Source organism: Pseudomonas sp. Q11 (assembly GCF_024494355.1).
In the GTDB taxonomy this organism is placed as follows: domain Bacteria; phylum Pseudomonadota; class Gammaproteobacteria; order Pseudomonadales; family Pseudomonadaceae; genus Aquipseudomonas; species Aquipseudomonas hefeiensis.
Genome location: NZ_JAKNQY010000015.1, coordinates 55,647 through 157,109 on the forward strand (window position 1 = coordinate 55,647; position 101,463 = coordinate 157,109).

At 59.3% G+C, this 101,463-nt stretch carries 98 protein-coding genes and 2 pseudogenes (1 of these 100 cut by a window edge); 55 read left to right on the top strand and 45 right to left on the bottom strand.

Translation table 11 applies throughout. The features are described from left to right. The 4 genes from MA884_RS16770 to fabB form a co-directional block, all read left to right on the top strand. Positions 1-416, top strand: the final stretch of a protein-coding gene (locus MA884_RS16770) for an ABC transporter substrate-binding protein (protein WP_256231553.1). Its footprint begins 517 nt before the window's first position; the window shows 416 of its 933 coding nt (coding positions 518-933); the start codon falls outside the window, past its left edge; it ends in the stop codon at positions 414-416. Then, entirely contained in the window at positions 413-2,320 is a 1,908-nt protein-coding gene (locus MA884_RS16775; RefSeq protein WP_256231554.1) for an ATP-binding protein, read from the top strand. Before MA884_RS16770 ends, MA884_RS16775 begins: the two co-directional genes overlap by 4 nt. Before the next feature lie 248 nt (positions 2,321-2,568). Then, positions 2,569-3,084: a 3-hydroxyacyl-[acyl-carrier-protein] dehydratase FabA gene (gene fabA, locus MA884_RS16780; protein ID WP_003204400.1), complete on the top strand. Its 516-nt coding sequence runs from the start codon at positions 2,569-2,571 to the stop codon at positions 3,082-3,084. Between the two features lie 11 nt (positions 3,085-3,095). Next, entirely contained in the window at positions 3,096-4,316 is a 1,221-nt protein-coding gene (gene fabB / locus MA884_RS16785) for a beta-ketoacyl-ACP synthase I (RefSeq protein ID WP_256231556.1), read from the top strand. Between the two features lie 190 nt (positions 4,317-4,506). Here the strand turns inward: fabB and MA884_RS16790 are convergent, their stop codons facing one another. After that, a complete protein-coding gene (locus tag MA884_RS16790; RefSeq protein WP_256231557.1) occupies positions 4,507-4,971 on the bottom strand; it encodes a DUF3859 domain-containing protein in 465 nt (154 codons plus the stop codon). A gap of 128 nt (positions 4,972-5,099) precedes the next feature. Continuing rightward, complete coding sequence (locus MA884_RS16795; protein ID WP_305519125.1) at positions 5,100-6,059, bottom strand: amidohydrolase family protein; 960 nt, start codon at positions 6,057-6,059, stop codon at positions 5,100-5,102. Between the two features lie 184 nt (positions 6,060-6,243). Between MA884_RS16795 and MA884_RS16800 the strand changes: the two genes are divergently transcribed. Continuing rightward, positions 6,244-7,104, top strand: a complete 861-nt coding sequence (locus tag MA884_RS16800) for a pirin family protein (protein WP_256231560.1) — start codon at positions 6,244-6,246, stop codon at positions 7,102-7,104. Between the two features lie 130 nt (positions 7,105-7,234). Here MA884_RS16800 and MA884_RS16805 read toward each other — a convergent pair whose 3' ends face one another. From MA884_RS16805 to MA884_RS16820, 4 genes are all read right to left on the bottom strand, one after another. Then, the gene (locus MA884_RS16805) at positions 7,235-7,963 is read right to left on the bottom strand and encodes a dienelactone hydrolase family protein (protein ID WP_256231561.1); all 729 of its coding nucleotides are present in this window, start codon (positions 7,961-7,963) and stop codon (positions 7,235-7,237) included. Positions 7,964-8,032: 69 nt separating this feature from the next. Continuing rightward, positions 8,033-9,937, bottom strand: coding sequence for a molecular chaperone HtpG (gene htpG, locus MA884_RS16810; protein ID WP_256231562.1), 1,905 nt, complete (start codon positions 9,935-9,937; stop codon positions 8,033-8,035). 87 nt (positions 9,938-10,024) lie between these two features. Beyond that, a complete protein-coding gene (locus tag MA884_RS16815; RefSeq protein WP_256231563.1) occupies positions 10,025-10,486 on the bottom strand; it encodes a PaaI family thioesterase in 462 nt (153 codons plus the stop codon). Next, on the bottom strand, positions 10,483-10,959 hold the full coding sequence (locus tag MA884_RS16820; RefSeq protein WP_256231564.1) for a PaaI family thioesterase: 477 nt from the start codon (positions 10,957-10,959) through the stop codon (positions 10,483-10,485). Before MA884_RS16820 ends, MA884_RS16815 begins: the two co-directional genes overlap by 4 nt. Positions 10,960-11,116: 157 nt before the next feature. Between MA884_RS16820 and MA884_RS16825 the strand changes: the two genes are divergently transcribed. Further along, positions 11,117-11,380, top strand: coding sequence for a hypothetical protein (locus MA884_RS16825; protein ID WP_256231565.1), 264 nt, complete (start codon positions 11,117-11,119; stop codon positions 11,378-11,380). A gap of 74 nt (positions 11,381-11,454) precedes the next feature. On the opposite strand, the gene MA884_RS16830 is transcribed toward MA884_RS16825, so the two are convergent. The 11 genes from MA884_RS16830 to sdhC form a co-directional block, all read right to left on the bottom strand. After that, entirely contained in the window at positions 11,455-12,192 is a 738-nt protein-coding gene (locus tag MA884_RS16830) for a DUF599 domain-containing protein (RefSeq protein ID WP_256231566.1), read from the bottom strand. Between the two features lie 282 nt (positions 12,193-12,474). Continuing rightward, positions 12,475-13,788: a branched-chain amino acid transport system II carrier protein gene (gene brnQ, locus MA884_RS16835; RefSeq protein WP_256231567.1), complete on the bottom strand. Its 1,314-nt coding sequence runs from the start codon at positions 13,786-13,788 to the stop codon at positions 12,475-12,477. Between the two features lie 400 nt (positions 13,789-14,188). Next, on the bottom strand, positions 14,189-15,073 hold the full coding sequence (gene sucD / locus MA884_RS16840; RefSeq protein WP_014339581.1) for a succinate--CoA ligase subunit alpha: 885 nt from the start codon (positions 15,071-15,073) through the stop codon (positions 14,189-14,191). Beyond that, on the bottom strand, positions 15,073-16,239 hold the full coding sequence (sucC, locus tag MA884_RS16845; RefSeq protein ID WP_003179235.1) for an ADP-forming succinate--CoA ligase subunit beta: 1,167 nt from the start codon (positions 16,237-16,239) through the stop codon (positions 15,073-15,075). The genes sucD and sucC overlap by 1 nt, the downstream gene beginning before the upstream one ends. A 196-nt stretch (positions 16,240-16,435) precedes the next feature. After that, complete coding sequence (gene lpdA / locus MA884_RS16850) at positions 16,436-17,881, bottom strand: dihydrolipoyl dehydrogenase (RefSeq protein ID WP_256231568.1); 1,446 nt, start codon at positions 17,879-17,881, stop codon at positions 16,436-16,438. A gap of 105 nt (positions 17,882-17,986) precedes the next feature. Continuing rightward, a complete protein-coding gene (gene odhB / locus MA884_RS16855; RefSeq protein WP_256231569.1) occupies positions 17,987-19,210 on the bottom strand; it encodes a 2-oxoglutarate dehydrogenase complex dihydrolipoyllysine-residue succinyltransferase in 1,224 nt (407 codons plus the stop codon). A 42-nt stretch (positions 19,211-19,252) separates the two neighbouring features. Next, positions 19,253-22,084, bottom strand: coding sequence for a 2-oxoglutarate dehydrogenase E1 component (locus MA884_RS16860; RefSeq protein ID WP_256231570.1), 2,832 nt, complete (start codon positions 22,082-22,084; stop codon positions 19,253-19,255). A gap of 262 nt (positions 22,085-22,346) precedes the next feature. Beyond that, complete coding sequence (locus MA884_RS16865) at positions 22,347-23,051, bottom strand: succinate dehydrogenase iron-sulfur subunit (protein WP_256231571.1); 705 nt, start codon at positions 23,049-23,051, stop codon at positions 22,347-22,349. Between the two features lie 11 nt (positions 23,052-23,062). Next, on the bottom strand, positions 23,063-24,835 hold the full coding sequence (gene sdhA, locus MA884_RS16870; RefSeq protein WP_256231572.1) for a succinate dehydrogenase flavoprotein subunit: 1,773 nt from the start codon (positions 24,833-24,835) through the stop codon (positions 23,063-23,065). 3 nt (positions 24,836-24,838) lie between these two features. Continuing rightward, positions 24,839-25,207 carry a succinate dehydrogenase, hydrophobic membrane anchor protein gene (gene sdhD / locus MA884_RS16875; RefSeq protein ID WP_256231573.1) on the bottom strand — a complete coding sequence of 123 codons (369 nt, stop codon included), beginning with the start codon at positions 25,205-25,207 and terminating at the stop codon, positions 24,839-24,841. Then, complete coding sequence (sdhC, locus tag MA884_RS16880; protein WP_256231574.1) at positions 25,201-25,575, bottom strand: succinate dehydrogenase, cytochrome b556 subunit; 375 nt, start codon at positions 25,573-25,575, stop codon at positions 25,201-25,203. The genes sdhD and sdhC overlap by 7 nt, the downstream gene beginning before the upstream one ends. A 364-nt stretch (positions 25,576-25,939) precedes the next feature. Between sdhC and gltA the strand changes: the two genes are divergently transcribed. Beyond that, a complete protein-coding gene (gene gltA, locus MA884_RS16885; RefSeq protein WP_003204440.1) occupies positions 25,940-27,229 on the top strand; it encodes a citrate synthase in 1,290 nt (429 codons plus the stop codon). 299 nt (positions 27,230-27,528) lie between these two features. Here the strand turns inward: gltA and MA884_RS16890 are convergent, their stop codons facing one another. The 3 genes from MA884_RS16890 to MA884_RS16900 form a co-directional block, all read right to left on the bottom strand. After that, positions 27,529-29,187, bottom strand: coding sequence for a cation acetate symporter (locus MA884_RS16890; protein WP_256231575.1), 1,659 nt, complete (start codon positions 29,185-29,187; stop codon positions 27,529-27,531). Continuing rightward, the gene (locus MA884_RS16895; protein WP_256231576.1) at positions 29,184-29,495 is read right to left on the bottom strand and encodes a DUF485 domain-containing protein; all 312 of its coding nucleotides are present in this window, start codon (positions 29,493-29,495) and stop codon (positions 29,184-29,186) included. The genes MA884_RS16890 and MA884_RS16895 overlap by 4 nt, the downstream gene beginning before the upstream one ends. A 309-nt stretch (positions 29,496-29,804) precedes the next feature. Continuing rightward, positions 29,805-30,659 carry a glycine betaine ABC transporter substrate-binding protein gene (locus tag MA884_RS16900; RefSeq protein ID WP_256231577.1) on the bottom strand — a complete coding sequence of 285 codons (855 nt, stop codon included), beginning with the start codon at positions 30,657-30,659 and terminating at the stop codon, positions 29,805-29,807. A 429-nt stretch (positions 30,660-31,088) separates the two neighbouring features. Between MA884_RS16900 and MA884_RS16905 the strand changes: the two genes are divergently transcribed. Further along, positions 31,089-32,387, top strand: coding sequence for a serine/threonine protein kinase (locus MA884_RS16905; RefSeq protein ID WP_256231578.1), 1,299 nt, complete (start codon positions 31,089-31,091; stop codon positions 32,385-32,387). After that, the gene (locus MA884_RS16910) at positions 32,380-33,168 is read left to right on the top strand and encodes a VacJ family lipoprotein (RefSeq protein ID WP_256231579.1); all 789 of its coding nucleotides are present in this window, start codon (positions 32,380-32,382) and stop codon (positions 33,166-33,168) included. The genes MA884_RS16905 and MA884_RS16910 overlap by 8 nt, the downstream gene beginning before the upstream one ends. A gap of 133 nt (positions 33,169-33,301) precedes the next feature. On the opposite strand, the gene MA884_RS16915 is transcribed toward MA884_RS16910, so the two are convergent. Next, positions 33,302-34,216 (bottom strand): DUF808 domain-containing protein, encoded by a 915-nt coding sequence (locus tag MA884_RS16915; protein WP_256231580.1) that lies wholly within the window; start codon positions 34,214-34,216, stop codon positions 33,302-33,304. 131 nt (positions 34,217-34,347) lie between these two features. Between MA884_RS16915 and MA884_RS16920 the strand changes: the two genes are divergently transcribed. Further along, positions 34,348-34,956 (top strand): TetR/AcrR family transcriptional regulator, encoded by a 609-nt coding sequence (locus MA884_RS16920; RefSeq protein WP_047229604.1) that lies wholly within the window; start codon positions 34,348-34,350, stop codon positions 34,954-34,956. Positions 34,957-35,089: 133 nt separating this feature from the next. Here MA884_RS16920 and MA884_RS16925 read toward each other — a convergent pair whose 3' ends face one another. Together MA884_RS16925 and MA884_RS16930 are read right to left on the bottom strand one after the other, a co-directional pair. Then, on the bottom strand, positions 35,090-35,548 hold the full coding sequence (locus MA884_RS16925) for a transposase (protein WP_256231581.1): 459 nt from the start codon (positions 35,546-35,548) through the stop codon (positions 35,090-35,092). Positions 35,549-35,762: 214 nt separating this feature from the next. Further along, positions 35,763-36,200, bottom strand: a complete 438-nt coding sequence (locus MA884_RS16930; protein ID WP_256231582.1) for a heme-binding protein — start codon at positions 36,198-36,200, stop codon at positions 35,763-35,765. Between the two features lie 266 nt (positions 36,201-36,466). On the opposite strand from MA884_RS16930, the gene gcl reads away from it, so the two are divergent. From gcl to MA884_RS16970, 8 genes are all read left to right on the top strand, one after another. Beyond that, positions 36,467-38,242, top strand: coding sequence for a glyoxylate carboligase (gene gcl / locus MA884_RS16935; RefSeq protein WP_256231583.1), 1,776 nt, complete (start codon positions 36,467-36,469; stop codon positions 38,240-38,242). A gap of 153 nt (positions 38,243-38,395) precedes the next feature. Then, on the top strand, positions 38,396-39,178 hold the full coding sequence (gene hyi, locus MA884_RS16940; protein WP_256231584.1) for a hydroxypyruvate isomerase: 783 nt from the start codon (positions 38,396-38,398) through the stop codon (positions 39,176-39,178). A gap of 163 nt (positions 39,179-39,341) precedes the next feature. Then, positions 39,342-40,232, top strand: coding sequence for a 2-hydroxy-3-oxopropionate reductase (locus MA884_RS16945; RefSeq protein WP_256231585.1), 891 nt, complete (start codon positions 39,342-39,344; stop codon positions 40,230-40,232). A gap of 150 nt (positions 40,233-40,382) precedes the next feature. After that, positions 40,383-41,663: a glycerate kinase gene (locus MA884_RS16950; RefSeq protein ID WP_256231586.1), complete on the top strand. Its 1,281-nt coding sequence runs from the start codon at positions 40,383-40,385 to the stop codon at positions 41,661-41,663. Further along, positions 41,653-43,068: a pyruvate kinase gene (gene pyk, locus MA884_RS16955; protein WP_256231587.1), complete on the top strand. Its 1,416-nt coding sequence runs from the start codon at positions 41,653-41,655 to the stop codon at positions 43,066-43,068. Before MA884_RS16950 ends, pyk begins: the two co-directional genes overlap by 11 nt. Positions 43,069-43,191: 123 nt before the next feature. Then, on the top strand, positions 43,192-44,094 hold the full coding sequence (locus MA884_RS16960; protein WP_256231588.1) for an urea transporter: 903 nt from the start codon (positions 43,192-43,194) through the stop codon (positions 44,092-44,094). Positions 44,095-44,115: 21 nt separating this feature from the next. After that, positions 44,116-44,940, top strand: a complete 825-nt coding sequence (locus tag MA884_RS16965; protein WP_256231589.1) for an ion transporter — start codon at positions 44,116-44,118, stop codon at positions 44,938-44,940. A gap of 145 nt (positions 44,941-45,085) precedes the next feature. After that, the gene (locus MA884_RS16970; protein WP_256231590.1) at positions 45,086-46,291 is read left to right on the top strand and encodes an MFS transporter; all 1,206 of its coding nucleotides are present in this window, start codon (positions 45,086-45,088) and stop codon (positions 46,289-46,291) included. A 63-nt stretch (positions 46,292-46,354) separates the two neighbouring features. Here MA884_RS16970 and MA884_RS16975 read toward each other — a convergent pair whose 3' ends face one another. The 4 genes from MA884_RS16975 to MA884_RS16990 form a co-directional block, all read right to left on the bottom strand. After that, positions 46,355-46,546, bottom strand: coding sequence for a PLDc N-terminal domain-containing protein (locus tag MA884_RS16975; protein WP_047229615.1), 192 nt, complete (start codon positions 46,544-46,546; stop codon positions 46,355-46,357). A 71-nt stretch (positions 46,547-46,617) separates the two neighbouring features. Beyond that, on the bottom strand, positions 46,618-47,148 hold the full coding sequence (locus tag MA884_RS16980) for a hypothetical protein (RefSeq protein ID WP_256231591.1): 531 nt from the start codon (positions 47,146-47,148) through the stop codon (positions 46,618-46,620). A 250-nt stretch (positions 47,149-47,398) separates the two neighbouring features. Beyond that, entirely contained in the window at positions 47,399-47,917 is a 519-nt protein-coding gene (locus MA884_RS16985) for an ankyrin repeat domain-containing protein (RefSeq protein WP_256231592.1), read from the bottom strand. A gap of 94 nt (positions 47,918-48,011) precedes the next feature. Continuing rightward, positions 48,012-49,838, bottom strand: a complete 1,827-nt coding sequence (locus MA884_RS16990; RefSeq protein ID WP_256231593.1) for a long-chain-acyl-CoA synthetase — start codon at positions 49,836-49,838, stop codon at positions 48,012-48,014. Between the two features lie 354 nt (positions 49,839-50,192). Between MA884_RS16990 and MA884_RS16995 the strand changes: the two genes are divergently transcribed. Further along, positions 50,193-50,471: a DUF3509 domain-containing protein gene (locus MA884_RS16995; protein ID WP_042732342.1), complete on the top strand. Its 279-nt coding sequence runs from the start codon at positions 50,193-50,195 to the stop codon at positions 50,469-50,471. Between the two features lie 44 nt (positions 50,472-50,515). Here MA884_RS16995 and mtnC read toward each other — a convergent pair whose 3' ends face one another. Genes mtnC through aroC form a run of 5 tightly spaced genes read right to left on the bottom strand, consistent with a single transcriptional unit; the run spans position 50,516 to position 54,656 of the window. Beyond that, entirely contained in the window at positions 50,516-51,199 is a 684-nt protein-coding gene (mtnC, locus tag MA884_RS17000; protein ID WP_256231594.1) for an acireductone synthase, read from the bottom strand. A 4-nt stretch (positions 51,200-51,203) separates the two neighbouring features. Then, positions 51,204-51,749, bottom strand: coding sequence for an acireductone dioxygenase (locus tag MA884_RS17005; protein ID WP_256231595.1), 546 nt, complete (start codon positions 51,747-51,749; stop codon positions 51,204-51,206). An 18-nt stretch (positions 51,750-51,767) separates the two neighbouring features. Continuing rightward, on the bottom strand, positions 51,768-52,388 hold the full coding sequence (locus tag MA884_RS17010) for a methylthioribulose 1-phosphate dehydratase (RefSeq protein ID WP_256231596.1): 621 nt from the start codon (positions 52,386-52,388) through the stop codon (positions 51,768-51,770). Further along, positions 52,385-53,530, bottom strand: a complete 1,146-nt coding sequence (locus MA884_RS17015; RefSeq protein ID WP_256231597.1) for an MFS transporter — start codon at positions 53,528-53,530, stop codon at positions 52,385-52,387. The genes MA884_RS17010 and MA884_RS17015 overlap by 4 nt, the downstream gene beginning before the upstream one ends. A gap of 34 nt (positions 53,531-53,564) precedes the next feature. Then, positions 53,565-54,656: a chorismate synthase gene (gene aroC / locus MA884_RS17020; RefSeq protein WP_256231598.1), complete on the bottom strand. Its 1,092-nt coding sequence runs from the start codon at positions 54,654-54,656 to the stop codon at positions 53,565-53,567. 143 nt (positions 54,657-54,799) lie between these two features. On the opposite strand from aroC, the gene MA884_RS17025 reads away from it, so the two are divergent. Continuing rightward, positions 54,800-55,765 carry an alpha/beta hydrolase gene (locus MA884_RS17025; RefSeq protein ID WP_256231640.1) on the top strand — a complete coding sequence of 322 codons (966 nt, stop codon included), beginning with the start codon at positions 54,800-54,802 and terminating at the stop codon, positions 55,763-55,765. 99 nt (positions 55,766-55,864) lie between these two features. After that, positions 55,865-56,653 carry a hypothetical protein gene (locus MA884_RS17030; RefSeq protein WP_256231599.1) on the top strand — a complete coding sequence of 263 codons (789 nt, stop codon included), beginning with the start codon at positions 55,865-55,867 and terminating at the stop codon, positions 56,651-56,653. 194 nt (positions 56,654-56,847) lie between these two features. Here the strand turns inward: MA884_RS17030 and prmB are convergent, their stop codons facing one another. After that, positions 56,848-57,756, bottom strand: a complete 909-nt coding sequence (gene prmB, locus MA884_RS17035) for a 50S ribosomal protein L3 N(5)-glutamine methyltransferase (protein WP_047229625.1) — start codon at positions 57,754-57,756, stop codon at positions 56,848-56,850. Positions 57,757-58,022: 266 nt separating this feature from the next. On the opposite strand from prmB, the gene MA884_RS17040 reads away from it, so the two are divergent. The 6 genes from MA884_RS17040 (at position 58,023) to MA884_RS17065 (ending at position 61,519) form a co-directional block, all read left to right on the top strand. Beyond that, positions 58,023-58,613 (top strand): cysteine hydrolase family protein, encoded by a 591-nt coding sequence (locus MA884_RS17040; RefSeq protein WP_256231600.1) that lies wholly within the window; start codon positions 58,023-58,025, stop codon positions 58,611-58,613. A 130-nt stretch (positions 58,614-58,743) separates the two neighbouring features. Next, entirely contained in the window at positions 58,744-59,064 is a 321-nt protein-coding gene (locus tag MA884_RS17045; protein ID WP_256231601.1) for a hypothetical protein, read from the top strand. A gap of 74 nt (positions 59,065-59,138) precedes the next feature. Next, entirely contained in the window at positions 59,139-59,696 is a 558-nt protein-coding gene (locus tag MA884_RS17050) for a Smr/MutS family protein (protein ID WP_256231602.1), read from the top strand. A 378-nt stretch (positions 59,697-60,074) separates the two neighbouring features. After that, positions 60,075-60,341, top strand: coding sequence for a hypothetical protein (locus tag MA884_RS17055; RefSeq protein ID WP_256231603.1), 267 nt, complete (start codon positions 60,075-60,077; stop codon positions 60,339-60,341). A gap of 56 nt (positions 60,342-60,397) precedes the next feature. Continuing rightward, positions 60,398-60,787 (top strand): hypothetical protein, encoded by a 390-nt coding sequence (locus MA884_RS17060; protein ID WP_256231604.1) that lies wholly within the window; start codon positions 60,398-60,400, stop codon positions 60,785-60,787. Positions 60,788-61,000: 213 nt separating this feature from the next. Next, a complete protein-coding gene (locus MA884_RS17065) occupies positions 61,001-61,519 on the top strand; it encodes a DUF2846 domain-containing protein (RefSeq protein WP_256231605.1) in 519 nt (172 codons plus the stop codon). Positions 61,520-61,731: 212 nt separating this feature from the next. Here the strand turns inward: MA884_RS17065 and MA884_RS17070 are convergent, their stop codons facing one another. Further along, positions 61,732-62,697, bottom strand: coding sequence for a hypothetical protein (locus tag MA884_RS17070; protein WP_256231606.1), 966 nt, complete (start codon positions 62,695-62,697; stop codon positions 61,732-61,734). A 496-nt stretch (positions 62,698-63,193) separates the two neighbouring features. Between MA884_RS17070 and MA884_RS17075 the strand changes: the two genes are divergently transcribed. Continuing rightward, entirely contained in the window at positions 63,194-63,784 is a 591-nt protein-coding gene (locus MA884_RS17075) for a hypothetical protein (protein WP_256231607.1), read from the top strand. Beyond that, entirely contained in the window at positions 63,781-65,817 is a 2,037-nt protein-coding gene (locus MA884_RS17080) for an acyltransferase family protein (RefSeq protein WP_256231608.1), read from the top strand. Before MA884_RS17075 ends, MA884_RS17080 begins: the two co-directional genes overlap by 4 nt. Positions 65,818-65,848: 31 nt before the next feature. Here MA884_RS17080 and MA884_RS17085 read toward each other — a convergent pair. The 4 genes and pseudogenes from MA884_RS17085 to MA884_RS17100 form a co-directional block, all read right to left on the bottom strand. Then, a pseudogene (locus MA884_RS17085) lies at positions 65,849-65,974 on the bottom strand (transposase); the annotation flags it as partial. 14 nt (positions 65,975-65,988) lie between these two features. Further along, positions 65,989-66,102 (bottom strand): annotated as a pseudogene (locus tag MA884_RS17090) (DNA adenine methylase); the annotation flags it as partial. Positions 66,103-66,252: 150 nt separating this feature from the next. Then, positions 66,253-66,795, bottom strand: coding sequence for a lysis system i-spanin subunit Rz (locus MA884_RS17095; protein WP_256231609.1), 543 nt, complete (start codon positions 66,793-66,795; stop codon positions 66,253-66,255). Continuing rightward, a complete protein-coding gene (locus MA884_RS17100) occupies positions 66,777-67,340 on the bottom strand; it encodes a glycoside hydrolase family 19 protein (RefSeq protein WP_256231610.1) in 564 nt (187 codons plus the stop codon). Before MA884_RS17100 ends, MA884_RS17095 begins: the two co-directional genes overlap by 19 nt. 76 nt (positions 67,341-67,416) lie before the next feature. On the opposite strand from MA884_RS17100, the gene MA884_RS17105 reads away from it, so the two are divergent. The 3 genes from MA884_RS17105 (at position 67,417) to MA884_RS17115 (ending at position 69,203) form a co-directional block, all read left to right on the top strand. Next, entirely contained in the window at positions 67,417-68,160 is a 744-nt protein-coding gene (locus MA884_RS17105; protein WP_256231611.1) for a site-specific integrase, read from the top strand. 22 nt (positions 68,161-68,182) lie between these two features. After that, on the top strand, positions 68,183-68,728 hold the full coding sequence (folE, locus tag MA884_RS17110; protein ID WP_010456659.1) for a GTP cyclohydrolase I FolE: 546 nt from the start codon (positions 68,183-68,185) through the stop codon (positions 68,726-68,728). A 103-nt stretch (positions 68,729-68,831) separates the two neighbouring features. Continuing rightward, positions 68,832-69,203, top strand: a complete 372-nt coding sequence (locus MA884_RS17115; RefSeq protein WP_256231612.1) for a glutathione S-transferase N-terminal domain-containing protein — start codon at positions 68,832-68,834, stop codon at positions 69,201-69,203. A gap of 143 nt (positions 69,204-69,346) precedes the next feature. Here MA884_RS17115 and MA884_RS17120 read toward each other — a convergent pair whose 3' ends face one another. Then, positions 69,347-70,513, bottom strand: a complete 1,167-nt coding sequence (locus tag MA884_RS17120) for a PLP-dependent aminotransferase family protein (RefSeq protein WP_256231613.1) — start codon at positions 70,511-70,513, stop codon at positions 69,347-69,349. Between the two features lie 83 nt (positions 70,514-70,596). Between MA884_RS17120 and MA884_RS17125 the strand changes: the two genes are divergently transcribed. From MA884_RS17125 to MA884_RS17145, 5 genes are all read left to right on the top strand, one after another. Then, on the top strand, positions 70,597-71,037 hold the full coding sequence (locus tag MA884_RS17125) for a MarR family winged helix-turn-helix transcriptional regulator (RefSeq protein WP_256231614.1): 441 nt from the start codon (positions 70,597-70,599) through the stop codon (positions 71,035-71,037). 343 nt (positions 71,038-71,380) lie between these two features. Next, positions 71,381-72,730 (top strand): NCS2 family permease, encoded by a 1,350-nt coding sequence (locus MA884_RS17130; RefSeq protein ID WP_076383799.1) that lies wholly within the window; start codon positions 71,381-71,383, stop codon positions 72,728-72,730. Between the two features lie 62 nt (positions 72,731-72,792). Continuing rightward, positions 72,793-73,422: a LysE family translocator gene (locus tag MA884_RS17135; RefSeq protein WP_256231615.1), complete on the top strand. Its 630-nt coding sequence runs from the start codon at positions 72,793-72,795 to the stop codon at positions 73,420-73,422. A 122-nt stretch (positions 73,423-73,544) separates the two neighbouring features. Further along, on the top strand, positions 73,545-77,270 hold the full coding sequence (locus tag MA884_RS17140; protein WP_256231616.1) for a calcium-binding protein: 3,726 nt from the start codon (positions 73,545-73,547) through the stop codon (positions 77,268-77,270). Positions 77,271-77,764: 494 nt separating this feature from the next. Next, entirely contained in the window at positions 77,765-79,027 is a 1,263-nt protein-coding gene (locus MA884_RS17145) for a hypothetical protein (protein ID WP_256231617.1), read from the top strand. Positions 79,028-79,120: 93 nt separating this feature from the next. Here MA884_RS17145 and uraH read toward each other — a convergent pair whose 3' ends face one another. Further along, positions 79,121-79,474, bottom strand: coding sequence for a hydroxyisourate hydrolase (gene uraH / locus MA884_RS17150; RefSeq protein ID WP_256231618.1), 354 nt, complete (start codon positions 79,472-79,474; stop codon positions 79,121-79,123). Positions 79,475-79,887: 413 nt separating this feature from the next. Here uraH and puuE point away from each other — a divergent pair, with 413 nt between their 5' ends. The 6 genes from puuE to MA884_RS17180 all read left to right on the top strand — a co-directional run bounded on the left by puuE (position 79,888) and on the right by MA884_RS17180 (position 85,696). Next, complete coding sequence (puuE, locus tag MA884_RS17155) at positions 79,888-80,829, top strand: allantoinase PuuE (protein ID WP_256231620.1); 942 nt, start codon at positions 79,888-79,890, stop codon at positions 80,827-80,829. Further along, positions 80,826-81,341 carry a 2-oxo-4-hydroxy-4-carboxy-5-ureidoimidazoline decarboxylase gene (gene uraD, locus MA884_RS17160; protein ID WP_047229635.1) on the top strand — a complete coding sequence of 172 codons (516 nt, stop codon included), beginning with the start codon at positions 80,826-80,828 and terminating at the stop codon, positions 81,339-81,341. The genes puuE and uraD overlap by 4 nt, the downstream gene beginning before the upstream one ends. A gap of 67 nt (positions 81,342-81,408) precedes the next feature. After that, on the top strand, positions 81,409-82,404 hold the full coding sequence (gene alc / locus MA884_RS17165) for an allantoicase (RefSeq protein ID WP_256231622.1): 996 nt from the start codon (positions 81,409-81,411) through the stop codon (positions 82,402-82,404). 143 nt (positions 82,405-82,547) lie between these two features. Beyond that, positions 82,548-83,051 (top strand): ureidoglycolate lyase, encoded by a 504-nt coding sequence (locus MA884_RS17170; RefSeq protein WP_256231623.1) that lies wholly within the window; start codon positions 82,548-82,550, stop codon positions 83,049-83,051. A gap of 52 nt (positions 83,052-83,103) precedes the next feature. After that, the gene (locus MA884_RS17175; protein ID WP_256231624.1) at positions 83,104-84,405 is read left to right on the top strand and encodes a urate hydroxylase PuuD; all 1,302 of its coding nucleotides are present in this window, start codon (positions 83,104-83,106) and stop codon (positions 84,403-84,405) included. A gap of 505 nt (positions 84,406-84,910) precedes the next feature. Further along, positions 84,911-85,696: an outer membrane protein OmpK gene (locus MA884_RS17180; RefSeq protein ID WP_256231625.1), complete on the top strand. Its 786-nt coding sequence runs from the start codon at positions 84,911-84,913 to the stop codon at positions 85,694-85,696. A gap of 177 nt (positions 85,697-85,873) precedes the next feature. Here MA884_RS17180 and MA884_RS17185 read toward each other — a convergent pair whose 3' ends face one another. Both MA884_RS17185 and MA884_RS17190 read right to left on the bottom strand, forming a co-directional pair. Then, positions 85,874-87,034: a patatin-like phospholipase family protein gene (locus tag MA884_RS17185; RefSeq protein WP_256231626.1), complete on the bottom strand. Its 1,161-nt coding sequence runs from the start codon at positions 87,032-87,034 to the stop codon at positions 85,874-85,876. A 35-nt stretch (positions 87,035-87,069) separates the two neighbouring features. Further along, on the bottom strand, positions 87,070-88,002 hold the full coding sequence (locus tag MA884_RS17190; RefSeq protein WP_256231627.1) for a lipid A biosynthesis lauroyl acyltransferase: 933 nt from the start codon (positions 88,000-88,002) through the stop codon (positions 87,070-87,072). Between the two features lie 118 nt (positions 88,003-88,120). Between MA884_RS17190 and minC the strand changes: the two genes are divergently transcribed. The 6 genes from minC (at position 88,121) to MA884_RS17220 (ending at position 92,942) form a co-directional block, all read left to right on the top strand. Then, positions 88,121-88,858 (top strand): septum site-determining protein MinC, encoded by a 738-nt coding sequence (gene minC / locus MA884_RS17195; RefSeq protein WP_256231628.1) that lies wholly within the window; start codon positions 88,121-88,123, stop codon positions 88,856-88,858. A gap of 200 nt (positions 88,859-89,058) precedes the next feature. Next, a complete protein-coding gene (gene minD / locus MA884_RS17200) occupies positions 89,059-89,871 on the top strand; it encodes a septum site-determining protein MinD (protein ID WP_256231629.1) in 813 nt (270 codons plus the stop codon). Further along, positions 89,871-90,125 (top strand): cell division topological specificity factor MinE, encoded by a 255-nt coding sequence (minE, locus tag MA884_RS17205; protein WP_003179111.1) that lies wholly within the window; start codon positions 89,871-89,873, stop codon positions 90,123-90,125. Before minD ends, minE begins: the two co-directional genes overlap by 1 nt. Positions 90,126-90,317: 192 nt before the next feature. Next, positions 90,318-90,953 carry an RluA family pseudouridine synthase gene (locus MA884_RS17210; protein ID WP_092400258.1) on the top strand — a complete coding sequence of 212 codons (636 nt, stop codon included), beginning with the start codon at positions 90,318-90,320 and terminating at the stop codon, positions 90,951-90,953. 284 nt (positions 90,954-91,237) lie between these two features. Beyond that, complete coding sequence (locus tag MA884_RS17215) at positions 91,238-92,527, top strand: M18 family aminopeptidase (RefSeq protein WP_256231630.1); 1,290 nt, start codon at positions 91,238-91,240, stop codon at positions 92,525-92,527. Between the two features lie 232 nt (positions 92,528-92,759). Beyond that, positions 92,760-92,942: a hypothetical protein gene (locus MA884_RS17220; RefSeq protein WP_047229644.1), complete on the top strand. Its 183-nt coding sequence runs from the start codon at positions 92,760-92,762 to the stop codon at positions 92,940-92,942. 7 nt (positions 92,943-92,949) lie between these two features. Here MA884_RS17220 and MA884_RS17225 read toward each other — a convergent pair whose 3' ends face one another. Beyond that, complete coding sequence (locus MA884_RS17225) at positions 92,950-93,681, bottom strand: UTRA domain-containing protein (protein ID WP_256231631.1); 732 nt, start codon at positions 93,679-93,681, stop codon at positions 92,950-92,952. 349 nt (positions 93,682-94,030) lie between these two features. Between MA884_RS17225 and MA884_RS17230 the strand changes: the two genes are divergently transcribed. The 6 genes from MA884_RS17230 to MA884_RS17255 all read left to right on the top strand — a co-directional run bounded on the left by MA884_RS17230 (position 94,031) and on the right by MA884_RS17255 (position 99,433). Beyond that, positions 94,031-95,098: an ABC transporter substrate-binding protein gene (locus tag MA884_RS17230; protein WP_256231632.1), complete on the top strand. Its 1,068-nt coding sequence runs from the start codon at positions 94,031-94,033 to the stop codon at positions 95,096-95,098. Positions 95,099-95,311: 213 nt separating this feature from the next. Then, positions 95,312-96,118, top strand: a complete 807-nt coding sequence (locus MA884_RS17235) for an alkaline phosphatase family protein (RefSeq protein ID WP_256231633.1) — start codon at positions 95,312-95,314, stop codon at positions 96,116-96,118. Positions 96,119-96,123: 5 nt separating this feature from the next. Further along, positions 96,124-96,960, top strand: coding sequence for an ABC transporter permease subunit (locus MA884_RS17240; protein WP_256231641.1), 837 nt, complete (start codon positions 96,124-96,126; stop codon positions 96,958-96,960). Continuing rightward, the gene (locus tag MA884_RS17245; protein WP_092458581.1) at positions 96,947-97,747 is read left to right on the top strand and encodes an ABC transporter permease; all 801 of its coding nucleotides are present in this window, start codon (positions 96,947-96,949) and stop codon (positions 97,745-97,747) included. The genes MA884_RS17240 and MA884_RS17245 overlap by 14 nt, the downstream gene beginning before the upstream one ends. Continuing rightward, on the top strand, positions 97,744-98,733 hold the full coding sequence (locus MA884_RS17250) for an ABC transporter ATP-binding protein (RefSeq protein ID WP_256231634.1): 990 nt from the start codon (positions 97,744-97,746) through the stop codon (positions 98,731-98,733). The genes MA884_RS17245 and MA884_RS17250 overlap by 4 nt, the downstream gene beginning before the upstream one ends. Positions 98,734-98,779: 46 nt before the next feature. Next, positions 98,780-99,433 (top strand): HAD family phosphatase, encoded by a 654-nt coding sequence (locus MA884_RS17255; RefSeq protein WP_256231635.1) that lies wholly within the window; start codon positions 98,780-98,782, stop codon positions 99,431-99,433. A 219-nt stretch (positions 99,434-99,652) separates the two neighbouring features. Here the strand turns inward: MA884_RS17255 and MA884_RS17260 are convergent, their stop codons facing one another. Together MA884_RS17260 and MA884_RS17265 are read right to left on the bottom strand one after the other, a co-directional pair. Beyond that, positions 99,653-100,441, bottom strand: a complete 789-nt coding sequence (locus tag MA884_RS17260; RefSeq protein WP_256231636.1) for a DUF2182 domain-containing protein — start codon at positions 100,439-100,441, stop codon at positions 99,653-99,655. 2 nt (positions 100,442-100,443) lie between these two features. Then, a complete protein-coding gene (locus tag MA884_RS17265) occupies positions 100,444-101,079 on the bottom strand; it encodes a DUF1326 domain-containing protein (protein ID WP_256231637.1) in 636 nt (211 codons plus the stop codon). Between the last annotated feature and the right edge of the window lie 384 nt (positions 101,080-101,463).

Genomic DNA, 101,463 nt, shown 5'->3' on the forward strand with positions numbered 1-101,463 from the left:
CGCTGGGCCTGGAGATCGTGAGTGAACGCTGGGACGACACCAGTGACAGCCGCCCCCTGCAAAAATTACTGGGCCGCAGTGATGTGCTGCTGGGGCTCGACGACCCCGATCTGTACAACCCCAAGACGGTAAAGAATCTGTTGCTCAGCAGCTATGCCCGGCAACGTGCGCTGATCGGGCCCAACGCCGCTTTCGTCAAGGCTGGCAGCTTGGCCAGTACCTACAGCGACCAGGAAGACTGGCTGGCAATTCTCGACGACTTGCTTGACCGCCCCGCCACCACCTGGCCCCGCAGCCTGTATCCGTCCCGCTTCAAAGTCCTGAGCAACCAGCAGGTCGCCCGTTCACTGGGAATCGAACCGATTGACGCCGAATCCGTCGCTGCACAGTTGGCCGAAGGAGAACAACGCCCATGACCTTGCGTCGCCGCTGGGACATCAATACCCGCACCCAGCTTATCGCCCTCGGCCCGGCGTTGCTGCTGACGGTGCTGTTGATCAGCTTCTTTACCTTCGTACGAATCCAGGACCTGCGCCAGGAACTCAACCACACCGGGCAGTTGATCGCCAACCAACTGGCCCCCGCCACGGAATATGGAGTGATCTCGGGCAATAACGAGGTGCTGGAAAGCCTGCTCACCGCCACGCTGGCCACGCCTCATGTGCGTTTTCTCGAGGTGCAAGACAGCACGGATCGGGTTGTGGTGTATGTCGAGCAACCCGCGCAAAGCCGCAATCATTCCCAACAGATCGAGGTTTTCCAGGCGCCGGTTCGCCTGCAGCGCATTGCCTTGAACAATGATTTTCTGCAAGGCAACAGCACGACCATCGAGGCGCCCGGTGAGGATTACCTGGGCCGGGTGATCGTCGGCATGTCCAGTGACGCTTTCAGCCAGCGACAGCAGGAAATCCTGCTCAAAGCCGCGATCCTGGCGCTGTTCGCCCTGCTGTTCACCTTCCTGGTGGCACGTCGCCTGGCGTCCAACCTGTCCCGACCAATACGCGACATCGGCAACGCAGTCATGGCAATCCAGCAAGGCGACTACAGCACGCCGCTGCCCATCGTCGACGATGCCGAACTGGGGGCCTTGTCGCGGCATATCAACAATCTGGCCGACGGTCTCGAGCAAGCCAGCCGTGAACAGCACCAGGCCATGGCGCAATTGATCAAAACCCGGGAAGAAGCGGAAAAGGCCAACAGCGCCAAGTCCGAATTCCTGGCGATGATGAGCCATGAACTGCGCACCCCCATGAACGGTGTACTGGGCATGCTGCAACTGCTGGAAACCACCGAGATGACGGAGGAGCAGTTCGAATACACAGCGCTGGCCAGCGAATCCACCGAGCACCTGTTGAAGGTCATCAACGACATCCTCGACTTCTCGCGCATCGAACGCTCGGCCCTGGAACTGGAGCACATCCCGTTCAGTCTGGCGGAGCTGGTTGCCAGTTGCGCCCAGGCGTTCCAGCACAGCGCCGCGCAACGCAAGCTGGGCCTGGACCTGCTGATCCCTGACGACATGCGGGCTTTACAGGTGCAAGGCGATCCAACGCGGATCCGGCAGATCCTGGTCAACCTGATCGGCAATGCCCTGAAATTTACCGAACAGGGCCGCGTCACCGTGCAATGCCAATGGCAGGCGCTGGATCACGAACTCCTGTGGTTTACCTGCACGGTGCGCGACAGTGGCATCGGGATTGCGACCGAAAGCCTGGAACGCATGTTCGATGCCTTCCAGCAAGCCGACAGTTCGATTTCCCGGCGCTACGGTGGCACCGGCCTGGGGCTGCCGATTGCCCGTACCCTGGCTGAGCGCATGGGGGGGACATTGCGCGCCCAGAGCGAAGAAGGCCGGGGCTCGGTGTTTACCCTGGAGATCCCTCTGGCCCTGTCGCAAAAGACACCGATGGCCCTGGCGCCAAGGCTCCCCGACGGCAACGGCAGCGGTCATGGCGAGGGCCGTAATGTGCTGCTGGTGGAAGACAATCCGGTGAACCAGACCGTGATCGAAGCCATGTTGCGCAGTCTGGGGTTCACCGTCAGCATTGCCGCCGACGGCGCCCAGGCCATCCGTAGCGCCGAAAGCCTGATGTTCGAGGCCATCCTGATGGATTGCCGGCTGCCCATCATCGATGGCTACGAAGCCACGCGACAGATCCGCCAGTTACCCGGCTGCGGCGAGGTGCCAATCATCGCCCTGACCGCCAATGCGCTGCAGGGCGACCGCGAAGCCTGCCTCGCGGCGGGCATGAACGATTACCTGGCCAAACCGTTCAAAAGAGTTGACCTGCAGCAGATTCTGCAGCGCTGGGTGCGTTAGTGCAGGCGTTTAGACCATCTGCGACTGGCGTGAAAGGCGAAAGTGCGGCAGTCTTAACCACCCGAACAAGTCCCGATTGGGGCTTGAATAAAAATTTCAGTGCACAGGTGTACATTCATTTCCCGTGTGCTGTGACTTTCACTACAACGCAATAGTCTATGAGTAGGCTGTCGATTCGAGGCATGAACGCTTCGATCGGCCGGGAAGATTTGCCCCACCCTGCCGCATGGGACTATTGAGGAGCTCGCATGACCAAACAAAACGCCTTTACTCGGGAAGACCTGCTGCGCTGCAGTCGCGGTGAGCTGTTCGGCCCAGGTAACGCGCAACTGCCCGCCCCGAACATGCTGATGGTGGATCGCATCACCCATATCAGCGAAGAGGGTGGCAAGTACGGCAAAGGTGAATTGGTCGCCGAGCTGGATATCACTCCTGACCTGTGGTTCTTCGCCTGCCACTTCGAAGGTGATCCGGTGATGCCGGGCTGCCTGGGCCTGGATGCCATGTGGCAATTGGTCGGTTTCTTCCTCGGCTGGCAAGGCCTGCCGGGCCGCGGTCGCGCCCTGGGTTCGGGCGAAGTGAAGTTCTTCGGTCAGGTTCTGCCGACCGCCAAGAAGATTACCTATAACATTCATATCAAACGCGTCCTCAAGGGCAAGCTGAACATGGCCATTGCCGATGGTTCAGTGGCTGTGGACGGTCGCGAGATCTACACCGCCGAAGGCCTTCGGGTCGGCGTTTTCACCTCCACTGACAACTTCTAAGGGTTATCCGCATGCGCCGCGTCGTTATCACTGGTCTGGGCATCGTTTCGTGCCTGGGCAATGACAAAGAGACCGTCTCCGCTAACCTGCGTGCAAGTCGCCCTGGCATCCGGTTCAATCCGGAATATGCCGAAATGGGTCTGCGTAGCCAGGTTTCCGGCTCCATTGACCTTCCCCTCGAAGAGCTGATTGATCGCAAGATCTACCGTTTCGTCGGCCATGCGGCGGCTTACGCCTACCTGGCCATGAAGGACGCCATCGCTGACTCCGGCTTGACCGAAGAGCAGGTGTCCAACCCGCGCACTGGCCTGATCGCCGGTTCTGGTGGTGCCTCCACCTTGAACCAGATGGAAGCGCTGGACATCCTGCGCGAAAAAGGCGTCAAGCGCGTCGGCCCGTACCGCGTCACGCGGACCATGAGCAGCACCGTTTCCGCCTGCCTGGCCACGCCATTCAAGATCAAGGGCCTGAACTACTCCATCGCCTCTGCCTGCGCCACCAGTGCTCACTGCATCGGTACCGCCATGGAACAGATCCAGATGGGCAAGCAGGACATCGTGTTCGCCGGCGGCGGAGAAGAAGAACACTGGAGCCAGTCGTTCCTGTTCGACGCCATGGGCGCCCTGTCCAGCAAGCGCAACGACACCCCGGAAAAAGCTTCCCGCGCCTACGATGCCGACCGTGACGGCTTCGTCATTGCTGGCGGCGGCGGCATGGTGGTGGTCGAGGAGCTGGAACACGCTCTGGCCCGTGGCGCGAAAATCTACGCGGAAATCGTTGGCTACGGCGCCACTTCCGATGGCTATGACATGGTCGCTCCTAGCGGCGAAGGCGCCATCCGCTGCATGCAGATGGCCATGTCCACCGTTGACACGCCCATTGACTACCTGAACACCCACGGCACTTCGACCCCGGTCGGTGACGTCGCGGAAATGAAAGGCGTGCGTGAAGTGTTCGGTGCCAACGCCCCGGCCATCAGTTCCACCAAGAGCCTGTCGGGTCACTCCCTGGGCGCCGCCGGCGTTCACGAAGCGATCTACTGCATGTTGATGATGGAAGGCAACTTCATCGCCGGTTCGGCCAACATCGAGGAACTGGACCCGGAAGTGGCCGACCTGCCAATTCTGACCAAGACTCGCGAAGACGCCAAAATCGACACCGTAATGAGCAACAGCTTTGGCTTCGGCGGCACCAACGCCACCCTGGTACTGAAGCGCTGGCAGGGCAAGTAAGCCCCGCCGCAACGCCACACAAAAAAACGCCCCGACCGGTTCGGGGCTTTTTTTTGCCTGGCAAATATGCCTGTTCAATGTGGGAGCGGGCTTGCTCGCGAATGCGGTGTGTCAGCTGACAAATATGCCGCCTGACACACCGTATTCGCGAGCAAGCCCGCTCCCACATGAGGCCTATAGTGGATGGAGTTCAGCGCACGACAAACCGTTGCTGCGCCAGCAATCGATCGCCCTGGAACACCATGAACCGCCACTCCCCCGGCACCACTTCGTGGCTTTCGGTGAATTCGTAGGCCATCACATCCTGAGGCGCGCCGGGCACCAGTTTCTGGGTGACTTCGAATTTATCGTGGCGCACGCCATCGGGGGTGCGAATGCCTGGGGTGAAATACAACAAGGTCAATGGCTGGTCGTCAGCCACCTTGTCCGCCAAGCGGTAGCGCAGACCGAACTTGGTGCCCAGCTTGGCCGGTACACTTTCAGTCTGCCGGATCTGCTCGTTGCTGCGACGCAGAACCCGCTCCCCCGATTGCAGTTCGGCTTGAGACCCTTCGAAGATGCCGTACTCCACCGGGCCTTCCACACGGACTTCTGCCTGGGCCAGGCCGCAGACCGACAACAACGCGACCAGTGCGCTTGAACGGGTGAGATGCATAGTGCGCTCCTTGATTGAGATGAGCGCGAGGGTATGACGCGGGGGTGACAGGCTGATGACAAGGCGATGGTCACCTTGTGCACTGAGAGCTTCTGTGGGAGCAAAGCTTGCTCGCGATTGCAATACCTTCATCGCGGGCAAACCTTGCTCCCACATAACACCGCCAGGAAATTATCCCGAGCCACTTTCCTCGCCACGCTTTCCGGTAGCGCATCCAGGAACGGATCGAAGCTGCGTAACTCCTTACCGACCTTGTCGAAACGTCCCACTACATCCGACCCCAACATGAAGCGCTCCGGAAAGCGCTCCACCAGCTTGGTCCACGCCTCGCGGGGCTTGCCCGCCTCGTCCAGCAAGTACGGCGTGAGCACGCTCCAGGACAGGTCTATGTACAGGTTCGGATAGGTCTCCAGCATCCGGGTCAGCGTCGGCAATAGAAAATCCAGCCGCGTCTGATGACGATGGATCTCCATGCTGGTGCCGGCATGGGCCCAAATGAACCGCGTGTGAGGATGGTTGCGCAGCGGCTCTTCAATTTCCGGCAAGTACAGCGCATTTTTCTCCCGCTTGGAGGTGATGTTGGAATGCAGCAGCACCGGCAGATCGTTCTCTGCCGCCAGATGATAGATCCGCGTCATGGCCTCGTTGTTGGCCCGCGGGGTATCGCCCGAAGTCAGCGCCGTCAGGTCGTCATGGCGGGTGAACACCTCACCGATGCCTTGCCACAACCCCGGATAGAGATCGAGCATGCGCTGGATATGCATGGCGGAGTTCTTGTCGTTGGGGTTGAAGCCGGACAAAAAAGGATGAAAGTGCTGGCGTTGTTCAGCGGTCAACTTGCTCACCGCCGCCGCGACAATCACATCGGTGGCGCTGTACCAATAGGCATCCGCATCGTCACCGGCGTAGTAACGCGGGCGTTTTGGCTCGTCCTCATGCCATTTTTTTGCCACCGGTATGCCGGAAATCATCACATGCTCGATGCGATTGTCGGCCATGGCCTTCAGTAGCTTGGGCATGCCGGCGGTTTCCTGAAAAAAATCAACGTAATGCAGGTGCGCATCACTGTAGGCATATTCACGGGCCATGACGCCGCTGCTCGAAACGGCCAGCAGCCAGGCGAAGATCAGACGGGTCAAGGGCACGGGGGGACTCCAGAAGGCTATGAACAGGATAGACCCCGACCGTCCCGTCCGGGTTCACGGCCCATGTGCCGCAAGATGTCACAGCGGGTTATGCTTTGCCCATCCGTTATTCAACCTGGAAGACATCATGATCACGCCCCTGACCATTCGCCCACGCGCAGAAGATGTGGAAGGCCAGCCGATTCTTCGCCCGCTGCCATCCGCTAAGTGTCGCAGCGTCGGACCGTTCGTATTTTTCGACCACATGCTGAAAACTTCCTACAAGGCCGGTCAAGGCATGAACATTCGCCAGCACCCCCATATCGGTCTGTCCACACTCACCTACCTGTTCGAAGGGAAACTCCAGCACAAGGACAGCCTTGGCTCCGATCAAGTGGTAGACGCAGGGGACGTCAGCTGGATGACCGCGGGCAGCGCCATTGCCCATGTCGAGCGCACGCCCGAGACACTGCTGGGCAGCGATTTCGTCATGCACGGTTTGCAAGTCTGGCTGGCCTCGCCCCAATCCCACGAACAGGGACCTGGACACTACAGCCATCATCCGGCACACACCCTGCCGGTCAGCGATAACCTGGGGGTAAAAATCCGGATGATCGCCGGGTCGGGTTTTTGCCTGGAATCGCCAGTCCCGACACTGTCCCCTACCCTGTACGCCGAGCTGCACCTGCAGACCGCGACGACATTGCTGGTTCCCACCGAGCATGAAGAGCGGGCACTGTATGTACTGAGCGGTGAGGCGCTATTGGATGGCGAGCCGGTAGAAGCCCATTCCCTGGTGATATTGCCAACAGGGGAAGAGATGACACTGTTCGCCGACAGCGACTGCCATGCGGTGCTGTTCGGCGGCGCGCCGCTGGATGGGCCACGTCGGATCAACTGGAATTTCGTCTCCAGCGATCCTGCGCGAATAGACGAAGCCCGCCGGCGTTGGGCGGCCGGGGACTGGCCGACCGTGCCGGGGGAAAGTGAGCGGATCGAATTGCCCTAGATTGGATGCCATTGAACCTGTGGGAGCCGAGCTTGCTCGCGATGCGGTGTGTCAGTCGGTATTAATGCTAATTGATACACCGCTATCGCGAGCAAGCTCGGCTCCCACAGGGTTCTGCTTCAACCCAACCTCAGCCCCTGAGCACTTCATCCAGCAAATTATGCATCGACCTGAACGCCCGTGCGGCAACCTTGGCGTCGTACATCATCTTGCCCGGGACATTAGCCTGTGGATCGGTGAACGAATGCACCGCGCCACCGTAGCTCAGCAGTTGCCAATCCACCCCGGCGGCGTTCATTTCGTCTTCGAAGGCCGGCAGTTGCTCCTTGGGCACCAATGGGTCCGAGGCACCATGCATGACCAGCACCGCCCCCTTGATGTTCTGCGCATCCGCCGGATCGGGTGTGTCCAGGGTGCCATGGAACGAGATGGCGGCCTTCAACTGTGCGCCTGTGCGCGCCAGCTCCAGGGAGCAGCAACCACCGAAGCAGAAGCCGAACGTGGCAAGTCTGGACGCATCGACCTGCGCCTCACCCTGACTTTGCAGCTGCTCGAATGCCGCCTGCATGCGCTTGCGCAACAAGGCACGGTCATTCTTGAGCGGCATCATCGCGGCCCCGGCTTCATCGGCATTGGTCGGGCGCACGTCCTGGCCGTAAAGATCGGCGATCAACACAACATAGCCGTTGGCCGCCACCGACTTGGCGATTTCCTCGGCCCCCGCCCCTACGCCCATCCAATTGGGCGCCATCAACAAACCCGGGCGCGAGCCCTGCTGGCTTACGTCGAAGGCCAGGCGGCCTTCATAAGTTTGACCATCGATCTGATACACCAACGAACGAACCATAACCTGACTCATGACGGACTCCTCTTGAAACGGAACACCAGAAATGAAAAAACCCGCCGAAGCGGGTTTTCCTGCACTTGATTAAGCTGACAGTTCAACCAACAGCTTGTTCAGGCGGCGTACGTAGGCCGCCGGGTCCTTCAGGCTGTCACCCGCCGCCAGGGCGGCCTGATCGAACAGGATGTGCGACAGATCGCCGAAACGCTCTTCGCTCTGCTCGTTGTCGAGCTTATCCACCAGCGGGTGGGCCGGGTTGAATTCAAAGATCGGCTTGGAGTCCGGGACTTTCTGGCCGCTGGCTTCAAGGATCTGCCGCATCTGCAGGCCAAGGTCCTGTTCACCGATGGCCAGGATCGCCGGGGAGTCCGTCAGGCGGTGAGAAACCCGCACTTCGCTGACGGCATCGCCCAGGGCCGTCTTGATCCGCTCAACCAGGCCTTCCTTGCTCTTGGCGACTTCTTCGGCAGCTTTCTTGTCTTCTTCCGAATCCAGGTTACCCAGGTCCAGATCACCACGGGCCACGTCGACAAAGCTCTTGCCGTCGAACTCGCTGAGATAGCTCATCAGCCATTCGTCGATGCGGTCGGTCAGCAGCAGCACTTCGATGCCTTTCTTGCGGAAGACTTCCAGGTGCGGGCTGTTCTTGACCTGTGCATAAGTTTCACCGGTCAGGTAGTAGATCTTGTCCTGGCCTTCCTTGGCGCGGGCCAGGTAGTCAGCCAGGCCAACGATCTGCTCGCCATCGTCACCCTGGGTGGAAGCAAAGCGCAGCAGGCCAGCGATTTTTTCTTTGTTGGCGAAGTCCTCGGCAGGGCCTTCCTTCATCACCTGGCCGAAGTTCTTCCAGAAGCCCTTGTACTGCTCGGGCTCGTTTTTCGCCAGTTTTTCCAGCATGTCCAGGACACGCTTGGTCAGTGCCGACTTCATGGAGTCGATGATCGGGTCTTTCTGCAGGATTTCCCGCGAAACGTTCAGGGACAGGTCATTGGAATCGACCACGCCCTTGATGAAGCGCAGGTAGAGCGGCAGGAACGATTCGGCCTGGTCCATCACGAACACACGCTGCACGTACAGCTTCAGGCCGCGTGGGGCTTCGCGCTGGTACAAGTCAAATGGCGCACGGGCCGGCACGTACAACAGCGAGTTGTACTCCAGCTTGCCTTCGACCTTGTTGTGGCTCCAGCTCAGCGGGTTCTCGTAATCGTGAGCGATGTGCTTGTAGAACTCCTGGTATTCCTCATCTTTCACCTCAGTGCGTGGACGGGTCCACAGGGCACTGGCGCGGTTGACGGTTTCCCACTCCACTTCAGGCTTTTCTTCGCCTTCGGCCGCGGTCACTTCCTTCGGCAGCTCGATCGGCAACGCGATATGGTCGGAGTACTTCTTGATGATGTTGCGCAGGCGCCAGCCATCGGCGAATTCGTCTTCGCCAGACTTGAGGTGCAACACGATGCGGGTGCCGCGATCAGCCTTATCGACGGTGGCGACTTCAAACTCGCCTTCGCCCTTGGACGACCAATGCACGCCTTCGCTTGCAGCGAGGCCGGCACGGCGGCTGAACACTTCGACCTGGTCAGCGACGATGAACGCGGAATAGAAACCGACACCGAACTGGCCAATGAGGTGAGAGTCTTTTTTCTGGTCGCCGGAGAGGTTCTTCATGAAATCGGCGGTGCCGGACTTGGCGATGGTGCCCAGGTGAGTGATCACCTCTTCGCGGCTCATGCCAATGCCGTTGTCTTCGAGGGTGACGGTTTGGGCGTCCTTGTCGAAGCTCACGCGGATTTTCAGTTCGGCGCCGCCTTCCAGCAACTCTGGCTTGGACAGGGCTTCGAAACGCAATTTGTCGACAGCGTCAGAGGCGTTCGAAATCAGCTCGCGAAGGAAAATTTCCTTATTCGAATACAGCGAGTGAATCATCAGGTGCAGCAGTTGCTTCACCTCGGTCTGGAAGCCCAGGGTTTCCTTTTGAGTTTCCACGCTCATGGTCATCAAACTCCAAGTGGATGGTGGTGTCCGCCTCGCTGAGATTGGCGGCGGGATGTCCTCAAGGTGGGGGCAACGGTGATGATTTCAAGGGCAATGCGTTTTTGAAGACTCCTGAACCTTGAAATGCGCCCGGGCGGTGGCAATGGGCTGGGCCTCGACTTCCTGCCAGGCAGTGATCGCGACATTGGCTACCCGTCGCCCCTGGCGCCAGACCTGGCATCTGGCATAAGTGTCACGAAACTGCCCGGCGCGCAGGTAATCCAGGGAAAAATCGATGATTTTCGGCACGCCCGTCGCACGGGTGGCAATCAGCAGATACACCGCGGCCGACAACTCCATGAAACCGGCGATGACGCCGCCGTGGATGGCCGGCAATAAAGGGTTACCAATGTTGTCCTTGTTGGCCGGCAGGCGAAACAGCAGCTCCTCGCCCTGACGCGAGCATTCGATGCCGATCAGCCGTGCATAGGGAATCGAGGCCAGCAGTAGCGCGTAGTCGCCCCGCTCGCAGGCGTGGCGCAGTTGTTCTTGAGTGATATCGCTCATGGCTTGTCTACGGCAGCCAACGGGCCACCCCTGTTGATTCCCCGAGCGTGCTGGCCCAGGCGCATGAAGGTGCCCACCACATGGGCGATGGGTTGTTCAGGATCATCCTGGTAGGCAAAACCACGGCTGAAGATCACGTCCTGAGTGACCCGATAGCATTGGGCAAAGCCATAGACATCCTTGTTGGGCTCAGCGGCGTGCATGTAGTCGATGCGCAGGTCCAGGGTCGGACATACCTCGAACTGCGGCAACACGCACAACGTCGACATGCCACACGCTGTGTCCATCAATGAGGTCAACGCGCCACCATGGATGATGCCCGTGAGGGGGTTGCCGACGATCTGGGCGCTGTAAGGCAGGATCACGGTCAGCCCCTCGCGACTGGCGCTGTGCAACTTCAAGCCCAGCACCTGACAATGTCGCAGCGCGGACAAAAAGCGTGTCGCACGCTCAAAAACGGGGTCTTGCGCCATTGGATTAACGCCTTTATTAGTGAGCAGACGTGGTAACGGGCACGCCCTGGAAAGTTCCGTTCCCATGCAAAGTTATATATCTGTAGCAAAAGAGGAACTTAATCCAAGGGGGGGCGTTCAAAAGGCCAGTAGTTATTTCCATAAGGAGAAACACCCCATGCGTAAGACTTTAGCTATTGCCTTGATGTTGGCCGCCTCCCTCGGTCTCGCTGCCTGCGATAAAAAATCCGAGGACAAAGCTCAAGATGCCACCGAACACGCTGAGCAAGCTCAGGAAAAAATGAACGAAGCACAGGATAAAGTGAACGACGCGGCGAAAGAAAACGCCGAAGCCGCCAAAGATCAGGCCGAATCGAACGAAGCTGCTACACAGGAACAAGCACCTGCAACAGCGCCCGCCACCGCGCCGGCAACCAACTAATACTGTTTGAGCTTAAAAGAAACCCGCCTGGTGCGGGTTTTCTTTTATCTGCAATTTGATAGTTGACTGTTCTGTCAGGCCGGGTCCTTGCCTGCATCAGGCAATGGTGCCTCGGTGGGGGTGTAAACCATGACCTGCAGTACGTCGGAGTGAAACTCCCGGCGGTACAGCACCAACACTACGCCAGCGCTCATCAACATGAATAACCAGGGGCTGACGAACCACGCCAACATGGTCATGCCGAAATAATAAGCGCGCAGGCCAAAATTGAACTGGTTGGCCGCCATGGAGATCACCCGCGCAGCCCGAAGCGCGAAGGCCTTGCGCTCCTGCGCCGATACATGTCGCTCGCCGATCATCGGCGCCGACCCCACCAGAACCGCCGCGAAGTTGTATTGGCGCATGCACCAACTGAAGGTGAAGAAGGCATACACGAACACCAGCGCCAGGCACAGCAACTTGGCCTCCGACATGCCCTGGGACGCCTGCTGCACCAGCGGCAGGTCGGCCAGCAACGACACCGCACGGTCGGACGCCCCGAGCACCGTCAGGATGCCCGCCAGGATGATCAGCGTGCTGGAGGCGAAGAATGACGCGTTGCGCTCCAGATTGCCGATCACGCTGGCATCGGCGATACGGTTTTCACGCAGCAGCATGCGGCGCATCCAGTCTTCGCGATACAAGTGCATGACGCTGGCCAGACAGGCCGTATCGCGGGCTTTCAACAACGCATAACGGGTGTAGCCGCCCCAGCAGACGACGAACCAGACCGCGGCAAGAAGATGGATCAGATTGGCTTGGATGAATGACATGTAATTCCTTATCTGACGAAGAACATGGAGCGACTTGCGATTGACCCTGTGGGAGCGAACCTGCTCGCGATAGCGTCAGGTCAGTCTCGAGGTGGCAGATATCTACAGCTATCGCGAGCTGGCTTACTCCCACAGGTTCGGCGTAAGCCTTTCAAGACAATGCTTCGACGTTAGTCCAAGGAAAAAGACACTGCATCCGCGCCATAAAAAAATGCCCCGTATCGATTGATACGGGGCATTTCTTTTTAACCGGCGGGCCCGCTCGTGGCAGGCCGCGGCAACTCAGGCCAGCGCTTCGCTGCGCTTGCCCAGCAGACGATCACATACCAGCGCCACCGCCAGGGTCATCACCGACGGCACGAGCCACGCCAGGCCCTGCTCACTCAATGGCAGGTGAGCCATTTGCGTCGGCATCCACTCCGCCAGTCCGGCGCCTTTAAGCGCATCGATCAGGCCAAACAGGAATGACACCAGCATGACCGGGCCGACAATGCGCCCCTGTTCATGCCAGAAATCCTTGCAGAAGCTCAAGGCCACCAGAGCAATGCACGGTGGGTAAATCGCGGTCAGGACCGGGATCGAGAAAGCGATCAGCTTAGTCAGTCCGAGGTTCGACACCAGCAGCGAAAACGCCGCCAGGATGACCACCAACGTCTTGTACGACAGCGGCAAGACACGACTGAAGTACTCGGCACAGGCGCACGTCAGGCCCACTGCGGTGACCAGGCACGCCAGGGAAATCAGCACCGCCAGGAAACCGCTGCCCAGGCTGCCGAACGTGTGTTGCACATAGGCATGCAGCACCGCCGCGCCGTTGCTCGCGCCCGCGGCCACTTCATGGCTGCCTGACCCCAGACGGAACAGACTGACATAGACCAACGCCAGGCCGACCCCGGCGATCAGCCCGGCAATGATGGCGTAGCGGGTGATCAAGGCCGGAGACTCGACACCACGAGAACGGATCGCGTTGACGATGACGATGCCAAACACCAATGCGCCCAGGGTATCCATGGTCAGGTAACCATTGATGAAGCCTTGGGAAAACGGCGCGGCCTCGTATTGAGGGGTCGCCACGCCGATATCGCCGGCGGGCAAGGCAAACGCGGCAATGCCAAGCACAGCCAGGGCAATGATCTTCAGCGGGGCAAGGAATCGCCCGACAGTGTCCAGCAAGCGGCCTGGATAGAGCGAGATGAAGAACACCAGCAGGAAATACACCGCACTGTAGAGAAACAGCGCCAGCGGGCTTTCACCGGTCAACGGCGCCAGCCCGACTTCGAACGAGACAGTGGCGGTGCGCGGGGTGGCGAACAGCGGCCCGACGGCCAGGTAGCACACAGCCGCCAGCAGGCCACCGGCAACCTTGCCGATAGGACTGCTCAAGGCATCCATCGCCCCACCGACCTTGGCCAGCGCAACGACCGTGATGACCGGTAGCCCGACCGCCGTGACCAGAAAGCCCAGCGCCGCCATCCAGACGTGAGGCCCGGACTGCAAACCGACGATAGGCGGGAAGATGATGTTGCCAGCCCCAACGAACAGGGCAAATGTCATGAAACCAAGCGCCAGGATGTCCTGGCCTTTCAACACTTTCATTTAAGGAAACCACACTGCTGAATCGGAATTTAGAGAGGGACTTCCCTTGAGGGTGGAGGGAAATGCTGCCGATCCGTATAAGACCAACCCGTTTAGCGCACCGCGTCCTTGTGAGCCACGGTCGCAAAAATGGCGGCTAGCCTAACGAATTAGTGCGAATAACGCACTATTACGGGGCAAACTATCCGATACACGACATTTCCGTGTCGCGTTTATGCATCTAAATGGTTGGCGACTGTAATTCCATCATCGCGAGCAGGCTCGCTCCATCATTGAAATATTCAACTGTGGGAGCGAGCCCGCTCGCGATGAGGCCCTGACTGACGCCACATAATTCCGAAAACGACAAAGGCCACCCGAAGGTGGCCTTTGTTGCTGGAACAAAAAAGTCAGCCGAAGCTTACTTCTTCATTTCCCAGCCAGTCAGCTCGGCCAGGGCCTTGCCGATGTCTGCCAGCGAACGCACGGTTTTCACGCCTGCGTCTTGCAGAGCGGCGAATTTCTCGTCCGCAGTGCCTTTGCCGCCAGAGATGATTGCGCCAGCATGGCCCATGCGCTTGCCCGGAGGAGCAGTCACACCCGCGATGTAGGAAACAACCGGCTTGGTCACGTTAGCCTTGATGTAGGCAGCCGCTTCTTCTTCAGCCGAACCGCCGATTTCACCGATCATGACGATCGCTTCGGTCTTCGGGTCTTCCTGGAACAGCTTCAGGATGTCGATGAAGTTGGAGCCCGGGATCGGGTCACCGCCGATGCCGACGCAAGTCGACTGACCGAAACCGGCGTCAGTGGTCTGCTTCACAGCTTCGTAGGTCAGGGTGCCGGAACGGGAAACGATACCGACCTTGCCTGGCAAGTGAATGTGACCTGGCATGATGCCGATCTTGCATTCGCCTGGAGTGATCACGCCTGGGCAGTTAGGGCCGATCAGGGTGATACCCAGCTCGTCGCACTTGACCTTGGCTTCCAGCATGTCGATGGTCGGGATGCCTTCGGTGATGCAGACGATCAGCTTGATGCCGCCGAACGCTGCTTCAAGGATGGAATCCTTGCAGAAAGGAGCCGGAACGTAGATCACGCTGGCGGTAGCGCCAGTGGCAGCAACAGCGTCTTTGACGGTGTTGAAGACAGGCAGGCCCAGGTGCTCGGTGCCGCCCTTGCCCGGAGTTACGCCGCCAACCATCTTGGTGCCGTATTCCAGAGCTTGCTGGGTGTGGAAACTACCTTGCGAACCGGTAATACCCTGGCAGATAACCTTGGTGTCTTTATTGATCAGGACGCTCATTATTTGCCCTCCGCAGCTTTAACGACTTGTTGAGCAGCGTCGGTCAGGCTGGTAGCAGCGATGATGTTCAAACCGCTTTCTGCCAGTACTTTAGCGCCCAGCTCAGCGTTGTTGCCTTCGAGGCGAACAACAACCGGGATTTTCACGCCGACTTCTTTCACGGCGCCGATGATGCCTTCGGCAATCATGTCGCAACGAACGATGCCGCCGAAGATGTTGACCAGTACTGCAGCGACGTTGGTGTCGGACAGGATGATCTTGAACGCTTCGGTTACGCGTTCCTTGGTAGCACCACCGCCCACGTCGAGGAAGTTGGCTGGCTTGCCGCCATGCAGGTTGACGATGTCCATGGTGCCCATGGCCAGGCCAGCACCGTTGACCATGCAGCCGATGTTGCCTTCCAGGGCCACGTAGTTCAGTTCGAACTTGGCAGCGTGCGCTTCGCGCGGATCGTCTTGCGACGGATCGTGGAAAGTCTTCAACTTAGGCTGACGGTACATGGCGTTGGCGTCGATGTTGATCTTGGCATCGAGGCAGTGCAGATCGCCGTCGGCCTTGATCACCAGCGGGTTCACTTCCAGCAGCGCCAGGTCGTGGTCCTGGAACAGCTTGGCCAGGCCTACGAAGATCTTGGCGAACTGAGTGACCTGCTTGCCTTCCAGGCCCAGCTGGAATGCCAGCTCGCGACCCTGGAATGGCTGGGCGCCAACCAGTGGATCGATGGTGGCCTTGAGGATTTTCTCAGGGGTATCGTGAGCGATTTTCTCGATATCCACGCCACCTTCGGTGGAAGCCATGAACACGATACGGCGGCTCGAACGGTCAACGACAGCGCCCAGGTACAGCTCTTTAGCGATATCAGTGCACGATTCAACCAGGATCTTGGTGACTGGCTGACCGTTGGCGTCAGTCTGGTAGGTCACCAGACGCTTGCCCAGCCACTGCTGTGCGAAGGCTTTGGCGTCTTCTTTGCTGCGAACCAGCTTGACGCCGCCCGCTTTACCGCGACCACCGGCGTGAACCTGGGCTTTGACAACCCATTCGCTGCCGCCGATTTTGTCGCAAGCTTCTGCTGCCGCTTCCGGGGTGTCTACCGCATAGCCGGTGGATACTGGCAGGCCGTACTCAGCGAACAGCTGCTTACCCTGATACTCGTGAAGATTCATGCTTATTACCGTCTTCGTTAGGTACTGCGCATTCGGTGCTGCACCGTTATGGTGCCGCACCACCTGTGACTGCTGCTTGCGTAGCGTTCCAGTTGACCGGTGCCGCTACGCAAGGCTGCGTCCAGCGGATATTCCGCGGTGAGTCTTGCTCGCAAGGCTCACGACGGGCCATACCGCCGTGGTTTCTTATTGTCTATTAACGCTTTTTGCGGTTGGCCACGTGGATGGCGCCGCCATTTACGGCCAGGGCCGCTTCGTGCAAGGCTTCGGACAGGGTTGGATGGGAGAAGACCATCATGCCCAGGTCTTCAGCGCTGGTGCCGAATTCCATACCGATCGCGCCTTGCTGTACCAGCTCGGCCGCGCTTGGGCCAATGACGTGAACGCCCAATACGCGATCCGTCTTGGCGTCAGCGATGACTTTCACGAAACCACCGGTATCGTTGGCTGCCATGGCACGGCCACTGGCGGCAAACGGGAAGGTGCCGACGTTAACTTCAACGCCCTCGGCTTTCAAGGCCTGCTCGGTTTTACCGACCCATGCGATTTCCGGGTGGGTGTAGATAACCGACGGGATCAGGTCGTAGTTGATCTGGGCTTTGTGGCCCTTGATGCGCTCGACCACCATGATGCCTTCTTCGGACGCCTTGTGCGCCAGCATCATGCCACGTACGACGTCACCGATGGCGAAGACGCCCGGTACGGTGGTGGCGCATTGATCGTCAACCTGAACGAAGCCGCGCTCGTCGATTTCCACGCCGCTATCGGCAGCCAGCAGGTCAGTGGTCACTGGACGACGGCCGACTGCAACGATCAGCTTGTCGAAAGTGATGGTCTGTTCGCCGTTGGCGTCGGTGTAGGTCACCACGACTTCTTCGCCGTTGACCTTGGAACCGGTCACGCGAGCGCCCAGTTTGATGTCCAGGCCTTGCTTGGTCAGGGTTTTCAGTGCTTCCTTGGAAACCGCAGCGTCGGCGGCCATCAGGAAGGTGTCCAGCGCTTCAAGGACAGTCACTTGCGCGCCCAGGCGCGACCAGACCGAACCCAGTTCCAGACCGATCACACCCGCGCCGATCACGCCCAGGCGTTTTGGTACGGATTGGAACTCCAGAGCGCCGGTCGAATCGACGATCACGTTCTGGTCCACCGGAGCCGGAGGAATGTCGATCGGACGCGAGCCCGGTGCCAGGATGACGTTCTCGGCTTCGATCACTTCAACCGAACCGTCTGGCTTGGTCACTTCGACTTTCTTGCCCATCAGCAGCTTGCCGTGACCCTGGATCGAGGTCACACCGTTGGCCTTGAACAAGGTAGCAACGCCGGAGGTCAGGCCTTTGACGATGTTGGCTTTGCGGCCAACCATGGCAGGTACGTCAATGGTGACGCTTTCGCGGTTGACACCGCCAATGCCGTGGATGGCCAAGCCATCCTGCGCTTCATGGAACTTCCAGGAGCTGTCCAGCAGCGCCTTGGACGGAATGCAACCGACGTTCAGGCAAGTACCGCCGAGGGCCAGCTTGCCCTCCTTGTCGGTGTATTTCTCGATGCAGGCAGTGGTGAGGCCCAGTTGCGCAGCCTTGATGGCCGCTACGTAGCCGCCAGGGCCCGCACCAATCACTACCACGTCGAATTTCTGAGTCATAAAAGGTTCCTTTTAGCTGCAAGCTACAAGCCGCAAGCTGCAAGTTGAAAGCCCGCACAGCTCGCCTGAGCTTGTGGCTTGTCACTTGCAGTTTGCAGCTGCTTTTTAAATATCCAGGAGCAGACGAGCCGGATCTTCAAGCAGGTTCTTGATGGTGACCAGGAAAGTCACGGCTTCTTTACCGTCGATCAGGCGGTGATCGTAGGACAGCGCCAGATACATCATCGGACGAATCACGACCTGACCATTGATCGCCATCGGGCGTTGCAGAATGTTGTGCATGCCCAGGATCGCCGCTTGTGGCGGGTTGACGATCGGGGTCGACATCATCGAACCGAATGTACCACCGTTGGTGATGGTGAACGTACCGCCGGTCATCTCTTCGATGGACAGCTTGCCGTCACGGGCCTTCTTGCCGAAGGTGGCGATGCCGCCTTCGATTTCAGCCAGGCTCATCAGTTCGGCGTTACGCAGGACCGGAACCACCAGGCCACGGTCGCTGGAGACCGCGACACCGATGTCGGCGTAGCCGTGGTAGACAATGTCAGAACCGTCGATCGACGCGTTGACGGCCGGGTAGCGTTTCAGCGCTTCGGTGGCAGCCTTGACGAAGAACGACATGAAGCCCAGGCGTACGCCGTTGTGGCTCTTCTCGAACAGGTCCTTGTACTTCGAACGCAGGGCCATGACTTCGGTCATGTCGACTTCGTTGAACGTGGTCAGCATCGCCATGTTCGACTGGGCTTCAACCAGACGCTCGGCAACCTTGGCGCGCAGGCGGGTCATCGGAACGCGTTTTTCAACGCGATCACCGGCAGCGAACACCGGAGCGGCAGCGGCAGGCGCGGCAGCCTTGGCTGGCGCAGCGGCCGGAGCGGCTTTCTTGGCGGCAACCGCTGCAACCACGTCTTCCTTGGTCACACGACCACCCTTGCCGGTGCCGGCAACGGAAGCGATGTTGATACCGTTCTCTTCAGCAAGCTTGCGGGCAGCGGGAGCGGCGACTGGATCGTCTTCGCCGCCAGCGGCAGGAGCAGCAGCCTGAGCGGCGGCCGGTGCGGCAGCGGTCGCCGGAGCAGCGGCAGCAGCGCCGCCCGCTTCGATGGAGCCCAGCACTTCGGCCGACAGTACGGTTTCGCCTTCGTTCTTGATGATGGCGCCCAGGACGCCATCAGCTTCGGCCAGTACTTCCAGGACAACTTTGTCGGTTTCGATGTCGACGATCAGTTCGTCGCGCTTGACCGCGTCGCCCGGTTTTTTGTGCCAGGTGGCAATCGTGCCATCGGCAACCGATTCCGGGAAAGTGGGGGCTTTGATCTCGATAGCCATTATCTGTGGTTCCTTAAATTCGGTTTCAGGTGCGCGAAGGCATTAAACGGTAAAGGCATCTTGCAGCAGTTTTTCCTGCTGCTCGGCGTGCATCGATGCATAACCACAAGCAGGTGCAGCAGAAGCGTCACGGCCGGCGTACTCAAGTACGAGCGACTTGTTGTGACCGCTGATGATGCGGCGCATGTGATGTTGGCTGCAGTACCACGCACCCTGGTTCATCGGCTCTTCCTGACACCAGACGATGTGCTTCAGGTTTTTGTACGGAGCCAGAACTTCGATCAGGTCGTCCTCGGGGAACGGGTACAGCTGCTCGAGACGCACGATGGCGATATCGTCACGGCCTTCGGCACGGCGTTTTTCCAGCAAGTCGTAATAGACCTTGCCGCTGCACAGAACCACGCGACCGACGTTGGCCGGATCCTGAGCGTCGATTTCCGGGATAACGGTCTGGAACGAGCCTTCGGCCAGGTCTTCCAGAGTCGAGATCGCCAGCTTGTGACGCAGCAATGACTTCGGTGTCAGCACTACGAGCGGCTTGCGCAGCGGGCGAATCACCTGACGGCGCAGCAAGTGGTAGATCTGAGCCGGGGTCGTCGGTACGCACACCTGAATGTTGTGCTCGGCGCACAGCTGCAGGTAACGCTCCAGACGCGCCGAAGAGTGCTCCGGCCCCTGCCCTTCATAACCGTGTGGCAACAGCATGGTCAGACCGCAGAGACGGCCCCACTTGTGCTCGCCGCTGGTGATGAACTGGTCGACAACCACCTGGGCACCGTTGGCGAAGTCGCCGAACTGGGCTTCCCAGATCACCAGCGCATTCGGCTCGGTGGTGGAGTAGCCATATTCGAACGCCAGGACGGCTTCTTCGGACAGCAGCGAATCGTACAGGTCGAAACGTGGCTGGCCTTTGTACAGGTGTTGCAGCGGGATGTAGGTGCTGGCGTCTTTCTGGTTGTGCAACGCCGCGTGGCGGTGCGAGAAAGTGCCGCGGCCTACGTCCTGGCCGGTGATACGCACAGGGTGACCTTCGAACGCCAGGGTCGCGTATGCCATGGTTTCGGCATAACCCCAGTTGATCGGCAGGCCGCCGGCTTGCATCTTCTGCCGGTCTTCGTAGATTTTCGCGACCTGACGCTGAACCACGAAGCCTTCCGGAATTTCCAGCAGCTTGGCGGACAGTTCCTGCAAGGTCTTGAGATCAAAACGGGTGTCGTGACGAGCAGTCCAGGCGTGACCCAGGTACGGGCGCCAGTCCACGAACAGCTCTTTGTTCGGCTCTTTGACCAGGCTTTTTACAACATGCAGGCCGTTGTCCAGGGCATTGCGATATTCATCGACTTTTTCCTGAACACGCTCAGCGTCCAGCACACCGTTCTGGGTCAGGCGCTCGGCATACAGCTCACGGGTGGTGCGCTGCTTGGCGATCTGCTGGTACATCAGAGGCTGGGTGCCGCTAGGCTCGTCGGCCTCGTTGTGGCCGCGACGACGGTAGCAGACCAGGTCGATCACCACGTCACGCTTGTACTGCATGCGGTAGTCGATGGCCAACTGGGTCACGAACAGCACGGCTTCCGGGTCATCGCCATTCACATGGAGAATCGGTGCCTGGATCATCTTCGCAACGTCGGTGCAGTACTCGGTGGAACGCGAGTCTTCCGGGTTGCTGATGGTGAAGCCGACCTGGTTGTTGATCACCAGGTGAACGGTACCGCCGGTCTTGAAGCCGCGGGTCTGCGACATCTGGAAGGTTTCCATGACCACGCCCTGACCTGCGAATGCAGCGTCACCGTGGATGGAAATCGGCAGGACTTTTTCGCCAGTCGGATCGTTGCGACGATCCTGGCGGGCACGGACCGAACCCTCGACCACCGGGGAAACGATTTCCAGGTGGGACGGGTTGAAGGCCATCGCCAGGTGAACTTCGCCACCGGTGGTCATCACGTTGGAGGAGAAACCCTGGTGATACTTGACGTCACCGGAGCCCAGCTCGACCTTCTTCTTGCCTTCGAACTCGTCGAACAGCTCGCGCGGGTTCTTGCCGAAGGTGTTGACCAGCACGTTCAGACGGCCGCGGTGGGCCATGCCGATGACGACTTCCTTGGTGCCGTAGGAACCGGAACGCTGGATCAGTTCGTCCAGCAGCGGGATCAGGCTTTCGCCACCTTCCAGGCCGAAACGCTTGGTGCCCGGGTATTTGGTACCCAGGTACTTTTCCAGGCCTTCGGCGGCAGTGACGCGCTCGAGCAAGTGGCTCTTGACGTCAGCGGAGAAGGTCGGACGGCCACGAACGCTTTCCAGACGCTGCTGGAACCACTGGCGCTGCTCGGAATCGACGATATGCGTAAATTCGGCACCGATGGTGCGGCAATATGTCTGCTGCAACGCTTCGTGAATTTCGCGTAGGCTCGCTTCCTCTTTGCCGATGAACAGGTCGCCGGCACGGAAGGTCGTATCAAGATCGGCATTGGTCAAGCCGTAATGAGTGATCGACAGGTCTGCAGGTGCAGGACGCTGCCACAGCCCCAGCGGGTCCAGCTGGGCTGCCTGGTGGCCGCGCATCCGGTAGGCCTGGATCAGTCGCAGCACTTCAACTTGCTTCTTCTCGTGCTCACTGCTCACGCTGCCGGCAGATACCGGTTGGGCGCGGCGCTGGTTCTTTGCCAGCAGCACGAAATGATCGCGAATTGTCGAGTGCGAAACATCAGTGGCAGAGTTACCGTCAGCCGGCAACTTCTGAAAGTAGGTGCGCCACTCTTCTGGCACAGCGTTAGGGTCGTGCAGGTAGAGCTCGTAGAGCTCTTCCACATAGGCAGCGTTACCACCGGAGAGGTGGGCACTGTTCCACATGCGCTGCATCACGCTTTCTTGCATGCTTGGTCACCCTCGATTTGGGGAACACCATCGGCGAAAACACCGAGCAAACTTGCAGAAGTCCGAATGCAGCGACCAAAACAAGCCACTTAGGATCACGCTGATAGTCCGGGTACCAGCCCGGATGCCCCTGCTTGTCTCATTTCTTCAAAATAAGAACTGCCGCTTTGTGAGCGGCGGTTCTGGTTATAGCCAGGACGCGGGTTGAAGCCCACGCCCCGGCCTTTACGGGTACAGCGGTTCTACGGGTACAGCAGCTGAATCACACGCCGCTTTGCAGCAGCATGATACGTATGTGACCGATGGCCTTAGTCGGGTTCAGGCCTTTCGGGCAGACGTTGACGCAGTTCATGATCCCGCGGCAGCGGAATACGCTGAACGGGTCATCCAGTGCAGCCAGACGCTCGGACGTCTTGGTGTCACGGCTGTCTGCCAGGAAGCGATACGCTTGCAGCAGAGCGGCCGGGCCCAGGAATTTGTCCGGGTTCCACCAGAAGGATGGGCACGACGTCGAGCAGCAGGCGCACAGGATGCACTCGTACAGACCGTCGAGCTTTTCACGCTCTTCCGGGGACTGCAGACGTTCGATGGCCGGGGCCGGCGAATCGTTCTGCAGGAATGGCTTCACCTTCTCGTATTGCTTGTAGAAGATGCTCATATCGACGACCAGGTCACGAATGACCGGCAAACCTGGCAGCGGACGGACAACCAGCTTGTTGCCCTTGACCACGGCGGACAGCGGCGTGATACACGCCAGGCCGTTCTTGCCGTTGATGTTCATGCCGTCGGAGCCGCAAACGCCCTCGCGGCAAGAACGACGGTAGGAAAAACCTTCGTCCTGCTCTTTGATCAGGGCCAGCACGTCCAGCACCATCAGGTCTTTACCACCGGTATCAACCTGGAAATCCTGCATGAACGGCGCGGCGTCCTGATCAGGGTTGTAGCGATAAACACTGACTTGCAACATGGCGGCCACCCTTAGTAAGTCCGGATCTTGGGTTCAAACGTCGGAACGGTCTTCGGCGAGAAGTTCACCGCACGCTTGGCGACACGTTTTTCACCCGGGAAGAACAAGGTGTGGCACAACCAGTTTTCGTCATCACGGTCTTCAAAGTCTTCGCGGGCATGGGCACCACGGGACTCTTTGCGCACTTCTGCCGCGATGGCGGTGGCTTCGGCCACTTCCAGCAAGTTCTGCAATTCCAGCGCTTCGATACGTGCAGTGTTAAACGCCTGCGACTTATCGTTGATCTTCACGTTGGCGATTCGTTCACGCAATTGCGCCAGCTGAGCGATACCCTTCTGCATGTACTCGCCGGTACGGAACACACCGAAGTAGTTCTGCATGCAGTTTTGCAGCTCGCGACGCAGGGTCGCCACGTCTTCGCCTTCGGCACGCTCATTCAGAGCGGACAGACGCGCCAGGGCGGCCTCGATATTGGCGTCGGTGGCATCGTCATACTCGATACCGTCGGTCAGCGCTTTTTCCAGGTGCAGGCCGGCAGCACGGCCGAATACCACCAGGTCGAGCAGCGAGTTGCCGCCCAGACGGTTGGCACCGTGAACCGATACGCAAGCCACTTCACCCACTGCGAACAGGCCAGGGATGATTTCGTCCACACCTTCGGCGTTCTGGGTCATCGCCTGGCCGTGAATGTTGGTGGCAACGCCGCCCATCATATAGTGGCAAGTTGGAACCACTGGAACCGGTGCAACCACAGGGTCGACGTGAGCAAACGTCTTCGACAGCTCGCAAATGCCTGGCAGACGGCTGTGCAGCACTTCCTCGCCCAGGTGGTCGAGCTTGAGCATCACGTGATCGCCATTCGGACCGCAACCGTTGCCGGCGATGATCTCTTTCACCATCGACCGGGCAACCACGTCACGACCGGCAAGGTCCTTGGCGTTCGGAGCATAACGCTCCATGAAACGCTCGCCGTGCTTGTTGATCAGGTAACCGCCTTCACCGCGGCAACCTTCAGTAACCAGTACGCCGGCGCCGGCGATGCCGGTTGGGTGGAACTGCCACATTTCGATGTCTTGTACCGGCACACCAGCACGCAGGGCCATGCCGACACCGTCACCGGTGTTGATCAGGGCATTGGTGGTGGACGCGTAGATACGGCCTGCACCGCCGGTCGCCAGTACGGTGGCCTTGGCGCGAATGTAGGTGGTTTCGCCGGTTTCGATGCAGATCGCGATCACGCCGACGAAGGCGCCGTCTTCGTTCTTCACCAGGTCAACGGCGTAGTACTCGTTCAGGAACGTGGTACCGGCTTTCAGGTTGCCCTGGTACAGGGTATGCAGCAGTGCGTGACCGGTACGGTCGGACGCCGCGCAAGTACGCGCAGCCTGGCCACCCTTACCGTAATCCTTGGACTGACCGCCAAACGGACGCTGGTAGATACGACCTTGCTCGGTACGCGAGAATGGCATGCCCATGTGGTCCAGTTCGAAAACTGCGGCCGGACCTTCCTGACACATGTATTCGATAGCGTCCTGGTCACCGATGTAGTCGGAACCCTTGACGGTATCGTACATGTGCCAGCGCCAGTCATCGTTCGGGTCGGCCGAAGCGATGGCGCAGGTGATGCCGCCCTGGGCGGAAACAGTGTGCGAACGGGTCGGGAAAACCTTGGTGATCACGGCAGTCTTGTGACCGCCCTGTGCCAGTTGCAGCGCTGCGCGCATGCCGGCACCGCCGCCACCAATAATGATGGCGTCAAAAGAAATCGTAGGAATGTTAGCCATGAATCAGATACCCCAAAGAATCTGCACACCCCAGACGAAGTACGCAAACATCGCGACGCCGCATACTGCCTGGAAGAGGAAACGTACGGCAGTCGCCGACTTGCCGAACGCCATCGGCGTCAGGTAGTCGGTCGCGATGGTCCACATACCGACCCAGGCGTGAGCGCCCAGTGCGACAAGCGCCAGCAGACTGAAGATACGCATCCAGTTGTTTGCGAACAGTTCATACCATTGGGCATAGCCAAGGCCAGGGTTTGCTACGACATATCCGATCAGGAAAATGAAGTAAGCCGCGAGAACGACCGCAGACACACGCTGCGCCATCCAGTCATAGAGGCCCGAACGCGAAAGGTTCGTGACGTTGGTTACCATATCCAGACTCCTGCCAGAACGATTACCACCACGGAAACGGCGATAACGATTTTCGAGCCCAGCTTGCCGCCTTCCAGCGTATCACCGATGCCCATGTCCATGATCAAGTGGCGCACACCGGCAACCAAGTGATACAGCAAGGCGGACAGGATGCCCCAAATCACTAGCTTGGCTAGCGGACTGGTCAGACACGCCTTCACCTGACCGAAGCCTTCTTCCGAGTCGAGCGACTTGTCCAATGCATAAAGCATGATGGCCAGGCTGACGAAGAGAATGACACCGGAGATACGGTGAAGAATGGACGTGTAAGCAGTGACTGGGAGTTTGATGGTCCTTAGGTCTAGGTTTACAGGTCGTTGGCTTTTCACGGCTTTTTTTCACACTGAAGAGCCCCTAACAATCAGGGCAAAGTTGTTGGGGCGCGCACTGGTCAGGTACTCACCACCCAGGGAGTGACGACCCCCAAGAAAGCAGGCCCAAAAGCCCCTGGCGGTCGGTGGCCGAGTATAGACAGTTAGGCTACTAATGACAACGCGTTCACCTTCCCCTAATAGCGCATTGCACATATGAAGCAAAAGGCGTAAACGGCAGGCAATTTCGCGGAAAAAGTCCGGTTAAAGCCTTCTGGAGCAAGACTTTAGGCAAATTGACATTCGAATTTATCTCACTATAGTGGTGCGGGCCCTGCGTGGGGGGTCTGTCTGATGATTCCAAGCATTAATAGGAGGCCACATGGCTGACAAAAAAGCGCAGTTGATCATCGAGGGCGCAGCCCCCGTCGAGCTGCCCATTTTAACCGGCACCGTTGGTCCCGATGTAATCGACGTACGGGGCCTGACGGCCACGGGCCGTTTCACCTTTGACCCGGGTTTCATGTCGACCGCTTCGTGCGAGTCGAAGATCACCTATATCGACGGCGACAACGGCATCCTGCTGCACCGCGGCTACCCGATCGAGCAACTGGCCGAAAAATCGGACTACCTGGAAACCTGCTACCTGCTGCTCAACGGCGAGCTGCCAACCGCAGAGCAAAAGGCCCAGTTCGTCAGCACCGTGAAGAACCACACCATGGTTCACGAACAGTTGAAGACCTTCTTCAACGGCTTCCGTCGCGATGCCCACCCGATGGCCGTCATGTGCGGCGTTGTCGGCGCCCTCTCGGCCTTCTACCACGACTCCCTGGACATCAATAACCCCCAGCATCGCGAAATCTCCGCGATCCGCCTGGTGGCGAAGATGCCGACCCTGGCAGCCATGGTCTACAAGTACTCCATGGGCCAGCCCATGATGTACCCGCGCAATGACCTGACTTATGCAGAAAACTTCCTGCATATGATGTTCAACACTCCGTGCGAGATCAAACCGATCAGCCCGGTGCTCGCCAAGGCCATGGACCGGATCTTCATCCTCCACGCCGACCACGAGCAGAACGCCTCCACGTCCACCGTGCGCCTGGCAGGCTCCTCGGGTGCCAACCCGTTCGCTTGTATCGCCGCCGGTATCGCCGCACTCTGGGGCCCGGCCCACGGCGGTGCCAACGAAGCGGTACTGACCATGCTCGATGAAATCGGCGATGTCTCGAACATCGACAAATTCATCGCCAAGGCCAAGGACAAGAACGATCCGTTCAAGCTGATGGGCTTCGGTCACCGGGTCTACAAGAACCGCGACCCGCGCGCCACCGTCATGAAGCAGACCTGCGACGAAGTGCTCAAGGAACTGGGGATCAAGAACGATCCGCAACTCGAACTGGCCATGCGCCTGGAAGAGATCGCCCTGACCGACCCGTACTTCATCGAGCGCTCGCTGTACCCGAACGTCGACTTCTACTCGGGGATCATCCTCAAGGCGATCGGCATTCCAACCAGCATGTTCACCGTGATCTTCGCCCTGGCGCGGACCGTGGGCTGGATCTCCCACTGGAAAGAAATGCTCTCCAGCCCGTACAAGATCGGCCGCCCGCGCCAGTTGTACACCGGCTACGAGTCGCGTGACATCACCCAACTGGAAGACCGCAAGTAAGACCTGCCTTGCGATAGGTACCAAGCTTCACCAAAACGGCCCCCGCTTCTTATATAAGAGCGGGGGCCGTTTTGTTTGTGCCTCTCCCCATCTTCTTCGCCCGGTCCGACGCCATCGCGAGCAGGCTCGCTCCCACAGGGGAATGCATTTCAATGTGGGAGCGAGCCTGCTCGCGATTGGGCGGCAGGCCTGCCACCCCTTAAACCCAACACAAAAAAATACCCCAGCCTCTCGACCGGGGTACTTCTTCAAACACAACGCTTTAACTTGAAGCTTTTAACTTACAGCTTGCCGCTGCTTTAGTGGCTAACCGCCCCACTCGCCCCCAGGCCAGTCTGCGAACGCACGAACTGCGGGAAGAACAGCGCCCGCTCGTTCACGCCTTCAGCCGACTTGTCGGTGACGGAGAAGAACCAGATGCCGACGAAGGCAATGGCCATCGAGAACAGCGCAGGGTATTCATACGGGAAGATCGCCTTCTCGTGACCCAGGATCTGCACCCAGATGGTCGGACCGAGCACCATCAGGCCCACTGCGCTGACCAGGCCCAACCAACCGCCGATCATGGCGCCACGGGTGGTCAGCTTCTTCCAGTACATCGAGAGCAGCAGTACCGGGAAGTTGCAGCTTGCCGCGATGGAGAACGCCAGGCCCACCATGAACGCGATGTTCTGCTTCTCGAACAGGATGCCCAGGCCGATCGCCAGCACCGCCAGGGCGACGGTGGTGATCTTCGACACGCGAATCTCATCCTTCTCGTTGGCTTTGCCTTTCTTGACGACACTGGCATACAGGTCATGGGACACCGCCGAGGCACCGGCCAGGGTCAGACCCGCCACTACCGCCAGGATGGTGGCAAAGGCTACCGCCGAGATGAAGCCCAGGAAGATGCTGCCACCCACCGCGTCAGCCAAGTGCACCGCCGCCATGTTGTTGCCACCCAGCAACGCACCTGCTGCGTCCTTGAAGGCCGGGTTGGTGCTGACCAACAGGATCGCGCCGAAGCCGATGATGAAGGTCAGGATGTAGAAGTAACCGATGAAGCCAGTGGCATACAGCACGCTCTTGCGAGCTTCCTTGGCGTCACTCACGGTGAAGAAGCGCATCAGGATGTGTGGCAGGCCAGCAGTACCGAACATCAGCGCCAGGCCCAGGGAGAACGCCGAGACCGGATCCTTGACCAGACCACCAGGGCTCATGATCGCCTCACCCTTGGCGTGAACCTTGACCGCCTCGGAGAACAGCATATTGAAGTCGAAGTTGACGTGCTTCATGACCATCAGCGCCATGAAGGACGCACCCGACAGCAACAGCACCGCCTTGATGATCTGCACCCAGGTAGTGGCCAGCATGCCGCCAAACAGCACATAGAGGCACATCAGGATACCGACCAGAATCACCGCAACGTGATAGTCCAGGCCAAACAGCAGCTGGATCAGCTTGCCGGCACCGACCATCTGCGCGATCAGGTAGAACGCGACCACTACCAGCGAGCCGCTGGCAGACAAGGTGCGGATCTGGGTTTGCCCCAGGCGGTAGGACGCCACGTCGGCAAAGGTATATTTACCCAGGTTGCGCAGGCGCTCGGCGATCAGGAACAGAATGATCGGCCAGCCCACCAGAAAACCGATGGAGTAGATCAGGCCGTCGTAACCGGAGGAAAACACCAGCGCGGAAATCCCCAGGAAGGACGCCGCCGACATGTAGTCGCCCGCGATTGCCAAGCCGTTCTGGAAGCCGGTGATCTTGCCGCCGGCCGCATAGTAGTCGGCCGCCGAGTTGTTTTTCTTGGACGCCCAGTAAGTGATATATAAAGTCGCGCCGACGAAGGCCACGAACATCAGGATAGCCGGGACGTTAAGCGGTTGTTTCTGCACGGCACCGGTCAGGGCTTCAGCCGCCCAGGCCCCCGGTGCGAACGCTGCGATGCTCAACAGAGCCATTAGACGCCGGATCATTGCTGAGCCTCCTTGAGAATCGCATTGTTCAGATCGTCGAACTCACCGTTGGCGCGTCGCACGTAGATACCGGTCAGGATGAAGGCCGAGACAATCAGGCCGACACCTATGGGGATACCCCAGGTAATGGTGGACTCGGGCGAAATCTTGGCCCCGAGAATATGCGGCCCGTAGGCAATCAGAAGAATGAAGCCTGAATACAACCCAAGCATGATCGCCGAGAGAATCCAGGCGAACTTTTCTCTCTTTCTCACCAGCTCCTTGAAACGCGGGCTGTTTTGAATCGAGAGGTAAATGCTGTCGTTCATTGTTTTTATCCTCGCAGCACAGATTTAATTGCAACAGCGCTACTCTATGCGGCTGAAGGCCAGGTTCCAGACGACCTTAGTATTAGAACGACATGACGTTTATCGATTGATGACCGGCACCGCTCCCCCTTGTGGGAGCGAGCCTGCTCGCGATAGCGGTGGGTCTGTAGGTGCACCTGTCGAATGTACCGTCGTCATCGCGAGCAGGCTCGCTCCCACAAGGACGTGGGCGAGACTGAAAAAACGCAGGCACAAAAAAACCGCATGACGCCAAGTCATGCGGTTTTCGAGAGCGTTAAACCAGGCGAATTACTCGCCGGTCCACTCCTTCACACGATCCGGGTGCTTGGCAACCCAATCCTTGGCGGCGGCGTCCGGCTTGGCGCCTTCCTGAATCGCCAGCATGACCTCGCCGATTTCGTCTTTCGAATTCCACTGGAACTTCTTCAGGAACGCGACCACTTTCGGTGCCTTGGCGGCCAACTCCTTGCTGCCGATGCTGTTTACGGTTTCAGCTGCGCCGTAGACGCCTTTCGGGTCTTCCAGGAAGCGCAGTTTCCACTTGGCGAACATCCAGTGCGGCACCCAACCGGTAACAGCGATGGATTCTTTTTTCTTCTCGGCACGGGTCAGCTCGGCAATCATGCCGGCGCCGGAACTGGCCTTGAGTTGATACCCGGTCAGGTCGTAATCCTTGATGGCCTGTTCAGTCTTGATCATGACACCTGAACCGGCGTCGATACCGACAATGCGGTTCTTGAAGCTGTCATCGGTCTTGAGGTCGGCCACGGACTGGGCCTTGACGTATTCCGGCACGATCAGGCCGATTTTCGCATCCTTGAAGTTCGGGCCGTAATCGACCACCTGATCCTTGTTCTTGGTCCAGTAATCGCCATGGGTCACCGGCAACCAGGCCGAGAGCATCGCGTCAAGCTTGCCGGTCGCCACACCCTGCCACATGATCCCGGTCGCGACCGCTTGCAGCTTCACGTCATAGCCCAGTTTCTGCTTGATGACTTCGGCCGCCACATGGGTGGTCGCGACGCTGTCGGACCAACCGTCGACATAACCGATGCTCAGGGTTTCGGTTTCGGCGCTGGCCAATGTGGAACTGATCGCCAGTACCAGTGCGGCACCTGCGCCCAAGAGTCGTCGCATTCTCATCGTTACTTCCCCGAAAGTGCTGCGCCCGACGGATGCCGAGCGGCGTCAACGTATTGTTATGGTGCACAGCGCCCCCATCACGCTCGCCTGCAAAACCGGTCCGAACGTCAGTGGAGTACTGACTCGTTGATCATCAACCTGCGCCAATCTGGAACCTGCTCTGCCTGCGACGTTGAAGCAACGAGAAACGACATCAGAACGCCAGCTACCTGCCTACGTCATTCGGGCCAACAAAAATGCCGTCCTGCCGGTCATGCCTGAATCCGGCAAACCGCCAGATAAATAGCCTCTACCACGCGTGAACGTGTATCTTCGCGCTACTATCGCGCCCCGTTTGTGCCTCTTTTGCGTCCATCATGGCACTTGGCTTCACTTCGGCGGTCATAGCCTGCGAACTTCATTCGGCATCTTCCTCTAAGGGATCCAGTCATGCTCCATTCCTTGCGCTTCGCTGCCCTCGCCGGCGGCCTTATTCTGAGTGCGTCCGCGCTGGCGGTGGATATCGATGCCGCCAGCTATGGCTACCCCTTGACCAACCCGTTCGAGGCGACCATCGCCACCACGCCACCGGACCTGCGCCCGGAGCTGCCCCCGATCGAAGATATCGACCAGGCGGACCACAGCCTGACCCTGCGCCCGGAACGCGAGTTCATCCTGCCGGACAACTTCTGGCCGGTGAAAAGTCTCACCTACCGCATGGCGACCCAAGACAAGCCCGCACCGCTGATCTTTCTGATCGCCGGCACCGGCGCGCGCTACGACAGTACCCTCAACGAATACCTCAAGCGTCTCTATTACAAAGCGGGTTACCACGTGGTGCAGTTGTCGTCGCCCACCAGCTTTGACTTCATGAGTGCCGCTTCGCGCTTCGCTACACCTGGCATCACCAAGGAAGACGCCGAAGACATGTACCGGGTGATGCAGGCCGTACGCGCGCAAAACCCCAAATTGCCCGTGACCGAGTATTACCTCACCGGCTACAGCCTCGGTGCCCTGGACGCGGCCTTCGTCGCCCACCTGGACGAAACCCGACGCAGCTTCAACTTCAAGAAAGTACTGTTGCTCAACCCGCCGGTGAACCTCTACACCTCGATCACCAACCTGGACAAGCTGGTCCAGACTGAGGTCAAGGGCATCAACAACACCACCACTTTTTATGAACTGGTGCTCAACAAGCTGACCCGCTACTTCCAGCAAAAAGGCTACATCGACCTCAACGATGCGCTGCTCTATGACTTCCAGCAGTCCAAACAACACCTGACCAACGAGCAGATGGCGATGCTGATCGGCACCTCGTTCCGCTTCTCGGCAGCCGACATTGCATTCACCTCGGACCTGATCAACCGTCGCGGACTGATCATCCCGCCCAAATTCCCGATTACCGAAAGCACCAGCCTGACGCCGTTCCTCAAGCGTGCGCTGCAATGCGATTTCGACTGTTATCTCACCGAGCAGGTGATTCCGATGTGGCGCGCGCGCACCGACGGCGGCAGCCTGTTGCAACTGATCGATCAGGTCAGCCTTTATGCGCTCAAGGATTACCTGCACGACAGCCCGAAGATTGCCGTCATGCACAACGCCGACGACGTTATTCTCGGCCCGGGCGATCTGGGCTTCTTGCGCGAGACCTTTGGCGACCGGCTGACGGTTTACCCACTGGGCGGCCACTGCGGCAACCTTAACTACCGCGTCAACAGCGACGCCATGCTGGAGTTCTTCCGTGGCTAAATATCTCCTGCTTATCGCCGCGTTAATGAGTGCCGGCATGGTCCACGCCGATAACAGCAAGGCCAATGCGCCTGTTGTGGTGGATTCCGACGGATTCAAGGAGCCGTTGAGCAAGCTCAAGTTCAACCCCGGGCTGGACCAGCGCGAGTTCGAGCGCTCGACCCTCAATGCCCTGAACGTCTATGACCCGCTGGAGTCCTGGAACCGCCGCGTCTACCACTTCAACTACCGATTCGACCAGTGGGTGTTCCTGCCTGTCGTTGACGGTTACCGCTACATCACCCCGAGTTTCCTGCGCACCGGGGTGAGCAACTTCTTCAATAACCTGGGGGACGTGCCGAACCTGATGAACAGCCTGCTGCAATTCAAGGGCAAGCGTTCGATGGAAACCACGGCGCGCCTGCTGCTCAACACCACCGTCGGCATCGCCGGCCTGTGGGATCCGGCCACGGCCATGGGCCTGCCGCGCCAGAGCGAAGACTTCGGCCAGACCCTGGGATTCTATGGCGTGCCCGGCGGCGCGTACTTCGTACTGCCGATCTTCGGCCCTTCGAACCTGCGCGACACCTCGGGATTGCTGGTGGACTACACAGCTGAATCGGCGATCAACTTCCTGAATGTGTCCGAAGTCAGCTCCAACCACCCGGAACTGTTGCTGCTGCGTGGCGTGGACAGGCGTTACCAGACCAGCTTCCGCTATGGTCAACTGAACTCGCCGTTCGAATATGAGAAAGTGCGTTACGTGTATACCGAGTCGCGCAAGTTGCAGATTGCCGAGTAACTCCCGGCCACCCCAAAACCCACTGTGGGAGCGAGCCTGCTCGCGATGAGGGCCTGCCATTCAACATTTATGTTGGCTGGTAGACCGCTATCGCGAGCAGGCTCGCTCCCACAGTTGTCATGTGTTGTCAGATTCAGCTTTTCAGCGCTTTCCAGACCTTGCCCACCACCATCACCCCCGCCAACACCAGCGCCCCCGCCACGATCCCGGCCACCGCATTAAGCAGCAACGGCACGATAAACCCGGCACCGCCAGCACTGGCCGTTACACCTTCGATCCAGTGATGCACCACCGGCACGCCATGGGTCAGGATGCCTCCGCCCACCAGGAACATCGCCGCCGTGCCGATCACCGACAGGCCTTTCATCATGTAGGGCGCGGCGCGCAGGATGGCGCCACCGATGCTCTTGGCCCATTGCCCCGGCTTCTGCGTCAGCCATAACCCGAGGTCATCGAGCTTGACGATCCCGGCCACCAGGCCATAGACCCCAACCGTCATGACGATGGCGATGCCCGACAGCACGATCACCTGCTGGGTCAGCGGTGCGTTAGCGACAGTGCCGAGGGTGATGGCGATGATTTCCGCCGAGAGGATGAAGTCGGTGCGTATCGCACCTTTGATCTTGTCCTTTTCGAAGGCCACCAGATCGACCGCCGGATTGGCCACGGCCTCGACCAGTTGCGCATGCTCGGCCTGGTCTTGCGCCCTGCTGTGAAGGAACTTGTGGGCCAGTTTCTCGAACCCTTCGAAACACAGGTAGGCGCCCCCCACCATCAGCAGTGGCGTCACCAGCCAGGGTACGAAAGCGCTGATGGCCAACGCCGACGGCACCAGAATCAGCTTGTTGATGAACGACCCCTTGGCCACCGCCCAGACCACCGGTATTTCCCGCTCGGCACGCACGCCTGACACCTGCTGGGCATTGAGCGCCAGGTCATCGCCGAGCACGCCGGCGGTTTTCTTGGCGGCCATCTTGGTCATCAATGCAACATCGTCGAGCACCGCGGCGATGTCGTCGATCAGCAACAGCAAACTGCTTCCGGCCATGGAGGAACTCCTTGAATAATAATGCTGCGCAGCATAGCGCGCCCGACGTCGCCTCGGGGCATTCTTGAGCGCCTCTGGAGGCCGGTGCTACCATGCGCAACCGCCAGAACAGGCAAGGAACCCCTGGGTTTATGAGCACTATCCGCGAGCGCAACAAAGAACTGATCCTGCGTGCCGCCAGCGAAGAATTTGCCGACAAGGGCTTCGCAGCGACCAAAACCAGTGACATCGCGGCCAAGGCGGGCCTGCCCAAACCCAACGTCTACTACTATTTCAAATCCAAGGAAAACCTCTATCGCGAGGTGCTGGAAAGTATCATCGAGCCGATCCTCCAGGCCTCGACCCCGTTCAACGCCGATGGCGTGCCCGGCGAAGTGCTGAGCCACTACATCCGCTCCAAGATCCGCATTTCCCGCGACCTGCCCTTCGCCTCAAAAGTCTTCGCCAGCGAAATCATGCACGGCGCCCCCCACCTGAGCGCCGACCTGGTCGAACAACTCAACGCCCAGGCCCGGCACAACATCGACTGCATCCAGACCTGGATCGACCGCGGCCAGATCGCCCCCATCGACCCCAACCACCTGATGTTCAGCATCTGGGCAGCCACCCAGACTTACGCCGACTTCGACTGGCAGATATCCGCAGTGACCGGCAAGGCAAAACTGGACGAAGCGGATTATGAAGCCGCGGCACAGACGATTATTCGGTTGGTGTTGAAGGGGTGTGAGGTGGATCGCTAGGTCCAGAACCGTGTCGCCGCCATCGCGAGCAGGCTCGCTCCCACAAGGGATCTCAGTTGTTCACAAAATTTGAGTTCACAACAGAATCCTGTGGGAGCGAGCCTGCTCGCGATGGCGGCGACACGACTTCAAGTCAAACCCAAATCGCATCCCACAGCGGATAGTCACCCAGTCGCTCCACCAGACCCGCCCGCAACGGATTCGCGACCACATGACGAGCGAGCTTTACCAAGTCTTCCTCTCGGCGCAGTGCCCGGTCATGAAAGCCTGGCTGCCAAAGGTTAATCTTACGATCAAGGCACGAATTCGCTGCTTTGGTGCTCAATGATTTTGTCTTTTGCATCAACCCACTCAATGACCCCCTCCGCAACTCTACCAACCAATGAAAGTGATCAGGCATAACGACCCATGCCAATGATTTTGCAAAGCCTTGATCCTGAGCCTTTCTAAACTGATGAACGACCATTCTGCCCAAGATAAAGTCTCTAACAATCGGCTCGCGGCCGAATGTGTTGGCGGTCAATAAGTAGATTCGGTTGGATTCGGCATAGCGGCCGACACGCAGTCGATGTGAAGCCGGTGAACCAGACATTCCGTGTCCTTTGATAAGTTGAGTTCTGGCCAATACTAGGTCTGGAAATGTCTGGAGGCGGACCTGACTTTTAGCTGGATGTGTCTGGTTGACAGCCATCGCGAGCAGGCTCGCTCCCACAGGGGATTGGGGGTGCTCACACATTTTGTGTCTGCCCAAGTCCACCTGTGGGAGCGAGCCTGCTCGCGATTGCAATAGGTCAGTCAATACAAAATCAAGCGCCCCCCGCATCCGCCTTCAACCCCACCCCCTCCACGGCCCTGACCGCAACCTGCTCATCAATGTCAGAGGTATCGCCACTGATGCCGATGGCGCCCAACACCCGTCCATCCTGACCCCTGATCAACACCCCTCCCGGTGCCGGCACGACGCTGCCCTGCCCCAGGTTGTTCAACGCGGCGAAGAAGGCCGGGCGCTGCTGGGCGTCCTGGGCGAGCAGGCGCGAGCCCTTACCCAGGGCGATGGCGCCCCAGGCCTTACCGATGGCGATCTGAGGGCGAAGCAAGCTGGCGCCGTCTTCACGTTGCAGGGCTATCAGGTGGCCGCCGCTGTCCAGAACCGCAATGGTCAGTGGCGCAGCGCCGATTTCGCGGCCCGCGGCAAGGGCTTGCCCCGTCAGGTTGACGGCGACTTTCAAGGTTAAAGCGCTCATGAGTGCTGTCCTTATTTTGTTGTGGGAAGCGTTCCTGGCATTGCTGTCGGCAAAACCAGACGCAAACAATAGAACACAATGATCTTATTTTTTGTATACAATAATTCCAACAACACATCCTGTGCGACGAAAAGCCACAGCGTTTACGGCCTTCCGACGAATGAAACAGGTGCTTGAGGAAATGGATTGACCTGCGCCGTCCGCCATGAATACACTCTACGCAAAGCCACTTGTATACAATTACAAAACGTAAGAGGCACAAAATTATGAGCAAAATGAGAGCAATCGAAGCCGCCGTTCTGGTGATGCGCCGTGAAGGCGTGGACACCGCCTTCGGCATCCCGGGTGCCGCGATCAACCCGCTGTACTCTGCCCTGCAAAAGGTGGGTGGCATCGATCATGTCCTCGCTCGCCACGTTGAAGGCGCCTCCCACATGGCCGAGGGCTACACCCGCACCAAGGCCGGCAACATTGGCGTGTGCATCGGCACCTCGGGTCCGGCGGGGACCGACATGGTGACGGGGCTCTACAGCGCTTCGGCCGACTCGATCCCGATCCTGTGCATCACCGGCCAGGCACCCCGCGCCCGCCTGCACAAGGAAGATTTTCAGGCTGTGGACATCACCAGCATTGTCAAGCCGGTGACCAAGTGGGCAACCACGGTCCTGGAACCTGGCCAGGTGCCGTACGCTTTTCAGAAGGCCTTCTTTGAGATGCGCTCCGGCCGGCCGGGCCCGGTGTTGATCGACCTGCCGTTCGACGTGCAGATGGCCGAGATCGAGTTCGACATCGACGCCTACCAACCGCTGCCCCTGGCCAAACCCGCTGCCAACCGCGTGCAGATCGAGAAGGCCCTGGCCATGCTCGATCAGGCTGAGCGCCCACTGCTGGTGGCCGGCGGCGGGATCATCAACGCCGATGCGAGCGAGCTGCTGGTGGAATTCGCTGAGCTGACCGGTATCCCGGTGATTCCCACACTGATGGGCTGGGGCACGATTCCAGACGATCACCCATTGATGGTCGGCATGGTCGGCCTGCAAACCTCCCACCGCTATGGCAATGCGACGCTGCTCAAATCGGACGTGGTGCTGGGTATCGGCAACCGCTGGGCCAACCGCCACACCGGTTCGGTGGATGTCTACACCGAAGGCCGCACCTTCATTCATGTGGACATCGAGCCGACCCAGATAGGCCGTGTGTTCACCCCGGACCTGGGCATCGTGTCCGACGCCGCTTCGGCACTGACTGCGTTCATCGAAGTCGCCCGCGAATGGCAAGCCGCTGGCAAACTGAAAAACCGCAGCGCCTGGCTGCAGGACTGCCAGCAGCGCAAGGCCAGCCTGCAGCGCAAGACTCACTTCGACAACGTACCGGTCAAGCCCCAACGTGTGTACGAAGAAATGAACCAGGTGTTCGGCAAGGACACCTGCTACGTCAGCACCATCGGGCTGTCGCAGATCGCCGGGGCGCAGTTCCTGCACGTCTACAAACCGCGCCACTGGATCAACTGCGGCCAGGCCGGCCCGTTGGGCTGGACCATCCCGGCGGCACTCGGGGTGGTCAAGGCCGACCCGAATCGCAAGGTCGTGGCGTTGTCGGGCGACTATGACTTCCAGTTCATGATCGAAGAGCTGGCGGTAGGCGCGCAGTTCAAGCTGCCGTACATCCACGTGGTGGTGAACAACTCCTACCTGGGGTTGATCCGCCAGGCCCAGCGCGGATTCGACATGGACTACTGCGTGCAACTGTCCTTCGACAACCTCAACGCGCCGGAACTCAACGGTTATGGCGTAGACCACGTCGCCGTGGCCGAGGGCCTGGGTTGCAAGGCGCTACGGGTGTTCGAACCGTCCGGCATCCAGCCAGCATTGCGCAAGGCCCAAGAGCTGATCGAGGAATTCAAGGTGCCGGTGATCGTCGAGATCATCCTGGAACGGGTGACCAACATTTCCATGGGCACCGAGATCAACGCCGTCAACGAATTCGAAGACCTGGCGCTGGTGGGCAACGATGCGCCGACAGCGATTTCGTTGCTCGATTGAGCTAACCGTTGCTTGACCTGTAGGAGCTGCCGAAGGCTGCGATCTTTTGATCTTTCGCTTAACTCTCAAGTGTCGATAGAAAGATCGCAGCCTCGCTTCACTCGACAGCTCCTACGGGTCAGGACGCCATTAAATTTGTAGCAGGAGACCACCATGCCGCGTTTCGCCGCCAACCTGTCCATGCTGTTCACCGAGCAGGATTTCCTCGCCCGCTTCGAAGCGGCCGCCAAGGCCGGTTTCACGGGTGTCGAATACCTGTTCCCTTATGACTACAGCTCCGCCGAGCTCAAGGCCTTGCTCGATGCCAACGGCCTGACCCAAGTGCTGTTCAACCTGCCGGCCGGCGACTGGGCCAAGGGCGAGCGCGGCATTGCCTGCCTGCCGGACCGGGTTGAAGAGTTCCGCTCGGGCGTCGACCTGGCGATCGCTTATGCCCAGGTGCTGGGCAACACTCAGGTCAACTGCCTGGCCGGGATTTGTCCGCAGAACTGCGACAACGCCCTGGTGGAGAAAACCTTCGTCGCCAACCTGAAATACGCCGCCGAGAAGCTGCAAGCCAAAGGCATCAAGCTGGTGATGGAAGCCATCAACACCCGTGACATTCCCGGTTTCTACCTGAACAACACCGCCCAGGCCCTGTCGATCCGCGAGCAGGTGGGCAGCGCCAACCTGTTCCTGCAATACGACATCTACCACATGCAAATCATGGAAGGCGACCTGGCCCGGACCCTGTCGGCGCACCTGGGTCAGATCAACCATGTGCAACTGGCGGACAACCCGGGACGCAACGAGCCGGGCACTGGCGAGATCAACTATCGCTTCCTGTTCGAACACCTGGACCGCATCGGTTACCAGGGCTGGGTCGGTTGCGAATACAAGCCGCTGACCAGCACGGAAGCGGGCCTGGGCTGGCTGAAAAGCCATAACGCAATCTGACCCGATACGGCCTTTGTGGCGAGGGAGCTTGCTCCCGCTCGGCTGCGAAGCAGACGCATGATTTTTCACCCAACATGGATTTCTGGGGCCGCTTCGCGACCCAGCGGGAGCAAGCTCCCTCGCCACAGAGACCCGGGACATCTAAATAAGAGAGGATTTTCTCATGGCTAAAATCGGATTCATCGGCACCGGCATCATGGGCCATCCCATGGCAATGAACCTGCAAAAGGCCGGACACAGCCTGTTCCTGAGTCAGCACCACGACCCGGCCCCCGCCGATCTGCTGGCCGGCGGCGCGGTGGCGCTGGCCAACCCGAAGGAAGTCGCCCAGGAAGCCGAGTTCATCATCGTCATGGTCCCGGACACCCCGCAGGTCGATGACGTGCTGTTTCGCGCCGATGGCGTGGCGGCCGGCGTGGGCGCGGGCAAGGTGGTCATCGACATGAGTTCGATCTCCCCCACCGCCACCAAGGCGTTCGCGGCCAAGATCAATGAAAAAGGCGCGCAATACCTCGATGCCCCCGTGTCCGGTGGTGAAGTCGGCGCCAAGGCCGCCACGCTGAGCATCATGGTCGGTGGCGACAGCGCCGCTTTCGAGCGCGCCCTGCCGCTGTTCCAGGCCATGGGCAAGAACATCACCCTGGTGGGCGGCAACGGCGACGGCCAGACCGCGAAAGTGGCGAACCAGATTATCGTCGCGCTGAACATCCAGGCCGTGGCAGAAGCCATGCTGTTCGCCGCGAAAAACGGCGCCGATCCGGCCAAGGTTCGCGAAGCGCTGATGGGTGGTTTTGCCTCCTCGAAGATCCTGGAAGTACACGGCGAGCGCATGATCAAGGGCACCTTCGATCCGGGCTTCCGCATCAGCCTGCACCAGAAGGACCTGAACCTGGCCCTGCAAGGCGCCAAGGAGCTGAACATCAACCTGCCCAACACCGCCAACGCCCAGCAAGTGTTCAGCACCTGCGCGGCCATCGGCGGCAGCAACTGGGATCACTCGGCGCTGATCAAGGGCCTGGAGCACATGGCGAACTTCTCGATTCGCGATAACTGACACGCCACAAAAACCTGTGGGAGCGAGCCTGCTCGCGATAGCGGACACACAGTCGACATTGCGGCTGGAGGTCAGGCCCTCATCGCGAGCAGGCTCGCTCCCACAGGGAATCGAGTTGCTTCATCCAATAATAAAAATCGGGAGTCCGCCATGTCGGTCGATCCGCAACAACTGCTGCGCGAGCTGTTTGCCACAGCCATCGACGCGGCCCATCCGCAGCATGTCCTTGAACAGTATCTGCCCAGCGACCGCCGCGGCCGGGTGATCGTCATCGGCGCCGGTAAGGCGGCCGCGGCGATGGCGCAGGTGGTCGAGCGCTGCTGGCAGGGCGACGTCACTGGTTTGGTAGTGACCCGCTACGGCCATGGCGCGCCCTGCCAGAAGATCGAAGTAGTGGAAGCTGCTCACCCGGTACCTGATGCGGCGGGCCTGGCGGTGGCCCAACGGGTGCTGGAGCTGGTCAGCAACCTTGACGAAGACGACCGGGTGATTTTCCTGCTGTCCGGCGGAGGCTCGGCGCTGCTGGCGCTGCCGGCAGCTGGCATCACCCTGGCCGACAAGCAATCGATCAACAAGGCGTTGCTCAAGTCCGGCGCCACCATCGGCGAGATGAATTGCGTGCGCAAACATCTCTCGGCAATCAAGGGCGGGCGCCTGGGCAAGGCCTGCTGGCCGGCGACGGTCTACACCTACGCGATTTCCGATGTGCCCGGTGACCTCGCCACGGTCATCGCCTCCGGCCCCACCGTGGCCGACCCCAGTACATCAGCCGAAGCGCTGGCAATCCTCAAGCGCTACAACATTGAAATACCGGCCGCGGTGCGCAACTGGTTGCTAAGCCCGGAATCGGAAACCGTCAAACCCGGCGACCCGAGCCTGGCCCGCAGTCACTTCCAATTGATCGCCCGCCCCCAGCAATCACTGGAAGCGGCGGCGGTGAAAGCCCGCCAGGCCGGTTTCAGCCCGTTGATCCTCGGCGACCTGGAAGGCGAATCCCGGGAAGTGGCCAAAGTCCACGCCGGTATCGCTCGGCAAATCGCTCTGCACGGCCAGCCTCTGGCGGCGCCATGCGTGATCCTCTCCGGCGGCGAAACCACGGTCACCGTGCGCGGCAATGGCCGGGGCGGACGCAACGCAGAATTCCTGCTCAGTCTGACTGACAGCCTCAAGGGTCATCCCGGCATCTACGCACTGGCCGGCGACACGGACGGCATCGACGGTTCCGAAGACAACGCCGGCGCCATCATGACCCCGGACAGTTATCGCCGTGCCGCCGAACTGGGCCTGAGCGCCAGCGACGAGCTGGACAACAACAACGGCTACGGCTATTTCGCCGCGCTGGATGCGTTGATCGTCACCGAGCCGACGCGCACCAACGTCAACGACTTTCGCGCCATCCTGATTCTTGAGAACCCCAAACATGACGCCTGATAAAAAGGTCAAGATCCTCGCGACCCTCGGCCCCGCTACCCGTGGGATCGATGACATCCGTGAACTGGTGCAGGCCGGTGTGAATATTTTCCGCCTGAACTTCAGCCACGGCGAACATGCCGACCACGCCCAGCGTTACCAGTGGATTCGTGAAGTCGAGCAGCAGCTCAACTACCCACTGGGCATTCTGATGGACTTGCAGGGTCCGAAACTGCGCGTGGGCACATTCGCCGACGGCAAAGTGCTGCTGCAACGCGGCCAGGCCCTGCGCCTGGATCTGGACGCCACGCCCGGCGATGAACAACGGGTCAACCTGCCCCACCCACAGATCATCGAGGCCCTGGAGCCCGGCATGGACCTGCTGCTGGACGACGGCAAGCTGCGCCTGCGTGTGACCGCCAAGCATGCCGATGCCATCGACACCCAAGTGCTCAACGGCGGCGAACTGTCGGACCGCAAAGGCGTGAATGTGCCCCAGGCCGTGCTCGACATGAGCCCGCTGACCGCCAAGGATCGTCGCGACTTGAGCTTTGGCCTGGAGTTGGGCGTGGACTGGGTGGCGCTGTCGTTCGTGCAGCGCCCCGAGGACATCCGCGAGGCACGTGCGTTGATTGGCGACAAGGCATTCCTGATGGCCAAGATCGAGAAACCGTCGGCGGTGACCCAGCTTCGGGAGATCGCCGAACTGAGCGACGCGATCATGGTTGCCCGGGGTGACTTGGGTGTCGAAGTGCCGGCCGAAAGCGTGCCGCAGATCCAGAAGAACATCATCGGCACCTGCCGCGCGCTCGGCAAACCGGTGGTGGTGGCGACCCAGATGCTCGAATCCATGCGTTTTTCTCCCGCACCCACCCGAGCCGAAGTCACCGACGTGGCCAACGCCGTGGCTGAAGGGGCCGATGCGGTGATGCTGTCGGCGGAAACTGCCTCCGGCGATTACCCCCTCGAAGCGGTGCAGATGATGAGCAAGATCATCCGCCAGGTGGAGAACGGCCCGGATTACCAGGCGCAGTTGGATGTCAGCCGGCCGAAAGCCGAAGCCACGGCGTCGGACGCCATCAGTTGCGCGATCCGTCGTATCAGCAACGTACTGCCGGTGGCGGTGCTGGTGAACTACAGCGAATCAGGCAGCTCCAGCCTGCGGGCGGCGCGGGAGCGACCGACGGTGCCGATCCTCAACCTCACACCCAACCTGCAGGCGGCCCGCCGCTTGACCGTGGCCTGGGGCGTGCATTCGGTGGTCAACGATCGGCTGCGGCAGGTGGATGAGGTGTGCTCCACCGCCCTGGAAATCGCCCAGGCCCAGGGCATGGCCCAGCGCGGCGATACCCTGCTGATCACGGCCGGCGTGCCGTTCGGGCAGCCGGGGTCGACCAATTCGTTGCGCATTGAGACCCTAATCTAGCGCCTGTATCGGCCTCATCGCGAGCAGGCTCGCTCCCACAGGGGTTTTGTGAACACCACAGATCCAGTGTGGGAGCGAGCCTGCTCGCGATGAAACCTACCCGGTCCATCAGACATACCAACCATGCCCAACACCCACTGCCCCGACTGGGCCACCGCCCTGCTCAACGGTTTCAGCCAGATTTTCCTCCAGCGTCATCCGCTGTGCGGTCTGTTGTGCCTGCTGGCGATTCTCTTCACCGCACCCGCCTTGTTTGGCGGTGCGTTGCTTGGCGGCGTGGCCGGGTTGCTCACCGCCCAGCGGCGCGGTTACGCCAAGGTTGATCGACAGGCCGGACTGTTCAGTTACAACGGCATCCTGCTGGGCCTGCTATTGAGTCTCGCGTTACCTTGGTCAGCCGTGTTGCCGCCATTGATTATTGCCAGCGGCGGTCTCAGCGCGATGTTGACTCAGCAGTGGCTCAAGCGCAGCCGTGGCCCGCAGTGCCTGCCCGTCTACACCACGCCGTTCGTGGCATTGGGTTGGTTGCTGCTGAGCGTCGCCCCGGCACAGTCGTCGCCCGTTTCGGTTGAAATGACGATGCCCCATTTGCTGGCCGCTTATTGGAGCGGACTGGGTCAGGTCATGTTTCTCGACCAGCCATTAGCCGGTGCGCTGATCGCTGTGGGATTGTTGATTGCCAACCCACGTGCCGCCGGTTGGGCGATGCTGGGGTCAGCCGCAGGCCTGGCATTCTCCCTGCTGCATCACGACACCGCCCAAGCCCTGTCGGGACTCGGCGGCTATAACCCAGCCCTGGCGGCACTGGCCCTCAGCCAACAACGCCACCTGCGATGGTTGCCGCTGGCGGGTATCGTGCTCACAGTCATGCTCACACCGGGTTTTCTCGCCTTCGGCCTGGCGCCGCTGACCGCGCCCTTCATCCTGGCCTGCTGGCTGGTTCACGCCACGAAACGGGTGTGGCAGCAGGCCAGTCTCGACACTGCGCCTTGCGCTTTGCGGGGCAATCACCCTAGGCTTCGCTGACTATTGGTTCAGGCGAACGTTATGGATAGCAACAACTGGCGTGAACGCCTCTACGTGATCATTTTCCAGACCGACACCGTGGCCGGCCGACGCTTCGACAGCACACTGCTGTTGATCATCCTCGCCAGCCTGGTGATCGTGATGCTCGACAGCATCGACAGCATTCACCAGAACTACGCCCCCCTGCTGGCCGCCATGGAATGGGGGTTTACCTTCATCTTCATCGTCGAATACGGCCTGCGCCTGTATTGCTCGCCCAAGCCCCTGCGCTATGCATTCAGCTTCTACGGCCTGGTGGACTTACTGGCGATCGTGCCCGGGGTTCTGGCGCTGTATTACAGCGACGCCCAGTATCTGCTGATCGTTCGCATCATTCGCATGCTGCGGATTTTCCGCGTGCTCAAGCTCAGCCCTTATCTCAAGCAAGCCAACTACCTGATGGCGGCGCTGCGGGGGAGCAAGCAGAAAATCATCGTGTTCCTGGTCAGCGTATCGACCCTGGTGACCGTATTCGGCACCTTGATGTACGTCATCGAAGGCCCCGCGAATGGCTTCACCAGCATTCCCAAAGGCATCTATTGGGCCATCGTGACGTTGACCACCGTGGGCTTTGGCGACATCGTGCCCAAGACGCCATTGGGCCAGGTGGTTTCGTCCCTGGTGATGATCACCGGTTACTCGATCATCGCCGTGCCGACAGGCATTTTCACCGCTGAACTGGCCACGGCCATGCGCGGCGCCGACCAACTCAAGCATGATTGTCCAGTCTGCAGTAAAAACAACCACGATCATGGCGCTGCTTTCTGCTCCCGTTGCGGCAATGCATTGTTCAAGAAACTGGAATAGGCAAGGCACTTTCAATATTCACTGACCCTTGAGGCTGCCTCCATCATCAATGACAAGCATGTCGGATATCAGCCACAAAGCCTGTTCCAGAGCCCGCTAACTCTTTAGCCTCACGCCACTCTTTCCATTCACTGACGAGATCGCCATGAGTGCCCACTCACCCACCTCGCCCGCCAGCACCAGCCTGACTCGCGGCATGGTCCTGCTGTTTGCCTTTTGCTGCGGCGCCATCGTTGCCAACATCTACTACGCCCAGCCCATCATCGAACTGATCGCGCCCGACGTCGGCCTGAGCAGCACCATGGCCAGCCTGATCGTCTCGCTGACCCAAATCGGCTATGCCCTGGGCCTGTTTTTCCTGGTGCCATTGGGGGACCTGCTGGAAAATCGCCGCCTGATGATCCTCACCACCGTTGTGGCGATTGCCAGTCTGTTGGCGGCAGCGTTCACTGAACAGCCGAACGTGTTCCTGCTGGTTTCGCTCCTGGTAGGGTTCAGTTCGGTATCGGTGCAAGTCCTGATCCCGCTGGCCGCGCACTTGGCGCCGGAAGAGTCCAGAGGGCGGGTCGTGGGCGGGATCATGGGCGGCCTGCTGCTGGGGATCCTGCTGGCGCGACCGATCTCAAGCGTGGTGGCCGATCACTTCGGCTGGCGGGCAATGTTCATGATCGCCGCCGCCTTGATGGCGGCGATCAGCATCGTCCTGGCATTGACCGTGCCCAAGCGCCAACCCGACCATAGCGCCTCTTATGGCCAACTGCTGGGCTCGCTCGGCACCTTGTTGCGCCAGCAGCCGCTGTTGCGCCAACGAGCCTTTTACCAGGCCTGCATGTTCGCCACCTTCAGCCTGTTCTGGACCGCCGTGCCGCTGGAGCTGTCGCGCAATCACGGTCTGTCGCAAACTGAAATCGCCCTGTTCGCCCTGGTCGGTGCCATTGGCGCCATCGCCGCGCCCATTGCCGGTCGCCTGGCGGATGCCGGACATACCCGCATCGCTTCGCTGCTGGCAATGCTGTTGGCCAGCCTGAGTTTTCTGCCAGCGTTCATCCATCCGCTCTACAGCGTCATTGGCCTGGCCGTTACGGGTGTGGTGCTGGATTTCTGCGTGCAGATGAACATGGTCCTGGGCCAGCGCACCATCTACGCCCTCGATGCCAAAAGCCGCAGTCGTCTCAATGCGCTGTACATGACCAGCATCTTCATCGGCGGCGCGTTTGGTTCATCGATTGCCAGCGCGGTGTACGAACATGGCGGCTGGTTGTGGGTGGTGATCATCGGCAGTGCTTTCCCGCTGATGGCCTTGCTGAGTTTCCTCAGCGCCTCGAAAAAACACTCATTGGCGACGGCCTGATACCGTCGCGGCAGGCTTTGAATGCCCGGCGGCCGAGGCCTGCCGGGCACCTTCAAAAAGCGGTCAGATCCGCACGTTACCTCGCGGCCCGGCAATCGCCCAGATGATCAGGCCCAGCACTGGCAACAGAAGAATCAACAGCACCCACAGGACTTTCGCCCCCGTTCCCGCGCCACTCTTGAGCACATTGATGATCGCCCAGATATCGAGCGCCAGAATGATCAGGCCAATCAGGCCGTTGAAGGTGGAACCCATGGTGTCGCTCCCAGATGGTGATATGCACACTTAGGATAGCGGGGGCGCGGCGAGGGTTCCGTTTTATTGCTTCAGACGTGGATCGCCACCTTGAGCGCTTCCAGGGCCGGCGCGGCGGCGATGCCGACTTCGGCGCACAGCTCCAGCACGCGCGGCAGGTCGTTGCCATACACCAGAACCATTTGCAGTTCATCGTCGAGCAACTGGCTGAAATTCACCAGCACATAACCGCCGTTTTCCTTGTTCAGGCTGCTCATCTGGATCTGGATGCGGTTGAGCGCCGTCAGGGCTTCGGTTTTCGCCAGTTGCTTGGGCTTGAGGTTGAAGGCCACGCCGGGGCCGAACGAGGCAACGATCTGTTCGAACAGCTCTACATAAGTGTCGGCCTGGAACAACACGGTGTCTGGCAGGCTCCCCACCACTACCCACTCGCCCAATGGAATCGGGAAGCTGTCGTCGTAGTTGATGTCCGGGTTGGCCGCCAGAAAAGCCGCTGGGTCGGCGTAGGCCTGGGCCGCTTCGTCGGCAATTTTCGCAATGTCCGCATCGCCCAGGCAGCCGGAACTGATTTTGCTGATGAGTTCGACGAGTGCGGCTTTCATGGAGAACATCCTGTGGCGATTGGGTTTTGAGGGCGCGCAGGATAGCGCATCACATTGATTGAGTCAGAAAGCTGTGGCCAGGGAGCTTTTGTGGCGAGGGGATTTATCCCCGCTGGGCTGCAAAGCAGCCCCAAAAATAACCTGACACACCGGGTTGTCAGGTTGTAGGGCCGCTTCGCGCCCCAGCGGGGATAAATCCCCTCGCCACAAAAGCAGCGTCAGGCTTCAAGTACTTCCCAACAGATAGAGATCAACCCAACAACTTCTCCAACTGCGCCGTGGTATCCACCGCGCCCATGGTCCTGGCGGCATCCAGGGCCGAGATGCCGTTGGCATCCTTGGCCTTGGGGTCGGCGCCTTTGCTGATCAGGTAATCGACGATCTCCACACGATTGAACATCGCCGCCATCATCAACGCGGTGCGACCATCGAAGGAAGAGCCTTCCACCTGCGCCCCGCCATCCACCAGCGCGGTGACCACGGCCAGATCGCCCTTGAACGCCGCACCGGCAATCGGGCTCTGGCCGTTGTCGTTGCGGATTTCCGGATCGGCCTTGTTTTCCAGCAGCACTTTCACCGCTTCCACATGCCCGTGGTAAGCGGCCAGCATCAGCAAGGTGTCGCCCTTGTGATTACGCAGGTTGGGCGGCAGGCCTTTGCTCAGCAAAGCGGCCATCATGGCGGCGTCGCCTTGGCGTGCGACATTGAACACCTGTTCGGCAAACTCCGCTGCCTCTTCCGGGGTCATCTGGCGGCTGGTATCGGACATGGGAAACTCCACTTAAGTCTTCGCAAAGCGGCTAGTTTCCCGAGGGACTCCAGACCTGTCATCCCTTTTTTCTCTGCACCGTGCATAGCCAGAATCAATAACGGTACTGTCCTTGCTGAATCTGCGCCGCCAGTTGCCGGTCGACCCGCACATAGGTCGCGGTGCCGGGCAGCCAGGCATAGACCGGCTCATCGTCCGTGGCGCACGGGTCGAAGGCTTCGCTCTTGAGACGGTTTTTCTGGTATTTGAAGGTGCCGGTGGTGTCCATTTTTACCTTGATGCGCAAGAACAACGGCACTGCATAGGCCGGCAATTTGCACTGCAAAAACTGCAACAGCTCAGCAAAATCCAGGGTAGCCAGGGATTCGGACGGGGTAATCGCCGCCATCCCGGCGCGGCCATTGGTGCCATTGATCTCGACGCCATAAGCCACCGCCTCGGCCACCTGCGGGTGCTGCAACAATACGTTTTCAACTTCCGTGGTGGAGACGTTCTCGCCTTTCCAGCGATAGGTATCACCGAGGCGATCAACGAACTGCCCATGGCCGAAGCCGATGTTGCGCAGCAGGTCACCGGTATTGAAGTAACGGTCGCCCGGAACGAAGACATCTTTGAAGATGGTTTTTTCGGTCTTGGCCGGATCGGTGTAGCCGTCCAGCGGCGCCTTGTCGTCGATGCGCGCCATCAGCAAGCCCGGTTCGCCCTTGGGCACTTTCTGCATCCGGCCTCGCAGGTTGCGCAATGGCGCCCCGCTGTCATGGTCGTACTGCACCAGTTCCCAGCCCATCAGGGAAAATCCGACGGTGTTGTCGAAATTCAGCACGTTGGTGAAGCCGATATTGCCGTCGCTGGCCGCGTACAGCTCGCAGATATGGTCGACACCAAAACGTGTCTTGAAGGCCGACCAGGCCCCGGGGCGCAAACCGTTGCCGATCATCTTCCTGACTTCATGCCTGCGGTCTTCAGTGCTGGCGGGTTGATCGACCAGGTAACGACACAACTCACCGACATAGCCCAGGGTGGTGGCCCGGTAACGGCGAACGTCACTCCAGAACTGACTGGCGCTGAACTTGCGCCGGATCGCAAACCCCGAGGCGCCGCAGATCGCCGCCCCCCAGCACACGCACAGGCCCGTGGCGTGGTACAGCGGCAGGGTGCAATACAAAACATCCGCGGGCTGCATGTCCAGGGCGATCAGGCCGAAACTGGTGGAAGTGCGCATCCAGCGCCCGTGGCGAAAAACTCCGGCCTTGGGCAGCCCAGTGGTGCCCGAGGTGTAGAGATAAAAACACGGGTCGTTGAAAAAAACCTGCTGGCTGCTGGCCGGGTTTTCGCCTGGGTGACTGGCGCTGCTGCTTATCAAGTCGACGAAACCGCAAGGGGCGGCGGCGCTGTCCTGATCGGCTAACCACCAGGTTCGGTTGCCTGACAGTGAAGTGCGGGCTCGCACGTCGTTGAAGGCCGCGACCCGTTCATCCCCGACCACCACGGCGACAGGAGCGACCAACGCCAGGCTGTGCACCAGCGCATCCCCGGTCTGCGAGGTGTTGACCATGGCGCTGACCGCACCGACCTTCGCCACCGCCAGCACCGTCACCAGCAACTGTGGCCGGTTCTCGATGAAAATCGCCACGCAGTCGCCCTTGCCGATCCCCTGCGCCAACAGGTAATGGGCGATGCGATTGGCCTGTTCGTTGGCCTGTGTATAACTCAATACCATGTCGCCACACAGCAATGCCGGCCCTTGGGGATTGCGCTGCGTGGCCTGTTCGAAACACCAGCCCAGGCCGCAAGGCTGGGTCGGGTCCTGGACATTGGCGAGCTTCATGCCTTTGACGATACGGGGAATGGCCCTGGCAATAGTGGGTAGCTTGCGCAGCATCTTGCCCCAGGTAATGGCGTCGCTGGATGTACGACTCATGGTCACTCCCGTTCGACCTCGTGGGTCTCGGTTCTTGTTGTCGGGCTGGAGTTCAATTGCGCTCGAAATTACGCCAGCGATTCCGGCGCTGTACATGCGGTTTTTGCAATGTTTTGTATCCACCGCTCACGACAGGCGGCGCATGAGCGCCAGAAACCCAATTGGTTCAACAAAAGATCAGCCGACCACGCAAAATGCAGGATGCACGATGGCCATTCATGCAAGTTGCACGAAAGCAAAAATAGGGAGAATTGTTAACCGATTGTTTTATAACAACTTTCAATCAAGCCCAACGCTGGCACAGACACTGCAACTACCCCTCCACGGTTTGCCAACACCATGGAGCAGTCAAATATGAACATGATTCAAGAAAAGTTTGCGTCCCTGTTTTCCAACTACGAAGTGACCACCCAGGCCCGTCCGGATGGCGGTATCCTGCTGACCCTGCGCAACAGCGAAGGCAAACTGTTTAAACGCACGATTTCCTACGCTCAGTTGCACGCTGGGGACCAACTGTCCTGGGCAATCAGCGCAATTCGTCGCGATCTGGCGGAACAGGCCAGTGAGTTGCCGCAGATCGCCATGCTGCAAAGCCAGCATCGTTTTGCGCTGCCGACCTATCACAGCGCCTGATTTTTTGTGGGAGCGGGCTTGCTCGCTCCCACAGTCTGTTGATATCAAAAACGCGCAGGATCGATCCGGGCAAAACTGTCCACCGTGACATGCCCTTCCAACTCACCGCCCTCGCGCGCCAATCCGCACGTGACCATGCCGGCATCACGGGCTGCATCCAGCTCCTGAACGATATCCGACAGAAACAGAATCTCCCCTGGCGCTACGCCCACCGCCGCGCTGATGCGCTGGTAGGACTGCACCTCCCGCTTGGGTCCTGATGTGGTGTCGAAATAACCACTGAACAACGGCGACAGATCGCCGGCCTCGGAACAGCCGAAAATCAGCTTCTGTGCCTGGATCGAGCCTGAGGAATAAACGAACAGCCGTAAGCCTTCCTGATGCCAGCGCTGTAGCGCCTGCACCGCGTCCGGGTAAACGTGCCCTTTCAACTGCCCCGCCTGATACCCCTGCTCCCAGACCATGCCCTGCAACGCCTTGAGCGGCGTGGCCTTGCGGTCTTCGGCGATCCACTCCAGCAGGATCGCGATGACGCGCTCAATGTCAGCCCCCGGCTCACCGTTGTCCTGGCGCACCGCCGCCAATTGCTCGGCCACGTCGGCGCGTCCGGCATTCTGGCGAACGAAATCCGGGAGATGTCTGGTGGCATATGGAAACAACACATCGAACACGAAACTCACCGCGCTGGTGGTGCCTTCGATGTCGGTGAGAATGGCTTTGATCGGCACAGGTTCACTCCTCAAGGCGCGGGAAACGGCTGGCGATGTCGTCGCCCGTAAACTTCGCGACCCAACCTTCCGGGTTGTTGAACAGGCGAATGGCGACAAAATGCGGATGCTCGCCCATGTCGAACCAGTGCGGCGTGCCCGCGGGCACCGAGATCAGGTCGTTCTTTTCGCACAGTACGGCGTAGACGTAGTCGTCGATGTGCAGGGTAAACAGACCACGACCGGCGACGAAAAATCGTACTTCGTCTTCACCATGGCGATGTTCATCGAGGAATTTGGCCCGCAATTCGGCTTTTTGCGGGTGATCGCTGTTGAGGCTGATGACGTCGACCGTGACGTAGCCATGCTCGGTCATCAATTGATCGATCTGGGTCTTGTAGGCGGCAATCACTTCGTCCTGGCCGGCGCCGGGCTGGATTTTCGTCGCCGCTTCCCAGCGGTCGAAGCGAACACCTTTATCGGCCAGGGTCGCGGCGATGTCTTCGAAGTGGGTCAGCACCTTGTTCGGAACGTCGGGGCTTGAGATGTGGTAGACGGACAGGCTGCTCATGGTTAGGGCTCCAGCAAATTAACGGTTCAGGAGTGCGCGGGTCTTGAGTTCACACTCAAACAGAAACTCGAACGCTTCGATCTGGCGCAGGGCATCGTTCATGCTCGGTCCCCAGGTATACAGGCCATGACCGCGAATCAGGTAGCCGACGCAATCGGGGTGAGCCTCGAGCCACGGCTGCACCTGGCCGGCCAGGCGCGCGATGTCCTGGTCGTTGTCGAAAATCGGCACGCGGACACAGGACTCGTGGGTCGACACACCGCTGAAGGCTTTTTGCAATTCGTAGTCTTCGAAATCGATGAAGGCTTGCTTTGTCAGGCGTGACAAGACCGTGGCATTCACCGAATGGGTGTGCAACACGGCGCCGATCTCCGGGCGCCAGCGATACAGCTGGGTGTGCAGCAGGGTTTCGGCGGAGGGTTTCTTGCCGCGCTCCAGGCTGTTGCCGTCCAGGTCGGTGGCGAGCACATCATCGAGGCCCAGTTGCCCCTTGTGCTTGCCGGACACGGTCAGCAAAGCCTGGTCAGGAGCAAGCCGGGTCGAATAGTTGCTGCTGGTGGCCGGGGACCAGCCGCGGCCATACAAAAAACGCCCGGCGTCGATGATTTCCCGGGCGAGCTGTTCACGGGTAAGGCTCATGGCCTGTCCTCTTGCATACGTGTGGCAATGATAACGGCTGCAGCGAAGGCTGCGAGGCTGGCGATGCTGAAAGTCCAGCTGGCACCCAAGGCGTTCCAGCTGTAGCCGGAATACAGCGCGCCCAACGCCCCGCCCATGCCGGCCAGGGCTGCGTACAACGCCTGGCCCTGGCCTTGCTGGCGTGGGCCGAAGCTACGTTGCACGAAATGGATGGCAGCTGCGTGAAAACTGCCGAAGGTCGCCGCATGCAATACCTGGGCAAACAGCAATACCCAGAGAAATTCGGCCAGTGAGCCCAGTAGCAGCCAACGCAACGCCGCCAGCAGGAAACTCACCAGCAGCACCCGGCGCACGGAAAACCGTGCCAGGATCCGGCGCATCAGCAGGAAAATCAAGACTTCCGCCACCACGCCAATGGCCCAGAGCATACCGATCAGACCGCGACTGTAGCCCAGACCTTCCAGGTGCAACGTCAGAAAGGTGTAATACGGCCCATGACTGACCTGCATCAGCCCCACGCACCCATAGAACGCCAGCACGCCAGGGTTACGCAGTTGCCGCAGAAAACCTTCCCCCGCCACTCGCGGCCCCTGGGTCGGCTGGGCATTGGGGACCCAGAAGCTGGCGAGCACGATGCCGCCCATGATCAGCACCAGCGCCACCGGGTAGATGTCCAGGCTCAGCCATTCAAACAGCCGGCCGAGCGCGACCACGGTGATGATGAAGCCGATGGAGCCCCACAGGCGGATCTGGCTGTAGCGCGACGTTTGCCCGCTCAAGTGGGCCAGAGTAATGACTTCGAACTGCGGCAGCACCGCGTGCCAGAAGAACGCGTGCAGCGCCATGACCAGCGCCAGCCAGGCGTAGCTCTGGTCGATGAAGATCAGCGAAAACGTGAGCAGCGTGCAGATCGCGCCAAAACGCACGATCGCCAGGCGCCGGCCGGTGTAATCCCCCAGCCAGCCCCAGATGTTCGGTGCCACGCAGCGCATCAGCATGGGGATCGCCACCAGCTCGCCAATGCGCGCCGCGTTGAACCCCAGGTGATCGAAATACAACGCCAAGAACGGCGCCGTCGAACCGAGCAGCGCGAAATAGAACAGATAGAAACTGGAGAGCCGCCAGTACGGCAAAGCCGCCATGGTCGTCAGGCCACGGCGGTCGGCAGGTCAGCCATCAAAGCTGGCCCAGCACCGGCGTGTTGACCCGCACATCGGCGTTCTGGCCGCGATGACGCAGCAGGTGGTCCATCAGCACGATCGCCATCATCGCCTCGGCGATTGGCGTGGCGCGAATGCCGACGCACGGGTCATGACGGCCCTTGGTGATGACGTCCACCGGGTTGCCATGGATGTCGATGGAGCGTCCCGGCGTGGTGATGCTGGAGGTGGGCTTCAATGCCAGGTGCGCCACGATCGGCTGGCCCGAGGAGATGCCACCAAGGATGCCGCCAGCATTGTTACTCAGGAAACCTTGTGGGGTCAGCTCGTCGCGGTGCTCGGTGCCGCGCTGGGCGACACAAGCGAAACCGGCACCGATTTCCACGCCCTTCACCGCGTTGATGCTCATCAGCGCGTGGGCCAGTTCGGCGTCGAGACGGTCGAAAATCGGCTCGCCCAGGCCCGGCATCACACCTTCGGCCACCACGGTGATCTTCGCGCCGACCGAATCCTGGTCGCGCCGCAATTGGTCCATATAGGCCTCAAGGGCCGGCACCTTGTCCGGGTCGGGGCAGAAGAAGGCATTCTGTTCCACCGACTCCCAGGTCTTGAACGGGATTTCGATGGGACCCAACTGGCTCATGTAGCCACGAATCACGATGCCCTGGCTGGCCAGGTACTTCTTGGCAATCGCGCCGGCCGCCACGCGCATGGCGGTTTCCCGGGCAGAACTGCGACCACCGCCACGGTAATCACGCTCGCCGTATTTATGGTGGTAGGTATAGTCAGCGTGGGCCGGGCGGAACAGATCCTTGATGGCCGAGTAGTCCTTGGACTTCTGGTCGGTGTTGCGAATCAGCAGGCCAATGGCGCAGCCGGTGGTGCGTCCTTCGAACACCCCGGAGAGGATTTCGACTTCATCGGCTTCCTGGCGCTGGGTGGTGTGGCGGCTGGTGCCCGGCTTGCGCCGGTCCAGGTCACGCTGCAGATCATCCAGGGAAATCTCCAGGCCCGGCGGACAGCCGTCGACAATGGCGACCAACGCCGGGCCATGGCTTTCGCCCGCGGTGGTAACGGTGAACAGCTTGCCGTAGGTATTGCCGGACATGCAGGGTGCTCCGTGAAAAACGCTGAGAGACTCAACCTTGGATTCGTAGTGGGCGCCAGTATACGCAGGCTCCCCGACGAGTTCATCCTCGAACCTTATCGGTGCCTGTCAGTCCAACCGGCACCTTCGCAACTAATGGCGTGATGATGTTAAAGCTGCTTGCCTTGAGCCTTGCCCTGTTGACCGGCCTGCTTTCCAGCCTGGCCCAGGCCACCGTCCTGCAACGACCGATCAGCCTCGACACCGGCAACGGCGAGCTTTTCGGCTCGCTCCTGTTACCCAAGTCCGACGCACCGGTGCCGGTTGTCCTGATCATTTCCGGGTCGGGTCCTACCGACCGCGACGGAAACAACCCCGACGGCGGGCGCAACGATAGCCTCAAGCGCCTGGCCTGGGTGCTGGCCAAACACAACATCGCCAGCGTGCGCTATGACAAACGCGGGGTGGCCGCCAGCCTTGCCGCGACCCCAGACGAACGCAACCTGAGCGTCGAAGCCTACGTGGCCGACGCCGTGGCCTGGAGCCGCAAACTGGCCGCCGATCCGCGAATGGGTCCGTTGATCCTGTTGGGTCATAGCGAAGGCGCACTGATCGCCAGCCTCGCCGCCCCCCAGGCCAATGCAGCTGCGGTCATCTCACTGTCCGGCAGTGCCCGGCCGATCGACCAAGTGCTGCGTCAACAACTGAGCAGCCGCCTGCCTCCCCCCCTGATGGTGCGTGCCAATGAGCTGTTGGACAGCCTCACGGCCGGGCGGCTCGACCCGAACGTGCCACCGCAACTGCAGGTCATCTTTCGCCCCAGCGTGCAGCCCTACCTGATCTCGCTGTTTCGCCAGGCCCCGGCCCAGGCGTTCGCGGCGTTGAAGATGCCGGCGTTGATTATTCAGGGCAGCCATGACATTCAAGTCAGCGTCGATGACGCCAGGCAGTTGCAAGCCGCCAAACCCGACGCCGAGCTGGCGCTGATCAAAGGCATGAACCATGTCATGCGCATCGTCCCCAACGACATGGAGCGGCAATTGGCGTCCTACAAAAATCCAAACCTGCCCCTGGCAGCCGAACTGGGCACGCACATCCTGGGTTTTATTAGCTCATTACCCGCTCAATAAGCGGTTTATCCCCTCCAGTCCTGGCAAATACGGCCGATAGACCGGTGTCGGACAGCGCTGTGGCTGCCGACGAGCCGGCCTGGACAGGATTTTGCCGTTATGACTGACACTCAAACTTCACCCGACACCCCCGCCGAAACGCCCGCTGCTCCAGTGGCGGAGCTGCCTTGGGCGGACGTACAGGCCGAGCACCATAAAATGCTCCGGCTGGCACCGCTCAAGATCGACCGTGCCACGGGTGCGCGGCCGCTGCGGTTTGTCGAATTCAGCTATGCCGAGCGCCACAGCAAGGAGCGCAGTTTGCTGCGCATGAGCATCCAGTTGCCGGGCCAGCGGGTGCGCAAGGAACAGAATCATCTGGACGTCTGGGCCGATCACGTCGAAAAACGCCTGTATTTTTCCCCGGACAGCTTGCAGGTCGAGCCGCTGAACCGTGGCATCGGCCGCTTCCTCGCCGCACAGGGCATTACCTGGGCCAAGAAGCGCTGGTCGAGCTACCGGGTCGATGGCAGCGATCTGAATAACAAGGACGCGCTGAACGAAGACACCCGCCTGCGCCGTGACCACTTCTTGAAAGCCCATGGTTTCGAAGTGGTCTACGCCGACGCCCAGCACCTCAAAGGCAGCGTCAAGCCGGCGCAGGTGGGTAATCTGCTAGGGGACTGGAACACCGAGAAACTGCAGTTCGTGGAGATTCTCGAAGCCGCGCAGATGCTCCAGCAAGCCGAGCAAAACCTGGCGGAGCAGGAAGTCAAACTCAAGCAGCAGGAAGAAAAGGTCGCCAAGTTCAAACGCGAAGACAACGGCCTGCGTTTCACCATTACCTGCCTGGTGGCATTTGCCATGTTCCAGGCCGGGTTGTTGATCTGGATTGCGACGCGTAGTTGATGACTGCCGCAGGGTGTTTGACAAAACTTTAACCTGTGGCGAGGGGATTTATCCCCGCTGGGCTGCGTAGCAGCCCCCAAAGAGCTGAATGCGATTTGCCTGACACATCGCGATGGCGGGGTTCAGGGCTGCTACGCAGCCCAGCGGGGATAAATCCCCTCGCCACAAGGACGGTTCCGTCAGATCAATTGTCCTCAAACCCGCGAAGCAAACAACGCCTGATGCTGACGGCACTGTTCGGCACTGAGCATGAACACACCATGCCCGCCACGTTCGAAGTCCAGCCAGGCAAAATCGACTTCCGGGTACAACGCCTCGACGTGAACCTGGCTGTTGCCCACCTCGACAATCAACAAGCCCTTCTCGGTCAGATGGTCGGCGGCCTCGGCCAGCATCCGGCGCACCAGGTTCAAGCCATCATCGCCACAGGCCAGGCCCAGTTCCGGCTCGTGCTGATACTCCTGGGGCATGTCGGCGAAATCTTCGGCATCGACGTAGGGCGGGTTCGACACGATCAGGTCGAAACGCTGGCCCGGCAAGCCCTCGAAACCATCTCCCTGGACAGTGAACACGCGCTCGTCGACGCCGTGACGCTCGATGTTCTGGTTGGCCACTTCCAACGCTTCGAACGACAGGTCAGCCAGCACCACCTCCGCCTCCGGGAATTCGAAAGCGCACGCGATGCCGATGCAGCCGGAACCGGTGCAGAGGTCGAGAATCCGTGCAGGCTCCTGACCCAGCCAGGGCGCAAAACGGTTTTCGATCAGTTCACCAATGGGCGAGCGTGGAATGAGCACGCGCTCGTCGACGATGAAAGACATTCCGCAGAACCAGGCTTCACCCAGTAGGTAGGCCGCCGGAATACGTTCGGCGATGCGGCGGCGCAGCAGACGCTGCACATGGACCAGCTCTTCGTCTTCGAGACGGCAGTCCAGGTAGCTATCGGCAATTTCCCACGGCAGATGCAACGCGCCCAACACCAGTTGACGGGCTTCATCCCACGCATTGTCGGTGCCATGGCCGAAAAACAGATCCTCTCCATGGAAACGGCTGACGGCCCAACGAATATGGTCGCGCAGGGTACGGAGACGGGAAGTGATCACGGCGGCAAACTCCAGAAAAAACGACTGGCGAGTCTACCAGCCAAACACTCCCCTCACCAAAACACGCCTCAAACACACATCAAGCACGCACGAAAAAGGCCGGGAAAGATGTAGGATTTATCCGTTTCTTGCGCTGACTATTGAACAAGACGGACATCTTGACAAGGCTGTAGGCCAGCAACGACGGCCCTTGCGATGGAAGCGATTCACAGAACCGCTCAGCCAGAGGAGAATGTCGCAAAAGCCCCACTCGAAGGAGCCCCAGAATGTCCGTTCCAAAAACGATGTTTCAACTCAGCGGTCGCGGTTACGCGGCGGCCAATCTGAGTCAAGCGACGCTGATCATCATCGATGCCCAGAAAGAATACCTCGCCGGCCCCCTGGCGTTGAGTGGCATGGATGCAGCGGTTGCGAACATCAGGCAATTGCTCGGCGCGGCCCGTGCCGCCGGCCGGCCGATCGTGCATGTGCGTCACCTGGGCACCCATGGCGGGCTGTTCGATCCACAGGGCGAACGTGGGGAGTTCATTACCGGCCTGGAACCCCAGGGCGACGAAACCGTGGTGGAAAAACTGCTGCCCAGCGCGTTTCACGGCACCGAGTTGAAAAAACGCCTGGAGGACCTCGGCCCCCTGGACCTGATCGTTTGCGGTTTCATGAGCCATTCCAGCGTCAGCACCACCGTGCGTGCCGCCAAGAACCTGGGCTTTCGTTGCACCCTGGTCGAAGACGCCTGCACCACTCGCGATCTGCCACACAAGGGCGGTGTCCTGAGCGCCGAACACGTGCACCAGACCGAAATGGCGATCATGGCGGACAACTTCGCCACCCTGGCCCTGACCCGCGATTTCATCTGACTCCCCTCGATAAGCGGCCCGGTGCGCCGCTTATCCGCAAAAGCCTCTCATTTGCCGCAATTGCCGTAGTGTCAGGAACAACCCGAACATCTTCCGGTCGAAGGGCCGATACCCATTGAGGAAGGTCGGAATGAAGTTATCCGATGGTTTTGACGCACGTCGCTTGCGGCCCAAAGGCCCGAGCACCTGGCGCCTGCGTTTCGGCGCGGCGCTCGCGGCGCTCCTGGCAACGCTCGGTGTACTGCTGGCCATGGCCGGCGCCGCCAGCCTGCTTGGCCGCCCGCCCGCCCTGGGCGAGTTGAATGCAAGCCCGCTCGGCTCGACGATCATTCTGGTGATCGGCTTGCTGGTACTGCTTTTTGGCGTCTGGCTGTGGCGTCTTTGCCGCCGTCGGGCTCGCCAATCCCTGGAGCTGGCCATGGCTCCTCACTTGATGAAAAAGCACGACTGACCCGCCGCCCGACGTTTTGTCGCGCCGGATCCCGCAGGAGTTGGGTAAACTGGCCGGCCTTCGCGGAGGCTGACATGCAAGACGACGACTTTTCCCTGTTCAAAAGTGCGATCCAGGGCGTTAAACCGATCAAGCACGACCGTGCCGAAACCGGCAAACCCAAGACAGATCGCGCACAAATCGCCAAGCTGCGCCAGGCCGCCACGGTGCGCACCGATGCCACGACCGTGGATGGCTTGTCCGACCAGTTCGTGATCGACGTAGGCCCTGAAGACGAACTGATGTGGGCTCGCGACGGCGTCCAGGAAAGCCAGATGCGCAAGCTGAAGGTTGGCCAGATTCCCTTCGAAGGCAGTCTCGACCTGCACGGCATGACCGTGGAAAAGGCCCGGGAAACCCTCTGGGCCTTCCTGGCCGAAGCCACCCGATTCGAGATCCGTTGCGTGCGCGTCACCCACGGCAAGGCCGTGCGACTGGACGGCAAGCGGCCGATGATCAAGAGCCACGTCAACACCTGGCTGCGCCAGCACCCGCAAGTGCTGGGCTTCACCTCCTGCCAGGCGAAACACGGTGGCGCCGGAGCCGTGTATGTGATGCTCAAGCGCACCATGATGGAAGGCCGCGACGAGTAGCGCTCGATTGCCGAGCTTGCAGCGCCGTGTCCGCCACCGTACCCTTGCCCTTTGCGTAAAATCCCACAGGTAGTTTCATGTCTCTGGAACAGAATTACACCGCTATGTGGGGTGGGTTCTGCTTGGTTGCGAGAGGTAATGAAATCGGGTGGGTTGTGCTCAGGGTTACCTGATTTCTCTCGCCTAAACGCAACGATTGGTACGGAAATTGGTACGAGATCTACCCAACCCATACCTGAAAGTCCTGCGTCGGGTTGCAACGACGCCTTTTCATAGCCGAACACAATCCATCACACATCTGCATCTCAGCTTGCGCTCAAGTGCAGGTAGGAACTGACATCTGTTCACTGCCCTAAACGACAAGTCGGGTCTAAAAAAATGGATATTAAAGAGTTTTGCCTCGCTCATGGATTCGATATGAGCAAATGTGCAGTCGCGTTAGGTGGTGGGAGCTTCGTATTGGTGGAGCTTAAAACCTCGCCTGTGGAATTCTTGAGCTTAGCGGAAGACGATTTTGAACGAGGCGGACTGTCGGCCCTTATCAATGCAACAACTAATGTGAAGCGCGCAATTATCTGTCAGCTTGACCAACTGCTGATCTCGTTTGGGTATCAGTCACTCAGATTGGATGTCCGGAAAAGATAAGGCGATTGAGAGCGCTTGGCTTACTGGCGCCGAGCCTTTTGCGTAAAGTGGTCAAAATGCGAAATATTCTTGAGCACGAATATGGACGCCCTGAGCTTAAATCAGTTGAGGAAGCGCTAGACATCGCAAGTCTGTTTGTAATGTCCGCTTCAGCTATGTTCATTCCTTTTGATGATGTCTTAGAATTTACGCTTCCTGACGGTTCAAACGGGGATAGCCCTGTAACGCATATCACTGCCGGTTTAAACCGAGACTCTCGTGGTGTTTTCTATACTGTCTACGCATATGAGCCCGGCGGATATGGTGGGCGATGCGTTGGTCAATGTGAGATTAAATCAGGGCACGTACTTTTTGAAGCGATGGTTAAGCTTTCTGCATCGTTGATGCTTCGTTACAAAGTCGAACAGGCTTTCAGTGATTTTGACAAGGCGTACTCGATGATATGAGCCTGGGCAACGTTAGGGGTACAACTTTCCCCATTTTTGCCCAAGTCCTATGAGAGCACGTGCCCCTATTGGTGGAACTCCCAGAATTGGGGTGCTGCAGGCTAGCGCAATAGCTCATAGCTAAACGCCTGCGCGTTAGACGAAGGCAATGGATGGTTCCGCTATGCAATTAGCGTTTTTTCTGCAACCCATACAGCGAAGGGAGTTGTTCTGATGTTCCGTATATTTTTTTCTGGTTGCCTGCTGGGCATCCTTAGCTTGCTGCAAGGTTGCTCTAGCGGTCCATCATTAGACCACCGGCCTTACTATCAAGGGCCGGCAGAAGCATACGCCAATAGCGCTACAGTCTACGTTTATCGTCCAGTACACAGGGCTGCTCGCCGAGTGAACCTATATATTGAACTCGATGATCAGCAGGTGGCAGAGCTACCATCTGGCGGCTATCTGAAACTCCAGCTGCCTGAAGGCTCCCACGTCTTTGAGGCCAACACGCCGCCGCTTGGGGGCTCTTTCATCGGAGACCGCTTCAATCTCACTGTCAAAAAAGGGAACGTATATTTCATCGCTGGTCAAATTCTTGAAACGCGCCCTACTGACGATCAGACTCTGGGTACTGTTAAAGATGGACTATTCGGTGGTGAGCGGCTTTTTTTCCGTTGGGCTATGGTGCCTCAAGAAATGGCTGAGAAGAGAATGAGTTTTTGCCGCCTCGTGCCCCCTACGCCGATCTAGTACTCTATCGAAATTGCCAGCTTACTCGACCAAGCTCCTCGTAAGATCCCTATCCCAACGCGGATAGGGATTCGCGTCCTTCAAGCCTACCGATGATGGATAGGCACCTCTTTGATTAAAAGGCTCGCCCTGTAAGGCCTACAGGGCAGGCTAAGCTCTCAAGTACCAATTTTGTACCATCGAAGCAATAATTCACCCGCAGGCTGAAAGTACTAGAAAGCGCTCGCTGGGGGCTCTTTTCCTGTCCAGTATGATCGGTAGGCCGACACTGTCACGACGTCCCCTGCTCGCAAATTACCGCTGAACCCACCAGCCCCGCCCTCTATCGCCATCAGATACTGCTTATGAACAGCAGACACGTCTATTCGCTCAACGAGGGGCAGCGGCTTTCCATTGAGGGCAGCACCCCTAACCACCGCACTGTGACCAAACTGGAAAGACACCATCTCGATCCGTTGTGAAGCACTGTGCTGCTTGGTGGCAATACGCAATGCTACGCCCGTCCTTCCTACGGCAGTCCATGACGAAAGCTGTTCCCCGGATTCAACCCGTTGCAGCAGATCGGTGCCGCTGGCATTTAAGGGGTAGATCTGCGCGCCCGCGAGTGAGAACCCGTGCAGGTCCTGCACCGCTCTCACCGTCGTCTGAATGGTCGTTCCGTTCCCCTGAAACACATAGGCTACCGAAACCCTCGCCATCACTGATCTTTCTTTCGTTGGGCTGAGAACGTCGTAAACCTCGTCGACCGAAACCTTGCTCACTGCCTTGAACTCTTCCGCCAACGACTGATGTTTGTCGGAACGAACAGATATTGAAACCCGTCGCACAGATGGATAGATCTGGGCCCGGCTCTGCCCCTTGGAAGACAGTTTCGCGCCTCCCCCAACCTCGGTCAGGTCTCCATCAACTACGGTCTTGAACTTCCAACTCCCTGACAAACTATGTTCACTGGATATAAATGTTGCTATGCCCTTTTCAAGAGACACGACCCTAAACCCCGCGCCCTTTTGATCCGTCCACTCACTGCCGATGCTCACCGCTGGCCCGACCGGCAAAGCCACGCCGAAGAAGGCACCGTGGTTAGCTCCAATATAGGTGCCATTGAATTTAAGCGGAACAGCCTCGTCGCGCTCGGCTGAAACGAGAAAGCCCCGGGCGAACGGCAGTTGACCGTTCATAGGAACTATCCGGGCCCCACCGTAATTGACCACCTGGTTGCCTAGTGCTGGGTCCTTTAGATCAACCTTTCTCACAAGGTAACGGTTTGTGCCAAATGAAGAACGGATGAAAACTGAATCGCCAATCATGGAAGCCTCAGTTCCGCTTTTGGCCAAGACGCTCGTCGATCCTAATAGCGTTATAACTCCACAGATCAACAGTTTCATTCTTTCCTCTTAGAACCGTACATATGGATCAATAGTCGGGAGGGTACGAGCACAACGCGGCCGTGCTCGTACCTCCCGCAATGGTTGTGTGCGGACAATACGTGATGGTGCCACTTGAGCCAACCATACTCAGCCTGGCGCTGCCAGTCATGAGGCCAAGGTCCCCGTGCATAATTGCAGCAACACAGCTTTTCAGCCCATGAACGCACCTTGCACGAATAATGGCAATTTGATATATTGCCAAGATTTTTTGCGCATGCCAAATTCAGGCTCATAAGGGATGGCCAGAGTGACCAAACGAAGTAACCTATTTGTCATCGCAGTTGCCGGGCTGGTGATTGCACTGATCGTCACCTTAGGTGAGTGGCGACTGAACAAAAAAAACATATGGGATGAGCTGACACAGGATGCTCCAGAGAAACCAGGGCTTGCTGCGATTTTTTTGAGAGAAGAAATAGCTGGCTTTAGTGACGCCCAGCTATCAAATCTAGCCAGATCGATCATTGAAACAAGGGACATTGAATTTTCCCAGAAGTTAACAAACGCTTTCATTTACTCCGGCAAAGACAAAGAAAGCAAAAAACTAGCGGTTCTCATTGCGGAACAGGGGTTCGTCCGTAAAAATGACTTGGTTCTAGCCAATCGCGCCGCACTTGAATATAAGATGGGGCGATTCATACAAAAGAATTATGAGAAAGCCACGACAATCCTGACAAGCCCAGTACTTGCGCAGGTACCCATCTCAAAATTCTATTTAGCAGAGATTCTTTTAGACAATAGCAACCCAAATAATGACCCAGTAGCAGCCAGACAACTACTAAACGAGTCAGCTGCCTCAGGCATCGAAGCAGCAAAGAAAAAGCTTAAGGAACTGATGTGAGCGCTTTGAAGTACAGACCAGATATCGACGGCCTCAGAACCATTGCTGTCTTAGGAGTCATCCTCTTCCATCTAAGCCTCCCATTCATCCCAGGCGGGTTCATTGGCGTTGACGTATTTTTTGTTATCTCCGGCTTTCTGATAACAGGTCTAATTCGGGACGCGGTAGGCAGAGAGAAATTCGATTTCATGAATTTCTATATCAGACGTGCACGGCGTTTGATACCTGCGGCCGCCACCACAATCATAGCTTCACTCATCATCTCATTCCTGCTTTTATCTAGCGAACACTTTAAGAGCTCTGCAGCGTCCTCAATAGCCGCTTTCTTTTCGGCATCCAATATCTGGTTTTGGCTTGAGAGCGGATACTTTGATTCATCTGCACTCACCAAACCTCTGTTACACACATGGACGTTAAGCGTAGAGGAGCAGTTCTACCTAGTGTGGCCGACGGCGCTAGTGTTCCTGTTATCCGCGCGGAGCCGTGTTGTAGCACCCGCGATGCTGTACATCGCAGGTTGCGTCAGCCTGTATTTTGCTTGGGCATGGATCCGCCTTGACCCAACACCCCCATTTTTCCTGATGCCCTTCCGGATCTATGAGTTCGCGATAGGGGCACTGTTGGTATGGGCGCCAGTAAATAGGATTCCCAATCTGATAAACGAGATCCTACTCGCACTGGGGCTTACAGTAATCGCTTGGTGCATGGCGACGTTTACTGAGAACACGCCATTCCCTTCTTACACCGCGCTTCTTCCCTGCGCGGCGGCCGCGTTGGTCATCTATTCAGGAGGCGCAAGACACCTCGGATGGCTGCTGAGAAACCGCACAATGACGTGGATTGGCGAGCGTTCATACTCGCTCTACCTGACACACTGGCCTGTCATCGTTTTCTATAACTACTACATTTTTACCCAGCCTACAGCAATAGACCTAGTGTTGATGGGCGCCATCACTCTGGCGACTGCCCAAACTCAATACAGGTACATTGAGGTTCCGCTGCGAGTCCGGGGTAGATCCACCCCTACTGTGAGTAACAAGCGCTTTGCGGCGTACCTTGCATTACCAGCCTGCTTGCTCATTTCTGTCGGCGCTATGGCTTACTCGCAGAACGGATGGGAATGGCGGATTGCCTCTGACACTCAAGCATCATCTGAGGTCACTCAGCCAATTGATCTGCGGCGAAATGACTGGCATAAGTCGCTGATCTCGACATACTCAAATGCTCAGGATGTCGGGTCGAGAAATTTGGACGCCAAGACCGCGCTAATTATCGGTGACAGTCACGCCGCACATATACGCGGAGCATTCGACTACATTGGCAAAAAGTACAATATCAAGGTAACACTCTGGTATTACGTGGGGTGCAACCCACTGTTCGGAACGACGCATATTTTTGCGGCTCCCGATCCGCGCGAGGAAGGCTGCCGAATACAAAATAATGCATGGGAAAATCACCTAAAAACGACAAAATATGATTATGTGACCATCTCTTCGCGCTGGGCATGGGCCGTTGAGCCAAGCGGATATGGCCCATACAAAGTGCCGCAACAGTACATCGTGGATACGGCCAACCCTGTAAAGACAATCGAATCCTCTCGAAAAATTTTCGCCGAGAAGCTGGGTGGTACGGTGGACTCGGTACTGAAGAGTGCAGGCCAAGTAATTGTTTTCGCCCAGTCACCAAATATAGGGAAGTCGCTGGACGGCTGCGATAACGTCCCCAGATACATCCTTAATGAACGACAGATAATTGAGCGATGTAAGTCCTTAGACAAAGCGACCATCCTGCAACGGCAGGAGTTCACGAACAGAGTTGTAAATAGCGTCGCATCTAGTCGACAGAGAGTGCACGCAGTTATCCCCACAGATTTTTTCTGCGGCAATGAGCAAGAGAATTGCGTAACATCAGTCGACGGGTATCGACTATTCCAAGATGAAACCCACTTTACGGTGGAAGGCGCGAAGTATCTCGCAATCAAATGGGAGAAGACTGCAACATTCCCCTTTGGCAAGCTCGTCTCTAACAAGTAGCTCTCTACCAGGGCGGCGCAAAAAAGGTTCTTCACGGTTTGCCGGGGAAGGCGGCCTTGATTTTCAAGAATAAATAGGCCGTATCCCGGAAGCCATAAGCCATCCTCTTGATGACTTTGATCTTGTTGTTGACCCCTTCCAGCAGGCTTGTGTGCATGGCGAACCGAGCGCTGCGGCACCGCCGGCAAAGACTTCGACATAGCATTCGTTAGGCGGAAAAAGCGGGATGAGGCTGTCGGCCAGGCGGCGTTTGCCGCCCATCCAAGGGATGATGGGTGTAGACATTGATAGCAAGACCTTTGCTGTATGGATAAGCAGGTGCTAGGCTCGCCGCGCTTTGTGCATGGAGCAAGAGCCTTGGCTGGACTTGCAGGGACATTCTGCAGGGACGGCGACCGGACCGGATGTTGGCGCATCCGGCCCGCTCGCTCCTTTTCACTTCGGTGATGAAACTTCTTTGGCGTAAGCCTGGCAAGCCGCCAGGGCTATCAGCCCCCGGTCGCCGGCATCGGTGATGCCGATAATTCGTTGAGCATGCGCCGGGTCAAGTCGGGCGCGTGTGGCTCCATGAACCACGCCGCCGGTGCCGGTGGCGGCTGGCACTGCACAGCCGTTGGCGGTATCGGCGGCGTCGAGTAGGACTGACAGCCGGACATCAGCAGTAGCGAGGCGATCACGCAGGCGATCCTGATCGCGTTGGGCATCGGTTAGGGCTCGATAGTGGGTTTGGTCTTTGGCGGCCAGCCGCTGCTCCAGGGCCAGGCGCTTGTCCTGCTCGGTACGCTGCAGCGCGGCCGATGCCAGAGTCATTTGGTTGAGGGTATCGGTGTGGAGCCGGGCTTGTTTTTCCAACTGCTGACCGTATCGCCAGCCTTGGACCGCCCAGGCGATGGCCGCCGAAGCGGCGACCAAAGCGAACAGCAGAAGGCCGGCGACCAGCACGCGGTATTGCAGCGGGATCAGGTCGACGAGACGCATAACACCGCCCTCGCTCGCTCCCACAGCTGCAGGCGATCCTGCAGGCCATTGAGCCCGCCGTTGATTTTCCGGGTGATCATTTCGAACTCATCCCGATCAGCCAGCACGTTCAGCTCCCTGACCCACCAGAACCATGCAGCCGACTCGGCCGCCCATTGGGGCAGCTCCAGCAGTTCGGGCGTGCGCAACAGACGCTCGTCGCCGAACAGCGCCAAGCTGCAGCGCAGGCAGTTGTTGCGACCCGTCACCTGGATCAAGCCGCGACCGCGATAGCGCTGGTCATCTCCGTCGGGCTCGGGGGTGTTGCCAAGTTTCGAAGCCAGCGAACCGGTGTCGTATTTGCTGAGGTATTGATCGCCGCCCAGCTCCCGCACGTACTGCAGTTGGCCGAACTCATGCCCAACCTGGGCCAGGAATGCCGCCTGCCGCTTGGGCGTGTCGATCTGTCGGTGGGCCATTGCGGCGTTCAGGGCCGATACAAAAACGCCCGCTTGGCGGCGGGCGTTGGGCATGATCCGTTGTAGTTGCTGCTCAGTGATTGACATCAGGGCTCCAAAAAAAGCCCGCTCGATGGCGGGTTGCTCCGCAGCACCAGTTGGGTCGATCCAGCGGCTAACCACAGTGTTCAGCACCGCCGTCAAAGATGGCCTGATCAATCGCAACCCGGTCGACTCCATCGAGCTGCCCGTTAAAACGAAAAAGCCCATCGCCCCCTTCACGGTGGCAGAGGCCAACGCCATCATCGGACACCTCTATAAGACGCTGACCCATTCGATGCGGATCTACGCGGCTTACTTCGAGTTCGCCTTCTATACCGGAATGCGCCCCAGCGAAATAGCGGCCCTGCGCTGGGACGAGGTAGACAAGCAGAAACGCTTAGCCACCGTGTGTCGGATCGTCGCGGACTATAAGATCGAGGAGCGCACCAAGACCCGCAATGAACGGCAAGTCATGCTCAATAGCCGCGCCATGCACGCCATTGAGGTGGCCGAACAAATCGCCGAGCAACGTGCGAAACAGAGCCGCAGGGAACAGGCGAAGTCGCCCTATGTGTTCCCACCCACGAAGAATTTTGAGTTCATCCAGCAGTCCAGCGTCACCGACAAACACTTCCAGGCTGCACTGACCGAATTGGGGATTCGCGCCCGTCGGCAATACAACTGCCGACACACATACGCTACCATGTGCCTCATGGCGGGTATGAACCCTGCGTTTATTGCCACTCAACTGGGTCACAGCGTTCAGATGTTGCTCTCGACCTATGCCCGATGGATCAACTCCAGCACCGACTGGGGCGAACTCGGGAAACTCGAAAACAGCTTGATTGGTACAAAATTGGTACAGACAGAACAAGTACCCTCCTGAAACCCTTATGGAATCAGCCTCTGTGACACTGGAACAGAACTACACCGCGATTCTCGGCCAACTGGGCGAGGACGTTTCCCGCGAGGGCCTGCTCGACACGCCCAAGCGCGCTGCCAAGGCCATGCAGTACCTCTGCCGCGGTTATGAACAGACCCTCGAAGAAGTCACCAACGGTGCCTTGTTCAGCTCCGACAACAGCGAAATGGTGCTGGTCAAGGACATCGAGTTGTACTCGCTGTGCGAGCACCATTTGCTGCCCTTCATTGGCAAGGCCCATGTGGCCTACATTCCGAGTGGCAAGGTGCTGGGGCTTTCGAAAGTCGCGCGCATCGTCGATATGTACGCACGTCGCCTGCAGATCCAGGAAAACCTCAGCCGCCAGATCGCCGACGCGGTCCAGCAGGTGACCGGCGCCCTGGGCGTGGCGGTGGTGATCGAAGCCAAGCACATGTGCATGATGATGCGCGGTGTGGAAAAACAGAATTCGTCGATGATCACCTCAGTGATGCTCGGTGAGTTCCGCGAAAACGCCGCGACCCGCAGCGAATTCCTCAGTCTGATCAAGTAACCCCTGCATGAAAAAAACCGGCATTGATCGCCGGTTTTTTTTCGCCCATGAAAAATCAGGTAAGCTGCGCGCCCTCTTCTTCCCTGTCGCGAGGCTTAATACCGTGATCGTCAAAGCGCTGCGAGTTGGCCTGGGCCAGCTGATTATTTTCATCGACTTCATCACCCGCCCCGGCAAGAAGCAACGTCCGGCCGAAGCCCAGGCGCAAGTCAATCAGGCCGCCCGCAGCCTGACGCTCTATCAGTTCCACGCCTGCCCGTTCTGCGTGAAGACCCGCCGCACCCTGCACCGCCTCAACGTACCAGTGGCCTTGCGGGATGCCAAAAACAACGAGCAGGATCGCCAGGCGCTGCTGGAGCAAGGCGGCAAGATCAAAGTGCCGTGCCTGCGCATCGAAGAGAATGGCGAGACCACCTGGATGTATGAGTCCAAGGTGATCATTGATTATCTGGATAAGCGGTTTGCGGCAGTCTGATAGTTTTATGGTGTGTTTGCGGGCCCTATCGCGAGCAGGCTCGCTCCCACAATGGAACTGTGGGTAACTGGGTTTTGTGATCGACTCTGAACCCTGTGGGAGCGAGCCTGCTCGCGATGGGGCCAGTCCAGTCACCACATAAGTCAGGCTGCTTTTACCGCCAACGCCTCCCGCACCACCCCCGCCAACCGCCCAAGCCCCTCATCCAACCGCGCCGGGTCGATGTGGCTGAAGTTCAACCGCAGATGCCCCGGATGCTTGTCCGGCTCGGGAAAGAATGGTTCTCCCGGCATGAACGCCACATCGGCAGCCAGGGCCGCGTCGAGCAAGGTGCGGGTGTCCAGCGGTTGCTTGAGGGTCAGCCAGAAAAACAGCCCGCCCTGGGGCACGTTCCAGTGCGCGATGTCGGAAAAATGTGTTTGCAGCGCCGTCTGGAACCGATCGCGACGATCCCGGTAAAAATCCCTCAACTCGCTCAAATGGCTTCGGTACTGCTCGGTGCCGATCCATTGCAGTGCCTGCCACTGACCGATGCGATTGGTGTGCAGATCCGCCGACTGCTTGAGCCGCAGCAGGTGTGGGAACAGATCCGGGCTGGCGATCAGGTAGCCCACCCGCAGCCCCGGCAACAGGGTTTTCGACACAGTGCCGGTGTAGATCCAGCTGGCCTTCTTCAAGCGACTGGCGATCGGTGTGGCGCTGCCGCCATCGAAGCTCAGCTCTCGGTAGGGCTCGTCCTCCACCAGGGTCACGCCGAATTCATCCAGCAGCGCCGCCACTGCATCGCGCTTGGCCTCGCTGTAGCGCACCGCCGAAGGATTCTGGAAGGTGGGAATCAGGTAGATGAACGCGGGTCGATGCTGTTCCAGCCGGGCTCGCAACTGTTTCAGATCCGGCCCATCGGCCTCCAGGGGCACCGTGATGCAGTCGGCCCCAAACAGCTGGAAAATCTGCAACGCGGCCAGGTAGGTCGGCGCTTCCAACATGACTTGGGTGCCGACATCGATGTGCAGCTTGGCCGCCAGGTCGAGGGTTTGCTGGGAGCCGCTGACCACCAGTACCTGACTGGCCTCACACGCCAGGCCCAGTGACCGCGCCTGTGCCGCCAGGGCTTCGCGCAAGGCCGGTTCACCTTCGCTCATGCCGTATTGGCCCATGGACAACGGCATGGCCTCCCATTCGACTTTCGGCAGCATGGCTTCGGCCGGCAGGCCACCGGCGAACGACATCACTTCCGGGCGTTGCGCGGCGGCGAGGATTTCTCGAATCAAAGAACTTTTGAGGCGCGAGACACGTTCGGAAAAAGCCATGGGGGGTCACCTGTAGCGAGTCACTGGAAAAATGAGTCAAACTGATTGACCGAAATTACTCCGACCTCTCTGGATACGTCAATATGCTTGACCTTAAAAACCCAGCATCCCAACAAATGGCCATGGAAGCGTTCTTCTTCGGTTACCAGGCGTTTACCGCCAAGGCCGATGAAATGCTTGAGCGTCGTGGGTTGAGCCGGGTGCATCAGCGCATCGTTTTTTTTATCGCCCGCTATCCATCCCTGAGCGTGAAGGAATTGCTGACGCTGCTCGGCGTGAGCAAGCAGGCGTTGAACATGCCGTTGCGGCAGTTGATGGAAATGCATTTGGTGAACAGCGTCGCATCCCAGACTGACAAACGTAAGCGACTGCTGGAACTGACCGCCGACGGCGAGCGCTTCGAACAGGCGTTGCGTCGTGAGCAGGTGAAATTGCTCGAGCGAGTGTTTGCCGAGGCTGGGGAGACGGCGGTGAGTGGGTGGCTGGCGGTGAACCTGGGGTTGGGCAAGGGTTCGGCTAACTGAGGGATTTGTAGCGTCAGAACCGGCGCCATCGCGAGCAGGCTCGCTCCCACAGTGGATCTGGGCGTGCACAAAATTCATGACCGACGCCGCCCACCCTGTGGGAGCGAGCCTGCTCGCGATGGCGTCTTCACAGTCGATATATCCCTACCTCCCAGACTTTTCGTCTACAACATCGAAAACATTATTTGCTTTATTTGTATACAAAAGCATAATTCGCTTCGTGCGAGTTCTTGACCATCAGGTCAAAAAACCTCGCCAGCCTTACCTGCCTCAAAGCAACGCCGCCACCCTCAGGGGGCGTGCGTGCTGGAAATAACAATAAAACTCTTGAGGAGTACTCGCTGTGGAAAGCCGCAAACCCGAAGCCCGGACGCTGGACCTCTCGCCGCCACTACGCACTGGCTGGCTGGAGCGCATCTTCAAACTCAGCTTGCATGGCACCACGGTGAAGACCGAGCTGATTGCCGGTCTGACGACCTTCATCACCATGGCCTACATCATCTTCGTCAACCCCAACATCATGGCCGACGCGGGCATCGACCACGGCGCCGCATTCGTCGCGACCTGCATCGCTGCCGCCCTGGGTTGTCTGCTGATGGGTCTGTACGCCAACTGGCCGGTGGGCCTGGCACCGGGCATGGGCCTGAACGCGTTCTTCACCTACACCGTGGTCGGCACCATGGGTTACAACTGGGAAACCGCGTTGGGCGCGGTGTTTGTTTCCGGCGTGCTGTTCATGTTCCTGACCCTGTCGCGGGTGCGTGAGTGGCTGCTCAACAGCATTCCGGTGAGCCTGCGCTATGCCATGGGCGCGGGAGTCGGGTTGTTCCTCGGGCTGATCGGGCTGAAGACCGCCGGTATCGTCGTGGACAGCCCAGCTACCCTGATCAAGCTCGGCTCCCTGCACGAACCCGGCCCGCTGCTGGCCGCCGTGTGTTTCCTGATGATCGCCGTGCTCAGCTATCACCGTGTGTTCGGCGCGATCCTGATCAGCATTATTGCCGTGACCCTGGCCGGCTGGGGCCTGGGACTGGTGCAATACAACGGGGTCATGTCGACACCTCCGAGCCTGGCACCCACGTGGATGGCGATGGATGTGGTCGGCGTATTCAACGTCAGCATGATCAGCGTGGTGCTGGCGTTTCTGTTCGTGCACATGTTCGATACTGCCGGCACCCTGATGGGCGTTGCCCAGCGTGCCGGCCTGGTCAAGCCTGATGGCAAGATCGAGAACCTGTCCAAGGCCCTGAAAGCCGACAGCGCCTCCAGCGTGTTCGGCGCCATGGTCGGCGTGCCGCCGGTGACCAGCTACGTAGAAAGCGCCGCCGGTGTCGCGGCGGGTGGCCGTACAGGGCTTACCGCCGTGACGGTCGGTGTGCTATTTATTGCCGCGATGTTCTTCGCCCCCCTGGCCGGGATGATCCCCGCCTACGCCACCGCGGGTGCCTTGATCTATGTCGCCATGCTGATGATGGGGGGCATGGCCCACATCGAATGGGACGAAGCGACCGACAGCATTCCGGCCATCGTCACGGCCATCATGATGCCCCTGACCTTTTCGGTCGCCGACGGTATTGCGCTGGGCTTCATCACCTATGTGGTGCTTAAGGCCGGCACGGGTAAACACAAGGAAATTTCTGTCAGTCTGTGGGTGCTCTGCGCGATCTTCATCGCCAAGTTCATCTTCTTGTAGGCACGGAATATTCATCAGCCTCACCCCATCGGGTGAGGCGTTCTTGCATCAGGAGCAAAGCAATGAATCTGGAAACCTGGCTGTTGTTCAGCGGCGCCGCCCTGGTGGTGATCCTCATCCCCGGCCCACTGTCGTTGCTGATGATCGGCAACAGCCTGAACTATGGCCTGCGCCGTTCGTATCCGGCGTTCCTGGGTGGCGTGATCGCCTCGATTTGCCTGTTGAGCGCATCGGCGCTGGGGCTCGGTGCACTGTTGTTGGCGTCGGAGCAACTGTTCAGCGCCTTGAAGATCGTCGGCGCGTTGTATCTGTTTTACCTGGCCTGGCAAAGCTGGCAGCAATCGCGCCAGCCATCCCAAGGTGCCGAAGTGCCCCAGGCCGCTGCCATCCCGCGCTTTCGCGCGCTGTTTGGCCGGGCGTTCGTACTGGGCGCAAGCAACCCCAAGGACATCCTGTTCTTCGCCGCTTTCCTGCCGCAATTCTTGAGCGCCGAACAAGCGTTCGTGCCACAACTGCTGATCATGATCGCCACCTGGACCGTACTTGATCTGCTGTGCAAGTTGGCCTACGGCCTCGGTGCCCATGGCGCGGCGCGGTATTTGCGTACAGGCCGAGGCCAGAGCTGGTTCAACCGCGTCAGTGCCGGACTGTTTGGCGGCGCGGGTGCAGCGTCCTTACTGTCCAGCCACTGAGTACCGGTGATCTTTTGTCCCGAGGGGCCGGCAAAACGGCGCAACAACCCATTGATATACACCCGTCCGAAAAACACTTTACATAGAAGGCCATTCATTATCGTTGAACAAGGAAGTTCACAATGGCCAAGGTTTTTTACCCCGGTTCCGTTTCTAACGAGCACGCCGTCGTCGTGACGGATCTAGGTTTTCATGCCAATGATCATTCTGTCGAAACACTTGATTTCAAAGCGGGCAATGAGACCCTGATCGGCCCGGAACATAAGCGAAGACAAACCCAACTCGAAGTTGTCGATAAACTGTATGGCCCGCTGCGCATCGGCTCCGTGACGGTGACCCGCTTGGCCCTGGATGCGCTAGGCGTAACGACCAATGGCCAGCCTCTGAACGGCGACAATACGTTTTTCCGAACCCCCAATCGTTTTTTCCTGAATACGTTGCAGTTCAACCCGGTTGATATCGAAACCCGTATAAAACTGATCGACAACGGCAACGACTACCGCTTGCCAACACTGCTGTTCGAAATCGCCAGTGAGCGCTCCCCTATCGCCCCGCCGTTGCTCAATGGCCTCCCTGAGACACAACCTGAATCAGCCCATTATCGAACCACGCTTGAAAAGCTTTTAAATTCAGCCCAAAAACTCGATACCACTTTGCTTGCAGAAAAAACATTCAATTGGTTGAACAGATCCAAGAGCAACATTCTTATTCCCACGGGGTTCGGACTCCAAGCCTTTGGCATCTACAGCGGCCTGCGTGGTTTGCAAGATGCCATCCGCAACAAGAACGGTTACCAGACCGTCTTCAATGGGGCCAGTGTGACTGCAGAGGTCGCCTCGATCGGTGTCGAAGCCGCGCTGACCCGGCAAGCCATGCATATGCTCAAGGCCGGCCAAAGTTCTCTCGGGAGTTTCGCCAAAACATCGTTTGCCTTAAGGCTGGGGCGTGGCAGCGGCTTGATTGCCAGCGTGCTGACACTGCCATTCGATATCGTCGCGGCCGTCGACGCTTTCAAGGCTGCCGCCAACGCCACCGGCACTGAAGCCACGGACCATTACGTCAACGCAGCCTTGAGCATCACCAGCGCCGCCCTGTCCGTGATGATCGGCGCAGCGGCATTGGCAGGTTTTACTTCAGCCGGCCCTGTGGGCCTTGCCGCGGGGTTGATCCTGGCGGTTGGATCACAGGTCTGGGGGGCGATTCGTGAAGTCGATGAAATCGACAACTACATAGAACTCACCGTGCATGAGCGCCTGCGCACAGGTTGGTTTGCCTTCTGGACCATCAGCCCCGATGAAGCCATCCAGGAACGCTATACCATCGCCAAGGCGACCGCTGAACACACGAAACAACTTCAGACCAATGCCATGAAGTTATTGCAAGGCACCTTGAAAAACAGCACCGAAGCCATCGTAAACGGAAAGTTCAGCGTAGAACTCGAACAGGTGACCTACAACACCTGGAACTGGTGGACGGGAGACCGCTACCAGGCGACCCGAGTGCGCCCCAGGATCACGGACAGCGACGATTTTATCGATGCCCACAACGGGGTCACTGCCGATACCCCCGGGGCCGTGCTGGGTACTTCGGCGGAACACAAAGGCATCCATTGGTATCTGGGTGGCGGCAACGACACCATCATCGGCCCGAAAAACAAACCGAACGTTTTCCATTACGGCGCAGGCGTTAAACAACTGACCGGGGGTGAGAAAGACGATGTTTTCATTTTCGAGGGTTCAACGCAGAGCCTCACGGGAAACCCTCCTTCGCCCAATCGATTAGTAGGTGGCGCAGGCAATGACACCGTCATTTTATCCGGTCGCTCCCGGGACACGGAGGCACAACAGCTTGGCTATCACGTCGACCTGGAGGCCGGGCAGATCTCTCTCATCACCCAAACCGGTCAGGAAAAAGAGACCGGGGACTATCGCCATGCGGTCCTGGAGAGCATCGAACACGTAGAAATACTGGAGGGTGGTCGCAACATCATCAAGGGCACCGCCGGCCCCAACATCATTAAATCCCGCGGCAACGATGCCATCGAGGCCGGTGCAGGCGATGACCAGATTTTCCTCCTGGGCGCCAACAACCGCGACGCAGACGGTGGGCCGGGCAACGATGTCTACGCCATCGCCCATAAGCCGGGCCGCGTATCCATCAGCGAGGACGGCATCGGCAATAGCGTCATTGCCGTGGACTGGAGAGCCGACCTGATCGAAGGCTGGAAGATCGAAGGGGACAATCTGGTGGTGACCTCGGGCTTTGACGCAGATGACTGGCAACTGCGTGAAGTCATCATCAAAAACGTCTACCAGCCCGACGACAACGTACGATACCTCCAAAACAACAAACTGACCTTCATCACAAAGGATGGCTATCACTTGGTGCCCGACCTGCCCGACACCCTCGAGCAGAGCCAGGCCCTGGCCATTGAAGCGGTCATCACCCAACAGGGAACACCGCGCAGCCCGATTATCCTGAACGACCAGAAGACGCACCGGGTCGCACACGACAAGGACACGAGCTATCACCTGTCACGCCTTACCGAGTCGACGACGCTCCAGGTAAAACAACGCAGCCACTTCACCACCACGGTGCATCTGGATTATGCCAGCGCCGAACTGACGCGGATCGAGGCTCACTACAACGTCCAGGTCACCCACAGTGAGGATGAAGGGGACACCGTCAAGTATGGAGAGTGTGGCCTGACGGTCCATTTCGGCTCACATCGAGTGATCTTGAAGAACCTGGCCAGTTCCGATGAGCGCTACAGTGCGCAAAATACCCGCACCAAACGACGGGCATTTTCCGCCCTGGGTTCGAACCACCTCGTTACGCTCATCATGAATGACGGCGTGTCCTACCGCCTCGTCCAACCGACACCCGACTATGGCTTGCTACTGGACGAGACATTCATTGGCACATCGCCGGTGAGCTGGACAACCGACGTGGCATTGCCGCTCACGGCGACCCGAAAGCAATATGTTTATCTTCCACCCTCGGACAAGCCCCCCTATTACATGCGCAATCGCGCCACCTGCGCACTGCTCACCTCCCCCTCGGAACAAACCGGTATCGAAGTCCTGATCGGCGAAGGCGCCACCTATCTGGTGCACCTGAGCCCGGACATGACGCTACGGTTATCCACACCCGGCGCCCTGGCTGGGGCCAATCCCCGGCTGCCCCAGGCCTCGACCTGGGAACTCGACGCCACGCGCCTGGGGCACGTCGAGATCAAACTTGCTTCCAACCGGTTGCAGTTGGGCACAACGATTATCCATCTCCCCACGTATGAGGCAGAAGACCTTGTCGACAAGATACGGGTCATCACCGCCCAAGGCGTCGTTCATGCGGTCGACACCCTGTTTGAACGGGTTTATGTAGAGGCGCTCGACGCTCGGTATTTCACTTTTCCGCTCGATCCCTCAGTTGCATGGCCCAGCGAACTGGCCGCCCTCGCCGCCAGGGAATTGAGGGTGCTGAACATCGCCGTCAGGGACGGCACTCGCGGCGGTCTGACCTACAATCTGAAGACCCGCAAGTGGACCCTTGAGACCGATAAGGCTCGCCCCATCGTTGCCCAGGACCTGAGAAAAACCAACCTTTGCGATCACCATCTCAGCCTCTACCGGGACCTGGCTCGCGAAGGCCTCAGCCAGACCCCGCCCGCAAACGATGGCGCACTTCGCTTGCTGCGGGAAAGGTGCGTGACCCTGGTGGAAAGCCTCACGCCGGGCAACTCGAAGTTCCTGTTGCAAACCCTGACGCTCAGCCTGGCCTTCGCAATGAGCGCTTCTCAGTTAAGCGCGCTTCTTTCATTGCATGGGCTCCTCCCGACCTATTTATAAGCCGCCCCTATACATATGTAGTGCACGGGCTTGAGCCGTTTCAAGGAACATCCTCAAGCCAGCGACCTGTCGATGCGTCAAACGCAAGGCAGGGCATGTTTCACGACGAATGAATGAATCATTAATCAATCTCCAAACCTGAAGGAACAGGAATCCCAATGAGCCCAAGACGAAACACCCGCCCCACGCTTCCAACCTCGTCCCCCGACACCCCCCACTCGAGTCGCGATACGTCACCGGAAACAGTGCCGAGAAGCCCCACCCGAGGAGAGGGAAGCGACCAGGCCCCCGTCACGCCGCCCGGACGACAACCTGACGCCGCTGAGCCCCAGTCCCCCACCATCCAGCTAGCCGAAATCACCTCAGAGCCCCCCGTCCATGAGTCAACCACGGCGGTGCCGCTGGACCATTATCATCTTTCACCCGAACTGGTCCCCATGCTATCGGAGCCCGACGCAACCTCCGGCATCCGCACATTCAGGACACGTACCTATGTGGACCTGGCGGAAGGCGGCACGGTGCTGTTGGGGCGCGATGCCGAGCAGAATTACCGGGCCCGACTAGGCACCGAACTCATCGCCTCCGGGCCGCGTGTCGAACAAGTAGAAGGCAGCCTGCTGTGGCGTCTTGCGCACCGCGCCGAGACGGATGCCGCGGGTTCCACACTGACGATTACCCGCCGCCGGCTGGCAGACGATGAGCCCTCGGAAATCGTTGAACCCAAGCGTCGGCACACGACATCCCCACACAGCGAAGCCACCGTGGAAAGCGCCCCCGCCTTCGGTAAAAACTGGGGGATCGAGCCAGAGCTCTCGGTCCCCGATTTCATTACCGTCGACGGAGTCCACTACAAGGTGGTGACGCGCGCCGACGCCCGCGAGTATCCGATCGCCTACATCCAGCAACCCTCTCATTCACCGTATGATTTTGACGTACTGGAGGCGACCCTCAGGCATACGCCCGACGAGCAACCCCGAAGCGCGATACGCGTACCTCCCGACAATCACTGGCAAATCGATGCGAGGCTGCCCTTTGACAAACCACTGACGGGATACGTCAGGGAGGCGTTTCCAGAAGTCACCACCGCCACCCAGGAAAATATCGCGAGAAAACAATTTACCCTCGCCAACAGCTCTTCTTTCGCCGACGCGGCAGGCATGACCGCGCTCCGGCAGATTTTCAGCAGCTGGAAAGACGGCACCCCGTCCCCGCACCCGGAATGGAGTGATCCGTTATTGATGCTACCCGTGCTTCGCGCCGCTTCAGGCAGCGCCAGCAGCGCCAGCAGCACCTCACGCTCGCTCGAGCTGCCAAACCCCTTTTCACGAATGTCGTTGGATCGGCTGGATTTCGACCCTCAGTGGTTCGCGCAACAATGGCGTTTTTTTGTCACGACCTACTCACCGATGGACCTCAAGCGCTTCATGGCCAACCTCATGACCCGTAACGGCTATACGGTTTTTGAAGCCAATTCTTTCAATAGCTTTCCGGCGTTGGTATTCCGGCGCACAGGGCATGACTATGTATTTTTCATGAGCCTGCATCGCACCCGGATCCCGAAGATTTCCCTGCCGGCACACACCAACCCAAACACAACCGGCATCAGCCTGGAAACCCAGGTGGGCGAACACGCCGCGAAGGCTGTCAGGGAGGCCCACCAGAACAACAAGATCATCTGGCTCAAGGGCGGTTCGCAAATCCGGCCAAACTATCCGGACACCGTCTTCATCGTTCGGGATGACGACGCGAGGCTGTAGTCCGCAGGCAAAAAAAAGCCCGCAGTGTGAGCGGGCGAAAACCAAAGAAGCGCCATGCGCAGTCGCTTCCAGGAGAGGCAGCTGCTTGGGGGATCAGCTGCCTCGATAGGTGGAATAGGCGTAAGGCGAAATCAGCAGGGGCACGTGGTAATGCTCCTGCTCGGCCGAAATGCCAAAGCGCAGCACCACCACATCCAGGAACGCCGGCTCGGACAGTTGGACGCCACGGGCGCGGTAGTAATCGCCTGCATGGAATTGAATCTGGTAGACGCCGCTACGGTAGTCATCCCCTTGCAACAACGGTGCATCGCAACGGCCGTCGCTGTTGGTCAGCGCGCTGGCGACCAATTGCAGTTGCGCACCTTCGACGCGGTATAGCTCGACCTTGATCGAGCTGCCCGGGCAGCCGTGCGCGGCATCCAAAACGTGAGTAGTCAAACGTCCCATTGATTGTGCGCGCCTCGCTGCAAAGCAGTCCGGCCCGACGCCTCCTGAATCAGTTGAAAGACAGACCGCACCGTTTCGGAGCACGGAACGCTGCGGCGATGAGCGAATTAAGACACTTTAAATAAAAATTGTACACAATAAAAAACAGAAATTTATCCCCTGTCAGATTCGAGACGGGTTCAGACCCGATCTGCAATCAAACCAACAGACACGCAGGATTGTCATGCCTTAGCTGACCAAACGGGCAGGTTTCTTGCAGTGTAGACAAGCGAGGGGCTGCAGTGAAAAATGCAAAAATTCAGGCTTACAAAGCGCACATAAAGTTGTATACAATCAACCCATCGCTGTGACGCCAGCCTGTGATTCATCGCCCAGGCGCCACCTACATGGTTCGAACAAGAAGGAAAACTGCAGTGAGCGCTGACTACCCACGCGACCTGATCGGTTACGGCAGTAACCCTCCCCATCCTCAGTGGCCGGGCAACGCCCGTATTGCCCTGTCCTTCGTGCTCAACTACGAGGAAGGCGGCGAGCGCAACGTCCTGCATGGCGACAAGGAGTCCGAAGCGTTTCTCTCGGAAATGGTTTCGGCGCAACCACTGCCGGGCGAGCGCAACATGAGCATGGAATCGCTCTACGAGTATGGCAGCCGCGCCGGTGTCTGGCGGGTCCTCAAGCTGTTCAAGGAATTCGATATTCCGCTGACGATCTTCGCGGTGGCCATGGCTGCCCAGCGCCACCCGGAGGTGATCCGCGCCATGGTCGCCGCCGGTCACGAAATCTGCAGCCACGGCTATCGCTGGATCGACTATCAATACATGGATGCAGCCGAGGAACGCGAGCACATGCTCGAAGCGATCCGCATCCTGACCGAAATCACTGGCGAACGCCCGTTGGGCTGGTACACCGGCCGCACGGGCCCCAACACCCGCCGGCTGGTCATGGAAGAAGGCGGTTTTCTCTATGACAGCGATACTTATGACGACGACCTGCCCTACTGGGAACCTAACACCCCTACCGGCAAGCCGCACCTGGTAATTCCGTATACCCTGGACACCAACGACATGCGCTTCACCCAGGTCCAGGGTTTCAACAAGGGCGAAGATTTTTTCCAATACCTCAAGGATGCTTTCGACGTGCTGTATGCCGAAGGCAGCGAGGCGCCGAAGATGCTTTCCATCGGCCTGCACTGCCGCCTGATCGGCCGGCCTGCCCGTCTCGCGGCCCTCAAGCGGTTTCTTGAATACGCCAAGGGTCATGAGCAGGTCTGGTTCAGCCGTCGCGTCGACATCGCCCGCCACTGGCAGCAGACCCACCCACATCCGGGCGCTTTGAAATCAGGGGCTTCGAAATGACCGCATTCCAGACCCTCAAGCCTTCGACCTTGAGCCGCGAAGCGTTCGTCAAAGCCTTCGCCGACATCTACGAACATTCGCCATGGGTGGCCGAAAAGGCTTTCGACCTGGGCCAGGATCCGTCGATCGACCAGATCGAAACCCTGCACCAGCGCATGAGCGACATCCTGCTGTGCGCCGATCACGCCAGCCAACTGGCGCTGATCAACGCACACCCGGACCTGGCCGGTAAAGCCGCCGTCCAGGGCCAACTGACCGAAGCCAGCACGAACGAACAGGCTGGCGCCGGTATTCACCAATGCTCGAGCGATGAGTTTCAACGCTTCACCGAGCTGAACGAGGCTTACAAGGCCAAGTTCAAGTTTCCCTTCATCATGGCGGTAAAAGGCAGCAACCGGCATCAGATCCTCGCGGCGTTCGAAACGCGCATCCACCACTCGGCAGACACCGAGTTCAAATGCGCGCTGGCAGAGATCAACAAGATCGCGTTGTTCCGATTACTGACTCTTTAGCGAGCAGCCCTGAGGCCCAGGCCCCTGCAAGCATCCCCAGCCAACTTATTAAAGGCAGACAAGAAGAATGAAAGCTTACGCCGTACCCTTCGAGAAGTTCGTCAACCTGGCCGACGCCCGCCTGGGCACCAAGATCATTTCGGTCACCGATGACTGGTTCGCCGACGCCAACCGTCTGTTCCAGCCGACTCCGGCCGTATGGAAGGAGGGCGTGTTCGATGACAACGGCAAGTGGATGGACGGCTGGGAGTCGCGCCGCAAGCGCTTCGAAGGCTACGACAGCGCGGTGATCCGCCTGGGCGTACCGGGTTCGATCAAGGGCGTGGACATCGACACTTCATTCTTCACCGGCAACTACCCGCCGTCGGCGTCCCTGGAAGCCTGCTTCCTGACCTCGGGCGAGCCAGACGAAAATACCCAATGGACTGAAGTGCTGTCGGCCGTCGAGCTGCAAGGCGACAGCCACCACTACCATGAAATCAGCAACGACCAGGCGTTCAGCCACCTGCGTTTCAACATCTACCCCGATGGTGGCGTGGCCCGGCTGCGGGTCTACGGCATTCCGTACCGCGACTGGTCGGCCGTGGGCGACAATGAACAGATCGACCTGGCCGCGGCCCTTAATGGCGGCCGCGCCCTGGCCTGTTCCGACGAACACTTCGGTCGCATGAGCAACATCCTCAACCCCGGTCGCGGGGTGAACATGGGCGATGGCTGGGAAACCGCCCGTCGTCGTACCCCCGGCAATGACTGGGTGATCGTCGCTCTGGGCCATGCCGGTGAAGTCGAGAAAGTCATCGTCGACACCCTGCACTTCAAGGGCAACTACCCGGACAGCTGCTCGATCCAGGGCGCGTTCGTCAAGGGCGGTACCGACAGCCAGATCGAAACCCAGTCGTTGTTCTGGCGTGAATTGCTGCCCAGCCAGAAGCTGGAAATGCACGCCGAACACACCTTCGCCGAGCAGATCAAGGCGTTGGGGCCGATCACCCATATCCGCCTGAACGTGTTCCCGGATGGTGGTGTAAGTCGCCTGCGGGTGCTTGGCAAGGTCGCGAAGTAATGCTGAGCCTGTAGGAGCTGGCGAAGCCTGCGATCTTTTGATCTTTGTTTCTCAAAGGGCAAGATCAAAAGATCGCAGGCTTCGCCAGCTCCTACAGGGAATGCAGTGAACTGAAAATACATTTCAAAGATAAGAAGACCAGCATGCGCACACTCAAGATCGAACCGTTGACCAAAGAAGCCTTCGCCCCATTCGGTGACGTGATCGAAACCGACGGCAGCGATCACTTCATGATCAACAACGGTTCGACCATGCGTTTCCATCGCCTGGCGACGGTTGAAACCGCCGAGCCGGATGACAAGGCGATCATCAGCATCTTCCGCGCCGACGCGCTGGACATGCCGCTGACCGTACGCATGCTGGAGCGCCATCCGCTGGGTAGCCAGGCTTTCATCGGGCTGCTCGGCAACCCCTTTCTGATCGTGGTCGCGCCACTTGGCGATGTACCTGTATCAGGCTTGGTCCGCGCCTTCGTCACCAACGGCAGGCAGGGCATTAATTACCATCGCGGCGTCTGGCACCACCCGGTGCTGACGATCGAAAAGCGGGATGACTTCCTGGTGGTTGATCGCAGTGGCACAGGCAATAACTGCGATGAGCATTTTTTCAAAGAGGATGAGTTGCTGATCCTCGCCCCCCACCAATAAGAGAAGCGTCCGATCACGCGAAAACAAGCGTGACGGGCAAGAGGTAAAGACTGTGGAAGCACATATGCTGGAATGGCTGAACCTGAGCGTGCGCTGGGTTCATATGATCACTGGCGTGGCCTGGATCGGCGCGTCGTTCTACTTCGTCTGGCTGGAAAACAACCTCAATCGCGTCAACCCCAAAAGCGGTCTGGCCGGTGATTTGTGGGCCATCCACGGTGGTGGCATCTACCACCTGGAAAAATACAAACTCGCGCCGCCGTCCATGCCGGACAATCTGCACTGGTTCAAATGGGAAGCCTACTTCACCTGGATGTCGGGCGTCGCCCTGCTGTGCCTGGTGTTCTATTGGAACCCGACCCTGTACCTGCTGGCACCGGGCAGCAGCCTGAGCGGGCCCGAAGGCGTCGCCCTGGGCATCGGCTCGTTGTTCGTCGGCTGGTTCGTGTATTCCTTTCTCTGCGACTCGGCCCTGGGCAAACGCCCTGCCCTGCTCGGCCTGATCCTGTTCGTGCTGTTGATCGCCGCGGCCTACGGGTTCAGCAAGGTGTTCAGCGGTCGCGGTGCCTACCTGCATGTTGGCGCGGTCATCGGGACAATCATGGTCGGCAACGTGTTCCGCATCATCATGCCGGCTCAACGCGCGCTGGTGGCGGCCATTGCCGAGAACCGCACGCCTGATCCGGCGCTGCCGGCCAAGGGCCTGTTGCGCTCGCGCCACAACAACTACTTCACCCTGCCGGTGCTGTTCATCATGATCAGCAACCATTTCCCGAGCACCTATGGCAGCCAGTACAACTGGTTGATTCTGGCCGGGATCGCCGTGGCGGCGGTGTTGGTGCGACACTATTTCAATACCCGCCACGACAGCAACAAGTATGCCTGGACGCTGCCGGTCGGTGCCCTGGCGATGATCTGCCTGGCTTATGTCACAGGTCCCAAGCCCATGGCCACAGCGCCGGAAGTGGCCAAGGCCCCTGGTGTGATCGAGTACCAACCGTTGCCGGAAACGGCAGTGGGCGGCGGCGCAAAACCGGCGACGGCAGCGCCAGCACCATCATCGACGCCGGCCCAGGCCGCCAATGCCCAAGGCCCCTCGTTCGAGAGGGTCCACAGCGTGATTCAGGAGCGCTGCTCGGTCTGCCATTCGGCCAAACCCACCAGCCCGTTGTTCAGCGCCGCGCCGGGCGGGGTGATGTTCGATACCCCGCAACAGATCCAGCAACAAGCCGCGCGCATCCAGGCCCAAGCCGTGGCCACGCAGATCATGCCCTTGGGCAATATCACCCAGATGACCCAACAGGAACGCGACCTGATCGGCGCGTGGATCACCCAGGGGGCGCGGACGAACTGAGTCCCGCCGACGTCAAACCTGGCACCACCCGCCATACGTAACACCGCTGACAGGCAGACCGGCACACGACCGGTCGCCCGTCAGCGACTGCCTGCGCCTCAACAATAAAAACAAGAGGAAAGCATCAGATGAACCAGCCCCGCCATCACGCCCCAAATTTGCCACGAGTGCGCCGTTGCAGGGCACTTGAGCCCCTGAATGCAGGGCCATATCCTGCGCGGCCGTTTGAATCCGGCGCCTCTTAAAACAAGCAGATCCTGACCGATACGCCAACATTGCGGTGTTGGCAGATGTCGGCCCTCTCTGAAAACACTTTTTCGACCGTTTCGAACCACTGAACAAGCCATTTTCCGATTTGTCCCGGTCTTGGCTCAGCTCTTGCTGTCAGCGCTTGCCACAAACAAAAAGCTGACCGAACGGATGTTTTTTCCGTGGAAAAAAGGCGCCACACCAGAGCGCTGACCTTAAAAAAATGCACTACCACTTACCTTTGGGAGCAAACCGAATGAAACGTACGTCTACCCACCTGATACTTGCAGGATCCTTGCTGGCCGGGGGCCAGGCGATGGCCGGCGACCTGCTGCAGTGGCAGAACAACAGCCTGAGCTACCTGTACGGCAAGGATTTCCAGATCAACCCGCGTATCCAGCAGACCGTGACCTTCGAGCATGCCGATGCCTGGAAGTACGGCGACAATTTCTTCTTCCTCGACCGGATCTTCTACAACGGCCAGGACGACAGCAACTCCGGCCCGAACACCTACTACGGTGAATTCAGCCCCCGCCTGTCGTTCGGCAAAATGTTCGACCAGAAGCTGCAAGTGGGTCCGATCAAGGATGTGCTGCTGGCCATGACCTATGAGTTCGGCGAGGGTGACAACGAGTCGTACCTGATCGGCCCGGGTTTCGACCTGGCGATTCCCGGTTTTGATTACTTCCAGCTGAACTTCTACAACCGTCAGACCGAAGGCCCACGCGCCGGCGACAATGTCTGGCAGATCACCCCGGTCTGGGCCTACACCCTCCCGGTGGGGTCATCCGATATCCTGTTCGACGGTTTCATCGACTGGGTCGTGGACAACGACAGCAACTCCAAGGGCACCTACCACGCCAACCTGCACATCGTCCCGCAGATCAAATATGACCTGGGCAAGGCGTTGAAGCTGGGCGCCAAGCAGTTGTATGTGGGTGTGGAATATGACTACTGGAAGAACAAGTACGCGATCAAAGACAGCGAAGGCTTCAAGACCAATCAGAGCAATACCAGCTTCTTGCTGAAGTATCATTTCTGATCACATCGATTCTGGATGCTCAGGGAATCTTGTGGGAGCGAGCCTGCTCGCGATAACGGTGGGCCAGCATCCAGCGATGTTCAATGTGCCGCCCTCATCGCGAGCAGGCTCGCTCCCACATTTGACGGCGCGCCCCGTGGGAGCGAGCCTGCTCGCGATGGCGGTGGGGCCGCTGCATCACCCCGCCGTCACCCGCAAGAACCGGCTCAACTCCTCGCGCTGGGCCAACGCATCCTGGCGCCCCAGCTCGATCAATTCACTGCAATAGCCCGCTTCGAACAGCAGATAACTCAGCACCCCGGCGCCGCTGGTCTTGGTCGCGCCCGGCCCGCGCAGGAACATGCGCAGCGCACGGGGCAACTCCAGGCGATGGCGGGCGGCGATTTCGTCGATCGGCTGGCTCGGCGAAATCACCAACACCTCCACCGGCGCCGCGCCCAGCGTATGAGCCGGCACGTCATCAGGCAGCAGATGACTGAAGCCGTTCAGACGTTCCAATAACTCGATGTCGCTTTCCAGGCTGTCAATGAATGTGCTGTTGAGCATGTGGCCACCGATCTGCGCCAGGGTCGGTTGCTGGCCGGTGTAACTGCGCTGCAATGGCTCTGGCGAACCGAGGCCGCGCGGATTACCGCTGACCCCGATGACCAGCACGCGATTAGCCCCCAGGTGCAGGGCCGGGCTGATGGGAGCCGATTGACGCACCGCGCCGTCACCGAAATATTCCGGGCCGATCCTGACCGGTGCGAACAGCAGGGGGATCGCTGAACTGGCGAGCAGGTGTTCCACCGACAACAGGGCCGGCACGCCGATTCGCCGGTGCCGCAACCAGGCGTCGATGGTGCCGCGGCCCTGATAGAAAGTCACGGCCTGACCGGACTCATAACCGAACGCAGTCACCGCCACGGCCCGCAGCTGCTGCTGCGCGATCGCCTGTTCGATACCCGAAGCGTGGAACTGAGACTGGAGAAGTTCACGCAACGGCGAACTGTCGATCAGGGCCACCGGCAACCTAGCGCCCAGGCCCAGCAGGCTGTGGCTGATGAAACGTGTCGCCTGGGCGATCACGCCCCACCAGTCGCTGCGCATCACCTGATGGCTGCGCACCGCTTGCCAGAAGGCTGTCAGACGCTCGATGGCAGTTTTGAAGTCCATCGCCCCGCTGGCCAGGCTGACCGCGTTGATTGCCCCGGCCGAGGTGCCGACAATCACCGGGAACGGGTTGTCCGCGCCGTCCGGCAACAGTTCGGCAATCGCTGCCAATACTCCCACTTGATACGCTGCCCGAGCCCCGCCGCCGGAAAGAATCAAACCTGTCACCGGTTCAAGTGGGGTCATCGCAACGCTCCGTGTTCAATAAGTGGACTACAGGCTTAGCCGCGTTTGTCATACAGCTTCGGCTCGCCCGGCGGACGACTCTTGAAGCGCCGGTGAGCCCAAAGGTACTGCTCGGGGCATTTACTGACCGACTGCTCCACCCAGCGATTGATACGGATGCAATCGGCCTCTTCGGTCTCCCCTGGAAAATCCTCCAGTGGCGTCTGAATCACCAGACGGTAACCACTGCCATCAGCCAGACGCTCCTGGATGAATGGCACCACCCGTGCCTTGCCCAGGCGAGCGAACTTGCTGGTGGCCGTGACCGTCGCGGCCTGGATTCCGAACAGTGGCACAAAGACGCTTTGCTTGGCGCCGTAGTCCTGGTCCGGGGCATACCAGATCGCCCGCCCCGCCCGCAGCAGCTTGAGCATGCCGCGCACGTCGTCACGCTCCACCGCCAGGGAATCAAGATTGTGCCGCTCGCGCCCACGACGCTGGATGTAGTCGAACAGCGGGTTCTTGTGTTCGCGGTACATGCCGTCGATGGTGTGCTGCTGGCCGAGCAATGCCGCGCCGATTTCCAGCGTGGTGAAGTGCAGCGCCATCAGAATCACACCTTTGCCCTCGCGCTGGGCCTGCTTGAGATGCTCCAGCCCTTCGACATGGGCCAGCTTCGCCAGGCGCGAGCGCGACCACCACCAGCTCATGGCCATTTCGAAGAAGGCGATGCCCGTGGAGGCAAAGTTTTCCTTGAGCAGATGCTTGCGCTCGGCAGCGGACTTTTCAGGAAAACACAGTTCCAGATTGCGCTGGGCAATGCGCCGTCTGTCGCCGGCCACACGATACATCAGCGCACCCAATGCACGACCGGCGCGCAGCAGCAGCGGATAGGGCAACTGAACGATCAGCCACAACAGCCCCAGACCGCACCACAGCAGCCAGAAACGCGGATGAAAAAATGCAGCTCGAAAACGCGGGCGATCCATTACAGCTTCCACAAAGACATGGGCCGCGCATTCTACATCGTTCGACCCGGCTTGCGGCCCGGGGACGATCTCGTTATAAGTCTCGGCACTTTTAGTGACAAGCCGTTGTACGCCGACCATGAGCCAAACCGAACCGCTAGACCAAGATCCCGTGTTCCAGCTGAAGGGCAGCATGCTCGCCATTACGGTGCTGGAGCTGGCCCGCAACGACCTGGAGAGCCTTGACCGGCAGTTGGCGGCAAAAGTCGCCCAGGCCCCGAACTTCTTCAGCAATGCCCCGCTGGTGCTGGCGCTGGACAAACTGCCGGCCGGCGAAGGCGCCGTGGATTTGCCCGGCCTGATGCGGGTTTGCCGTCAGCACGGTCTGCGCACCCTGGCGATCCGGGCCAGCCGCATCGAAGACATCGCCGCCGCCATCGCCGTGGACATTCCGGTACTGCCGCCCTCCGGTGCCCGGGAACGCGTGCTGGAGTTGAGCCCGGCCGAGCCCCGGAAAAAGCCGGAAAAACCAGCAGAGCCGACCATCAAGCCAACCCGAGTCATCACCTCCCCGGTCCGTGGCGGGCAGCAGATCTATGCCCAGGGTGGCGATCTGGTCGTGGTGTCTTCGGTCAGCCCGGGTGCGGAACTTCTGGCCGATGGCAACATCCATGTATACGGTCCGATGCGTGGCCGTGCCCTGGCCGGTGTCAAGGGTGATACGAAAGCCAGGATTTTTTGTCAGCAGTTGAGCGCTGAACTGGTCTCCATCGCCGGGCAATACAAGGTTTCCGAAGATCTGCGTCGCGACCCGCTGTGGGGGGCCGGCGTTCAGGTCAGCCTGTCGGGCGACGTGTTGAACATCATTCGGCTTTAACGGATACTGCCGCATTTTCCAAGCATCTCTAAAACGTAGCGAAAACGGCTTAAACGACGTAGGAAAAAGGATAAGGCAGTGTTTACCGGAGGTAGACCCCGTCCAGCATCCGATTCCAGCCAAGCCTGTCCAATTGCAGCAGTTTCAAGAGATGTTTTTCAGGGGCTGAAAAAGTCCTTTTTCCTTAGGGGTGAAACACCTTGGCCAAGATTCTCGTGGTTACATCCGGCAAGGGTGGTGTGGGTAAGACCACCACCAGCGCCGCTATCGGTACCGGTCTCGCTCTGCGCGGCCACAAAACAGTCATCGTCGATTTCGACGTCGGCCTGCGTAACCTGGACCTGATCATGGGTTGCGAGCGTCGCGTGGTCTATGACTTCGTCAACGTGGTCAACGGTGAAGCGAACCTGCAGCAAGCCCTGATCAAGGACAAGCGCCTTGAGAATCTGTACGTACTGGCCGCCAGCCAGACCCGCGACAAAGACGCGCTGACCCAGGAAGGCGTGGAAAAAGTGCTGATGCAGCTCAAGGAAGATTTTGAGTTCGTGGTGTGCGACTCCCCGGCCGGTATCGAGAAAGGTGCCCACCTGGCCATGTACTTCGCTGACGAAGCGATCGTCGTGACCAACCCGGAAGTCTCATCGGTACGTGACTCCGACCGCATGCTGGGCCTGCTGGCGAGCAAATCCCGGCGCGCCGAGAACGGCGAAGAGCCGATCAAGGAGCACCTGCTGCTGACCCGCTACAACCCGCAACGCGTCAGCGATGGCGAAATGCTCGGCGTCGAAGACGTCAAGGAAATCCTCGCCGTTACCCTGCTGGGTGTGATTCCTGAATCCCAAGCGGTACTCAAGGCCTCCAACTCGGGTGTGCCGGTGATTCTCGACGACCAGAGCGACGCCGGTCAGGCGTACAGCGACGCGGTCGATCGCCTGCTGGGCAAAACCCTAGAGCATCGATTCCTCGATGTAACGAAGAAAGGTTTCTTCGAGCGCCTGTTTGGAGGTAGGTAATGAATCTTTTTGACTTCTTTCGTGCCAACAAAAAGCCAAGTACCGCCTCGGTCGCGAAAGAGCGTCTACAGATCATCGTGGCGCACGAGCGCGGCCAGCGCAGCACCCCTGATTATCTGCCGGCCTTGCAGAAAGAACTGGTGGAAGTGATCCGCAAGTACGTCAATATCGGGTCTGATGATGTGCATGTGGCGCTGGAAAGCCAGGGTAGTTGCTCGATTCTGGAACTCAATATCACCCTGCCGGATCGTTGATCGATCCTGCGGGTGCCGACGGCGGCTCCGGGTCCTTTTTCCTGACCCTGTGGGAGCAAAGCTTGCTCGCGATTAAACAACACGGTCTGTCTGTTAGATCCGGTTGAGGCTATCGCGAGCAAGCTTTGCTCCCACAGGGGGAAGGACTTTGGGACCCGGGCCGCCGTCGGCGTTTGTTACGAGACTGTTTTAATGCCCCTGTCCAACATTCGTATCATCCATCAGGACGCCGCCGTCCTGGTGGTCGACAAGCCGACCCTGCTGCTGTCCGTGCCCGGCCGGGCCGACGACAACAAAGACTGCCTGATCACCCGCCTGCAGGAAAACGGCTATCCGGAGGCGCGAATCGTGCACCGGCTGGACTGGGAAACCTCCGGCATCATTCTGCTGGCCCGGGATCCGGATACCCACCGCGAACTGTCTCGGCAGTTTCATGACCGGGAAACCGAAAAGGCCTACACAGCATTGTGCTGGGGCCAACCGGAGCTGGACAGCGGCAGCATCGACCTGCCCTTGCGCTACGACCCGCCGACCAAACCGCGCCACGTGGTGGATCATGAGCACGGCAAGCACGCCCTGACCTTCTGGCGCGTGCTGGAGCGTTGCGGCGACTGGTGCCGGGTCGAACTGACGCCGATCACCGGGCGCTCGCACCAGTTGCGCGTGCACATGCTGTCCATGGGTCATCCGCTGCTGGGCGACGGCCTCTACGCCCATCCCCAGGCCCTCGCTGCGTGGCCACGGCTGTGCCTGCACGCCAGCATGCTCAGCTTCACCCACCCGCAAAGCGGCGAACGCCTGCGCTTCGAGTGCCCGGCGCCGTTCTGAGAGACACCACCGACAATGTGGCGAGGGAGCTTGCTCCCGCTGGACTCTGTAGGAGCTGGCGAAGCCTGCGATCTTTTGATCTTGATCTTTCGCTTGAGATTCAAGTGTCTTTGGAAAGATCGCAGCCTCGTTGCACTCGACAGCTCCTACAGACGCAGCCCAGCGGGAGCAAGCTCCCTCGCCACGGGTTCAACAACCCAAGTTCCCCATATACATACCCCCTCTCCCCTCCCCATCGCCCCCCAATACGGTAAACTCCCGCGCATTGCTGTCTGGAGTTATTTATGCGCGAAGAGTTGAACCAAGGCCTGATCGACTTTCTCAAGGCCTCCCCCACCCCGTTCCACGCCACCGCCAGCCTTGCCCAGCGCCTGGAGGCAGAGGGTTATCAGCGTCTTGACGAACGCGAGACCTGGGCCACCGAGGCCAACGGCCGTTACTACGTCACGCGTAATGACTCTTCAATCATCGCCTTCAAGCTGGGCCGCAACTCACCGCTGGACGACGGCATCCGCCTGGTTGGCGCCCATACCGACAGCCCTTGCCTGCGGGTCAAGCCCCAGCCGGAACTGCAACGCCACGGGTTCTGGCAACTGGGCGTGGAAGTCTATGGCGGCGCGTTGCTGGCGCCGTGGTTCGACCGCGACTTGTCCCTGGCCGGGCGCGTGACCTTCCGCCGCGATGGCAAGGTCGAAAGCCAGTTGATCGATTTCAAGGCGCCGATCGCCACGATTCCGAACCTGGCCATCCATCTCAATCGCGAAGCCAATCAGGGCTGGGCGATCAACCCACAGAATGAGCTGCCGCCGATTCTCGCCCAGTTCGCCGGTGACGAGCGCGTCGACTTCCGCGCCGTACTCACCGATCAACTGGCCCGCGAGCACGGTCTGAACGCCGACGTGGTGCTCGATTACGAGCTGAGCTTCTACGACACCCAAAGCGCCGCGCTCATCGGCCTGCATGGCGATTTCATTGCCGGCGCGCGCCTGGACAACCTGCTGTCGTGCTACGCCGGCCTGCAAGCCTTGTTGAACGCCGACACCGCAGAGACCTGCGTGCTGGTGTGCAACGACCACGAGGAAGTCGGCTCTTGCTCGGCCTGTGGCGCCGACGGTCCGATGCTGGAGCAAACCCTGCGTCGTTTGCTGCCTGAAGGTGAAGAATTCGTACGGACCATTCAGAAATCCCTGCTGGTTTCCGCAGACAATGCCCACGGCGTGCACCCCAACTACGCCGACAAACACGACGCCAACCACGGTCCGAAACTCAACGCCGGGCCCGTGATCAAGGTCAACACCAACCAGCGCTACGCCACCAACAGCGAAACCGCCGGGTTCTTCCGTCACCTGTGCATGGCCGAGGAAGTACCGGTGCAGAGCTTCGTGGTGCGCAGCGACATGGGCTGCGGCTCGACCATCGGCCCGATCACCGCCAGTCAGTTGGGCGTACGCACGGTGGACATCGGTTTGCCGACCTTCGCCATGCACTCGATCCGCGAACTGTGCGGCAGTCATGACCTGGCGCACCTGGTGAAAGTATTGAGCGCGTTCTATGCCTGTCGTGAGTTGCCATAGCTGCCGTTGCAGCTAACCCCTGTGGCGAGGGAGCTTGCTCCCGCTGGGCTGCGCAGCAGCCCCCTACCTGCAACTGAATGCAGGTTTGCCAGTGCTGCGCACTGGAGCGGGAGCAAGCTCCCTCGCCACAATGATGTCCGCCTCAAGATTCGAGGTGGCCATGACATACATCATCACACCCCGGCAAAACCCCAACTAGACTGACCTTATCCCCTCCGACAAGGCCGTCACCATGATTCCGATGTCTGCGTTCAATGCCATGCTGGTGCCCATCATCGCCGGCATGATCCTGCTGGCCATCGGCTTCAACTTCCGAGACAAGAACGTCGGCGTGTTTGCCATGTGGATCGGCATGTTGCTGATACTTGCCACGGTGGTGTTCAGGATCCTGGCCAAACTCAACGAGTCGATCTGACCTCCTCTCAGGCAGCCGGCGGTTGTTCCGGCACGTCCACCCCAACGTGAATCGCATCATGACGCCAGAACTCCAGGTCACAATCGATCAGCCGCTGATGCTGGTCATAGTTGACCCGCGCAATCCGCAAGCCAGGGCTACCAACCGAGACTTTCAACGCTGCCGCCGCTTCAGGCTGTAAAGAGGTCGGCACAATCTCGAACTTCACCCGGCCGTAGTGCAAGTCGTAATGACGCGCGTACAACTCGGTGATGGACTGATTGAGGTCGAATTCGAGGATGTCCGGGAAGTACTGCGGGTTCAGGTAATGCTCGACATACAGCACCAGCCGCTCATCGATACGCCGAACACGGCAGATCTGGATCACACGGGACAGCGCCGGCAGCTGCAGCCAGGCGCACACCGCCGCCGAGGCCGGTTGCAGGCGGGCCGAGATGACCTGAGTGGAAGGCACTCGCCCCTGGGCGGTCACCATGGCGTGAAAATGGCTGCGCTGCATCAGGTTATAGGCCAGGCGTGGCGGCGAGACGAACCAGCCACGGCGCTCCTCGCGATAGATCTGCCCCTGGGCTTCGAGCTGCAACAGCGCTTCACGCACGGTGATGCGTGTAGTCCCGAACAATTCGCTGAGCTTGCGCTCGGCCGGCAACTTGCTGCCGGGCGCCAACAAGCCGTGGTCGAGCTGCTCCTGCAGAACTTGCCCGATGGTTGTCACCGCTTTGGTTGTCTCGATGCGCATCAACGTTACCTATCTGGACTAGACCAGCACTCTTTCGGGGCGAAATCGATGGAGCATCCATCTGTTTCTCATGCTTGCAAGCCTAGGCACTGCACATGACTGGTAGATGACAGAACCGCCGAACGGTTCATTGCCATGTGTGCAAATTAGCGGCCAAGTCCTTGCAGATCAGCCGGTTAACCATGGTCTACGCTTATTTGGCAGCCACTTTGCCCAAGCCAGGCAATTGCCAGCCTCTCCTGCACCGACATCAAAATGTCACAGGGCTCGCCTACATTGGCTCAGGTATTGCTGACCTAGACCAACACAACCGCAATCGCAGCGTTGAAAACGCCCATAGGAGCTTCGGATGAAACAGTTTTTCCTGGCATCACTGTTAGGCTCGACCATTGCCATGTGCACTGCTGCCATGGCCGCTGACACCGATTTGAAAACACTGGAAGCCGCTGCGAAAGCGGAAGGCACCGTGAACAGCGTCGGCATGCCCGATGACTGGGCGAACTGGAAAGCCACCTGGGATGACCTGGCCAAACTCTATGGTTTGAAACACATCGACACCGACATGAGCTCGGCCCAGGAAATCGCCAAGTTCGCCGCCGAGAAAGACAACGCCAGCGCCGATATCGGTGACGTTGGCGCAGCTTTCGGCCCGATCGCGGTCAAGCAAGGCGTGGTTCAACCCTACAAGCCGAGCACCTGGGAACAGGTTCCGGACTGGGCCAAGGACAAAGACGGCAACTGGGCCCTGGCCTACACCGGCACCATCGCTTTCATCGTCAACAAGAAGCTGTTGCACGGCTCCGAAGTGCCGACCAAATGGGCCGACCTGAAAACCGGCAAATACAAAGTGTCCATTGGTGACGTGAGCACCGCCGCCCAAGCCGCCAACGGCGTGCTGGCAGCGGCCCTGGCCAATGGCGGCAACGAGAAAAACGTTCAGCCGGCGCTGCTGATGTTCGCCGAGATCGCCAAACAGGGGCGCCTGTCCATGGCCAACCCGACTATCGCCACGATGGAAAAAGGTGAAGTCGAAGTCGGCGTGGTCTGGGACTTCAACGGCCTGAGCTACAAGGCCAAGATGGCCAACCCGGATGATTACGTCGTATTGATTCCATCCGACGGCTCGGTCATCTCCGGCTACTCCACCATCATCAACAAATACGCCAAGCACCCGAACGCCGCCAAACTGGCTCGCGAGTACATCTTCAGCGACGCCGGCCAGATCAACCTGGCCAAGGGCAACGCCCGTCCGATTCGCGCCGAGCACCTGACCTTGCCTGAAGAGGTCAAGGCCAAGCTGCTGCCCAACGAGCAGTACAAAGGCGTGACCCCGATCAAGGATGCGGACGCGTGGGAAAAAACCTCCAAGACACTGCCGCAGAAGTGGCAGGAAGAAGTGATCATCAATATGGAGTGAGGCAATAGCTCCCGCTCGGCTATCCACAGGCAATCCAATTGTGGGAACAGGCCCTGTTGGAGCAGAGCTTGCTCGCGATAAAGGATGACACGGTCTTGCAGTTGGACCGTGTCGCCTTCATCGCGAGCAAGCTTTGCTCCCACAGAAGCTGGCTTCCACATCAGGCCCCTGGAGAATCCGAGTTTCCTGGTATCTGTCCGGAGTCCCGGTCCCATGAAGCACAACGTCATCCTGGTGGTGCTCGACGGCCTCAACTACGAGGTCGCCCGGCATGCCATGGGGCATTTGCAGGCCTATGTCGGCGCAGGACGCGCGGCGCTCTACACACTGGAATGTGAACTGCCCGCCCTGTCCCGTCCGCTCTATGAATGCATTCTCACCGGCGTCGTGCCCATCGACAGTGGGATCGTGCACAACAACGTCTCGCGCCTGTCGAACCAGCGTAGCGTCTTCCACTACGCCACCGCTGGCGGCTTGAGTACGGCTGCCGCGGCCTATCACTGGGTCAGCGAGCTCTACAACGCTTCGCCGTTCGTGGCCGGTCGTGATCGTCATACCGACAACCACGAGCTGCCGATTCAATACGGCCATTTCTACTGGAATGACCACTACCCCGACTCTCATCTGTTTGCCGATGCCGAACACCTGCGTCAGCGCTACCTGCCGAATTTTTTGCTGGTGCACCCCATGAACATCGACGATTCCGGTCACAAGTACGGCCTCGACACCCCGCAATACCGCAACAGCGCCCGCTCGGCCGACATCAACCTGGCGGTTTACCTGCAAGCCTGGCTCGACGCCGGTTACCAGGTGCTGGTGACATCCGACCACGGCATGAACAACGACCGTTCCCACAACGGCCTGCTGGCTGAAGAACGGGAAGTGCCACTGTTTGTCCTGGGTAGCGGCTTCAGCCTCAACCCCGATGCCGCGCCCAGACAGACCGAACTGTGCGGCACCATTTGCCAGTTGCTCGGCGTTGCCCACGACAAACCCTATTGCCAGGAGTTGCTCAAGTGAATGCCATGACGCGCGGCAAATGGCTGGCAGCGTTGTGCCTGGTGCCCTTCGCGATTTTCTTCATCGTGTTCCAGATAGCCCCGCTGCTTTGGGTGCTGGTCAACAGCCTGGAATCGGAAGAGTTCGGCTGGGGTCTGGCCAACTTCAGCAAAATTTTCAGTTCGAAGTTCTACCGCCAGGCGATCCAGCACAGCCTGGAAATCAGTTTCTGGTCCAGCGTGCTCGGCATCATCATCGCCGTGCTCGGCAGCTACTCCCTGCGTCGGGTCGACTCGCGCCTGCGCAACTTCGTCAACGCCTTCGCCAACATGACCAGTAACTTCGCCGGCGTGCCCCTGGCCTTCGCCTTCATCATTTTGCTGGGGTTCAACGGCAGCATCACGATCATGCTCAAACAGGCGGGGATCATTGAAGATTTCAACCTGTACTCGAAAACCGGGCTGATCATTCTCTACACCTACTTCCAGATTCCCCTGGGCGTGTTGCTGCTCTACCCAGCCTTCGACGCGCTGCGCGAGGACTGGCGCGAATCCGCCGCACTGCTGGGCGCCAACGGCTGGCAGTTCTGGCGGCACATCGGCCTGCCGGTGCTGACGCCGGCGCTGCTGGGCACGTTCGTGATCCTGCTGGCCAATGCGCTCGGTGCCTACGCCACGGTGTACGCACTGACCACCGGTAACTTCAACGTCCTGCCGATTCGCATCGCCGCCATGGTCTCCGGGGACATTTCCCTCGACCCGAACATGGCCAGCGCCCTGGCCGTGGTGCTGGTGGCGCTGATGACCCTGGTGACCGTCGTCCATCAGTTGCTGCTCAAGAGGAGCTACCATGTCTCGCGCTGAATCGAGCTCTGCCGGGCTCTATCATCGGGTGGTGGTGTACCTGCTGTTCGCCATCCTGCTGCTGCCCCTGGCCGGCACGCTGATCTACTCCATCGCCAGCAGTTGGTCGGCCACCGTGCTGCCCAGCGGCTTCACCTTCAAATGGTATGTGCAGCTGTGGAGCGATCCGCGCTTTCTCAACGCCTTCGGCCAATCATTGATCGTCTGCGTCGGAGCGTTGGTGCTTTCAGTAGTGCTGATTCTGCCCCTGCTGTTTGTGGTGCATTACCACTTTCCGAAACTCGACGCACTGATGAACATCCTCATCCTGTTGCCCTTCGCGGTGCCGCCGGTGGTGTCTTCAGTGGGACTGTTGCAACTCTACGGCTCAGGGCCGCTGGCGATGGTGGGCACGCCGTGGATCCTGATCGGCTGTTACTTCACCGTTGCCCTACCGTTCATGTACCGGGCGATCACCAACAACCTGCAAGCCATCAACCTGCGCGACCTCATGGACGCCGCCCAACTGCTCGGCGCCAGTACTTTCCAGGCGGCTTTGCTGGTGGTGCTGCCGAACCTGCGCAAGGGCCTGATGGTGGCGCTGCTGCTGTCCTTTTCGTTCCTGTTCGGTGAGTTCGTGTTTGCCAACATCCTCGTCGGCACCCGCTATGAAACCCTGCAGGTGTACCTGAACAACATGCGCAACAGCAGCGGTCACTTCACCAGTGCGCTGGTGATTTCCTACTTTTTCTTCGTATTGGTCCTGACCTGGGCGGCCAACATCTTGAACAAGGACAAAAGCCAATGAGCTACGTCAGCGTCCAACACTTGCAAAAAAGCTATGCCGGCACGCCGGTGTTCAGCGACATCAATTGCGAAATCCATAAGGGCGAGTTCGTCACCCTTCTCGGTCCTTCCGGCTGCGGCAAGTCCACGCTGCTGCGCTGCATCGCCGGCCTGACCGCGGTGGATGCGGGGCAGATCCTGCTGGACGGCCAAGACATCGTCCCGCTGAGCCCGCAAAAACGCGGGATCGGCATGGTGTTCCAGAGCTACGCCTTGTTTCCCAACATGACCGTGGAGCAGAACGTCGCCTTCGGCCTGCGCATGCAAAAGGTTGCGGGTGAGGACAGCCGCCAACGAGTGCTGGAAATTCTGCGGCTGGTGGAGCTGCACGACTTTGCCGCTCGCTACCCCCATCAACTTTCCGGCGGCCAATGCCAGCGCGTAGCCTTGGCTCGCTCCCTGGTGACCCGCCCACGCCTGTTGCTGCTGGACGAGCCGCTGTCGGCCCTGGATGCGCGGATTCGCAAACATTTGCGCGAGCAGATCCGCCAGATCCAGCGCGAGCTGGGCCTGACCACGATCTTCGTCACACACGATCAGGAAGAAGCCCTGACCATGTCTGACCGGATTTTCCTGATGAACCAGGGAAAGATCGTACAAAGCGGCGATGCCGAAACCCTTTACACTGCGCCGGTCGATGTCTTTGCCGCAGGCTTCATCGGCAATTACAACCTGCTGGACGCCGACAGCGCCAGCAAACTGCTGCAACGGCCAGTGACCGGTCGTCTCGCCATTCGCCCGGAAGCCATTGAACTGAGCCGCAGCGGCGAGCTCGATGCGCTGATCCGCAGCCACAGCCTGCTGGGCAACGTGATCCGTTACCGGGTCGAGGCTCGCGGCGTAGAGCTGGTGGTCGATGTGCTCAATCGTTCGGCCGCCGATTTGCACCCCGATGGCACACGACTGTCACTTTCCATCGATTCAACGGCGTTGTGTGAGGTAGCCTGATGGCTTTATTGATTTTGAAGCTGATTTTGAAAAGGAAAGCGCGCTGATGGCCCTGGCAATTTTTGATCTGGACGAAACCCTGATCCACGGCGATTGCGCCACCCTCTGGAGCGAGCAGATGGGGCGCCTGGGCTGGGTCGATCCAGAGTCGTTCATGCGTCGCAACAACGAGCTGATGGACGCCTACAGCCACGGCAAGCTGAGCATGGAAGCGTACATGGACTTCAGCCTGGAACCGATGATCGGCCGCACCCCGGAAGAAATCGAACACCTGGTGACGCCGTGGGTGGAAGACTTCATTGAACCGATCATCTTCAGCGACGCCACCAAGACCATCGCCGAACACCGAAAGGCCGGTGACCGGATCCTGGTGATCTCCGCCTCCGGCACGCACCTGGTCAAGCCGATTGCCGAACGCCTGGGCATCGATGAGATCCTGGCGATTGAACTCGAAGTGACCCATGGGGTGTACAGCGGCAAGACCGTCGGCACCCTGACCTATCGCGAAGGCAAGATCGCGCGACTGCTGGACTGGTTGGACGCCGAAGAAGAAAACCTTGAGGGCGCGAGTTTCTATTCCGACTCGCGCAATGACCTGCCGCTGCTACAGCGGGTAGATTATCCCCATGTGGTCAACCCGGATCCGGTGTTGAAGGCCCATGCCGAATCGGCCGGGTGGCCGATCCATACCTGGAAATGAACACTGAGCAGTCCCAGAAAGAACACCCAGGCTTTTGTGGCGAGGGAGCTTGCTCCCGCTCGGCTGCGAAGCAGTCGTAAACCGGTTGACGCGATCTGCCTGGGCAATGGCGGCGTCTCGATTTGGCGCGGCTACGCCGCCCAGCGGGAGCAAGCTCCCTCGCCACGGGGAACGAGGTGTATCGATAAACCCTGGCAATAAGGCTCCCACAGGTTCCGCCTAGCCCAACAGCAGCCACAGGCCCCAGCCGAGCAACAACACACCGCAGATACGACTGAGCCAGAGTCCCTGCGGCAGGTTTTTCTCCAGCAGGATGAAGGCACCGATCACTGCCACCCAGAGCAGATTCATCACGCCGACCACGAACAGCAGGCCCATCAGGGCCCAGCAGCAGCCCAGGCAATAAGCGCCATGGGCCAGCCCCATGCGCCAGCCGCCAAGCACGCCGGGGCGCCAATAGCCGAGAAGAAAATGCAGCGGCCCGCGACAATGCTCAAGGCAGACTGCCTTGCTTGGCAACCACTGATAGATGCCTGCAACCAATAGCAGGCCGGCGGCCAGCGCGGTACTGCTGCTGTGCATCCCCGGACTGAGCAGGGCGAGCCGCTCGAGCGCCCATTGCAGCGCCGTAGCGCCCAGGGCGAAGCCGGCCCAGACCAAGCCATAGGCGCTGCTGAACAGCAGCAGCGCCAGGTGTCGCTGCGGTGCCGGCATGCGCTTGCGCAGCATCTGCTGGTAGATCAGCAGCATGGGCAGGGCGCTGGGCAGCATCATGCCGATCATCATCACCACCCACATGGCGAACATCAGCAGAGCATCGCCCAGGCTCCAGGGCATGAACATACCGGCCATTGCCGCATCGGCCATACCGCCCGGCGCACTCATGTCGCGGGCCATCTGCAGCAGAATCAGCCAGGCCAGGGCGGTCAGCGCGAGCAGGCAGAGCAGGAACAACAACTGCTCGCCTGTCAGTCGCTTGCTCTGCGTCACCGCCTGAGGTTCCGCCATCGTTACGGCTCTATGCCATGGCCGGTGAAGTGCACGTGGGCAAGGTGGCTATGACTGCCCTGGGATTGGAGCTTGAGGGCTGAATGCGTCTGGTAGCTGCCGCTGGCTACTTCGGCCTCCAGGAACTCGAAGCCGTCGGGCAGGGACAGGCGGACTCGATGAGGTGAACCGTCGATCGGGCTGCGGATCGGCTCGCCGCTGGCCTGCAGCACGCCTGGAATGTCCAGGTGCGCCAACCGCTGATCGACATCGATGGATAGGGTGATGGGTACGAACTGCGGTTCGAACATTTCACTCATGGTGCTGCTGAACACCTGGAACACGTTGGCCCCGGGGTCGCTCTCCAGGCCAGAGAGAATGGTCAGCAGGGCCTGGCGTTGCGCCTCGTCGGCGCGTTCATCGATGAACACCTGACAACTGCCGTTGCCCTCATGGATGGCGCCCGGCCAAGCGAAGGTGGCGGCCCAACACAAGCCTCCCAGCGCCACTTGATTGAAATACCCGCGTTCCACTCGCATCGACGTCACCGCATGGCAGTGGCCATGGGTCGGTGGTGCGTTGAATTGACAGGGGCAGCCCCAATTGCAGTTGCAGGCAATGAATTCGACGCCCTGCATGCGCCATTCGGTGGTGGCCATGATCAACCTCTTCACCTGGTTGGTGAAATGAAAGCTGCGGTTACCCCCATCCCTCCATTCATTAACGCTAGCAGGGTGCACGCATCGGATACGGGCTACTGACCAAAGGTCGGCTTGCCCGTGGGCGCCGGTCAGAGGTGCAAGCCACCGGCGATGGCAGGTCCTTTGGAATGTGAGGCAGAGCGCGGGAACGCCTGTTCGCGATTTTCAGCATCAATGCAAGCTGACCCACCGCTATCGCGAGCAAGCTTTGCTCCCACGGGGGATTTGTGGTGAAACACCGAATACCTGAGCCCTCGCGACCCACGTGGGAGTAAGGCTTGCCCGCGATGGCAGCCGCACTTTCAGCATCAATGCAAGCTGACCCACCGCTATCGCGAGCAA

Coding starts and splice junctions, on each gene's coding strand:
- MA884_RS16775 (WP_256231554.1), top strand. CDS start 413: ATGACCTTGCGTCGCCGCTGGGACATCAATACCCGCACCCAGCTTATC.
- fabA (WP_003204400.1), top strand. CDS start 2,569: ATGACCAAACAAAACGCCTTTACTCGGGAAGACCTGCTGCGCTGCAGT.
- fabB (WP_256231556.1), top strand. CDS start 3,096: ATGCGCCGCGTCGTTATCACTGGTCTGGGCATCGTTTCGTGCCTGGGC.
- MA884_RS16790 (WP_256231557.1), bottom strand. CDS start 4,971: ATGCATCTCACCCGTTCAAGCGCACTGGTCGCGTTGTTGTCGGTCTGC.
- MA884_RS16795 (WP_305519125.1), bottom strand. CDS start 6,059: ATGGCCCGTGAATATGCCTACAGTGATGCGCACCTGCATTACGTTGAT.
- MA884_RS16800 (WP_256231560.1), top strand. CDS start 6,244: ATGATCACGCCCCTGACCATTCGCCCACGCGCAGAAGATGTGGAAGGC.
- MA884_RS16805 (WP_256231561.1), bottom strand. CDS start 7,963: ATGAGTCAGGTTATGGTTCGTTCGTTGGTGTATCAGATCGATGGTCAA.
- htpG (WP_256231562.1), bottom strand. CDS start 9,937: ATGAGCGTGGAAACTCAAAAGGAAACCCTGGGCTTCCAGACCGAGGTG.
- MA884_RS16815 (WP_256231563.1), bottom strand. CDS start 10,486: ATGAGCGATATCACTCAAGAACAACTGCGCCACGCCTGCGAGCGGGGC.
- MA884_RS16820 (WP_256231564.1), bottom strand. CDS start 10,959: ATGGCGCAAGACCCCGTTTTTGAGCGTGCGACACGCTTTTTGTCCGCG.
- MA884_RS16825 (WP_256231565.1), top strand. CDS start 11,117: ATGCGTAAGACTTTAGCTATTGCCTTGATGTTGGCCGCCTCCCTCGGT.
- MA884_RS16830 (WP_256231566.1), bottom strand. CDS start 12,192: ATGTCATTCATCCAAGCCAATCTGATCCATCTTCTTGCCGCGGTCTGG.
- brnQ (WP_256231567.1), bottom strand. CDS start 13,788: ATGAAAGTGTTGAAAGGCCAGGACATCCTGGCGCTTGGTTTCATGACA.
- sucD (WP_014339581.1), bottom strand. CDS start 15,073: ATGAGCGTCCTGATCAATAAAGACACCAAGGTTATCTGCCAGGGTATT.
- sucC (WP_003179235.1), bottom strand. CDS start 16,239: ATGAATCTTCACGAGTATCAGGGTAAGCAGCTGTTCGCTGAGTACGGC.
- lpdA (WP_256231568.1), bottom strand. CDS start 17,881: ATGACTCAGAAATTCGACGTGGTAGTGATTGGTGCGGGCCCTGGCGGC.
- odhB (WP_256231569.1), bottom strand. CDS start 19,210: ATGGCTATCGAGATCAAAGCCCCCACTTTCCCGGAATCGGTTGCCGAT.
- MA884_RS16860 (WP_256231570.1), bottom strand. CDS start 22,084: ATGCAAGAAAGCGTGATGCAGCGCATGTGGAACAGTGCCCACCTCTCC.
- MA884_RS16865 (WP_256231571.1), bottom strand. CDS start 23,051: ATGTTGCAAGTCAGTGTTTATCGCTACAACCCTGATCAGGACGCCGCG.
- sdhA (WP_256231572.1), bottom strand. CDS start 24,835: ATGGCTAACATTCCTACGATTTCTTTTGACGCCATCATTATTGGTGGC.
- sdhD (WP_256231573.1), bottom strand. CDS start 25,207: ATGGTAACCAACGTCACGAACCTTTCGCGTTCGGGCCTCTATGACTGG.
- gltA (WP_003204440.1), top strand. CDS start 25,940: ATGGCTGACAAAAAAGCGCAGTTGATCATCGAGGGCGCAGCCCCCGTC.
- MA884_RS16890 (WP_256231575.1), bottom strand. CDS start 29,187: ATGATCCGGCGTCTAATGGCTCTGTTGAGCATCGCAGCGTTCGCACCG.
- MA884_RS16895 (WP_256231576.1), bottom strand. CDS start 29,495: ATGAACGACAGCATTTACCTCTCGATTCAAAACAGCCCGCGTTTCAAG.
- MA884_RS16900 (WP_256231577.1), bottom strand. CDS start 30,659: ATGAGAATGCGACGACTCTTGGGCGCAGGTGCCGCACTGGTACTGGCG.
- MA884_RS16905 (WP_256231578.1), top strand. CDS start 31,089: ATGCTCCATTCCTTGCGCTTCGCTGCCCTCGCCGGCGGCCTTATTCTG.
- MA884_RS16915 (WP_256231580.1), bottom strand. CDS start 34,216: ATGGCCGGAAGCAGTTTGCTGTTGCTGATCGACGACATCGCCGCGGTG.
- MA884_RS16920 (WP_047229604.1), top strand. CDS start 34,348: ATGAGCACTATCCGCGAGCGCAACAAAGAACTGATCCTGCGTGCCGCC.
- MA884_RS16925 (WP_256231581.1), bottom strand. CDS start 35,548: ATGTCTGGTTCACCGGCTTCACATCGACTGCGTGTCGGCCGCTATGCC.
- MA884_RS16930 (WP_256231582.1), bottom strand. CDS start 36,200: ATGAGCGCTTTAACCTTGAAAGTCGCCGTCAACCTGACGGGGCAAGCC.
- gcl (WP_256231583.1), top strand. CDS start 36,467: ATGAGCAAAATGAGAGCAATCGAAGCCGCCGTTCTGGTGATGCGCCGT.
- hyi (WP_256231584.1), top strand. CDS start 38,396: ATGCCGCGTTTCGCCGCCAACCTGTCCATGCTGTTCACCGAGCAGGAT.
- MA884_RS16945 (WP_256231585.1), top strand. CDS start 39,342: ATGGCTAAAATCGGATTCATCGGCACCGGCATCATGGGCCATCCCATG.
- MA884_RS16950 (WP_256231586.1), top strand. CDS start 40,383: ATGTCGGTCGATCCGCAACAACTGCTGCGCGAGCTGTTTGCCACAGCC.
- pyk (WP_256231587.1), top strand. CDS start 41,653: ATGACGCCTGATAAAAAGGTCAAGATCCTCGCGACCCTCGGCCCCGCT.
- MA884_RS16960 (WP_256231588.1), top strand. CDS start 43,192: ATGCCCAACACCCACTGCCCCGACTGGGCCACCGCCCTGCTCAACGGT.
- MA884_RS16965 (WP_256231589.1), top strand. CDS start 44,116: ATGGATAGCAACAACTGGCGTGAACGCCTCTACGTGATCATTTTCCAG.
- MA884_RS16970 (WP_256231590.1), top strand. CDS start 45,086: ATGAGTGCCCACTCACCCACCTCGCCCGCCAGCACCAGCCTGACTCGC.
- MA884_RS16975 (WP_047229615.1), bottom strand. CDS start 46,546: ATGGGTTCCACCTTCAACGGCCTGATTGGCCTGATCATTCTGGCGCTC.
- MA884_RS16980 (WP_256231591.1), bottom strand. CDS start 47,148: ATGAAAGCCGCACTCGTCGAACTCATCAGCAAAATCAGTTCCGGCTGC.
- MA884_RS16985 (WP_256231592.1), bottom strand. CDS start 47,917: ATGTCCGATACCAGCCGCCAGATGACCCCGGAAGAGGCAGCGGAGTTT.
- MA884_RS16990 (WP_256231593.1), bottom strand. CDS start 49,838: ATGAGTCGTACATCCAGCGACGCCATTACCTGGGGCAAGATGCTGCGC.
- MA884_RS16995 (WP_042732342.1), top strand. CDS start 50,193: ATGAACATGATTCAAGAAAAGTTTGCGTCCCTGTTTTCCAACTACGAA.
- MA884_RS17005 (WP_256231595.1), bottom strand. CDS start 51,749: ATGAGCAGCCTGTCCGTCTACCACATCTCAAGCCCCGACGTTCCGAAC.
- MA884_RS17010 (WP_256231596.1), bottom strand. CDS start 52,388: ATGAGCCTTACCCGTGAACAGCTCGCCCGGGAAATCATCGACGCCGGG.
- MA884_RS17015 (WP_256231597.1), bottom strand. CDS start 53,530: ATGGCGGCTTTGCCGTACTGGCGGCTCTCCAGTTTCTATCTGTTCTAT.
- aroC (WP_256231598.1), bottom strand. CDS start 54,656: ATGTCCGGCAATACCTACGGCAAGCTGTTCACCGTTACCACCGCGGGC.
- MA884_RS17025 (WP_256231640.1), top strand. CDS start 54,800: ATGATGTTAAAGCTGCTTGCCTTGAGCCTTGCCCTGTTGACCGGCCTG.
- MA884_RS17030 (WP_256231599.1), top strand. CDS start 55,865: ATGACTGACACTCAAACTTCACCCGACACCCCCGCCGAAACGCCCGCT.
- MA884_RS17040 (WP_256231600.1), top strand. CDS start 58,023: ATGTCCGTTCCAAAAACGATGTTTCAACTCAGCGGTCGCGGTTACGCG.
- MA884_RS17045 (WP_256231601.1), top strand. CDS start 58,744: ATGAAGTTATCCGATGGTTTTGACGCACGTCGCTTGCGGCCCAAAGGC.
- MA884_RS17050 (WP_256231602.1), top strand. CDS start 59,139: ATGCAAGACGACGACTTTTCCCTGTTCAAAAGTGCGATCCAGGGCGTT.
- MA884_RS17055 (WP_256231603.1), top strand. CDS start 60,075: ATGGATATTAAAGAGTTTTGCCTCGCTCATGGATTCGATATGAGCAAA.
- MA884_RS17060 (WP_256231604.1), top strand. CDS start 60,398: ATGCGAAATATTCTTGAGCACGAATATGGACGCCCTGAGCTTAAATCA.
- MA884_RS17065 (WP_256231605.1), top strand. CDS start 61,001: ATGTTCCGTATATTTTTTTCTGGTTGCCTGCTGGGCATCCTTAGCTTG.
- MA884_RS17070 (WP_256231606.1), bottom strand. CDS start 62,697: ATGAACGGTCAACTGCCGTTCGCCCGGGGCTTTCTCGTTTCAGCCGAG.
- MA884_RS17095 (WP_256231609.1), bottom strand. CDS start 66,795: ATGCGTCTCGTCGACCTGATCCCGCTGCAATACCGCGTGCTGGTCGCC.
- MA884_RS17100 (WP_256231610.1), bottom strand. CDS start 67,340: ATGTCAATCACTGAGCAGCAACTACAACGGATCATGCCCAACGCCCGC.
- MA884_RS17120 (WP_256231613.1), bottom strand. CDS start 70,513: ATGGCTTTTTCCGAACGTGTCTCGCGCCTCAAAAGTTCTTTGATTCGA.
- MA884_RS17125 (WP_256231614.1), top strand. CDS start 70,597: ATGCTTGACCTTAAAAACCCAGCATCCCAACAAATGGCCATGGAAGCG.
- MA884_RS17135 (WP_256231615.1), top strand. CDS start 72,793: ATGAATCTGGAAACCTGGCTGTTGTTCAGCGGCGCCGCCCTGGTGGTG.
- MA884_RS17140 (WP_256231616.1), top strand. CDS start 73,545: ATGGCCAAGGTTTTTTACCCCGGTTCCGTTTCTAACGAGCACGCCGTC.
- uraH (WP_256231618.1), bottom strand. CDS start 79,474: ATGGGACGTTTGACTACTCACGTTTTGGATGCCGCGCACGGCTGCCCG.
- uraD (WP_047229635.1), top strand. CDS start 80,826: ATGACCGCATTCCAGACCCTCAAGCCTTCGACCTTGAGCCGCGAAGCG.
- alc (WP_256231622.1), top strand. CDS start 81,409: ATGAAAGCTTACGCCGTACCCTTCGAGAAGTTCGTCAACCTGGCCGAC.
- MA884_RS17170 (WP_256231623.1), top strand. CDS start 82,548: ATGCGCACACTCAAGATCGAACCGTTGACCAAAGAAGCCTTCGCCCCA.
- MA884_RS17180 (WP_256231625.1), top strand. CDS start 84,911: ATGAAACGTACGTCTACCCACCTGATACTTGCAGGATCCTTGCTGGCC.
- MA884_RS17185 (WP_256231626.1), bottom strand. CDS start 87,034: ATGACCCCACTTGAACCGGTGACAGGTTTGATTCTTTCCGGCGGCGGG.
- MA884_RS17190 (WP_256231627.1), bottom strand. CDS start 88,002: ATGGATCGCCCGCGTTTTCGAGCTGCATTTTTTCATCCGCGTTTCTGG.
- minC (WP_256231628.1), top strand. CDS start 88,121: ATGAGCCAAACCGAACCGCTAGACCAAGATCCCGTGTTCCAGCTGAAG.
- minE (WP_003179111.1), top strand. CDS start 89,871: ATGAATCTTTTTGACTTCTTTCGTGCCAACAAAAAGCCAAGTACCGCC.
- MA884_RS17210 (WP_092400258.1), top strand. CDS start 90,318: ATGCCCCTGTCCAACATTCGTATCATCCATCAGGACGCCGCCGTCCTG.
- MA884_RS17215 (WP_256231630.1), top strand. CDS start 91,238: ATGCGCGAAGAGTTGAACCAAGGCCTGATCGACTTTCTCAAGGCCTCC.
- MA884_RS17220 (WP_047229644.1), top strand. CDS start 92,760: ATGATTCCGATGTCTGCGTTCAATGCCATGCTGGTGCCCATCATCGCC.
- MA884_RS17225 (WP_256231631.1), bottom strand. CDS start 93,681: ATGCGCATCGAGACAACCAAAGCGGTGACAACCATCGGGCAAGTTCTG.
- MA884_RS17230 (WP_256231632.1), top strand. CDS start 94,031: ATGAAACAGTTTTTCCTGGCATCACTGTTAGGCTCGACCATTGCCATG.
- MA884_RS17235 (WP_256231633.1), top strand. CDS start 95,312: ATGAAGCACAACGTCATCCTGGTGGTGCTCGACGGCCTCAACTACGAG.
- MA884_RS17240 (WP_256231641.1), top strand. CDS start 96,124: ATGACGCGCGGCAAATGGCTGGCAGCGTTGTGCCTGGTGCCCTTCGCG.
- MA884_RS17245 (WP_092458581.1), top strand. CDS start 96,947: ATGTCTCGCGCTGAATCGAGCTCTGCCGGGCTCTATCATCGGGTGGTG.
- MA884_RS17250 (WP_256231634.1), top strand. CDS start 97,744: ATGAGCTACGTCAGCGTCCAACACTTGCAAAAAAGCTATGCCGGCACG.
- MA884_RS17255 (WP_256231635.1), top strand. CDS start 98,780: ATGGCCCTGGCAATTTTTGATCTGGACGAAACCCTGATCCACGGCGAT.
- MA884_RS17260 (WP_256231636.1), bottom strand. CDS start 100,441: ATGGCGGAACCTCAGGCGGTGACGCAGAGCAAGCGACTGACAGGCGAG.
- MA884_RS17265 (WP_256231637.1), bottom strand. CDS start 101,079: ATGGCCACCACCGAATGGCGCATGCAGGGCGTCGAATTCATTGCCTGC.